The following is a 114,710-nucleotide window of genomic DNA, read 5'->3' as shown; positions in this document are numbered from 1 at the left end:
TGCTGTCATCAAACGGGCTCAATCGAAAACTCATTGACGGCAAGTTTTGAATGTAGCTGCCAATGGTTGTAACGAATAAGTCCATAATAAAGTTGGTTGGACCTGCAAATAACAAGAACAACATTAGCAGAATAGCTAAAACAATATTAATGTTACTCAAATACTTAATACCTTTGTTCAGCCCCGTCTGTGCTGACAGCATGAACAAGAACGTCACGATAATAATAACAATTAATTGAGTCGTGAAATTATTATCAATACTTGGCGACAAGTAAGAGGCTCCACCGGTAATTTGAATAGCACCCAGTCCTAGAGATGTTGCTACCCCAAAAACAGTTGCAAATACGGCGATGACGTTTATGATCGTTCCAAGAGGTCCATCAACACGTTTGCCTAATAGTGGACGTAAAATATTACTGATGATGAACGGGTAACCTTTTCTAAATTGAAAATATGCAAGGGCCAGTGCAAGAACGGAATAAATAGCCCAAGGATGTAAGCCCCAGTGGAAAAACGAATAACGTAGAGCAGCGCGAGCTGATTCTGCTGTACCGCCTTCACCAGAAGGTGGAGTATGAAAATGATTGATTGGTTCTGAAACACCCCAGAATACAAGTCCAATCCCCATACCAGCACTAAATAACATGGCAAACCACGAGATATAACCATACTGAGGTTTTTCGTCAGGTTTACCTAGTTTAATATTTCCGTACTTTGAAAAAATTAAGTACAGCGTAAAAACTAAGAATAATGTAGCTGCTAATAAGTAGTACCAGCCAAATTTCTCGATGATAAAACTATGTATTGCCGATGTGACAGGTGTAAGCGCTGCGCTTCCTAGCACAGATTCTGGAATAACACCCCATACGATAAATACTGCAGCAATAATAACCGAAATGATAAAAACAGGAGTCAGTTTTTTCATCGATTATCGCTCCTTTCCTATTCAATTTTACATAACATAGTTTCTCATATAACCTTTTTAGGTATACATGAAACCATATGGTTATACATTCTAGTAAAGTTTGCATGAAATGTCTACCCTATTAGTAAGAAAAAACGGCAAGAGCTCCAATTCTTATTTTTCGTAATTATTTTAAAGTGCGGAAATAGATGTGAAAGTAGACATTGTTTTTTCATATAAATAGAGATGATGCTAAGCATTCAGATTTTTGAAAACAAATATAACATTTATGAGAAAAATATTTTTAATGTGACATACTAATTAGTTGTTGACATATTTAATGTGACATAATAATATAATATCAAGAGTTGTAAAACGCTTACAAAAAAAGACGGTTAAAGGGGAGTTTACAAAATGGGAACAATCGTATGTCAAACATGTAACTGCACAATTGATCATTTCGAAGATGAGAAAGTGACGCGATTATACTCAACATGTAAAAGCGGAGAATGTCAAAAAGCAGATGAAGATTTAGATTAATTCAATAAAAAAAAGGTGCGGAACTTCGCACCTTTTTTTTATTGAATTGCTTTATGCTCTTTAATGACACGAAATGTTTTTAATTCAAAGTCTTCCGGACCCTGCACGGGTAAACCTGCCTCTAAGTTCGTTTCAATGTAGGTTAAATTTTCCTCAGTGATGATTTCCCCAGGAATAAAAATAGGAATACCAGGAGGGTAGACCATCACAAATTCTGCAATAATACGGCCTGCCGATTCATGAAAAGGTACCACTTCGGTTTCAGCGTAAAAAGCATCGCGAGGTGTTAAAGCCAATACAGGAATATCAGGCAATAAAATAGCGGGTTTTGCCGTTGTCTCAGAAAGATTATGGAATTTTGCAGATAACTCACGCAGAGCTGTGACCAGACGTGAAAGGTCTTCTTCAGTATCTCCAGGCGTGATAATACATAAGATATTATAAAGGTCAGACATTTCAACTTCGATATTATGAGCTTCACGCATCCATTTTTCTACGTCATAGCCCGTAATTCCTAAATCTGAAACAGAAATAATTAATTTAGTAGGGTCTAAATCATACGTAGCTTTTGTCCCTAAAATTTCTCTGCCTATACATCGGATATGCTCAATTGTATTAATTTCTTTTCGTGCTTTTTCAGCAAGAGAAATTGCACGTTCAGCCAGCTCTTTCCCTTCTGTAGCTAAACGTTTTCGTGCAACATCTAAAGAAGCCAGCAGCAGATAAGATGTTGATGTTGTTGTCAGCATGCTTAAAATAGACTGTACACGTTTTGGAGAAATTAAGCCTTCGCGTATGTTTAGAATTGAACTTTGCGTCATAGAGCCACCTAATTTATGCACGCTTGTTGCGGCCATATCTGCACCGGCCTGCATAGCAGACAGAGGCAAATCATCATGGAAGTGAATATGAACGCCGTGAGCTTCATCAACAAGTACAGGTACTTGATACGAGTGGGCAATTTCTACGATTTTACGAAGGTCTCCCGAAATTCCAAAGTAAGTTGGATTGATAACAAGCACTGCTTTTGCTTCAGGGTGCTGCTTCAAGGCTTTTTCTACAGAGTCCGATGTGATACCGTGAGAAATACCAAGCTTTTCGTCAATTTCAGGATGAATAAAAATAGGCGTAGCTCCTGAAAAAACAATCGCACTCATAACAGATTTATGCACGTTTCTAGGAACGATAATTTTATCTCCAGGCCCACATGTCGCCATAACCATTGCCATAATTGCTCCGCTCGTTCCTTGAACAGAGAAAAAAGTATGGTCAGCACCAAATGCTTCTGCAGCTAAATCCTGCGCTTGTTTGATAATGCCTTTTGGCTGGTGAAGGTCATCAAGAGGACCGATATTAATTAAATCAATGGATAAAGCATCATCGCCAATAAATGAGCGGAATTCAGGATCCATTCCATTTCCTTTTTTATGTCCAGGGATATGGAATTGTGTTGGATTTTTCTTAGCGTGATTAACCAATCCAGTAAATAATGGAGTTGAAAATTGAGAAGACAACTTTGCTATACACCTCTTTTATCATAAATTGTCAGTCCCTCTAAGCAAAGCTTAGAGGGACTTTGATTGTTTTTTTATCAAATTACAGCATTCAATTTTATATACCCAAAACTAGTGGCTGTTGAATTCTACATATTAAAATATCGGATCTTTTTTCTATAAAAGAAATTCAACAGAAATTCTACTCGGCAGTTTTCTTGATTTTAACCATTATATAAATGAATGAAACGTGTATGTTTACTACTGTTTGATAATATAAATACAATTTTTAGTTAAAAAAATACAAGTAATTGTAAACTGCTTATTACTCATTATTTTATAGTTCTTTATGTTTTGAAAATCCCCATAAAACAAAAGAATTATAGCACTTATTAATCCATTTGCAAAGATATTTTAAAGAGAAAATAAAAAGAAAAAAAAGGAGAAATTCTTTTGTGTGAAAAGAGAATAAATTTTGTGTACATTATAGATTGTGATAGAGTTAAGAATATAGATATACATAGATTGAAGAAATAAATGGAGTGATGAGAAGTGGAATATCAATACCCTATCTCCCTTGATTGGAGTACAGAAGAAATTATTGATGTAGTGAAGTTTTTTGAAAGCATTGAACGCGCTTATGAAAAAGGTATTGAGCGTGATCATCTAATGGCAGTCTATCGCCGATTTAAAGAAATTGTGCCAAGTAAAGCAGAAGAAAAAACAATCTGTAACGATTTTGAAGACCAAAGCAAATACTCTTCTTATCGAACGATTCAAAAAGCAAAGGCTGCTTCTTCTGGAGACATCATAAAAATGTAAAAAATGGAGCCAAGCTTGGCTCCATTTTTTTTATATCAATTCGTTAAAATTATGCATATGCTTTTTTAGTTAGTTCATATAATGGAGTTACCGTATGAAATGTTTGTTCAATACGAGCTATCCATTCTTCGCCGTTCATTGCAATCGCTTCTTCTTTTGGAATCGTAATGCCGCATAGGATCTCAGCTTTTTTAACCGTCTCTAGACGTTCAAACAAACTCTCTAAGTCTTCAGAAGATAAGTCGCCCATTTTTTCACTATCAGGTTTTGTATGATCTTTCGACCAAACAAACGAGGCTGGGATGTGTTGACGAATCTCCTCAATGTTTTGTTTTAGCAGCTTTCCAAATTGTTCTTTAATAGGTGATTCGTAAATGACGGCGAACCACACAAAGACGTGTGTTTCCCAAAGGCCAACTTGAAAATGAGGGAGCTTTTTATACCCGCGTTTACTATTAGCAAAGGCTACCCACGTATCTGCTGGCGGGTTAACTGTTCTTCGTGCATGTTTGGCAATGTGTATGAACATTTCATCTCCACAAAGTGAAGAAAGAGTAGGAGCAAAATGATTGCTCAATTGTTCGAATTTTGGGCGTATCGTTGTCTTGATGGCTTCCATACGTGCATCAAGTCCCTCGATACGGAATACGTTAAAGTCATCTTGTGAAAATCCTGAGAATGCCATGTGAAACCTCCGTTTTTTAGTGAATATGTATAGCTGCTGTGCATCTATGCAAGTAAGTATGATTTACGCGAAGATTCTACCACATGAAAAGCATAAACACCAATTAATTCGCATATGCTTGTCAAAACGTGTCTATCATTTTTTTATAGGTAATCACACAATTTAGTTACATGAGATTAGGTTTCGACATAGACTATATCAATCAAAATATCTGAAAATTTAGTTTTCTATAAGCGGGTTCAATAATTTGAGAGGGGTGTTTGAAGAATGAAACAAGTGGTGAATATGTATAAGAAGAATGATGGACAAAAAAGATTAGGTGTAATTCGTTTGGAGTTAGATTACGAGTTAGCGACATTATATGAAGCCATGATGGAGAATAATGAGGAACAAAAACAAAAATGTAAGCGAAAGCTCGAGAAACTTCGTGAAGAAATGATATCTCTTCAGTAGCAGATACGGGAATAAAATAGAACAAATAAGGGTAAACTGTAAAAAAGGATTAAACTGAATGAGCAGATTCATAAGTGGTAACAGAGCACGTGGGAGAAGAAGCGGCAGTTCTTCTCCCACGTGCTCTGTTAATTGACATCTTGCAGAGGTTTTTTTAAGCTTAAATAAGAGACGTATTTTTGAGGGGGAATTGAGATGACGCAACGCTGGAAAGAAATCGATACATACGTTAAAGAGTGGCTAAAAGAAGCTGGACAAAAAATTCAACAGTCGTTTAGTAAAGAACTTCTCATTCAAACGAAATCGAATCCAAATGATTTAGTAACAAATATGGATAAAGAAATTGAACAGTTTTTTATCTCAAAAATCAATGAAACCTTTCCGGAACATCATATTCTCGGAGAAGAAGGATATGGAGAAGAGCTTGAATCAGAAGAAGGAACGATTTGGATTATCGATCCAATCGACGGTACGATGAACTTTGTTCATCAGCAGCGAAATTTTGCTATTTCCATCGGTATATTTGAAAATGGTGTAGGACAAGCAGGTTATATTTATGATGTTATTCATAATGAGTTGTATCATGCTTTAAAAGGACAGGGCGCGTTTATGAATGATATCCAATTGCCGAAACTTGAACCTGTACCAGTTGAACAAGCTATTATTAGCCTAAATGCAACATGGGTGACGGAGAACCGCCGTATTGATCCTTCCGTATTAAGTCCGCTTGTGCGTAAAGTAAGAGGGACCCGTTCATATGGATCCGCAGCTATTGAGCTTGCTTACGTAGCGGCTGGACGCTTGGATGGATACATTACTTTACGTTTGGCTCCATGGGACTTTGCTGCCGGTAAAGTATTGATTGAAGAAGTTGGAGGAGTTATGACGGATTTAGAAGGAAAGCCGTTAGAGATTCTTGAAAAAAGCAGTGTGTTTGTAAGCAAACCAACATTACATGACGAAATCTTTCGTACGTACCTTGAAGGAAAGTGGAATAAATAAAATAGAAGTGAAGACTTACGTGTAGTCAAAGAATTTTGTGATGAAAAAACGTCATGAACCATTTTGATGTTGCAAATGGCCATGACGCTTTCAATCATCGCAAAAAAATTACAGCTGCCCTTTTTCTCGCATTTTTTTCTTAGTCGTAAAGCCAAGGCCCATTACAACAATTAAAGCTGCGATAGCTAAAATGACCCCGAGAGCGCTTCCTTCTCCGATAAATATGCCGATTGACATAATTGCCGCAGTTGCGATAAATGCATATAAAACAAATACCCACTTAATGTTTCTCATGTTGATTCCTCCCATTTATAACGGATATTTATAGTGTACAACAAAATCATTCTGCAATTCTAGAGTTAGTGTGATATAATAGCTTAGTTATTACAAGCATAGGAGTGAAATGCGTGAACATTCGTAAAGATTTACGTAATATTGCCATTATTGCCCATGTAGACCATGGGAAAACAACGTTAGTAGATAAATTATTACATCAGTCCGGAACATTCCGTACTAATGAGCATGTTGAAGAACGTGCGATGGATTCAAATGACCTTGAGCGTGAGCGTGGAATTACAATTTTAGCGAAAAACACAGCTATTAATTATAAAGATACGCGTATCAACATTATGGATACGCCGGGACATGCTGACTTCGGTGGAGAAGTTGAGCGTATTATGAAAATGGTAGACGGTGTTCTACTTGTAGTAGATGCATACGAAGGATGTATGCCTCAAACTCGCTTTGTATTGAAAAAAGCATTAGAGCAAAACTTAACGCCGATTGTTGTTGTTAACAAAATTGACCGTGACTTTGCTCGTCCAACTGAAGTAGTTGATGAAGTAATTGACTTATTTATTGAACTAGGTGCAAGCGAGGAACAAATTGAGTTCCCTGTTGTTTATGCTTCAGCAATCAACGGAACAGCTAGCACGAATCCTGAAAAGCAAGATGAGAACATGTCATCTCTATTTGACTCAATCATCGAGCACATTCCAGCACCAGTAGACAACAGCGATGAACCACTTCAATTCCAAGTGGCAATGCTTGACTACAATGACTATCTTGGTCGTATCGGTGTAGGCCGCGTATTCCGCGGAACAATGAAAGTAGGCCAGCAAGTTGCATTAATGAAGCTTGACGGTACGGTAAAACAATTCCGTGTAACAAAATTATTCGGTTTCCTAGGCTTAAAGCGTGTTGAAATCGAAGAAGCAAAAGCAGGAGACCTGATCGCTGTATCAGGAATGGAAGACATCAACGTAGGTGAAACAGTATGTCCGTTTGACCACCAAGATGCACTGCCAATTTTACGTATTGATGAACCTACTTTACAAATGACGTTCTTAGTAAACAATTCACCGTTTGCTGGTCGTGAAGGTAAATTTGTTACATCTCGTAAAATTGAAGAGCGCTTAATGTCTGAACTTGAGACGGATGTAAGTTTACGCGTGGAAAATACTGATTCACCGGATGTATGGGTTGTTTCAGGACGTGGAGAACTTCATTTATCTATTTTAATTGAAAACATGCGTCGTGAAGGATATGAGATTCAAGTATCAAAACCTGAAGTAATCGTTCGTGAAATTGATGGCGTTCGCTGTGAGCCAGTTGAACGTGTGCAAATCGACGTGCCTGAAGAACATACGGGTTCTATTATGGAATCAATGGGTGCTCGTAAAGGTGAAATGGTTGATATGATTAACAACGGCAGCGGTCAAGTTCGTCTGATCTTTATGGTTCCTGCACGTGGTTTAATCGGTTATACAACTGAGTTCTTATCGTTAACTCGTGGATTCGGTATCATTAACCATTCATTTGATAGCTACCAACCAATGCAGCAAGGTCAAGTTGGAGGTCGCCGTCAAGGTGTGCTTGTTTCTATGGAAAGCGGTAAATCATCTACTTATGGAATCCAAGGCGTAGAAGACCGCGGTACAATTTTCGTTGAGCCAGGTACAGAAGTATACGAAGGTATGATCGTAGGAGAACACACTCGTGAAAATGATATCGTTGTTAACATCTGTAAAATGAAGCAAATGACGAATATGCGTTCTGCTAATAAAGATCAAACAACAGGTATGAAAAAACCTCGTATTATGTCTTTAGAGCAATCACTTGAATATTTAAACGAAGATGAATATTGTGAAATCACACCAGAATCTATTCGTCTACGTAAAAAAGTTCTTGATAAAAATGAACGTGAAAAAGCAGCGAAAAAGAAAAAATACGCTGACACGAAATAATAAAAAAAGTAAGTCGTTAGCTCTATTTGCTAGCGGCTTGTTTTTTATCTATTATATCAGAATTTTCTATTTTTTGAAAGCGTTTTATAAAGAAGGAGTTTGGAAAGGAAAAAGGTGGCTTATATCGAATAATGTAAAGTAAGGAATAGGGGGAAGAAATATGGATGTAAAAGAACACCTTTCATTTTTTGCAGCTTTGTATCAAGTAGATGAACATGCAAAAATAGGAATGTGGCTGTTATACTTTACCATTTTAGGGCTATCTGTTCTCGTGTACAAACTCGGGTTTGCAAAGAAGCTGCCGCTTTTAAAATCTGTGGTTATTTATCTGTTTTTAGCTTTTGGATGTACGATCTTAACGTTTTTAGGCATTTTTTTACCTGTAGCTGAAGGGCTTGTGGTTGCAGCGCTTGTGTTGATTATTTATAAAATACGGCTGTATCAGGCTAAGAAGCAAAACTCCACGTTGGGTTCATAAAACTACATAAAAAGACGCTTGTAGCTACAAGCGTCTTTTTAGTATGATATAGCCGAAGACAAGAGCGGCTGCGAAAATTAAATGGCCAGCTGTCCAATAAAAAATCGCTACTGCATCATCCACCGCAGGCGTAGGCTTGAGCGCAAGCAGCGTCAACGGAAAATACAAAGGAATGGTTGGAAGTGTTAATAAAAAGGAACACAATACGATTTTTCGAATAGACATATTATTTAATTTACCTACTATGTAAACAAAAACGATCCCAATTGCAGCGGCAATGAGTAAATGAAAAACAAACTCTACCCATTCAGGCCATTGAATAGGGCCAATCATAGGAATAAAATCAACATTTAATAAAAGGGTATAAACTTGTTTGCCGGTTAGCCACTCTATCCATTTTAAACATAACCCAAGGATAATCCCGCTTAACATGCCAATACTTATTCCTAATCGGAGCACCTTACCAATCCTCCTCTGTCTTTTTCGACTCATATAGTTTAAAGTTACCAGTAGCTATGCGTTCTTTTGTTCGTTTTTCAATCCGTTCAGAACATTCATTGCACATATATGTATGGATAGGACGGTTGCGCAGTCGTTTTGCCACAAGCGTTTCATCCTCAATTGTTTCAATTTTATCGCACATGACACATTGTACTCTCATTTCTATCACCTCAACTTCTCTATACATCATTCTAGCCGAAAATTCTTGTTTTATAAAGTTTTTTTGCGGTGCTGTCTTTCAGTAGAAAAGAAACGATAGGAAAACATTCCTAAAGAAGCAGGTAATTTTGCTTGTTAGCTCGAAGATAGTAACTAGTAAGTACATAAACAGTAGGAGGGATGAAAATGGCCAACGAAGTCGAGACTCAACTAGTAGATGCATTATACGATGAGCTACAGACAGAGAGATTTGCAACCATTTCAACTATTGATTTTGAAACAAACGGTCCAAATGTTAGTGCCATTTCGTGGTTAGTAGCTCCGACTAAACAAAAAGTTCGATTTGCCGTAGATGTCAAATCGAGGATTGTAGAAAACATTAAACATACGAATAAAGCAGTGGTAAATATTCTTGCTAATGAATCATGCTACTCAATCAGCGGAATAGCTGAGGTAGTGCAAGAAAAGTTAGAAGGAGTAGCTTTAAAGCTGACGCTAATTGAACTAGATATTAATGAAGTAAGAGACGTTATGTTCTATGGTTCTAAGATTTCAGTAAACCCTTCATATGAAAAGACCTATGATCCAGTAGCAGCTGCTAAACTCGATAGGCAAGTAATTGAAGCGATAAAAAAAGCTTAGCAGCAGCCTGCCGCTAAGCGACTTTCTTATTCGTTTTTTTGAAGATGATTATTAGATTGTTTTTCCTGCTCATTCTTTAAATTTTGCTCTTGTTTATTATTTAATTTTTGATTATTTGTATCTGTTGAGCTAGGATTTCGGCGGATTTCTTCTGCAAATTCAGGCATCACTCGGTTTACAATGGCTGCTAATTCATCTAAAAACCCTGTAACCGGACGACCTTTGCGAATTTCATTTCCAATTTGTTTTAGCCGAGCGACCGTATCAGGATCTGCAATAACAACAGAATTAGCGCCGTACGGATCAGCTTTCAGACCTTCGGCAACTGTATATTTGATGGAACTTACTTCTGAACGATCAATATCTTTGCCGACGTCAATGCCTACGATTGCATACTTACCGAGCACAATGGCAGTAGCATCATTTACATTCGGAACGCTTGAAGCCAGTTCAACTAAATGAGCTGATATTTCATTAGCAGTACGCTTGTGAGAGCGTTCAGGAGATGAATTTTTAACCTGTACAATTCGATCTGTTTTTTGCCCTTCTTCAACGTCTGCTTGGTTATTGTTGCAGCCGGTTAGTGTAATAAAACATAAGCTAATGGATAGAAAAAATTTGTTCATGTGGGAGACTCCTCCTTATGAATGACTCATTTTTTGTAGTAATTTGTATTTAGTTTCTAATAGTTCTTCTATCTTTATACACGTGTTCATATATTTAAAGAAAATGGTCCGTCCATTTAAGGTCACTTCACACATGTGCGTTACATAGTATATAAATGGATGGGTGCCTTGTTTCACTCCTTACAGGAAAAACAATCGGAGTAGGAGGCTGAATTATTGGGAAAAATTTATGTATTAGATACGAATGTTTTATTACAAGATCCGCATTCAATTTTTTCATTTGATGATAACGAAGTAGTGATTCCGGCCGTTGTGCTAGAAGAAGTTGATTCGAAAAAAAGAAATATGGATGAAGTCGGACGAAATGCAAGGCAGGTATCCAAACTCATTGATAACTTGAGACAACATGGAAAGTTATATGAGAAAATCCCTTTAGAAAATGGGGGCCATTTGCGAATTGAACTCAATCATCGCTCTTTTCAACAGCTTCAAGAAATCTTTGTGGAAAAAACAAATGATAATCGAATTTTAGCTGTTGCTAAAAATCTATCTCTTGAAGAGGAAACAAAAGAAGATGGACGTGAAGTGATACTAGTGAGTAAAGATGTGTTGGTACGTGTGAAGGCTGACGCAATCGGCTTAAGAGCAGAAGATTTTTTAAGTGATCGAGTAGTGGAGTTCAATAGTATTTATACAGGCTTTTCGGAAGTCTATATTGCAAAAGAACTGCTGAGTCAATTTTACGAAAAAGGAGAACTGCTAACGTCTCAAATTGCGAACCACTCCTTTTTTGCAAATCAATTCTTAGTGATGAAAGATGCATTTGGGGGATCCGGATCAGCAATCGGCATTGTCGATCAAACAACAACAAAAGTAAAAAAGCTTTTATTTGAATATGATCATATCTGGGGAATCAAACCTCGAAATGTTCAGCAAATTATGGCTTTAGAACTTCTTCTTAGAGACGACGTTCAACTGGTCACGTTAATTGGAAAGGCAGGTACGGGTAAAACGCTGCTTGCTTTAGCTTCAGGACTTATGCAGACGGAAGATCTAGGATGTTTTAAAAAGCTACTTGTAGCTCGTCCAATTGTTCCTTTAGGGAAAGATATTGGATTCTTGCCAGGAGAAAAGCAGGAGAAGCTTCGTCCATGGATGCAGCCAATTTATGATAACCTAGAGTACTTATTCAACACTAAAAAGCCTGGAGAACTGGATGCGATTCTAGCGGGGCTCAGTTCAATAGAAGTGGAAGCCTTGACGTATATAAGAGGCCGAAGCATTCCGGAACAGTTCATTATTATTGATGAAGCGCAAAATTTAACAAAGCATGAAATTAAAACAATTTTAACAAGGGTAGGGGAAAAGAGTAAAATTGTCCTTATGGGAGATCCGGCTCAAATTGATCATCCTTATTTAGATGAGTATAACAACGGATTAACGTACGTAGTCGAAAAGTTTAAAGAGCAAAAAGTATCGGGCCACGTTCGGTTAATCAAAGGAGAGCGCTCAGGACTGGCACAATTAGCAGCTGATATTCTTTAAAAGAAGCGGGGTTCCTTTTGGAACCCCCCTTCTTTTATTATGTAACGATGATTTCTTCCACATATTTAATAGGGTTATTTCGGTTAGATCCGTCAGGCAAATAGACATAGATAGGCCCATCTTCTCTAAGAGGCTTTCCATCTTGGCTGAAACCAAAGATTAGTTTTTGCGCTTCTTCTAATGAAAAAGAAATCAGCGCGTCTTTTGTTTTAAATGAAACGTTGGTAGCTTCTTCAGTAGGTGAAGCGTTAGCTAGAAAAGGTGCAAATAAAATGCCGAATGTCCCATTTACTAGCTCCTGTTTTTTGAATTTCTTTTCAGTTTTTAACGTAGGAGGAAAGACGGCTCCCTCTTGAATTTCACGGTCCCAATGCTTGGAAACAGCCTTTGTGTACGCTTCTGTCTCGTCTTTTTGCTCCGGTGGATGTTCAAAGAAAATGTCCATATCGAGCTTGCGGTCATCGAAAATCCACACGCTTGGGTCGAGTGTCAGCGTATATTTTACTTTTCCTTTTAACATAATAATTGAATTCATTATAAATGCCCCCTTGCTAAAAGTATAAGCGCTTTCTACTTATTTGTCACTTTGATGAAAAAATTTAGTTGAGAGTGATTCTCGTATGATATAATGTAAGGGTCAACGAAAGTGCGAAATTTCCTACATCTATGGTAACGGTTTTGAGAAAGTAACAGTATAAAAAAGACGGCCAGCCTCACGGACATGTTTATCCTTGCTTTTTTGGAGCATAGCCTTTAAAATTGAGAGATAGATTAGGTAATCGCTCGCGAACGGAGGGATTGAGTTTGACGCCTGAGACAATGATAGATCATCGTGAAAAAGCGTATGCGTTGTTAAAAGCTGATGCAGATAAGATTTTGCAATTAATTCAAGTTCAAATGGATAACTTAACAATGCCACAATGTCCTCTTTATGAAGAGGTTTTAGATACACAAATGTTTGGTTTATCAAGAGAAATTGATTTTGCAGTTCGTCTTGGTTTAATTGATGAACGTGTTGGAAAAACATTGCTAGACCGCCTCGAGCGTGAACTTTCTGCACTGCATGAAGCGTTTACAAAAAAATAAAAATCACGCGATCGAAACTCAAACTATATATAAACGTAGTTTGAGTTTTTTATTACAGGTGGTTGAAATTTCCTAATTTACTCAAATTTGTACATAAAAGATGAAACGAAACAGAAACACGTCATTTTTAAAGGAAGAGGGTTATGGTAAAAAAAATATTTAGGCATTTTGACTATTCAATTGTAATTCCAGTGCTGCTTCTTTGTGCGGTTGGACTAGTTATGGTTTACAGTTCAAGTATGATTGTAAGTATTACAAGATATCATACGTCAAGCGATTTCTTTTACAACAGACAAAAAATGTGGCTTGCTTTTACGCTTGTATTGTTCATTTTAACAATGCTAACACCTTACAAGCTGTATCCTAAAATACTGCCTTATGCGATTCTGGGCATTTTTGTACTGCTTTTGCTTGTGTTTGTAATGGGGCATACGAGTAACAATGCCCAAAGTTGGCTGCAGCTTGGCGGCGCAAACATGCAGCCGGCTGAGTATGCCAAGCTTGTTGTCATTTTATACTTATCGTATGTTTTGTCTAAAAGGCAAGAGTATATTGACAACATCAAAAAAGCTTTTTTTGGACCTATGGGTCTTGTATTTCTAATATTAGGCTTTGTAGCTATTCAGCCTGACCTTGGAACGGGATCAATTATTTTTGCTATTGCCGTTACCATTATGCTGTGTTCGGGAATCTCTAAAAAAACCTTTTTCCGCATGCTAGCACTAGGTCTCATTTTGCTTACGGTAATTATTACAATTGGGTTTTTTACAGGTCAGTTTACTGCCAATCGAATTGGCCGTTTTACCGGTGCATCAGATCCATTTGCCAATGCTCAAGGAACTGGTTATCAGCTGGTTAATTCATATTTAGCAATAGGTACAGGAGGCTTAAAAGGCCTTGGTTTAGGAGAAAGTGTACAAAAGTATGGTTACCTTCCGGAGCCCCATACCGATTTCATTATGGCTATTATTGCAGAAGAATTAGGGTTCTTTGGAGTTATGCTCGTGCTGGGTCTTTTAGGCTTCTTAATTTTCAGGATTTTAATGCTGGCTAAAAAATCTCAGGATCCGTTTGCTAGCATGATTTGTATTGGAGTAGCCAGTATGATAGGTATTCAAACAGGCATTAACCTTGGAGGGCTTACGGGACTCATTCCGATTACCGGCGTCACGCTTCCGTTTATCAGTTACGGAGGGTCTTCGCTGCTAACGCTGATGGTATCTATGGGAATTATTGTAAATATTTCGTTTTTCGTAAATTATCAAAATAAAAAACAGAAAAATACGGAAAATATTGTGCTACATCCGAACAATACATCAACAACAAGCGATTGATTTTCGTGAAAAAATTGTGTAAAAAAAGCAAAAATTTATTGGAATTTTATCATTTTCCATTGATTTTTGCTTTTCTTTTATCTAATTTTGCTATATATTGAAGTTTATACGAAATTGAGAGGAGATTAGCAACATGAGTTTTGTAACTAAAAAAATCAAAAAAGTATTAGTAGCAAACCGAGGAGAAATTGCGATTCGTGTATTTCGAGCATGTACTGAACTGAATATTCGGACTGTTGCGATTTATTCTAAGGAAGACGCAGGTTCTTATCACCGTTACAAAGCGGATGAAGCCTATTTAGTAGGAGCGGAGAAAAAACCGATTGATGCTTATTTGGATATAGAAGGCATCATCGACATTGCTAAGTCTCATGATGTAGATGCTATTCACCCTGGCTATGGTTTTTTGTCAGAAAATATCCAATTTGCGAAACGTTGCGAAGAAGAAGGCATTATTTTTATTGGTCCAAAATCCAAGCATCTTGATATGTTTGGAGATAAAGTAAAAGCACGTCACCAGGCTATTCAAGCAGATATTCCCGTTATTCCTGGTACGGATGGTCCTATTGATTCAATTGACGAAGCAAAAGAATTTGCTAATCAGCATGGATATCCTCTAATGATCAAAGCTGCTTTGGGCGGAGGCGGTCGAGGCATGCGTATCGTTCGCGATGCAGACAGCCTAAGTGAATCTTATGACCGTGCCAAATCAGAAGCAAAAGCGGCTTTTGGTAATGATGAAGTGTATGTCGAGAAACTAGTTGAAAATCCAAAACATATTGAAGTGCAAATTTTAGGTGATGAACAAGGAAATGTTGTGCATCTTTATGAACGTGACTGTTCTGTGCAGCGTCGTCACCAAAAAGTAGTAGAAGTAGCACCAAGTGTTTCTATAGATGAAGACTTACGTCTCCACATTTGTGAAGCAGCTGTGCAGCTGATGGAAAAAGTGCAGTACATAAATGCTGGTACAGTAGAATTTTTAGTATCAGGAAACGATTTTTATTTTATTGAAGTAAATCCACGTGTTCAAGTAGAGCACACAATTACTGAAATGATTACAGGTATCGATATCGTTCAATCGCAAATTTTAATTGCAGACGGCTACGCGCTTCACAGCAAGGAAGTATCCATTCCTGCACAAGATCAAATTCACGTACATGGATATGCGATTCAATCTCGTGTAACGACAGAAGATCCGTTAAACAATTTTATGCCGGATACGGGTAAGATTATGGCTTATCGTTCTGGTGGCGGTTTTGGCGTACGCTTAGATACGGGAAACAGCTTCCAAGGTGCTGTAATTACGCCTTATTATGATTCACTGTTAGTAAAAGTAACAACATGGGCATTAACATTCGATCAAGCCGCATCAAAAATGGTACGGAATTTAAAAGAATTTCGTATTCGTGGAATTAAAACAAATATTCCGTTTCTTGAAAATGTAGTGAAGCATGATAAGTTCTTAACAGGTGCTTATGATACATCATTTATTGACACAACGCCTGAACTTTTTGTTTTTCCGAAGCGAAAAGACCGCGGAACTAAAATGCTTACATACATTGGGAATGTTACGGTAAACGGATTCCCAGGTGTATCGGAAAAGAAAAAGCCGATCTTTACGAAACCGCGCGTTCCTAGTGTGGATATAAGCAAACCAATTCAAAACGGAACAAAGCAGATTTTAGATGAAAAAGGCGCTGAAGGGCTAGTAAATTGGGTGAAAGAACGCAAGGAAGTACTATTAACGGATACAACCTTCCGTGATGGCCATCAGTCTCTTTTAGCAACGCGTATTCGTACAAACGACTTAAGACAAGTAGCTAACCCAACTGCACGCTTGCTTCCAGATTTATTTTCTATGGAAATGTGGGGGGGAGCAACGTTTGATGTTGCTTATCGATTCTTAAAAGAAGATCCGTGGGATCGCTTGCTTACTTTACGTCAACAAGCGCCAAACGTTCTTTTCCAAATGCTTCTTCGCGCGTCCAATGCGGTTGGATATAAAAACTATCCTGATAATGTAATTAAGGAATTTGTTGAAAAATCAGCTTATGCAGGTATTGATGTTTTCCGTATCTTTGACAGCTTAAACTGGGTGCAAGGAATGACTCTTGCAATTGACTCTGTCCGTCAAACAGGAAAGATTGCAGAAGCAGCGATGTGTTATACAGGTGATATTTTAGATCCGACGCGCCGTAAGTATGATTTGGATTACTACAAGAACTTAGCAAAAGAGCTTGAGCAGTCTGGAGCACATATTCTGGGTATTAAAGATATGGCGGGTCTTTTAAAACCGCAGGCAGCTTATGATTTAGTATCGGCTCTAAAAGAAACGGTTGATATTCCAATCCACCTTCATACGCATGATACAAGCGGAAACGGTGTATACACGTATGCAAAAGCAATTGAAGCAGGCGTAGACATTGTAGACGTAGCCGTAAGCTCAATGGCAGGCTTAACGTCTCAGCCAAGTGCTAACTCTCTTTATTACGCATTAGAAGGTGCGGACCGCAGACCAAATCTGGATATTAAAAATCTAGAACAGCTTTCGTACTATTGGGAAGACGTGCGAAAATATTACCAAGACTTCGAAAGCGGCATGAACGCTCCTCATACGGAAGTGTACGAGCATGAAATGCCAGGCGGTCAATATAGCAACTTACAGCAACAAGCAAAAGCAGTTGGTTTAGGAAACCGCTGGGATGAAGTAAAAGATATGTATTCACGCGTGAATTTGTTATTTGGTGATATTGTAAAAGTTACGCCATCATCAAAAGTAGTTGGAGATATGGCATTGTTTATGGTCCAAAACAACTTGACAGAAGAAACGCTGTTTGAGCGCGGTGAAACGCTTGACTTCCCGGATTCAGTTATTGAATTGTTTGAAGGGTATTTAGGACAGCCTCACGGGGGATTCCCTAAAGAGCTTCAGCGCATCATTCTAAAAGGCAGAAAACCTATTACAGTTCGTCCTGGAGAACTGTTAGAAGATGTGGACTTCGATGCAGTGAAAGAAAAGCTGTTTAAAGACTTAAATCGTCAAGTAACGAGTTTTGATGCCATTGCTTATGCGCTGTATCCAAAAGTATTTATGGATTATCACAAAGCAGTCGAACAATACGGGGACATTTCTGTTCTTGATACCCCGACTTTCCTATACGGCATGCGTTTAGGAGAAGAGGTTGAAATTGAGATTGAAAAAGGAAAAACCTTAATTGTCCGCCTTGTATCCATTGGAGAACCGCAGGCAGACGGTACGCGAGCGGTATACTTTGAATTGAACGGTCAGCCTCGTGAAGTCGTGATTAAAGACGAAAGTGTCAAAACAACCGTTACGGCAAAACAAAAAGCCGACCAAGCAAATCCGGCCCACATCGGCGCTTCAATGCCTGGAACCGTTATTCGAGTAGTAGTAGAAAAAGGCGATAAAGTCTCAAAAGGTGATCACTTAATGATCACAGAAGCAATGAAAATGGAAACAACCGTGCAAGCACCATTTGACGGCGTGATTAAACAAGTACATGTGTCGAATGGAGATGGCATCCAGCCGGGGGATTTATTAATTGAATTAGAAAGCTAATCAAAAAAGGTACGAGCTCTGAGCTCGTACCTTTTTTGATTAACTATGTGTATGACGCGTTGCAAGTAAGGTTAAGTAGCTTAATATACCGAATAGGAAAGAGATAATTAAAGAATGAGCAAGCGCGAGCTCTAGCTGCAGACGTGTGACAACAACAAGCATACCGGAAACCGCCTGAAAAATAACTAGAACGAGAGCGGCTAACCATCCGTAAAAAATATTTTTTTGATGGCGATAATATTTAACTGCATGGATAAAGGCAGCTAATATCCATACAAACGTTAAAACAGCAACGAATCGATGTCCCATTTGAATCCACTGATTCAAATCAACAGGTAGCCAACCGTTTCCGTTTGAACAAAATGGAACGTCTGGACAAGCCAAGCTAGCTTCTTTATGGCGAACAAGCGCGCCCGTGTACACAACGGCATACGTGTATAAGATAACCCCGTAGATGTGTTTTTTCATTTTAGAGCCTAGCTGTATATTAGTTGAGTCGAGCTTTTGATCCACTTCAAAGATAATAAGTGTTAACAGCAGCACAGAAGCAAACGAAATAAGGGAAATACCAAAATGAAGAGCAAGCACTGCGTCTGATTGCCCCCACATAACAGCGGCAGCTCCAATTAATGCTTGCAGTACTAGGAAGAAAAAAGAGATAAACGCTAAAGGTCTAACTTCTTTTATATGTCCTAGTGAAATCCATGCCCATACGCATAAAGCGAGCACAAGAAAGCCCGACACGCCAGAAACTAAGCGGTGGCTTAGTTCAACAACGGTTTCGAATGTTAAAGGGTCGGGAATGAGCTGTCCATTACACAGAGGCCAAGAATCTCCGCACCCGTCTGCTGAACCAGTTTTCGTGACAAGGGCACCGCCAAGCAGAATAAGTAACATGGCCATGCTCGTCACAACGGATAAAAATTTTAATCCAAGTCGCACAATAATCACCATCCTAAAAGCAAAGTAAGTAATATAACGAGCTAAACAATTTATCCTAATCTTTTTGTATATTAAACATAAATTTCATTTATTCTCCATAAACTTGATTGAATTTGTTATAATGGTAGAAAGTGTAAGGTTTGTTCATGAGTTTGACTCTACAGATATGTAAAAGGTACCGTACAGAAAACTATTTTACTTGCACAAATATCTTTTAACAAGTGACAGGGACATGCATTTAGCTCATGACAAAAAAAATCCATATTTTTTTCATGAATTCTTCACAAAGTAACGGCAAAATATGGTTTAATAAACATGAGAAATAGATATTTCTCTACTATTTTATCGTTTACATGTGAAGCTTTTAAGTAGCTTTGGTGAGAGGAATATGACTTCTTTGTGAACAAAGAGGAGATTTTTGTAAAATTATGTTGAAAACGCCTTCATTGATAGACTCTTTATTTACTAGATAAAAGTCTGTGGATGAGTAAAGGAGGAAGCGCCATGGAAGATTCAAAAATGGTGGAAGATTCAACGCTTTCTGCATCGCCTAACACAGCTCATGTAAGCGAAAATAGTTCCGTTTGGTCAGATTTTTTAGCTACGATTAAAATTGGAATAGTCAACTCAAATTTCATCACCACCTTTACTGGTTTTTGGCTAGCTCTTTTCTTCAACGAACAACACTTCTTAGAAAACCTGGATAAAGCATTTTTTACTTTAATAGGTTCTTCACTTATCATCGCCGGTTCATGCAGTTTGAACAATTACATAGATCGTGACATTGACCCTCTAATGGAACGAACAAAGGGACGACCTACAGTGACAGGGAGTTTTGCACCTTTGACGGTCCTTGGGATTGGAATCGGTTTTACGTTAACCGGCTTGCTTATGCTACTAGTTGTTTCTTCCGTAGCCGCTCTCATCGGATTAGCAGGAATACTTACATATGTAGTTCTTTACACCATGTGGTCCAAAAGACTATACACAATTAATACAGTAATCGGAAGTATATCAGGCGCTGTTCCGCCTTTAATTGGATGGGCCGCTATCGATCCCAATTTACATGTAGTAGCTTGGGTATTATTTCTAATCATGTTTATTTGGCAGCCGCCTCATTTTCTAGCTCTTGCTATGCGAAGATGTGAAGAATACCGGGCAGCGGGAATCCCTATGTTGCCTGTTGTACACGGATTTGAGCTGACAAAACGACAGATTCTCATTTGGATTGCTTGTTTGTTGCCATTACCTCTTTATTTATACGAATTAGGCACTCCATTTCTAATTTTGGCCACTGTTTTAAACATAGGATGGCTATTTTTAGGATTTGCTCAATACAATAAACAAGAAGACACAAAGTGGGCTAGCATGATGTTTGTCTACTCACTAAACTATTTAACTATTTTATTTGTCTCAATGATTGTCGCAACGCTTTTTGCCTAGATAAAATCTTTCACTGAATGCGACACTGCACAAGGGGGATTTCTTCTACATGTAGAATTCATTATAGAAGGAATAAGTTTTATGCTCAAGAGGGCATAGATGAAATCACGTCAATGAAAGAGAGGTTGGGGAATGGTATGAAAAAATGGCGATTGAACTTTCGTGTTTTGTCGTTATTTACGCTGCTTGCATTCGTGTTATCGGCCTGTGGAAAACCGTTTTTGTCAACACTTAAGCCTGCAGGTGAGGTAGCTGAAGAACAATATTCGCTTATGCTTCTTAGTACAGCCATCATGGTTTTAGTTATTATTGTGGTCACCATTATCTTTATATTTGTTATTCTGCGCTTTCGTCGTCGTAAAGGCGAAGAAAACGTGATTCCAAAGCAAGTGGAAGGAAGCAGAAAGTTAGAAATTATATGGACAGTGATTCCTATCTTGCTGCTCATTATTTTGACTGTTCCAACGGTCATCTCAACATTTAAGCTAGCGGACGTAAAAGGAATGAAGGACAAAGATGCTGTCGTAGTAAATGTGCGTGCTAACTTGTACTGGTGGGAATTTGAGTATCCTAATCAAAAAATTATTACATCCCAAGATCTAGTTGTTCCAACGGATAAAAAAGTCTACTTTAATATTAAAGCTTCTGACGTCAAGCACTCATTCTGGATTCCTTCAGTTGGAGGAAAGCTCGATGCTAACACAGAAAATGATAATAAATTCTGGCTAGTGTTTGATTCTGAAAAATCGAAGGAAGCTAACGGGGTTTTCTACGGAAAATGTGCTGAGCTTTGCGGTCCATCTCATTCTCTTATGGACTTTAAAGTACGGGCTGTATCAAGCGGTGAATTTGATACGTGGGCAAAAGATTTGAAAAAAGCAAAGCCTGATGTAGAAACAGCATCCGCAAAAGCTGGTCAAGAGGTCTTTAATGAAAGCTGTATCGGATGTCATGCTGTTGACGTTAAAGATAATCGTCCAGAGCAAGCCCGTCAAGCACCAAACTTAGCCGGTTTTTCTGAACGTGAGCGTGTAGCTGGAGTGCTTCCTCACAACAAGGAAAATATCAAAAAATGGTTAAAAGACCCTGAAAAAGTTAAGCCGGGTAATAAGATGAGTGGTACATATCCTGACTTAACAGATGAACAAGTGAATGAGCTAGCAGACTATTTAATGAGTTTAAAAGAAAAATAAACGTCCAGTCGTTTTTAAAAGGGGAGGTTTAGCGATGAGTACACTCAGTCAAAAGAAGGGTGTAGGTGGAACAATTTGGGACTTTATGACAACCGTTGACCATAAGAAAATCGCCATTCTTTATTTAATTGCCGGCGGTATCTTTTTTCTAGTCGGAGGAGTGGAAGCGCTATTTATACGTATTCAGCTGGCTATACCAAGCAATGACTTTGTCAGTGCAGGAACGTATAACGAAATTTTAACAATGCATGGAACAACAATGATTTTCTTAGCCGCAATGCCGCTTCTTTTTGCCATGATGAATGCAGTTGTTCCACTGCAAATTGGAGCTCGAGATGTAGCATTTCCATTTTTAAATTTGTTAGGTTTTTGGTTGTTTGCCTTTGGGGGACTCTTTTTAAATCTAAGCTGGTTTTTAGGAGGAGCACCTGATGCAGGTTGGACATCATATGCTTCGCTGTCTATTGCATCACCTGGTCACGGAATTGATTTTTATGCGATAGGTTTGCAGATTTCCGGAGCCGGGACATTGATTTCAGGTATCAACTTTCTCGTGACCATCATTAACATGAGGGCGCCAGGTATGACTTATATGCGTATGCCGCTGTTTACGTGGACGACGTTTGTTGCATCAGCTCTTATTTTGTTTGCGTTTCCAGCACTAACGGTTGGATTGTTTTTAATGATTTTTGACCGCTTATTCGGGGGAAACTTTTTTGACGCCACAATGGGTGGGAACACCATTATCTGGGAACATCTTTTCTGGATATTCGGTCATCCGGAAGTATATATTTTAATTCTTCCAGCGTTTGGTGTTTTCTCTGAAATTTTACCTACTTTTTCAAGAAAGAGATTATTCGGGTACTCGTCGATGGTTTTTGCCACCGTATTAATCGGATTTTTAGGGTTCATGGTGTGGGCTCACCACATGTTCACAACCGGACTTGGTCCAATTGCAAATGCCATTTTTGCTGTCGCTACGATGGCTATAGCCGTTCCAACTGGAATTAAAATTTTCAACTGGCTGTTTACGCTTTGGGGAGGAAGTATTGAGTTTACTTCTCCAATGCTGTATGCTGTCGCCTTTATTCCATCATTTGTTATCGGGGGAGTAACAGGAGTTATGGCAGCTGTAGCACCTGCAGATTATCAATTTCAAGATTCTTATTTTATCGTTGCTCACTTCCATTACGTTATCGTAGGCGGTGTCGTATACGCTATATTAGCAGGTGTCACATACTGGTGGCCAAAAATGTTTGGGAAGATGTTAGATGAAAAGTTAAGCAAAGCAACGTTTTGGCTCTTTTTGATTGGTTTCCATTTAACGTTCTTTATTCAGCATTTCTTAGGCCTAATGGGGATGCCTCGCCGCGTATGGACGTTCTTGCCTAATCAAGGTCTCGACCTTGGGAATGCAATCAGTTCATCAGGAGCTGCTTTCATGGCGGTTGCTACGCTCATTTTACTGGTTAATATTATAAAAACAACTGCCAAAGGACAAAAGGTAGGAGGAGACCCTTGGGGAGACGGACGTACATTAGAATGGGCTATTTCATCTCCGCCTCCAGAGTATAACTTTAAACAAACACCGCTTGTACGCGGGTTAGATGCATATTGGATTGAAAAAATGGCAGGAAATAAAGAAATGACGCCAGCCGAACCTCTTGGTGATATTCATATGCCAAACTCGTCGTTTATTCCATTTATGATATCGCTTGGAATGTTTATTGCAGGGATTGGCTTTTTGTATCGAAATGATCATGCGTGGGGAGATATTGTAGGGATTATCGGAATGATCGTCATGTTTTTATCGATGTTCTTCCGTTCATGGATTGATGATCACGGCTTTCATATTCACAAAGAAGACTTAGTTGATGATGACAAGGAGGCGAAGATGTAATGGAGACTGAACAAAAGCTAACTGCTGAAACTTTCCCTGCTTCGCCTGAAAAAGCAACGCTTGAAGGGAAAAATAAATTTACTGGCTTTTGGCTCTTTTTAGGCGGAGAGACGGTTTTGTTTGCTTCACTTTTTGCTACTTATTTAGCTTTACGTAATTCAACGATGTCAGGACCTAAGCCAGAAGAATTGTTTGATATTAAGCTTGTTTTTGCAGCCACCATGATTTTATTAACAAGTTCACTAACAAGCGTATATGCTATGTATCATATGAAAAATTTTGAATTTAAAAAGATGCAGCTATGGTTAGGCGTTACGTGGCTTTTAGGTTTAGCGTTTTTAGGGCTAGAAATTTATGAGTTCAGGCATTATGTTCATGAAGGCCATACGTTTACAAGCAGCGCATTCGGTTCTTCTTTCTACGCGCTGGTTGGGACACACGGAGCTCACGTAACGTTCGGATTGCTTTGGATTGGTTCTTTGATGATTCGAAATGCGAAGCGGGGGTTAAACTTATATAACGCTCCTAAATATTATGTCGCAAGTTTATACTGGCACTTTATCGATGTTGTGTGGGTCTTTATTTTCACGGTTGTATATTTAATGGGAATGGTGGGATAAGCTGATGACGACAAATCAATCAAACTCAGATAACCCAAGGCTCAATTTAGATTATCGTAAAAAAAGAAACGCAGAAGATATGAAGATGCAAGTTATTTCTTTTGCGATGATGTTATTTCTAACGCTAATTGCTTTTTTTGCGGTTTATCAAGAGTTTAGCGGATGGTACATTATGCCGGTGATTGTGCTCTTGGCCGTTGTTCAAGTCATCTTTCAACTTTATTATTTCATGCATATGAACCACAAAGGACATACCATACCAGCATTTTTCTTGTATTCAGGCGTATTGGTAGCTCTTTTAACCATTTTAGCTTTTGTAACCATTATTTGGTGGTAAAGAAAAGGGCTGGCATGCGCCAGTCCTTTTCATCATCTGTAGAAGGAGGAATAGACGTTGATTAACAATTTGCAGATGTTTGGTTTTGAAGCACTTTGGAGTCCTTATTATTTTTTAACCATTTGTCTGGTGACTGTATTGTATTTTTTCATCGTTGGGAGATGGAGAGAGAATTTTATAGGAGCGGTGGCCGTAAACAGAAAAACAAAAGCGTATTTTGTTATTAGCGTGATTCTTTTATATATATGTAAAGGAGGACCTGTAGATTTACTGGGGCACTTTATGTTTAGTGCTCATATGACGCAAATGGCAATCGTTTACTTGGTGATTCCTCCGCTTTTTATTTTAGGAATTCCGCCGTGGTTAGCTCGTTCTGTTATTTATGTAAGAGGGGTTAAACCTATTTTTAAATTCTTTACAAAGCCCTTAATTGCGCTACTGTTATTCAATGGGTTATTTTCTTTGTATCATATTCCGCTGCTTTTTGATTTTATTAAAACGGATATGATGCTCCACGGAATTGTGAGTGTTGTATTATTTATCGCTGCATTTTGCATGTGGTGGCCACTCGTTAATCAGCTAGAAGAAGAACAAACGCTAAGTTCTTTAAAAAAGCTTGGCTATATTTTTGCAGATGGCGTACTCCTTACTCCAGCGTGCGCGTTAATTATTTTTGCAAATCATTCTTTATATGCAACGTATACAGACTCAAGCGCTTGGGTACAAGCTCTTTCCCTTTGTGTACCGCCTTCTATGATTGCAAGTTTAGGACAGCTTGCTCCCGAGATGTTTAATACGCTGCCGCCCGTGGAAGATCAGCAGCTAGGCGGCGTTATTATGAAGATCATTCAAGAAATTGTGTATGGAACGGTTTTAGGCTTTATTTTTTTTCAGTGGGCTCGAAAAGAGCGAGAGAAAGATACGTACATGCCTGATTTTAGTGAACGTCAAGATATAAAAGCAAAGGAGATTCCATCTACTCCTCCTTTGAATTAAAAAAAGCGCAGTGTAATTACTGCGCTTTTTCTAATTCTATAGCTGAACGGTTTCAAGCTGTGATTTGATTTGTGTTAATATCTTTTCACACTGTTCTACAAGGGATGGCGGAAAATATTCGCCGTCTCCATATTCTACACCGTGAGGATAATAATGTTTGCCTAGTAGAGGTGTCATAAGATGAATAACAGCATGCCTGCCCCCTACGTCGCCTGAAATAGCATGTCCTTGGACTCGCAAATAGAAGGTATCTCGCTGAAACTCGAATTTTCGATCGTACGTGACGCGTTCATAATCCCATTGTCCGGCGCGGACCAGACCAAATTGATGCATAATCTCATCTAATAAATCTAAATCAACCTTTAATGAATCAAATTTTGCATATTCAAATTTCATATGAACTCCCTCCCAAAACAGATATACCCCAATTAAATCATAAGCCGAATGGATAAAACTTGCAATATCTAATAAAGAAAAATGTAAACGTTATCTATTTTTATTTAAACGTTTTAAATACGAAAGTTTACTAAAAAGTTGGTCACACTATAAAACGAGCACACGATGTAAAGGAGGATAAAACAATGAAAACTGTACAAGAGGTAATGACAGCTGATACGGAAACATGCACCACGCTTGATAACGTATATGAAGTAGCAGTGAAAATGAAGGAATGGAATGTAGGAGCAATTCCAATTGTCGATAGAGATCAGCTAGTAGGAATGATTACAGATCGAGACTTAGTTATAAAAGGCATTGCAGAAAAGAAGCCGAATTCAAGTAAAGTAACGGATGTTATGAGTGAAGAGCTTATAACTATTACAGCGGAAGCCTCTGTAGAAGAAGCTTCTAAGCTTATGGCTCAACATCAAATCCGTCGTCTTCCCGTTGTGGAAAATCAAAAGCTAGTAGGGATTGTATCGCTAGGTGATTTATCAACGTTTCGCTATGCAAATGAACGTGCAGGAGAAGCGCTCTCAGACATTTCACAACAAACGCATTAAAAAGCGAAAGTCAACTGTTTGCAGTATACTCGTAAATAGTTGGCTTTTTCTTTTGTTTCCTTCATACCGATAGCTATTTTTTTTTGAATGCATGTATAATAGAGATAAAAATAAGTTAAACAGGTAAAGAAAACAGGTGTAAGGAGAGGAAGAAAAGCTGAAAAAAGTTATTTTTATTCTCGTATTAATAGTGGCATTTGTATACGCGGAGGATTATTTACCTCAGCTAGAAAAATATCTAACGGGTCAAAATATTGAGCAAAACCAAACGGATTCCAAAAGTCAGCCCACACAAGAAGTGGCTTCTTATGAAAAACAAAGTGAAAATATGATGAGACTCATTGGAGATCATTCAGAACAGTTAATTGGAATGCTTGGAGAGCCGGATCGTATTGATTCTTCTGCATATGGCTATGACTGGTGGATTTACAAAAAGAATCGTCAAACGTATGCGCAGGTAGGAGTAGAAAATAATCAAGTCGTATCTGTATACGTCATTGGCTCAAAAACAAATACAGATCCTTTTGAGATTGGTGAGAAGCGAGAGGAAGTAGAAAAAAGAGTTTCACTTTCATCCGAACTCACGCTTCAAAAAGACGGAAATGAATACCGATTTCGTCTGAGTGAAGAGGATATGAAAATGCGTCCCATTATTAAATATGGAGATGTATACGTCCAACTATATTTTGATCAGTTCCTTAATACAATCTCAAGTATTCGAATTATGGACATGGACACGCTATTAAAACAGCGTCCATACGAAATTGTTTATCGCGGCGAGCTTCCCACAGCTCCGTCATTGACATCGGAGGAGTGGAAAAGTGTCCAAGAAGGAGAAGAGCAGCAAATTATCGATATTACAAATGTAATTCGAGACCGGTTTCAGCTGTCACCTTTAGCTTGGGACGAAGCCACTGCCGGAGTAGCTTATTTACACAGCAAAGAAATGAGCGACTTAAACTATTTCTCTCACGTTTCACCAGCACAAGGTGATTTAGGCAACCGTCTGCAAAAAGGTGATGTAGTATACCGTATCGCGGGCGAAAATATTGCCTCGAATTATCAGGATGGAATCGCTGCTGTTGAAGGGTGGCTTAATAGTGAGGGACATCGTAAGGCTTTACTCAATAAAGAGTTTACGCGTCTTGGTGTAGGTGTATATGAGAAATATTATACGCAAAACTTTATCACTCCCATGAATGAATAGTAAGTTTAAAACTTCCTTTTGAAAATAGGTCTACTCTTGTCCTCTTTCTCATAAGTTTTAGTAGAGGTTAGAGGAGGGACGAGAATGAAAGGAAGAATAGTAGGAATATTGCTCGTACTTTTCTTTGCATATACGACTACTGTACATGCAGCTGAAGGGCAGTGGGAAAAGCTTGATAACTTATCTGATCAAACGCTATCGCTTGTAGAGCAAAAGGAGTATAAAGCAGCCCAACATTTGTTCAGAAACTTTTCGAATGAATTTACCAGTCTCAATACAGCTTCTTTGGGCGTATCGGCCGAAGATATACGTATTTTAACTCTTTGTTATGAACAGGTAGAAAGGTCTCTTTTATCTTCTGATTCCAGTGATGAAGAACGTCTTCAAAAAGCTACTCAATTTCGATTATTAGTCGATGCGCTGCACAGCAAGCATCAGCCTATGTGGACTGAGCTTGAAGGCAGTATGCTAGCAACATTTAAAGAGATGCGAAATGAAGCGGTAAAAGGAGAACAAGCGGCTTATGAAGCGCAGCTTAAGCAATTTTTGAAGGAATATGATATGATCTTACCGAGCGCGCAGGTAGACGTGTCGTCTCCCTACGTACAGCGTGTGAGCGCGGACGTTCACTTTTTACAAACTGAAGGAACGCTAAGTGAGATTAACGATGAGCAGTTTAACCAAATGGAACAAAACTTGAAAGATTTTTTTGAACAAGTAAAAGTAAATCGTACAGACCCGTCTTTTATTTGGGTTACAATTACCACCGGAAGTATTATTATTGCTACACTTTTTTATGTAGGAGCGCGAAAATATTTCGCTGATCAGAAAAGAAAGTCAGCTAGAGGGCGTAATGATTGACGTAAAAGCGCAGAATTGTCTAAAATAAAAGAGTAGTCAAACACATAATGAAAGGTGTGGGTAAATGAGCTTTTTGATTTATTTTCTCATTATTATCCTTGTGCCAATTTGGGCACAGTTTAAGGTGAGAAGTGCTTACAAAAAATATTCACAAGTAAGCAACTCATCAGGAATGACAGGCGCAGAAGTAGCAAGAAAAATTTTGGATGAAAACGGGTTGTACAACGTTCACGTAGAGCCTGTAGGCGGATTTTTATCAGATCACTATGATCCTCGTTCAAAAGTCATTCGTTTGTCAGAAGACAACTATTACGGAACGTCTGTCGCAGGCGCTGCCGTTGCGGCTCACGAAGTGGGACACGCGATTCAAGACAAAGAAAACTATTCGTTTTTACGTCTTCGCCACTCGCTTGTGCCGGTGGCAAGCCTTGGATCAAACGCTTCTTGGATTTTAATTATGATTGGAATTATCGCGTCGATTAAGCCGTTGCTATTGTTAGGTATTATATTCATGGCAGCAGCGGTCGTATTCCAAGTTGTAACACTGCCTGTTGAATTTAACGCTTCAAGCCGAGCGATGACGCAAATCGTCTCAGTCGGAGCGATTCGAAATGACGAAGAGCGCGAGACGCGCAAAGTGCTTAACGCAGCGGCTTTAACATACGTAGCAGCTGCAGCAGTAGCAGTTCTTGAGTTGGTTCGTTTAATCATGATTTATACAGGAATGAATAACGACGACTAATAAAAAAATACCGCATTAGCGGTATTTTTTTATCTTTCAAGCGGTTTTTTATTTTCATCAAGGGTAAAGCCTTCGCCTAAGACATCATGAACATCCGTAACTGCAACGAATGCGTGTGGATCTACAGAAGTAATAACTTGCTTTAAACGGAAAATTTCATTTTTACTAACCACGCAGTATAGCACGTTAGTATCTTGCTTAGAAAAAGAACCTTGGCCTTTTAAAATCGTCACGCCTCGATCCATTTCTTTCATAATTTTATCCGATATGGCTTCGTTATGATTTGAAATGATCGTTGCTCCTTTAGCGGCATACGCGCCGTCTTGCATAAAGTCAATAACCCGTGCAGCGACAAAGACTGCAACAAGTGTGTACATAGCTTCTCGGTAGGATAAATAAATGAGAGATGCACTAATCACAATAAAGTCAAAAAGAAACATCGTTTTCCCCATATTCCACCCGATATATTTTTGAACAACACGTGCGATGATATCGACTCCTCCAGTTGTCCCTCCAAACCTGAAAATAATGCCAAGGCCCACTCCAATAAAAACACCGGCAAAAAGAGCTGCTAGAGTCATATCATGACGCAGGGGCATATTCACCGGGAAGCGCTGGAATATCCATAAAAATAGCGATAAGCTGACGACTCCGAGCATGGTATAAATAAATGCTGTTCTCCCTAATAGTTTCCACCCTACAAAAAACAAAGGAATATTTAACACTAAGTTAGAATAAGAGGGATCAATGTTAAATAAGAAAAATAAAAGCAGGGTAATGCCTGTGAATCCACCTTCAGCTAAATTGTTTTGCATGTTAAAATTAACAAGTCCAAACGCAAATATGGCAGCACCAAGCAGTATAAAAATAATATTTTTAAATCTGAGACCTTTCATACTTACAAACCTCCTATGACCGTTTTTGCACTACCTTATCATAAAGGAATATATTTCATTTCGTAAATAACTATCGAAAAGATTTTTGAAAATAGTAAAAAGTGATGATGTTTCTTCTAGTGCTATGTATTAGTAGTATCCTCAATTCGTAAAATATAGACAGATTTTTGAGAATTAAGGGAAACGTGAGGAATATTGTGAAAGAGCATCTGATAAAGGCTTGGTAAGAAGAAGTAATTACACTAAATAATTTGAAGTAAAGATGTTATAATAGTAAGCTGAGTGTACTTCTAAAAGAGGTGAAATAAAAAGATGTCAAAAAAAACGATGGAGCAAATGCAGCAAGAAGTTGATGCATATATTAGCCAATTTAAAGAAGGATATTTTAGTCCTCTTGCTATGCTTGCGCGAATGTCGGAAGAAGTAGGCGAATTATCGCGCGAAATTAACCACTATTATGGTGAAAAGCCGAAGAAAACGACTGAAGCAGAACGTACGGTCGAAGAAGAAATGGGCGACATTTTATTTGTATTAATTTGCTTTGCAAATTCATTAAATATTGATTTACAAGAAGCGCATGATCGCGTTATGAATAAATTTAATACGCGTGACAAAGATCGCTGGACGAAAAAAGAAGACTAAGGAGAGAAAAACAATGGACAAAATTCGAATTGTACTTGCAGGACCAAGAGGTCGTATGGGAAAAGAAGCTGTATTATTAATAGAAGAAACAGAGCATTTTGAATTAGTAGCAGCGGTAGATCGTATCAATGAAGGAAAATACATAAGTGATATTGAAGGAATGCCAAATGTACAAGCGCCAATCTACACGGATATTGAAAAATGTTTTCAAGACGTTAAGGCAGATGTTTTAGTTGATTTGACAACACCTGAAATTGGGCGCGTTCATACTAAAACAGCCCTAACATATGGAGTAAGACCTGTTGTAGGAACAACTGGCTTTTCAGAAGAAGATTTAAAAGAATTAAAGCAGCTTGCTGAAGAGAAGGAACTTGGCTGTATCATTGCACCTAATTTTGCGATTGGCGCGATTTTAATGATGAAGTTTTCACAAATGGCAGCTAAATACTTTGATGATGTTGAGATTATTGAAATGCATCACGATCAAAAGTTAGATGCACCATCAGGAACAGGCTTAAAAACAGCGGAGCTTATCAGTGAAGTTCGTGAAGCAAAAAAACAAGGTCATCCTGATGAAAAAGAATTACTAGAAGGGGCGCGCGGTGCAGATTATGAAGGAATCCGTCTACATAGCGTACGCCTGCCAGGGCTGATTGCTCACCAAGAAGTGATGTTCGGAGGATTTGGACAAACATTAAAAATCCGTCATGATTCATACAACCGTGCTTCTTTTATGTCAGGTGTGAAGCTAGCTGTTGACACAGTTATGAACGTAGACACACTTGTATATGGGTTAGAAAATATTATTGACTAAGGAGCGAGAAAAATGAAAATCGCCTTAATTGCACATGATAAAAAGAAAAATGATATGGTACAATTCACAACAGCCTATCAAGCGATTTTACAGGAACATTCGCTGTTCGCAACAGGAACAACAGGAACGCGTATTTCAGAAGCAACAGGTTTGAAGGTTCACCGCTTTCAATCAGGACCCCTTGGAGGAGATCAGGAGATAGGAGCTTTAATTGCTCAAAATGAAATGGATATGGTTATTTTTTTCCGCGATCCATTAACAGCTCAGCCTCATGAACCTGATATTTCAGCTCTGATGCGTCTCTGTGACGTCTATGCGGTTCCTCTTGCAACGAATATGGGAACAGCAGAGATTTTAATTCATGGACTTGAACGAGGCGATTTGCATTGGCGTTCAATTATAAAAAAATAGGGTGAAGATAATGAAAGAAACAATAGATATCCTTGCCTTTGGTGCTCATGCCGATGATGTAGAAATCGGCATGGGTGGAACCATTGCAAGAATGAGTGAACAAGGTTTGAAGGTAGTTATTTGCGATTTGACGCAAGCTGAACTTTCTTCAAATGGAACGGTTGAAATTCGAAAACAAGAAGCGTCCAAAGCTGCTGATGTCTTAGGTGTTCATGAGCGAATTCATCTGCATTTGCCAGACAGAGGTTTGGTTTTAAAGGCAGAGTATATAGCTGAAATTGCATCAGTTATTCGCACGTATCAACCAAGGATTATATTTGCTCCTTACTTTGAAGATCGTCATCCTGATCATGGAAATTGTGCAAAGCTTGTAGAAGAGGCCATGTTTTCCGCTGGCGTTAAAAATTATATCGATTATAAAAAGCAAAAAGCTCATCGTGCTGAGTCTCTTTATTTCTATATGATAAATGGATTTCATAAGCCAGATTTTATTGTAGATGTATCAAGCACGTTTCAAAAGAAAGTAGCTAGTCTAGAGGCTTATGAAAGTCAATTTATAAAAACAGCAGATACGTTTGATACGCCGCTGGTAAACGGATATATTGAAACGGTAGAGAGCAGAGAGCGATTATTTGGCAAAGAAGTCGGGGTAGCATACGGTGAAGGTTTTTTATCTAAAAAACCGATTTTGATGTACGACGATTTAGTAGGTGGAAAATAAATGAAGTTAAAAATTGGTATTACATGTTATGCTTCCGTTGGAGGTTCAGGAGTGGTAGCAACGGAGCTAGGGAAGCTGCTGGCTGAAAAGGGGCACGAAATTCATTTTATTTCCTCTAGCATGCCTTTTAGATTGACGAAAGTATATCCAAATATTTATTTTCACGAAGTAGATGTAAATCAGTACTCCGTCTTTAAATACCCTCCGTATGATCTTGCTTTATCCAGTAAAATGGCTGAAGTGGCTAAAAGAGAAAAGCTTGACATTATTCATACGCACTATGCAATCCCCCACGCCGTTTGCGGGATTTTAGCTAAACAAATGGTGGAGCACGAAGTGAAAATTGTGACGACTCTTCATGGGACAGATATTACGGTTCTAGGAGAGGATCCATCGTTAAAAGATTTAATTAAATTTGGAATTGAGAAATCAGATGCAGTGACGGCTGTATCTCAGTCACTTGTTGATCAAACTCACCATTTAATTAGTCCAGATAAAGAAATTGAAACGATGTATAATTTTATTGATGAACGAGTTTATCATAAAAAAGAAGTTCAGTATTTAAAAGCGGAGTATGGCATATTAGAAAATGAAAAAGTCGTTATTCATATTTCAAACTTTCGTCAAGTCAAACGAGTTACAGATATAGTCAAAACATTTGCTATTATTAATAAAAAGCTTCAGTCTAAGCTGCTGCTTGTAGGAGACGGCCCTGAAATGACGGTTGTGTCTCAATTAGTAAGAGAGCTAAATCTTCAAGATTCTGTGTTATTTCTTGGGAAACAAGAAAATGTAGCAGAATTATATTCGATTAGCGATTTAAAATTGTTATTATCTGAAAAAGAAAGCTTTGGGCTTGTACTTTTAGAAGCTATGGCTTGCGGTGTTCCATGCATCGGAACAAATACAGGCGGAATTCCTGAAGTAATTGAACACGAAAAAACAGGATATATTTGCGAAGTGGGAGACGTCGAAGAGGCAGCGAGCAAAGCAATTCAGCTACTTGAAAATGAACAGCTGCATCACCAAATGAGGGAAGCGTCTCTAAGCGCAGTTAATCATAAATTTCATTCAACAGAGATTGTGAGTCAATATGAAAAACTTTATTATAAATTGGTACAGGGTTGAAGAATGGAGGACGTTATGAAAGAACCGTTCATTCATCCGCTTTATATTATTGAAAAACTGGAGACAGCCGGTTACGAAGCGTATTTTGTTGGAGGAGCGGTCCGGGATCTCATTTTAAATCGGACGATTGGAGATATTGATATCGCTACGTCAGCTAGGCCTGAACAAGTGATGGAACTCTTTCCTAAGACGATTCATGTAGGAATCGAGCATGGTACGGTTGTCGTTGTCCATGAGAACGAGACCTATGAGGTAACCACTTTTCGCTCTGAGGGAGAATATGATGATTTTCGTCGTCCCTCGTCCGTTACGTTTATTTCGTCTCTTATAGAAGATTTGCAGCGTCGCGATTTTACAATCAATGCAATGGCTATGAATGCAAAAGGGGAAATTATTGATCCATTTAATGGAAGAGAAGATTTACGAAACCAGTTAATTCGTACTGTCGGAAATGCTAAAGAACGCTTTCATGAAGATGCTCTTCGTATGATGAGAGCCGTTCGCTTTGTCAGTCAGCTGGCTTTTTCGCTGTCTGATCAAACTAAAAGAGCCATTCAGCAATACGGTGAACTGCTGAGGCATGTTTCTATTGAACGTATTACAGTTGAATTCGAAAAAATGCTGAGCGGAAAGCGTCCGTCTTTAGCATTAGCACTTGTAGCAGATACGGAGCTATATCGCTACTTGCCCCAATTGAATGTAGATCCGCAAAAATTCCGATCTGTTTGTGCACACGATTGGATGATGCTTCAGCGAGTATCGGAGTCATGGACACTTCTGGTACATCTACTCGACATTCAAGACAAGCAGGCATTTTTTAAAAGCTGGAAATTATCTAATAAGCAAATTAAAGATATTCAGCTTCAGTCTATTGGTCTTCGAGACGTTTTGGAAAATGGATGGTCAAAACGCATCATGTATACAATTGGAGAGCAGGCCAGCGTAAGCGTGAATCGTATTTTACAACTTCTTCGAAGCAATGAGCATATGAATGAACATGAGCTTCTTTACATCTATAGCGAGCTGCCTATTCATTCTTTAAAAGATTTAGATATAAATGGTCAAGATCTTTTAGTGTGGACAGGTAAAAAGGGTGGTCCATGGGTGTCTCAACTGTTAAAAGAAATTGAGGAGAAAGTTCTATACAATGAGTTAATGAACACGAAATCTTCAATAAGAAAGTGGGTGCAGTCTTGCAGTCAGATATAAGAAGAACGCTGCTTGAAATGTTTACGAACGCAGATGGGGACTATGTCTCCGGCCAAAAGATCAGCGATTTATTAGGCTGTTCAAGAACAGCTGTATGGAAGCATATCGAAGAGCTGCGAAAAGACGGCTATGAACTTGAAGCTGTTCGTAAAAAAGGCTATCGCATTGTAGGGAAGCCGAACAAAGTAAGCAGCAACGAGCTTTTATTAGGGCTCCAAACAACAAAAATCGGTCAGTATATTCATTATGAGGAAAGTGTACATTCTACTCAAAAAATTGCTCATCGAATTGCTCAAGAAGGAGCAAAAGAAGGAACGGTTGTAGTTGCTGAAGAGCAAACGGCAGGGAGAGGAAGACTTGATAGAGCGTGGTATTCCCCAAAATATACTGGTGCCTGGATGAGTATTATACTGCGTCCTTCTATCCCTCCGCAGCAGGCTCCTCAGCTGACTCTACTATCGGCAGTGGCTGTTGTACAGGCCATTCAAGAAGTGACGAACCTTTCTCCAGACATTAAATGGCCTAATGATGTTTTATTAAATGGGAAGAAGCTAGTTGGGATTTTAACAGAAATGCAGGCTGATTTTGACCGGATTCATTCGGTCATCATTGGAATCGGCATCAATGTGAATCAGCAGGAAACGGATTTTAATGAACAAATCAAACACATTGCCACATCTTTACGTATTGAAAAAGGTGAAGAAATTAATCGTGCAGCTTTGATGCAAGCGTTTTTCTTAAAGTTAGAAACCCTTTACGAAGAATACTTAAAAAATGGCTTTGGTTTAATTAAAGTTCTTTGGGAAACATATGCGATCAGTATTGGCAAGCGAATTATAGCACGCACGATGACAGCCAACATTGAAGGCTTTGCAAAAGGTATAACAGATGAAGGTGTTTTATTGATTGAAGATGATAAAGGAGTTATACACCGAATTCATTCTGCAGATATTGAGCTCTCTGCTAAAAAATAGTAGAAAAATAAAGAAATTTTTATTATAATACGAGTATCAAGGTAGTATCGCAAGAACTTCACTTGATACTCGTTTTTTTATTTTAAATACGACAATAAATCTGCCTTGATCCATTAAGGACTAGGACAGAGGGATGACGCGTAGGTAAGCATATTAGGTAAAGTGTGCTTTTTATAGATGAAGTCTGTCAAAGTCCTTCTTCCTTTTATAGGTAGAAGGACTTTTTGTGTGCAGACGTGCGCTCATCTCCTCTGAGAAGGAGGAGAAAGTTAGTGAAAACAAAATTAGATTTTTTACGTATGAAACAGAACAATGAACCAATTGTGATGCTGACTGCGTACGATTATCCGTCAGCTAAGTACGCTGAGGAAGCAGGCGTAGACATGATTTTAGTAGGCGATTCTCTCGGAATGGTCGTTTTAGGATATGACTCTACGATTCCTGTAACGGTAGATGATATGATTCATCATACAAAAGCAGTTAAAAGAGGAGCTGCTGATACATTTATCGTCACCGACATGCCATTTATGTCCTATCACGTGTCGAAAGAAGACACGATGAAAAATGCTGCTCGCATTATGCAGGAAAGCGGAGCTCATGCTTTAAAAGTAGAAGGTGCAAAGGATGTTCTTTATACAATTTCAGAATTGACGCAAGCTGGTATTCCGGTTGTTGCACATCTCGGGTTAACACCTCAGTCTGTCGGTGTCCTGGGCGGTTATAAAGTGCAGGGAAAAGAAGCAAAAGAAGCCAAACAGCTAATCCAAGACGCGATCAAGTGTGAGCAAGCGGGAGCTATTGCTGTTGTATTAGAATGTGTTCCTAAACAAGTAGCAAAACAAGTAGCTGAACGCTTGAGCATTCCAACAATCGGAATTGGAGCAGGAGCTGATACGGATGGTCAAGTACTTGTATACCACGATGTATTAACGTACGGAGTAGAGCGTGTGCCAAAATTCGTTCATTCATTTGCGAAAATAAATGAGCCTATTTTACAAGGGCTTTCTCAGTATGTAAGTGAAGTGAAAAAAAGAGAGTTTCCGAAAGAAGCACATACTTTTTCAATGAAAGAAGAGCAGTTAACGGCACTGTACGGAGGAAAATAAGATGAAAGTCATTACAACAATTAAAGACATGCAGCAGGAGATGAAAAAAGAAAAGCAGCTTGGACGTTCAATTGGATTTGTCCCGACGATGGGCTATTTGCATGAAGGCCACGCTACTTTGCTTGGAGCGGCCCGCACAGAAAATAAAGTAGTGGTGCTAAGTATTTTTGTGAACCCGACTCAATTTGGACCAAATGAAGATTTTGATACGTATCCAAGAGATTTTGAACGCGATGAGCGCGTGGCAAAAGAAGCTAACGTCGACTATTTATTTTATCCTTCAGTAGAGGAAATGTATAAGTCAAGCCGTTCAGTTGCTATAACCGTGACCGATCGTGTAGACGTATTGTGTGGACAGAAGCGCCCCGGACATTTTGACGGAGTAGCCACGGTACTAACAAAGCTTTTTCACATTGTAACACCGGATCGTGCATACTTTGGTAAAAAAGATGCACAGCAAGTTGCTGTGGTAGATGGCTTAATTGAAGACTTTAATTTTCCTGTGGAGCTTAGAGCAGTAGATACGGTGAGAGAAGCAGATGGATTAGCTAAAAGTTCTCGTAACGTATATTTAACAGATAAAGAAAGAGAAGAGGCACCTGTTTTATTTAAGAGTTTACAAAGCGCTCTGCAGCTTCTTGAAAGCGGAGAGAAGCAAGTAGAAATTCTTAAAGAGACCATTCGAAAAGAAATTGAGCAATATACGAGCGGTAAAGTGGATTATATCGAGGTTTATACGTATCCAGAGCTAAAAACGATTAAGCAAACCGCTGGAAAAATCATTATTGCTTTAGCTGTTCAATTCTCTAAAGCCCGTTTAATTGATAATGTAATTGTAGACGTACAGGGGGATAACTAAATGTTTCGCACGATGATGAATGCTAAAATACACAGAGCTCATGTAACTGAAGCCAACTTAAATTATGTTGGCAGTATCACCATTGATGAAGATATCATCGACGCAGTAGGAATCGCAGCAAACGAAAAAGTCCAAATTGTAAACAATAATAACGGAGCGCGCTTGGAAACGTACGTGATTCCCGGCGAACGCGGGAGCGGGGTAGTTTGTTTAAATGGAGCTGCTGCAAGACTCGTGCAGCCTGGAGATATCGTCATCATTATCTCTTATGCGCTCGTAGCAAATGAAGAAGTAGCTCACCATCATCCAACCGTAGCGATTATGAATGAGCAGAATAAAATCCAACAATTGCTTAAACAAGAACCAGCTGGTACAATTCTATAAGAACAGTCCCCCTTTATGAGGGGGATTTTTATTTGAATACATACGCTAGTAAGTGAACGGTATAAACCTCTATACACACTAAAGTAAAACTTCTATGTATGAAAGCCTCTCTGTTTTTCACGAGAAGGAGTTGCGCTTTTAAAGCATATAGAGCAGGCTTTCACTTTATACTATAAAAAGACAGACTTGCGAGGTGTTGACCGTGAATAAACGCTTTATTGTGGTAGATCTTGAAACGACGGGACATTCTCCAAAACAAGGAGATAAAATGATTCAATTTGCTGCTGTCATAGTAGAAGACGGCAAAATTGTTGAACGTTTTTCTAGTTTTTTAAATCCTGGTATGGATATTCCGCCTTTTATTACACAACTAACTAACATTCAAAATGATATGGTGAAAGATGCGCCTTTATTTGAAGAAATTTCACCTAAAATTATAGAATTGCTAGATGATGCTTATTTTGTTGCACATAATGTGGCATTTGATTTAACTTTTTTACAAGAAGAACTCTATCAGTGCGGAGAGGAGACGCTTTATAATTCAACCGTAGACACCGTCGAACTGGCTCGGATTCTGCTGCCTACAGTTGATGGGTACAAACTTAGCCAATTAGCTGAGTATTTACATATTGAACATGAAAACCCTCATCAAGCAGATAGTGATGCAGAAGTAACAGCACGTATTTTACTGTTACTAATTGAAAAATTGAAGAAGCTACCTCTAACAACCTTAAAGCAGCTGTATGCGCTAAGCTTGCACTTTAAAAGTGAAATTGGAGAACTGATTCAACAAGTTATAGATGATAAAAGCTATGCTGAGGATGATTCTTATGAATTTATACATGGGATTGCGCTAAACAAATATCAGCCGCATTCAGCTAATGAAAAGCAGAACTCTCATACTTACGAAATATTTGAAACTGAAAAGCAAAAGCTGTTCCATCAGGCTCTGCCATTGTTTGAAGAACGAAAAGGGCAGTGGGAGATGATGAACTTTGTACAAGAGTGCTTTGCAGGTAATGAGCATGCTTTAATTGAAGCCGGGACCGGTATTGGTAAAACCTACGCTTATTTAGTTCCTGCCGTGTTTTATGCTTCTGTTCATCATCACCCAGTCATTATCTCAACTAACACGGTAACGCTTCAGCAGCAAATCATCGAAAAAGATGTGCCTATTCTAGAAAAGATTGTTCCGTTTCCTGTTACAGCAGCTGTTTTAAAAGGAAGAGAACACTACATTAGTATAAGAAAATTTATTCAGCTCTTAAAAGAGCGCAATAATAATTACGATGCGATCCTAACAAAAGCGAAGCTGCTTATCTGGCTGACGGAAACGGAAACGGGCGACAGCGATGAAATAAACCTGCCTTCTGGCGGCAAACTTTTTTGGGAACAGCTAAATGAAAGCAATCCGTCTCCAAGTGACTTTAAGCATCCTTGGAAACTTTATTCTTTTTATGAACGAGCGCAGAACAGAGCGCAAAATGCCCATATAGTAGTGACAAATCATCGCTTGCTGTTGATGGATGTGATGAGTAATCATGAGCTGCTGCCTGAGTATGAACAGATTATTATTGACGAGGCTCATCACTTAGAAGACATTGCCGGAGAAGAGCTGGGGGAGCGCTTAGATTATTTTGCGGTTCATGCGCTATTAAACCGAATCGGAACTATTCAAGACAAAGGGCTGTTAAAAAAAGTTCATCATACCTTTGTAAAATATAGCATCGAGCTTAACACTGAACTGCTTCAAAACCTGTTTGTGCAGCTTCATTCTGAGTGCGATGACTTATTTCGTTTGATTCATTCTTTTGTCCAAAAAAGAATCGGCAATCAGCAGGGCGAGATTGGAAGAAGCAGCTATCGATATAAAGTGGAAAAAGAGCATGGGCATTACTGGACGGCTATTCAAGAAGCAGCGTCGCGCATTCGTTTTTTAATTCACGATCTTTTTACATGGAATGATGGGGCAAGACATTCCTTTGACGAACTATATGACAAAGTCACAAAAAATGAACAGTCGTCTCTTCATGAATTTCAAACGGCTGTTAAAGGATTTGCACACATATCTCAGCAAATAGAAAAGCTTCTGTTCAAACAGCAGAGTCATCACGTAACGTGGTTTGAGATTGAACCAAAAGGAGCAGCGAATGCTACGTATATCTATAGTCAGCCTACTTCCATTGCCGATACGCTGGCTGATGAATTTTTCGCTAAGAAACAAAGCGTTATTTTAACATCGGCTACATTGACGGTGAATGGAACATTTGATTATTTAATTCAAGAGCTAGGGTTATATGACTTTCAGCCTGCTCAACTCATTCTACCTTCCGAGTTTGATTATGAGAAGCAAGCTAGAGTCTATATTCCTCAAGATATGCCTGCTGTTAACGAAGTATCATTATATGAGTATAGCGCTATGATGGCAGAAAGTATTCTTGACGTAGCTAAAGTAACAAATGGTCGTATGCTGGTGCTTTTTACTTCATATGACATGTTGAAAGCTACGTATGGTTATTTAAAAGAGTTAAACGATCTTGAAGAGTTTGTACTGCTCGGTCAAGGAGTCACAACTAGAAATCGTAATAGACTGCTAAAGGACTTCAGCCAGTTTGAGCATTCCATTCTATTAGGTACAAATAGCCTGTGGGAAGGAATTGATCTGCCAGGAGATTTATTATCATGTCTCGTAATTGTCAGACTTCCTTTTTCATCGCCTAATCAACCTCTGCTGACAGCTAAATTTGAGCAGATGAAAAAAGAAGGAAAAAGTCCTTTTATGAATTATTCACTTCCTCAGGCCGTTATCCGTTTTAAACAAGGATTTGGACGGTTAATTCGTTCCAAAAGTGACCGAGGAGCTATATTTATTTTTGATAATCGCATTACGCGAACAGCATATGGATACCATTTTCTTCATTCACTTCCAAAAGTCCAGGTTGTTCAAAAAACGTTTTCGAATATCTTACTGGACTACAAAGAATGGTGGAATGAAAAGACTTGAGCATACGCTTAAGTCTTTTTTTATGCATACTGTTTCTTCACTTGAGAGACGATAGTAATATACTATGATAAGCAAATGAGGGCAGTGTATGATTAAAATATTGCTAAGTGCTGTACTGTTTTTTAGTTTTATGAACTGTTCGGCTTCAGCAGCCGTCATTAAAAACGTAGATTTTGGTTTGCAAGCTGATGAAGTAGTGATTACCTTTCTACCTCTTTCAGCTGGAGAAGCGAGTCTGATTCAAGACGGAAGCGGTGAGACTATTTTGATAAATACCGGTAATGCATCTTCCTATCTCGAGCTAAAGAAGTGGTTGAAGCGATATAAAGTAAAAAAAATCAACCAATTAGTGATTACAAAACAGCAAAAATACTATGATTCAAATGTTCAGCGTGCTGTGAATGATTATCATACAAAGCGCATTATTGTCCCGGCTCAGTACCAGGCGGAATTTCAAACAGAGAAGTGGAAAGAAAATGATTTATTTCAGTTAACAGATAATATACACGTTGATGTCTTGCATGTATCGAAACAAAAAACAGCGGCTATGGATCTATTATTTACGATTGGAGAACATCGAATTCTATATGCAATGAGCAGCTCAGATGAAGTAGAAGAAAAGTTTTTACGCATTCCTCTTACCCATGTAGATGTATTAAAAATTCCTAATTTTGGAGAGGGAACGTTTTTTTCGAATACATTTTTGAAGCAATTAGATACACAGCTTGCCGTTATGTTTACGAAACCAGGCCGTTCCTATTCCCCTCGACTGCTTTCAAATTTAACAGCTGAATGGATTGAATTATATGACGTAAGAGAAGGGAGCGCTTACTCTATTAAAATGTCGCTAAAATCCTATGATGTGATGAAATTTTCTGCAAAATAAACAAATTTCCTTTTGCAAAAAGAGGTAAATTCCTTATAATATTATATATGTTTACTTATTTATTCGGTTTTTACGCAAAACGTACAGATGGGATTGATGAGTGAAAAAGATGACGATGGTTTTTGATACCTGTTATAATACGGATATCGTCATTTTTGCGTCGTGATAGACGAGCTAGGAGGTTTACAATGGAAAGTAGGATTGAAGTATTATCAACTGTCCGCGTGGAAAATTCCTCGGATTTATATAAAATTGTTGATAGTTTGAATCGCACGTTGAAAAAGCAAGATTTGATGTTCGGATTAGCGTTAGATGAAGAAGATCAAAGCAAAGCTGTATTTACAATTTATCGTACATAAGTAGGGATTTTATGAAAAAGTTAATTATTGTAGCGGTGGCTGCTGTGCTTTTAATTATCGGGGGCATTTCTTTTAGCATTTATCACTCGTCCGTGAAGGATGTGCAGTCTGCTGAGGAAAAAGCAGCATCTCAAGCAAAAAAAGAATTTAATTTGAAATCTGTCACAAGCACCCAGCCATATTTCGGCAATCATGCATTTTATGTAGTAGAAGGTACAAACCGAAGCAATCAAAAGGTAATTGCTTGGATGCCTAAAAGCAAAAAACAAACAGCAGTTTTAAAGAAAGCAAGCAGCGGGATCACAAAAGAAAAAGCCATTTCCATTGTGAAAAATGATAAAAACCCGCAGGAAATTAAGTCGGTGCGCCTAGGCATTGAAAAGAAAAAGCCGCTGTGGGAAGTAACATATGTGGATAAAGATAAGAAACATTTAACATACTATTATCTTGATTTCTCTAGCGGTGAATTTATAAAACGATACAGCTTATCTCAATCATAAATCGTTTATACCATATGAAATGCCATATGTGTCATAATATAAGATTTCAGCGCTTTATGAAAATGAAGCCAATTTTTTATCTATAATCAGCCCGCGGGCTGATTATAGCTTTAGTTCATAGGGGGAGATTTTAGTGAAGTTAGCAAAACGTGTATCAGCATTAACGCCATCATCAACATTAGCGATTACAGCAAAAGCGAAAGAATTGAAAGCGGCTGGTCATGATGTGATTGGACTTGGAGCAGGGGAACCTGATTTTAATACGCCGCAGCACATTTTAGAAGCGGCTGTCACAGCAATGAATGATGGTCAGACAAAATATACGCCAGCAGGCGGCCTTGCACCATTAAAAGAAGCGGTAATTGAAAAATTCAAACGCGACCAAGGCCTGACGTATTCACCTTCTGAAATTATTGTTTGTACAGGTGCTAAGCACGCACTGTATACGTTATTTCAAGTTCTGTTAGACGAAGGTGACGAAGTGATTATCCCAACTCCTTACTGGGTAAGTTATCCTGAGCAAGTAAAGTTAGCAGAAGGTACACCAGTATTCGTTGAAGGTTCTGAAAATAACGAATTTAAAATCACACCTGAACAATTAGAAGCGGCTATTACTGCTAAAACCAAAGCTGTTATTATCAATTCACCAAGCAACCCAACAGGTATGATTTACACAAGAGAAGAGCTTCAAGCTTTAGGGGAAGTTTGCTTGAAGCACGATATTTTTATCGTATCAGATGAAATTTATGAAAAGCTTGTATACGGTCAAAATGAACATGTATCGATTGCACAGCTTTCACCAGCGTTAAAAGAAAAAACAATTATCATTAACGGTGTTTCTAAGTCACATTCCATGACGGGCTGGCGCATTGGATATGCAGCTGGTGATGCTACAGTTATTAAAGCGATGACAAACCTAGCGAGTCACAGCACGTCAAATCCAACATCTATTGCTCAATATGCAACAATTGCTGCGTATAACGGCACTCAAGAACCGGTGGAAATGATGCGACAAGCTTTTGAAGAGCGTCTAAACGTGATTCATGAAAAGTTGATTAACATTCCAGGGTTCTCATGCTTAAAGCCACAGGGTGCTTTCTACTTATTCCCTAACGCAATTGAAGCTGCAAAGTTAACTGGCTTTGATACAGTTGATGCTTGGGTAGAAGCTATTTTAGAAGAAGAGAAGGTAGCCCTAGTTCCTGGATCAGGATTCGGTTCACCTGAAAACGTACGTCTTTCTTATGCTACATCACTAGATCTGCTAGAAAAGGCATTAGAACGAATTCAATCATTCATGACTCGTCACATGAAATAAAAAAGTAACAATAGGTAGAAACAAAAGAGCTTTTTAGCACAAATCACACGTGTTAGAAGGCTCTTTTTGTTTGTTACTTGTTATTATGTTTGTCGAAATGTATAATAGGATGGCATACATAATTACGAAATGTAAGTTTTTTGGAGGGATATTAATCGTGAAAATTACGATTTCAGAAGCAAGCAAGCATGTAGGAAAAGAAGTAACAATTGGTGCTTGGTTAGCGAATAAACGTTCAAGTGGTAAAATTGCCTTTTTACAGCTGCGCGATGGATCAGGATTCATGCAAGGGGTAGTTGTAAAAGCTGAAGTAGAAGAAGAAACTTTTAAATTAGCTAAATCTATGACGCAAGAATCATCACTATATGTAACAGGTGTAGTACGTGAAGATGAGCGCTCACCGTTTGGCTATGAGTTAACAGTTACAAGCCTTGAAGTTATTCATGAAGCTGTTGATTATCCAATTACGCCAAAAGAACATGGAACAGAGTTCTTAATGGATAACCGTCATTTATGGCTGCGTTCTAAACGTCAACATGCTGTTATGAAGGTTCGTAACGAAATTATTCGTGCAACGTATGAATTCTTTAACGAAAACGGGTTTACAAAAGTAGATCCGCCAATCCTAACAGGAAGTGCTCCTGAAGGAACAACAGAATTATTCCACACGAAATATTTTGATGAAGATGCATATCTTTCTCAAAGTGGACAGCTTTATATGGAAGCAGCGGCAATGGCGCTTGGAAAAGTATTTTCATTCGGTCCAACGTTCCGTGCTGAAAAATCTAAAACACGCCGTCATTTAATTGAGTTTTGGATGATTGAACCAGAGATGGCTTTCTACCAATTCGAAGATAACTTGAAAGTACAGGAAGAGTATGTGTCTCATGTTGTACAGTCTGTTTTAACAAACTGTAAGTTAGAGTTAAACGTACTAGGCCGTGATACATCTAAGTTAGAACAAATTAAAGCACCATTCCCTCGTATTTCGTACGATGACGCTCTTAAATTCTTACATGAAAAAGGATTTACAGACATTCAGTGGGGAGATGACTTTGGAGCACCGCATGAAACGGCTATCGCAGAAAGCTATGACAAGCCGGTATTCATTACACACTATCCAACGTCATTAAAACCATTTTATATGCAGCCAGATCCAACAAATGAAGACGTAGTATTATGTGCAGACTTAATCGCACCAGAAGGCTACGGAGAAATCATTGGAGGCTCTGAACGTATTCATGATCAAGAGCTTTTAGCTCAGCGTGTAGAAGAGCATAAATTAGATACTGAAACGTATAAGTGGTATTTAGAGCTTCGTAAGTATGGCTCAGTTCCACATTCAGGATTTGGTTTAGGCCTTGAGCGTACGGTAGCATGGATTAGCGGCGTAGAACACGTTCGTGAAACGATTCCATTCCCACGCTTATTAAACCGTTTATACCCGTAAGGAAGTGAAAAAAGTATTCTGACTCTTGTAGTCAGGATACTTTTTTAGCTTTTTTTATGAATCATAAAAAGAAAAGATAAACGAGGCTTTTACTTATATCATAAGGAAACAAAGGCAAACATAGAAAAGAGTCTAACTTAAAAGGGAGTTGCAATTCTCGAAAAAATAAGTTAGTGTAATATTCTTGGAAGGAAGTCATCGTTCGTATATATTTTATATGTGCAGAGCAATGGTACGGTTTCAGCGGAAAGTTTTACATAGAAGCTTTTTTAGCTTCGAATAATTATTACTTTGACTATAAACTTCATGATATACTAACTACTGAGGTGTTCGGATATGAAAAAAGAAACGTTAATTGAATGGTTTGAACAAGGCACAGTTTCAATTCCGAAGCTGCTGTTTAATCACTATAGCGATTTGGGAATGAACGAAACGGAATTCATGACGTTAATGCATATTTATGTTTCCATTGAAGGCGGTGAAGGTTTCCCGACACCTAACGAATTGGCGGCAAAAATGAGTATTTCAAGTGCTGTCTGCATGGATACGCTGCGAGCATTAATTCAGCGCGGCTTTTTATCTATTGAGCAAGATCAACAGCAAAACGCCCTTATTTGTGAACGTTATTCATTAAAACCGCTTTGGGAAAAGCTTATTCATCATATGATGCAAGAAACAAGAGAAGTAGAAAAAAACGAAGAAGAACAAGAAGAGCTTAATTTATATACAATGTTTGAAAAAGAGTTCGGCAGAGCATTGTCTCCGTTTGAATGCGAAACACTAGGGATGTGGATTGATCAAGATCATCATGATCCCATTATTATTAAAGCGGCACTAAGAGAGTCGGTGATGTCTGGAAAATTAAACTTCCGGTATATTGATCGTATTTTATTTGAATGGAAGAAAAATGGTATTCGGACCATTGATCAAGCCCGCAAGCATAGCCAAAAATTTCGTCAAAATCAACAACCCAAAAAACTATCTTCTGTTAACCCTTCTCAGTCTACATCAGCCATTCCTTTTTTTAATTGGCTAGAGCAATGACAGGATAAAAAGCTGCTTCAAGATCCAAGTAATTGAATCTTGAAGCAGCTTTTTTAAAAGAATACGGACAAGAGTAGCATTTGACAGGAACCCTATTGTAAAATAGGAGGGAACTACCTGTAAGAAGAAGGAGAACTAGTATGTTAACGTTAAAACAAATCAGACAGTGTCTAGATGCTATGGCGGAAATGTTTCCTGACGCTCACTGTGAGTTAAATCATCGGAATCCCTTTGATTTAGTCATTGCTGTAGCGCTATCTGCTCAGTGCACAGATGCTTTAGTCAACCGCGTAACAACAGATTTATTCAAGAAATATCAAACGCCTGAAGACTATTTAGCCGTTTCGTTAGAAGAGCTGCAGCAAGATATTAGATCAATCGGCTTATATAGAAATAAAGCTAAAAATATTCAAAAGCTCTGCCGTATGCTCATTGATGAATACGGAGGAGAAGTTCCAAGAGATCGTGATGAGCTGACTAATCTTCCAGGAGTAGGGCGTAAGACGGCTAATGTTGTTGTATCCGTAGCTTTTGGAGTACCGTCAATAGCAGTAGATACGCATGTAGAACGTGTAAGTAAACGCCTTGGGATTTGCAGGTGGAAAGATTCCGTTTTGGAAGTAGAAAAAACGCTGATGAGGAAAATTCCGAAAGATGAATGGTCCGTTACGCATCATCGACTTATCTTTTTTGGACGCTATCACTGTAAAGCACAGTCTCCTCAATGTCATGTCTGCCCGCTTCTTGATCTTTGCCGAGAAGGAAAGAAACGAATGAAAGGAAAAGAGAAGAAGACAGATGTTACCGATTGAAGTGCCGTCACATTTCCTATGCGAACCATTCTATTCAAAAGAAGATCGGGTTTTTGAAGTGGATGAAAAAAATGGAAGAAATTATTTTGTTTATGATATTTTATACGATGTACATAAAGAAACGAAAACACCTTGGAGGGATGTTCAAAATAATATACGGCCATTTTTTGAGAAGTGGGAAACTCAAAGGGAAGAACTGTATACGCTTTTTTCTCAGCGAAAAGCAAAAGAAGCAGCTCCTTGGATGAAACAAGCTGCTGCTATGTATATTAGTTTACTGTTTTGGATTAATGGACAGCCCGTTCGGCGTTTAAATCGGCTGCAAGAAGATATAGCAGACCTAACCTATAAGCCTATTAACTGTGCTGAGAGACTTATGTTTTTGCTGCAGCGAGTTTCTTCTTATCAAGCGTATATTCAGCTGACAGAATTATTTAATGAGCTGCGTAAGCAATATGCAAAAATGCTTATTCTTCACAAGCAATAAAGCCCCTACACGTGTAGGGGCTTTTTACTGCTACGTTAATTTTCAGTTGTTGGCTCTTGCTGCGGTGTAGCAGGTGTTGACGGCGTCGATGGTGTAGCAGGTGTTGTTGGTGGTGTTTGGCTTCCTGAGTCACTTCCACCGTTGTCTGCTGGAGGAGTTGTTGCGCCTCCGTTATTATTGTTGTTGCCGCTATTACCATCGTTACCATTGCCGCTATCATTATTGTTATTATCGGTGTTGCCGCTATTGCCGCTATTGCCGCTATTGCCGCTATTGTTACCGCCGCTATTGCTGCCATTATTGCTGTTTTGGTTATCATCCGGCTGAGTAGATGAATCGTCACCTTGATCAGAGCCGTTGTTTTGATCAGTGTTGCTATTGTCTTCATTTTGATTATCGTCCGTTGTTCCGTCATCTTCAGGCTTAGTAGAATCATCTTCGGTAGCTTGATCTGATGAACCAGGGACTTTTACAGAAGAACTAGCGCTTTCGCCCGTATTTGTTGTTACGGTGAAACTATACGTTGCGCCTGGTGCTGGGTTGGAAATTGTTTTTCCACCGGCTCCTGCGCCAGATGCGAGTTGTTCAGAACCGTTAGGAGATGACATTGTGACTGTAAAGGTCGTATCGCTGGCTGCGTTTGACGCTGACCAGTTAACTGAAATTGCTCCTCCGCTATACGAAGCAGTAATTTTTGGCTTCACATCTTTATTGTCTTTTTTCTCTTTTTTGTCCTCTTTTTTATCTTCTTTCTTTTCTTCTTTTTCTTTCTTCACAAACGTTTGAGATACTTTTGTCGGTGCAGTACCGCGCACAAAGTATTCTTTAGTAATTAAGCTCGAAGGAGTAGAGCCGCTTGGACGTTTTAAGTCTTTGCCCGTTGGTTTTTCTACGGAACGTTCAACTACGCTGTCCGGCTGTTTGAAACTTCCTTTAGGTTTGCCTTCAGAAATATGAGTAATAACATGCTTAAAGATATTTTTTGCCATGCCTGTTTCATTAGCACTTAAAATATAGCCGTCTTTAGCAGTTTCATAGCCTGTCCATACGGAAATCGTATAGTTTGGCGTAAACCCATTAAACCAAACGTCTTTTTCACCAGCGTCTGGAATATTATATCGTTGCTTTTCTGCAGCACTAAAGTTCGAAGTTCCTGTTTTACCCGCAATTTCTAATCCTGGTGTACGAACAGCACGAGCTGTACCATATGATTCGTTTATAACAGATTTCATCATGTCCGTCATCATAAATGCCGTGTAATCTTGCATTGCGCGTTTTGGTTTTGGAGTTAAATCAATTTCTGTTCCATCAGGGAATTTTACCTTTGTCACTGTATGCGGTGCATTGTACATACCTTCATTTGCAAAAGCACTATAGGCTCCAGCCATTTGTAGAGGTGTAACACCTGTACGGAAGCCTCCGATAGAATAAGATTCAGAATAAGCTTCGCCATCTTCTTCATCTAATTTTAGCCCAAGGCCTGTAGCGAACTCTTTTGCTTTGTCCGCACCTGTTGCTTGAAATGCTTTTAAAGCAGGGATGTTCAGTGAACGTCCTAAAGCTTCACGCGCTGAAACCCAGCCTTTATAGTTACGTCCAAAATTTCGGATTGGCGTGCCGTTTGAATAATGATATTCTTCATCTTTTAACGGTTGTCCAGTAGACCACTTTAAGTTCTCAATCGCTGGACCGTAATCTAAGATCGGCTTAATTGTTGAGCCGGGCTGACGTCTCATATTTGTTGCAAAGTTTAAGCCGCCTGATACACGATTACGTCCGCCTCCAATTGCTTGAATACCGCCTGTTTCATTATCTACAACGACAAGACCTGCTTGGAATTTATCGTTCGGGAAGTTGACTACTTTGTTGTTCATCACATCATCCACATAGTCCTGAGCATTAGTGTCAAGCGTTGTATAAATTTCTAAGCCCGCAGAAAATGGATCCGCGTCTGTTTTCTTTTTTACTTCCTCGATTACTTGATCAATAAATACATCGTACTTAGATGTTGATTCAGTTTGTTTAGCTAAATGAGCCTGTACATCTACTTGTTTTGCTTTGTCGGCCTCGGCTTGTGTAATGAAGCCGTTTTTAGCCATTAAGTTTAATACTGTGTTACGGCGTTTAGTAGCATTCTCTGGGTTTGTAACTGGGTTATAAGTAGTTGGCGCTTTTGGTAAGCCTGCCAACATAGCAGCTTCATCAAGAGTTAAATCTTTTACGCTTTTAACTCCGTAAAATTTCTCAGCTGCTCGTTCAATACCGTATACTTCACCTGATGCGAAATATATTTTGTTTAAATACATTTCAAGAATTTGTTGCTTCGAATATTTACGCTCAAGCTGGTAAGCTAACCACATTTCTTGTACTTTACGTTTAACCGTCTTCTTTGGTGATAAGAACGAATTCTTTACCACTTGCTGAGTAATCGTACTACCGCCCTCAGCACCGAAACCGTTTTTAAAGTTCGCCATTAATGCTCCGCCAATTCGGTAAAAGTCGACGCCGTGATGTTTATAAAAACGAACGTCTTCCGTAGCGATAAATGCGTTTTTGACGACTTGAGGGATTTCATCGTATTGCACATATGTACGTTTTTGAGCTCCAATTTCTTTTACAACTGTCTTTCCATCGTTTGCATATACTTTAGATGAAAAAGAGTTTTTTAATACCGAGTCATCAACTTTTGGAGCATCGCTTATCATAGCAAAAAAAGTTCCCACTCCGGCAATGAGCCCGATGATTCCTATCAGTAAAACTGCGGCAACAATTTTACGAAATAGGCCTCCTTTTTTCTTCTTTTTCGGTTTTCCTTGAGATTTACCTTCTGGTTTGTTGTCATTCATAGCTCTTCGTCGTTCTTCACGAGAGCGATAATTATCTGACATAAAAACTCCTACCTTTCAACGCATTGTAAGAGAATGATTTCCGTAAACATATATATCATACTCTTAAAAGTATAATTTATCTATAGTTTTTATGTAATCGATTCTCGGATGGTAACCAAGTTCGATGAAATGTCCTTTTTTTTCAATATCTGCCTTAGGGATTGATTTTCGTCCATCTTTTTTCATGGCATCCCAATAAGGAAAAAGGAACTGTGCTTCGAACAAGTATATTTCTTGTAAAGTAGAGAACATTAATATAACGAAACAAATCCCGTTTTGTTTCACAATTTGCTTCATATGTTCAATTTGATGTTCATGAAAATTACGCAGCGGAAATGAGGTTTTATTTCTCGTTTCTTTTGCTTCAAAGTCAAGGTGTTTTCCTTTATAGACTCCATTATAGTCTGTAGTAGAAGCCTGTTTAAAATAAGCTTCTTTGATAACAGCGGCACTTCTCTTCGGATAGTCTACTTTTACAATTTGAACAGGGGTTGGTTTTTTGTGAACAATGGCTATTCCTTTTGAAACATAGTATTCGTTTGTTTCGTTTAAATCGTCCTCCAGCGTCATACCACGATTGCTATAGCTAGCTTCTAGCTTTTTAGGGGAAGGACTGCTGGTATTCAATGGCTTATAGGCCTTTCCGTTAGGATAGCGAATCATAACCATCACTCCTTTAGTGTAAATCTATTAAACAAACAAATTCTATTATACCAAATCCTACAAATAAAAATAGATGAAAGAAGATGAAGAGATGTCACTCAATAGTTCGGAACAAGCGCTGTTGACGGCGATTAAAAAAACCACAGACAAGCTGAATATTGATAATATATCAAGAACCCAGGCTTATGCAACTTTTTATCATAGATATCCTGAAGTAAAGTGGGCATTTCTCGCAAGTATGGTATCACGAAATGCAGGATGGAATATGTGTGATTTGCAAGGGAAAAACATGAAAAAAGCGTTATCAAAGCAAACGCGCGATTTATTATTTTTGACGTATGAAAGAGCAAATTGGCTTATTTTTAAAGATGCCTTCCCACAATTACTATTGTATGCTGTTTCGCGTAAAAAACATGTCTCTTACGCTCATTTACTTCCCTATTTAAATGTTTCATCTTTTATCGAAGAGAAGTGGAGACAATTTATGCAGAGACCTTGTGAACTGCAGCTTATTCATGCGTTAATTGTGAATGAGCAGCATGTTATTCAACAGCCCGTTATTGAACAGCCTTTTTATCAAGATAGAGTATTTAAAAGTGCGCTGTTTTTTTTTCAAGATATATTCCACTTTAGTTCCGTCCTTTTTCCTACTACAAAAGGGGAATTATACGGTTGTTCTGTTCATGATTTTACAAAAGTAAATAATCGGATTGATTTGGGCAAGGAATTAGCGGCTTTATTATTTCATGAAAAGTATTATCCCTTGTTTTATGAATTTTCTTTGAAAACAAAGCATACGGGTTCAAGATACGACTATGAACAGTATTTTGTGAATGAAACTAGTTGCCGTACACCTGCTCTTCGAAAGGTGTATCCGGCTATTAGACATCATGAAAAGAAGAGAGAAGAGTGGTTTTTAACGAAAAAAGAGGAGCAAAAGCTCATGAAAAAGCCGTCTTTTCCAAAGAAAGTTCATTTTACAAAGTGGTATCTTCAAAAGCAAAAGCAGCTGTATATATTAATGAAAGTAGCGCAAGTATTTAATATAAATAAAAACGGTCACTTGTGACCGTTTTGTTCTTAAGTAGAAGGCTGGTTAGGACCGTTTAACTTTTTAGGATCACCGTAGGTTTTTGTTTCAGGCTTATTTTTAGGCTGTGATTTTTGCTGTTTGTTGGCCATATCTAGGCACCTCCTATCATGTCGTAATAAACGTTCAGCAGCGGAATGTATCTGCTTAGCTGAAATGTCTATACTAGTGTTTTCAATATGTTCACTTTCGATTCATCATAAATGAAAATGTCGAAAACATCTTTCTTTGACGAATAGAAACTAGTTTTGTCATGTGTGAAGGGACAATGAAGAAAAGAGAGAATACGTTATGCAAAGGAAAATTTGGAGGGATGGCGATGAAACAAAGTATGGTTAAAACAAGCGAAATGATGACTTTATTAGATAGCTTACTAGAGCAAGTAGATTTAGTGGATAAAACGATGTCTACATCTATAAATGAAGCATTTACACATTGTGAAGAAACATATATGGAACAAGTTCATCGCATTGACCAATCACTGCAAGAAATTGAAGTAGCTGTGTACGAAAGCATGCCTTCCGAAACAGAATGGAATAGAAGCCGAAGAGAAATGGTTCTTCATACAGTATAAAGACTGTTTATGTTACAATAGTCATCGTAGAGGTGACGAATAACGATGAATGAAGATGTGAAAAAAAGTACGGAGATCATGTTTCAATATAATGAAGTAGCTGTAGAACGATTAGCGTCTATTCAACAGGAAGAAAATTATGAAGTGAAATTTTTTGAAGAAGTAAAGCCTTATGGAGATATTTTCTTCAAAGAACTTGATGAATGGGCTAGTCTCGTAACGGAATGGCTGAAGAAAGAGCGACCAAAATATATTCATGTTAATCAAGTAGAGACGTTAAAAGAAAATTTACAAAACGTTGTACTACAGTCATTTTATCCCGAGACGCGAGAAAAGCGATTTAAAAAGATGTATCACTCAAATAAGTATGTGCTCGAGTCGATATTGAATAATTAATCCCGGCCTTCCGTTGAGACTTATAAGGTGGGGATTTTCTATGCATGAGATTGTGACAAGCGTATTTTACACGAAGTGAAAAACGAACTATCGATCAAAATTTTTGATTCTTAGTTCGTTTTTTTGATGAGAAGCATAGGTTTCATTTGCTTTGTTCCTTCTAGCAGTTGATTGGAGATCAACTGCGGTGTCATAAGCAGTTCAGCTCATGTATCCCATTTGTTCCTCTCTAGATTGGAATCATTTTGTTATGTCCCAGCCTCTTTTTATCATATCAATTAAAAAGTTAATCAAAATCTTTTTGAGATTGGATAGAAACAGCTGGGTGATCTTGGGAAGCGACTGTATCGATATGATAATCAACTTTTTCAGTATGTTTAGAAGCAACAGCGTTATTTGTTTTAGTTACTGCACTTTGGCCTTGCTTTTTATGATCAAAATGTTTTCCACGACTCATGAGATAGACCTCCTTTATTGAATACTGCGTTAAAGCTTTTATAGTATAAACAAGTCAAAAAAGAAGTATGTGTCCACTTTATAAGAAACAAAGAAACCACCGATTTCTCGGTGGTAGTAAAAAAATTAATCATCTTGTGCACTAAAATCGGGCTTAGTAGCTCCAATTTGTTCGAGTTCACGTACAGCGGCTTTGTAATTCATAGGAGTTAAAAAACCTTTTAAATACTGCTGCTGAGCAAAATCGAGTAATTCATTACTTGACTGCGGCTCATATTGTTTCACCGCAATAAAAGCTTCTTGAAGTTCGTTCACATACATGTAAATTCCCTCCTAATCCCCATTTGTGCCACTACGTATAGGTAGTATCACTTGTTCTTATCGTACCATATATTTAAATAATCTCGTTTTTTTGAAAAATTTAAACTTTCGACAGAAACCTACATATTTTTGAATGCGTTCTCCAAAAGTACAAGTAGACGAACGTCACCTCTTATTTCTGCATACATACTATATATTATGTAATATTAAAAAGGAGGTATTGATTTTGCATGTATACAAGTAAGCACTATCCGTATTATGAGCAACATCAACCAGAACGTTTTGATTTAAGTCAGGTACATCCATTTCCACAGTATCACCAGCAGCCATGGACGGAAGCTTATATGCCGCAACATCCGTACGCTCAGCAACAAATGCCTTTTGGTCCTCAGCAAATTCCCTATATGAACGGAATGTACCAGCAGCCCATGTACAATAATGCAGGTGCGCCTTTTAATCCATACCCTAAAGCTCAGCAACAAAAGCCTCAGCCTTCTCAATTTCAGTCATTAATGTCTCAGTTTAAATCGAGTGATGGCAATTACGATATGAACAAGATGATGAATACTGCGGGGCAGATGATGGGAGCCATGAACCAATTAACATCCCTAGTAAAAGGGTTTTCCGGGATTTTCAAAGTATAAGGACTAGAAGGTGTTTTCTAGTCCCTGCTTATTATTTTTTCTTTTGATTTTTCAAATAGCTTTCTCCAAGAAGTGTAAATACTTCATTGTAAGTTAATCCGGACTGAGCATTTAAACGTTTGACTTCTTCGACATCTGTTGTTGATGAAGTTGAAATTTGATGCTTGCTTTTTTTCATAAAACCTCTCCTTCTCTATGTAAAATGAATAACATCCCATCTTAGTATATTTCCAAATGTGCCCTACTATAAGTGGAAAAAAACGCCGAAGACACTCATGGTTCTTCGGCTTTTTTTTGCAATAAAGATGAGTGTTTAGAAAAATTAAGAGCGGCGTGAACGGCGAGCACGACGTGAACGACGAGTAGAACGACGTGAACGACGAGTAGAACGACGAGAGCGGCGAGTAGAACGGCGTGAACGACGGGTAGAACGACGAGAGCGGCGAGTAGAACGACGAGAGCGGCGAGTAGAACGACGAGAGCGGCGAGTAGAACGGCGTGAACGACGAGTAGAACGGCGTGAACGGCGAGTAGAACGGCGAGTAGAACGACGAGTAGAACGGCGAGTAGAACGGCGAGTAGAACGGCGAGTAGAACGACGAGTAGAACGACGAGTAGAACGACGAGAACGGCCAGTGCTACGAGAAGAGCGACCCGGCTTTGTTAGTGGACCGGCAGTTGGCTCTTGAAACATAAAAGATTTCAGTTCTGTACATTCCAGGGCTTCAGCAGCCTCTTTAATTTTTTCAGGTGTAATATGCAATACAAAAACCTCCTTGTCAATTGGACTAGGTCTTGCATTAATAGAATACGCACTGATGCTTGTCCTTGATATGAGTCAAAAGTGGAGTTTGCGCAAATAGTTGATGAGGTGGGGTATCATGGAGAATTTACCCTTCATATACTTTAATAATTGAAGAAAGGTGGTCGAATAATGAAGCAAAAAGAAATCCCTCAATACGCTCTGTTTGTGAATGTAAAAGATTTAAAGGAAATACAAAGAGATATTTGGTCAGAAGAAGCGGTTCAGGCAACGATGAAGTTTAACAAAAAACGCTACGATATTGATTTGCTGCTAAGAGGCTCCCACATTCGGAAGATGAAAAAAAAGTCATATTATATTGAATTTTATTCTCCAAAAATATTTCAGCGTGCCAAAGAAATACACCTAAACGCTGAATACAAAGATCCATCGCTTATGCGCAACAAATTGTCCCTCGATTTTTTCTCCTCTTTAGACGTTTTATCTCCTCATTCTCAGTTTGTCACTCTTAAGATTAATGGGAAAAATGAAGGAATATATCTTCAGCTTGAATCGGTAGATGAACTATTTTTGAAAAAAAGAAATTTAGCGGATGGATCCATATTTTATGCAGTGGACGGAGATGCTAATTTTTCTTTGATGAGCGATTTGGATAAAAGGCCGAAAACAACTTTGTTATCTGGATATGAAGATAAAGCAGTGAGAGAAGGGGATGAGGAAAAATTAGAAAATTTTATATTTAATCTTAATACGTGGACAAATACGGAATTCGAACAGAATATTGAGAAGTATCTGAACGTCGACCGCTACTTATCTTGGTTAGTCGGTATTATTTGTATGCAGAATTACGACGGTTTTGTCCATAACTATGCCCTCTATCTAAATCATGAAAGCGGTCGCTTTGAACTGATTCCATGGGATTATGATGCAACTTGGGGAAGAGATGTAAATGGGAAAGTAATGGAAGGAGACTATGTCCGCGCACAAGGATTTAATACGCTTACAGCTCGCTTACTGGCGGTAAATAGCATTAAAAAGCGATATATTCAAAAAATGAACAATGTTCTAAATAATCAATTTACAATAGAATGCATGAAACCAATCATTTATCAACTGCATGAGTATATTGCTCCTTATGTATTAAAAGATCCTTACGTAAAAGATAACTTGGAGCAATTTTATAAAGAACCCGAATTTATGCTGTCTTTTATAAAAGAACGAACAGCGTATATTGAAAATAACCTTTTGACTCTTTAAAAAGAGATAGATTTATAGGCACTTTATAGGCAACAGTGGATTTTGCTAATAATAGGCAAATGCAGGAAATCAATAGCTGTACATGATACGTATATATACAGTATGAATGACCAATAAGGATAACTAATAAGGAGGAAAAACAATGAGTAACTATTACTATGGCCAAGAACAAGGGCAAAATCAAAACCCGCGCCAAAAATCAAGCCAAAAACGCAGCCGAAATATACAAATGCCTGATAAAGGCTATTCTTCTCACTTCAAACCCCTAAAAGGAAGAGTGGTGACCGTTTATCGTGGAGGACCTGAATCTAAAACAGGTTATTTGGTTGACGTGCAATCAGATTATTTAATCTTAGCAGTGGAAAGCAACAATAACAATAATAACAATGATGGTGAAAATAACAACCAAAACAATCAAAACAACCAAAATAATAATCAACAAGAATATACACTTGTATATTATCACTTAGCGCATGTAAAAAGTATAACTGAAGATACTATGTCAAATTCGGCACAAACGTTTACTGGAATTAGCGCAGAATTAGAATTATATCGAGGAAAAACTTTTGCTACAACTTTATCATTAATGAAAACTAAATATGTGCAGGTTAACCAAGGTGGACCTGAGAAAAAAGCAGGTCAGCTTCTTGATGTCTTAGGTTCATTTGAATCTGCTTATATAGTATTACTCACAGAGGACGACGGTGTCATCTATATTAATACTGAACACGTTAAGAGTGTGAGTGAATATCAAAACAACAATGGAGATCAAGCTAGTCAATCTGCAAATGAACTCGTAGTGAGCCAAGAACCAGAATATATGAAATCCAAAAGCTTTAACGATCTTTTTGCCCACCTTTCTCATAAATGGGTATCAATCAATAATGGAGGACCTGAAGCTGTAGAGGGCGTGTTAGTACAAAGCCGAAATGGTACATTTACACTTGTGCAGAATAATCAAGTATTACGCTTACAGCCAAGACACGTTAAAACCATTTGTGTAGGAGCAAAAGGGGCTTTTAAGCAAAACGATAACAATCAAAATAATGAAGAAACAGAAGAAAATGGAGAGACTGAAGCTGCAAAGTCTACAGAAGAGCGTACAGGAAGCCGTACGGGAGAACGTACAGGACGCCGCACGGGTGGACGCACAGACGATCGTTCTCGAGGACGCCGCTCGGGAGGACGCACAGGTGATCGCTCCGGAAGACGCCGTACGGGTTCACGCTCTTCAACACCGGCTGAGAAAGTTATTAAAACGAAAAATTATCGTTGGAAAGCATGATGAAATGGAACATAAAAGGTGCTTATAAAGCACCTTTTCTATCATATGGGAAAAAGGAGGAGAATGAGTATGAGTATGAATCATTATATCAATAAAATTGTGGAGTTAGATATTTCAGGTAAAACGACATTTGTTGGCAGACTTATTGATCTTGGATTAGATATTATGGTTTTGTATAATGGACATGATTATTTGTATATTCCTCTTTTACACATGCATGGTTTGCGGGAAGTATCTGAAGAAGACTATACGGTTTTACGTGAAATAGAAGAGAATTTAATAGAAGAAAGTCAGCGGATTTCTTATCGTAATATTTTACAGCAGGCAAAAGGGAAATTTATTGAAATTTATGTAACAGGAGGGAAATCATTGCATGGCTATATCACAAGCGTGCTGAATGATTATCTTGTGTTTTATTCTCCAGTGTATAAAAATGTCTTTGTTTCTCTGCATCATTTGAAATGGCTCACTCCTTACAGCAATGAGTTAACCCCTTATTCTTTAAGTGACAAAGAGCTCCCAGTAAGGCCCGCCTCTGCACCTTTTGTCAGAAACTTTGAAGAGCAGCTTAAAAAATATGAAAATCAACTGGTCGTATTAGATTTAGGGGATCAATCAGAAAAAATTGGCGTACTTAAAGAAGTTTCTAATAATATTGTTGAACTAATTACGGCAAATGGAGAAAGTATGTATTGGAAGTTAGCTCACGTAAAATCTGTACATTTGCCTTAGAAAAAGAGACCTCGCTTTCGTCTCTTTTTTTTTATGTGCTTATCAGGACAGGTATATTGAATAAACAAATGAGATGATTTAAATTTTTTAGAAAATTATGTTGACAATAAAGAAAATCTTTATTAAAGTTATTAACAACAAACGTTAACCACCAACAATTATATAGAACTCTTATCAAGAGTGGCGGAGGGACTGGCCCTGCGATGCCCGGCAACCATCAAATGAAACATTCATTTGAACGGTGCTAATTCCTGTGGAACATCAGTATTGTTCTAACAGATGAGAGAAATCGTGTATAAACGAACACTCTTCCATCTGTGAAGAGTGTTTTTTATTTTGAGTTAAGGAGAGAAATAGATGAAAATTGAAACTTTATTAGTTCGTTCAGGAGTAGGTCGTGATCCTTCAACAGGTTCTATTACAACACCCATTTACCAAGCATCAACATTTGCTCATCCTGCTTTAGGGCAAAGTACAGGATTTGACTATGCACGTACGGCAAACCCTACTCGTACAGCATTGGAAGAAGCAATTGCTGCTTTGGAAAAAGGAGAAGTAGGAGTAGCATTCGCTTCAGGAATGGCAGGTGTAATGGCAGTTTTAGCACTATTTAAAAACGGAGATCATTTAATTGTATCAGAGGATTTATACGGAGGAACGTACCGAGTACTAAATGAAATTTTTTCAGAGCAAGGAATTACTGTTTCGTACGTCAACACAGCCCATCTCGAGCAAGTAAAAGATGCGCTTCGTCCCAACACAAAAGCTTTATTTATTGAAACACCTACGAATCCAATGATGCACGTGACTGATTTGCCAGAAGCAATTTCGTTAGCTAAACAGCATGATTTGCTTACTATCGTTGACAATACCTTCATGTCCCCTTATTATCAGCGTCCTTTAGAGCTTGGAGCAGATATTGTGATACATAGTGCAAGCAAATACATTGGGGGTCATAATGATGTAGTTGCTGGTCTTGTAGTGGCTCGATGTAGAAGCTTAGGAGAGAAAATTCGTTTTTATCAAAATGCAGCTGGGGCAATCTTAGGTCCACAGGATAGCTGGCTGTTATTACGCGGTGTTAAAACGCTAGCGCTTCGTATGGAAAAGCATAATGAAAACGCACTGAAAATTGCAAATTGGCTTACTGCTCATGATCTCGTGGAAAAAGTGTATTACCCTGGTCTTGAAACACATCCAGGCTATGAAATCATGAAGAAACAAGCAACTGGATTTGGAGGCATGATTTCTTTTGCTGTCTCACACCCTGACATCGTGTCAGTACTTTTAGAAAATGTCAAAGTTATTACATTTGCAGAAAGCTTAGGAGGCGTGGAAAGTTTAATGACATTCCCAGCTCGTCAAACACATGCTGATATTCCGGAAGAAATTCGAAATCGTGTCGGAGTAACAAACTGTTTACTGCGATTATCAGTTGGAATTGAGCACGCAGATGATTTAATTAAAGATTTGAAGGAGGCATTTGATGCATACCAACAATAATAAACATAGATTTGGTACGAACTTAATTCATGCAAATACAGGAATTGACGGTCATTTTGGAGCGGTTAACGTACCTATTTATCAGGTATCTACATTTAACCAAGAAGATGAGACGAACAACGGCCGCTATGACTATTCTCGTTCAGGAAATCCAACTCGTGAGGCTTTAGAAAACACCATTGCTCAGCTAGAAAATGGATACGCTGGTTTTGCTTTTTCATCAGGTATGGCTGCTATCTCATCGGTGTTATCTATTTTTGAATCGGGGGATGAAATTTTAGTTTCACATGATACGTACGGCGGGACATATCGTGTATTAACACGATTATTTTCAAAGTTTGGTATCAAAACAACTTTTGTTGATACAACGAAGGTTGAGAAAGTTGAAGAAGCTATCACAAAGGATACGAAGGCTATTTATATCGAAAGCCCTTCAAATCCATTTTTACAGGTAACGGATATTAAAGCAGTAGCAAGTTTGGCGAAGGAGCGCAATCTCCTTACAATTGTGGATAACACGTTTTTAACACCTTATCTACAGCAGCCGATTGACCTTGGTGTAAACATTGTGATTCATAGTGCTACAAAATATATCAGCGGTCACAGTGACGTCATTGGCGGTTTAGTTGTAGTAAGCGATGAAAAGCTAGCAGAAGAAGTAAAGTTTGTACAAAATGCTTTTGGTGCTATCTTGGGACCGCAGGATTGTTTTTTACTGCTTCGAGGAATTAAGACATTAAAAGTTCGTTTAGATCAGCAGTTAAAAACAGCGCTGCAGTTTGCAAAGTGGCTTGAAGAACAATCTCTAGTAAGCCATGTATATTATCCAGGCTTAAAAAGTCATCCAGACCACAAACTGATTTCAGAACAAGCAAATGGATACGGAGCTATGATTTCTTTCCAAGTACAGGATGAAAAGGTAGCACGACATATTTTACAAGGAGTAAAATTGGCTTCAATTGGCGTTAGTCTAGGTGCAGTTGAATCCATTTTAACGCATCCTGCAACAATGTCTCATGCAAGTATCCCAAAAGAAGTGCGTGAAGAAAAAGGAATTACTGATTCACTTCTTCGTCTTTCAGTAGGGTTAGAGGAATTCGAAGATTTAAAGCAAGACTTTAAGGCGGTTTTTCAAAGCTTAGAAGAAAAAGCGTTAATTAAATAAAGAAAAGGACTTCCATCAAGGAAGTCCTTTTTTATCGTTATATACAGCTATCTAAAAGGTTTGTGTATAGGGACGCAAGCGCAACTTTTTCATCAGAGGAAAGACTGCTGTTTAGAATTCTTTTTATGCCAAGGTGATATTTTACATACGGTGTTTGCCGGACGCGTGGATGAGTCATTTCATCTTTTAAATCTTTCATAATGGTTTCGTGAAGCTGATCTTCACTTGTCATGGCTTGTTTAGAAGCGAACGAACGGTTCAACCATAGGGTTTGATAAGCTGCTAGTAAATGTTCAGAAGTCATTGTGCAAAGAGCTCCTTTAGATTAGTTTCTTCATTATAATAATCTATAGTTTACCACAAGTATTAATACGTGTACGTAACTTTTACAGAAGCAGATACAATCAAGGACTGAGCTTGAATAGGGGGAGAGGCTGCTAATAACTTAGGCGAGGAGCCAGATGACTGATAGACAGGTCCTTCTTCGATTAAAATAGGAATTTGGTTAATAGGGAGCTGCAGCGTGTTGGCAATGGTAAAGGCCTTTTCTTTAGCGTTAAGCAAAGCTTTGCTTATCGCTTCTTGTTCATATTTATCATCATTTGTAACGTGGAATTGAAGATCTTGCGCTACGTTGGCTCCGCTTGAAAAAGTAGCGTTATAGACATCGCCAGCTTGTTTTACATCTTGTACTCTTACTCTAAATAAGTGCTGTACTTCGTATCCTGTAAGAGTCGATTTTCCATCGCTGTAATCATATTTAGGATTTATGGTGAACGAAGCTGTTTCAATTTGCTGGTCATTGATTCCAAGTTTTTTTATTTCTTGCAGCAAAGTATTTGAAACAGCTGAATTTTCTTTTAAGGCTTCTTGAACGTCTCGGTTTTCCGTGCGGGTTCCAATCGTCATGGAAATTTCATTTGGAACTGCTGAAACACTTCCTTCACCAATTACTTTAATTTCTCTATTTTGTGTATCTACGCGCAGTTGCTGTGTAGGTTCATAAGGGAAATAAGAATGTTGCATACCAAAAACCTCCTTTATCGATCTTTAGTATATATATGATAAGAAAAGGAGATTAAAAACAAAAAGAGATTGAGACATAACTAAATCAACCGCTAGAAGCACCTACATACATGAAATCTACATTCACCATACCAATAAAAAAATCCGAACGAATTTGATTCTTCATCAAGAATCAAATTCGTTCGGATCTTCCTTCAACTAACATACTTTTCTTCAGCTTCTTTTTGTTTATTTCGATTCTTTAATTAAGATTTCTTTCATTTCAATGAATTGATTTTGAACATCGTTTGACGGTTTCTTTGTTAGTAAACTTACAATAATAACAGCTAATAAGCTTAAAAAGAACCCAGGAATCATTTCGTAAAGGGCATCCTTCAATGGAGTATTTACCCAAATTAATACTGTAGCAGCACCTACAATCATCCCTGCAAGGGCTCCCCATCGAGTCATACGCTTCCAGTAAAGACTTAGTAAAATAGCAGGACCAAAAGCTGAACCAAATCCAGCCCAAGCGTATCCAACCAGCCCTAAAATCGTGTCACTAGGTTTTAAAGAAAGCAAAATGCCAATAATTGCAACACCTAAAACCGCAGCTCTTCCAACCGTCACAAGCTCTTTGTCAGAGGCCTTGCGTCGGAAAAATGTTTTATAAAAGTCTTCTGTAACAGAGCTTGCCGTTACAAGCAGCTGAGAAGAAATGGTACTCATAATTGCCGCTAGTAAAGCTGCATATAAGAATCCAGTAATTAACGGATTGAAGAGTATATCCGCAAATTTAATAAAAATAGTTTCAGGATCTGCTAGTTTCATACCTGTTTTTTCTACATATGCAATCCCAACAAGTCCTGTCAGCATAGCACCAATAATAGAAATAATCATCCAGCTCATTCCAATACGACGTGCGGGTTTTAACTCCTTAACAGAAGAGATAGCCATAAAGCGAACGATAATATGAGGCTGTCCGAAATAGCCAAGTCCCCAGGCTAAGAAAGATATAATACCTAAAACGGTCGTACCTTTAAAAATGTCAAGATATGCTGGATTAATGTCCTGCACAATATCTATTGTTGTGTTAACGCCTCCAACATTGGTGAAAGCTACAATAGGTACTAAAACTAAGGCAAGAAACATAATAACACCTTGAACAAAATCTGTTAAACTAACGGCTAAAAATCCACCGAAAAGGGTGTAGGCAATAACAACAGATGCTGTTACAAATAAGCCAATTTGATAATTCACACCAAACGCCGATTCGAACAATCTTCCGCCTGATACCATACCAGCTGAAGTATAAAGAGTGAAGAAAATAAAGATAACAATCGCTGATACTGTTCGAAGAACCTTGGCATGGTCCCCAAAGCGATTTTCAAAAAAGTCCGGAATTGTAATTGAGTCATTCGCTACTTCCGTATAAGTGCGAAGACGCGGAGCGAGGATTAAATAATTTAAATACGCACCAATAGATAAACCTACTGCAAGCCATAAACTTGAAAGACCTGTCACATACATGGATCCTGGAAGACCCATTAACATCCATCCACTCATATCTGAAGCACCTGCTGAAAGCGCAGTAACAGCCGGACCTAGTCCGCGTCCGCCTAGCATGTAACCCGATACGTCTTGAGTTGTTTTTGTGTAGGCATACCATCCTATTCCAAGCATTCCTACAAAATAAATGCCCAGTGAAATATAAACACCAATATCCACGAAATCTCCCCTTTATGCATTTTTTATGCATGAAACGAGCACTACTCGCCATGCAAACATCTTATGGTTTCTAAAACTAACAAACTTTTCCCTTACTATCAACCCACAAAACCGTAAAATACATGAGGCGAAAATCCCCTATCCCTCTATAATAAAGAAATGAAAGCGATTTCAAAATAAAATAAAATAAAAATATTCAGAAACTTATAAGTATATTTTTTATGCAATATTTTATGCAATAGGTAAAATAAAAAGAGCATTTTATAAAATGCTCTTTTGACATTCATGTATATTAGCGTGAATTCGGGAACACGCGTCGAACAACTTCTGAAAACTCGTCAAACAGTCCAGAAACTGGTTTACCTGTTTGAAGCTTGTCCACATATCCGTTCATACGGTTTACAAAGTCAGGGTTTGTTGAAACAAATACTCGATGAACACTACCGTCTGCTTTTCTTACTTCGTGTGCGATTTTATGCTCCATATCTTTTGTAAGATTACCTTCTTTGTTGTCGTCTAATACAGCGGCCACATAAGCTGTATGATCGGTTACGATGACATTAGCATCTTTTACGTTTTTTAACGCTACGATACGATCAGCCGCGACATCGGCTACTCTCATTCCGCCGGACTGATTATACTGTTCTTTTTCGTTACGCTGTACGTCTTGCGTATCGTTTACGTCATTCATTTTCGTTTTATTGTTCCCATTTTCATATGTGACGTTGCGGACTGTATCATCATCAATGACGCCATCTTTACCTTGATCTGCTGTGCTGCAGCCGAATAAAGAAAGGGTCGTCATGCAGCCTACAACAAACAAAAACGATTTCTTCATGATAGTATCACTCCTTATAAGTTTTAACCTTTCTTATAATTTGTTAAAAACGTGTGAAGCATACATGAAAAATATAAAAAAGCCTATACTATCGAAAAAGGAGGAATATGTATGAGTGAAATCCGACAAAGCATATTTGTGCTTCATACAAAAGAAGAAAACCATGAAGAAACAACAACGTTTGCGTTAACTTCAGAAGAAGCTAAGCTATTATTTGAGACCCTGCAAAATAAACGAAAAGAAATTATCAACGCCCATATTGATAACATGTTGACGTAAGGAAGATAAATATTTTGCAAAACGGATGAGCCATATGTTAAGAATGGCCCAATATTTGCATTCTACATATAGGTATAGTATAATGTAAACGCAACCAAATTTAATAAATGTGATGAATACTACATTTGACCATACACTCGAATTAGATTTAGTGAAAATTCACTTGTTATAAAGGAGATCTACTTCGCGTAGGTCTCTTTTATAATATGTGAATTTTTTATTTACGGTATAAATGTAAATATAGAGTAACATATTAAAATTTTTACATTTTTTGGAGGTTTTTTTACATGGCTACTACAGGTACAGTAAAATGGTTTAACAGTGAAAAAGGCTTCGGTTTTATCGAAGTACCAGGCGAAAATGACGTATTTGTTCATTTTTCAGCTATCCAATCTGAAGGCTTCAAAACATTAGAAGAAGGTCAAAAAGTTGAATTTGAAATCGTTGAAGGCCAACGTGGACCACAAGCGGAGAATGTTGTAAAATTATAATTCAACGCTACATATGAAAGCTGCCGATAGGCAGCTTTTTTTGTACAAATTTGTTTTATTTGTATGATTAAGAAAATAGATTAAAGTAGGGGAGAAGGGAAGGCATGAGTTCATTTCATTGCTGTGCCACATGTGAACATTTTCAAAGCATTAAATTGGATAAGGGAATGAAGTATCGATGCAAAAGACTAGGCTATGAAACCCGTCCTTCATATCAGTTTACATGCTGGGAGCCAAAAGAAGTAGTTAAAAAGTTAATGGAAAAACGAAATCAAAAATGAGGCTGGGACATAACGAAGTCAATTCAATCTACAGACGAACAAATGAGCTGGTAGGGCTCGTTTGTTACACAACAGCTAGAAGCAGTTACATACATAAAACCTACGTTCACTCTCCCAATGAAAAAATCCGAACGAGTTTGATTCTCCACCAAGAACCTCGATTCATCGTTCGGATTTTCCTTAAACTAAAATACGTGTGTTCCAGTCTCTTTTAATTATTCCTCGTTATTTGTACCTTCCTCTGAAGGTACATGCTTCCCGCAAAATTCTTTTACAGCTTCTTCTTCCTCTTCTTCAAGGTCGAAGTCTAATACTTTATTTGTTGAAACTTCGTAGAAATGAGTTTGGGCAATAGAAGTGTTATCTTCGCTTTTAATATATACTACGCGTAGTGCTAGGTCGTTGCCCGTATATAATTCATCATCTTCTTCTACCTCAATGTATAAATGAAATTCATAGCGTTCACCTAGAAGGAGACCAAATGGATCCTGCAATTGTTCAGCTGTATATTCTTTAATTGTAAACATATGTACGTCCTTTCCATATATCAGTAAAATACTTGCATCATCTATTATAGTTTTTCTTTGCAAAGAAAGAAAGTGCATGCGTAATTCATGCACGGATTTATTCCTTGATCGTTCTATTTAGCGAACCTACCCGATGCGATGGCGCAAGAACTTCGATGATTTACTTAAATGTGGAAGAAACGCGCGTATGTTTCTGCTTATACATGGCAGCATCTGCTTTTTGAATTAATGTATCTAGGTTGGTGTCGTCTGAAGGCGCACATATAATAAATCCGTAACTCGCAGACAGTGCATACGGCTTATTAAATTCTTTCTTTTTATCTTCTAGCTGTTCATTAATATTTTGCCACAGCTCTTGTACGTATTCTTCCGTTTGTTCAGGAGCAATTAATAAAAACTCATCTCCTCCGTAGCGAAAGAGCGTATCATCGTTGCCAACATAACCACTAATTGATTCTGCTATTGTTTTAATAAGCCAGTCGCCTTCTCTATGACCATATTGATCATTTACTAGTTTTAAAGAATTAATATCGATAAAACATAATAGGAAAGATGTATGATTGGTTTTAGCTCTCAGCAGTTCCAGCTGCAGTTTTTCCATTCCGCTTCTTCGATTTAAAATTCCGGTTAGCATATCAGTTGAAGCGTGCAAGCTCAATTCATGCTCAACCGCTTTTAAATCGGTTATATCGGTAATACCTGCGAGTATACAGCTTTCGCTTTGATACTCTAGTAATTCATAATTGATCATAACCCACTTTGAATCTCCATGTTCACGTGCTTCTAGGATGTAGTTTTTTACATATTTCTCTTGTTGAAGACGTTTTAAAATCTTCTCTCGATCTTCATCAGTAGGATAGATTATAAATCCGTCTATTTGATCAAGATCTTGAGAAACAAGATTGTAAAAGTGAATAGCTTTATTGTTAATGAGCAGCACTTTGTGGTCGGATAATCTCGTTAATAGCAAAGGATAGGGATTAATTTTGAACAGCGTAAAAAAATTACGTTCGCTTTCTTTTAGCTGTAAATGATTCATATATTCTTTGTGACGGTATGTATAAAGAATGTATGAAATAAGCAAAGCGATAGCAACTGCTGCAGTTGTATTGATCTGCTTTGAAATAAGGGAAAAAGAATCCGGTACATATCGTGATAAGCCGTATAGTAAAAAAAGATGGTTAGGAATAAAAATGATGCACAGATGTTTTAATTTCATAGGACATAAAACAGCTGTGGAAATCAAAAGCATCATATACACGTCTACGCGACCTGTGAAAAGCTGACTGTTAATAGTAGAAAGTGCTGCAGCAAATACGTAATAAAATATATAGCCATATACAATGGTGCTTAAGTAGTTAGCAAACCGTTCTTTTCTCTTACTAACATAATAGAAAAATAAATAAAGAGAGGAGAGAGCAAAACTAGTGAAATGAATACCAATTAGTGTATGTCTAAACTGAGATGTCCCCGCATGTTGAAGTAAAGAAAACCCTATATAAATATAAATAGGATAGGAAACTACAAGAGCAAGTGAAACTAGCTTGACTCTCTGTTGAAGCATCTCTACATTCGTTTTATCGAACATTTTATCTTCATTAACTTCTCTTCCAGAAGGAAAACGAAATTTCTTCAAAAAGGAGAAAGGTAAAAGCGAAAGAAGAAATGACATGACCATCATCTCCATATCTTTTTTAGGTATTTTAGCATGTTTCTATAAGAAAAGACATGAATTTTTCAGATGAAAATGTCTGCTTTTTGATTAAGAAAAAGCATAAAGATTTATATGATTAAAGGTGAGGACAAAGAGCCTCACCTTTTTTATTGAAGTTTATTGGATTCAGCATGCCGTACAAACATGGTTTCATCTTCTACTAATCCGCAAGCTCCGCACTGAATGCGTTTTTGCGGTCCGTTATAAGCAGCGTGAAAGGCATCGAGCGTATCGTTTGTGTATTCTTCTACAACGTCTCCGCTTCTTGGATCCATTTTTACAGGTTTTGCATTTTGTTCAATGATATTAAAACGCGTTCGATTTGTTTTGCAGCTAGGGCAAAGATAAGGGCTTCCCATTTTTAACATCTCCTTGAAAAATTTACTGTATTAATACCATGTCCGAATCCACCAAAAACATACAAAAACTTATGGTTTTCTATCGAACGTTCATTCGTTAAAATAGAAGCAGGTGATGAAAATGAGAATACGAAAAAACTTACAAGAAGTAATGGATGTCTTGCAAACGAATCCATCGTATCAGAAAAATATTGTTCATTGGCATACAATCGAAGAGAAAGAAGCTAAAACTTCGCCATTTCCGGCTTCTTTGCATACGAAACTGCGGCAAGCACTTGAGAACCGAGGAATTGGTTCGCTTTATACGCATCAAAAAACAGCGTTTGATTTGGCGACAGCTAAGAAGAATGTTGTGGCTGTGACGCCTACAGCATCGGGGAAAACATTGTGTTACAACTTGCCGGTACTTCAGAGTATCATGGAGAATGATCAAGCTAGAGCTCTTTATTTGTTTCCAACAAAAGCGCTTGCCCAAGATCAAAAAAGTGAATTAAATGAAATCATTGAAGAAATGGAAGTACCAATCAATAGCTACACGTATGATGGAGATACTCCGGCAAATATCCGTCAAAAGGTAAGAAAAGCAGGTCATATTGTTATTACGAATCCAGATATGCTTCATTCAGCTATTTTACCTCATCATACTAAATGGGTATCACTGTTTGAAAACCTGAAGTACATTGTGATCGATGAACTTCATACGTACCGCGGTGTTTTTGGAAGCCACGTAGCTAACGTTATACGCCGGTTAAAGCGAATTTGCCGCTACTATGGAAGCAATCCTATCTTTATTTGTACATCAGCGACCATCGCTAACCCAAAAGAACTTGCTGAGCATTTAACGGGAGCTCATGTTATGTTAGTAGATAACAACGGAGCGCCTAGCGGCCGCAAGCATTTTATTTTTTATAACCCGCCTATTGTTAATAAACCTTTAAACATTAGAAGAAGTGCTACCCTTGAAGTGCGAAATATTGCAGGAGAGTTTTTGAAAAATAAAATTCAAACGATTGTATTTGCACGAAGTCGAGTACGAGTGGAAATTATTTTAACGTATCTGCAGGAGCTCGTAAAAAACCAGCTTCAAAATAAGTCTATTCAAGGGTACCGCGGAGGATATTTGCCGAAGCAGCGACGCGAAATAGAAAGAGGACTTCGAGAGGGAAGTATTTACGGGGTAGTCAGTACGAATGCTTTAGAGCTAGGAGTGGATATCGGGCAGCTGCAGGTGTGTGTGATGACAGGTTATCCAGGCACGGTTGCAAGCGCTTGGCAGCAAGCAGGACGAGCAGGGAGACGTCACGGAGAAGCCGTCATTGTGATGGTCGCAAGTTCAAGTCCGCTTGATCAGTATATGATTCAGCATCCCGATTACTTTTTTAGCAGAAATCCAGAAACAGCTCGAATTAATCCTGATAATCTTGTTATTTTAGTCGATCATTTAAAATGCGCGTCCTATGAGCTGCCGTTTAAGCAGGGAGAAACATTTGATGGGGTAGAAATTGAAGACGTGCTGGAGTTTTTGCAAGAAGAGCGAGTGATTCATTTTAGCGGAGACAAATGGTACTGGATGAATGATTCGTTTCCAGCTCATAATATCAGTCTGCGCTCTGCATCCCAAGAAAATGTTGTCATCATTGATCAATCGGACGTTGCAAATGTGAAAGTAATTGGAGAAATGGATCGCTTTAGTGCCATGACGCTTCTTCATGATGAGGCGATTTACTTGCATCAAGGCATTCAGTATCAAGTAGAATACTTGGACTGGGATGAGAAAAAAGCGTATGTTCGTGAAGTCGATGTAGACTATTTCACCGATGCAAACTTAGCGGTTAACTTAAAGGTTCTAGAAGCTGATAAAGAACGAGTGGAAAGGACATATTCAATCGGTTACGGTGATGTAATGGTCAGCGCTATGGCTACGATATTTAAAAAAATAAAGTTTGAGACGCATGAAAACATAGGGTCAGGTCCCATTTCACTTCCGGAAGAAGAGCTTCATACAAATGCCGTGTGGCTAAGCTTTGAAAAAGAACAGTTTTACGAATCTGAAGAACGATTGGAACAAGCACTCATTTCCGTGGCAAATGCCATTCAGTCAATTGCACCGCTTATGGTGATGTGCGATCCGGCTGATTTACATGTAGTGCCTCAGATAAAAGCGGTGCACAACGAACAGCCGACTATCTTCTTATATGATCGATACCCGGGAGGCATTGGACTAAGTGATAAAGTATACGAACAAATGAATGATGTGCTAAATCAAACCAATCAATTAATTGTAAATTGTTCTTGCGAAAGCGGCTGTCCGTCTTGTATCGGTATGGAAGCACAGGGAGAACACGCAAAAAGCGATGCGCTCGTGCTGCTACAACAACTGCAAAGTAGGTGAACTCTTGTCTTTTAAAAATAAATTAAACCGTATGAAAAAGCATCTTCACGTTACAGAAGCAAAGCCGCCGGTTGAAAGTAACCCGCAGCGGCCTAAGAGCGCATCTATTCCCTATGAGCAGGAATGGAAGGGAAATCATGCTGTGCCTTACTTTGCGGAAGACAGCTACTGTATGATCAGAGAAGTGGTGTACCCGCTCGACTACAAACATGGACATTATGAATTTAATGAGCTAAAAAAAGTAGTGCAAGTATGGAATCGGTCTACAGTTGCCCATCCGCTTTCATCAAAAGGCCACACATATTCAGATTTATTTTTCTTTGATACGGAAACGACGGGGCTTAGTACAGGTACGGGAACGACTATCTTTTTGCTAGGATATGCAAGGGTGCTAAAAGATTCCGTCGTTTTTCGTCAGCATATATTAACGGAGCCAAGTGGAGAAGTAGCATTTTACGAAAGTTTTTTAAAAGAAGTAGACTATACGACGCTTGTGACTTATAATGGGAAATCTTTCGATTGGCCTCACGTGAAGACTCGCCATACGCTATTGAGAGATCATTTGCCCAAGCTGCCTAAGTTCGGTCACTTTGATTTGCTGCATGCGTCAAGAAGGCTGTGGAAACACAAAATGAGTTCGGTGAAGCTTGCGAATGTCGAAAAAGAAATACTTGGAATTGAACGAGTTGATGATATTCCAGGTTTTTTAGCTCCCATGATCTATTTTGATTTTATTGAAACGAAAAATCCAAGAGGCTTATTCGATATTATGAAACATAATGAACATGATATTTTATCGCTTATTACCTTATACATTCATTTATCAAAGCATCTCCTTACTAGTGAGGAGTTTACAGAGAAAGAAACATACGAAGTAGCAAGGTGGTATGAGCAGTTAGGGGAGAACAAGCACGCCTTCTCTCTTTATCAGGGCGTAGCAGAAAAAGAAAAAGAAGAGCATGAAAAAGCTCAGCTAGCGATGGCTTATCATTATAAAAAAGAGAAGAGTTGGAAAGAGGCAGTGGACATGTTTGAACCCTTGGTTCAAACATGTGAAGGTGACGTCGCTATAGAAGCATTGGTTGAGCTAGCTAAAATTTATGAGCATCGTCTCAAAGATGTTCATCAAGCACTTCTATATACTGAGCTAGCCTCGGAGAAGTGGAATCAACTCAGAGGAATGAATAAAAAAACGTCGAAGGAAGCACTTGAAAAAAGACTTCTTAGACTAAAAAATAAATCAGCTAAAGCATAGACTTCAGCTGATTTATTTTAAAAAATTCAGAATTATTATTCTTTTGTTTTTGTGGATGTTTTATATTGTTCTATTTTTCAGTCATTGATAAAATTAGTCAATGTAAGACTTATTCTTACAGCTTAAAAACAGAACTTTGGTGAGATGGAGAGAGGCCCCATGAAAAATGTGATTTTAGTATCATTTTTCGCATTAATTTGTTTAACAGTAATTGTCTTAAGCAGTTTGAAAAATTCGTATAACTCCTTTATGTAGGTCAAAAATAGGTGTTTGTCTTAGTACATGTACATTGCCCTTCACATATTGTAATAGTGTAATAACTAAACAGTGAAAGGGGAAAAAAGATATGTATCCAAGACCAACAAAATGTATGCCACCAATTGTGCATCCAACAAAATGCTGCACGCAGTTTACTTCTCAGGAGGTAGTAGTACCTCACATTCATCCAAGTCATAATACATTGGTGAATCATACAAATGTGAAGCACGTACATTACTTCCCGCAAACGCAATCTGTTGTAAATGAAACTTCAAATCAACAGTTTTTTGGCGGCGCGCAGCAATATCCAACTCAAGTAGGAGGAGCAGGCTATCCAGGTCAAGTGGCAGGAGCAGGCTACCCAGGTCAAGTAGCAGGTGCTGGTTATCCAGGTCAAATGGGAGGCTATCCAGGTCAAGTAGCAGGTGCTGGTTATCCAGGTCAAATGGGAGGCTATCCAGGTCAAGTGGCAGGAGCAGGCTACCCAGGTCAAGTAGCAGGTGCTAGTTATCCGGGACACAAAGGTTGCGGCCAAGGAAGCTGTCATACAAAAGGCGCGCATCAAGGACCAAATTCAGGGTATTTTAGATAATGTACGCTAATAGGAGCTGATTTCATCAGTTCCTATTCTATTTTGTTATAAAGGAGTTATATAATGAAGGTGCTAACAGTTACCGGTTATAAGCCATTCGAACTTGGCATTTTTAATGAAAAACATCAAGGTATTACATATATAAAAAAAGCACTCTATAAAAAATTACAGGAATTAGCAGAAGATGGATTAGAATGGGTATTGATTAGTGGCCAGCTAGGAGTAGAAATTTGGGCAGCAGAAGTGGTATTTGATCTTCAGCTCGATTATCCCGAGCTTCAGTTAGCTGTTTTAACACCGTTTTTGGAGCAAGAAGAAAAATGGAATGACGTGAATAAAGAATTGTATGAATTCGTCTTAAGTCAAGCAGATTATGTAGATAGCATTACAAAAAAGAAATATGAAAGTCCAGCACAGTTTCGGTTGAAAAATCAATTTTTAGTAGAAAAAAGTGAAGGTATTTGTTTAGTTTACGATGAAGAGCACGAAGGAAGTCCCAAATATATGTTAGAAACGGCTAAAAAACGTGCTGAACGAGAAGAATACCCTATTATAATGGTGACGTCTCATGACTTACAGGATATCGTGGATGAAGAAAAATTTTCGTCTTTTTAACGCCACTTGGCGAAACATTTTAAAAGATAAATTGACATTTGAAGCTATTTTTGAAAAAATGAATTATAATAAAGATAAGGTTTATCGTATTCGAGGTGATAGAGATGTTAGCTGATAAAATCCGTTTAACGGCCAAAGAAATTTTAGAAAAAGAATTTAAAACAGGCATGAGAGGCTATAATCAAGAAGAAGTAGATAAGTATCTAGATTCTGTTATTAAAGATTATGAAGCATTTCATGAAGAAATTGAAGCATTACAAACTGAAAATTTACGCTTAAAAAAGCAAGTAGAAGAATTATCTAAAAAGCCGCAACAACCTTCGTTTACCCCGCCGCCGGCTCAACAGCAGCAGCAAGCGGGTACGACAAACTTTGATATTTTAAAACGTTTGTCGAACTTAGAAAAACATGTGTTTGGAAGTAAATTATACGAATAACCTAAAAATAGGAGTTGCATTCAACTCCTATTTTTATTATACTAAGGAAAGTCGTTATCAATAACGTTCGGGTAATTGCTGCATCACATATGAGGATGTAGAGGAAAGTCCATGCTCGCACAGACTGCGATGTCTGTAGTGTTCGTGCCTAGCGAAGTCATAAGCTAGGGTAGCTGTTAAAAGCTAACGGCGGGGAAAAAGCCTAAGTCTTTTTAAGATATGGCTTGACTACTCTGAAAGTGCCACAGTGACGAAGTCTTATCAGAAATGATAAGAGTGGAACGAGGTAAACCCCTCGAGCGAGAAACCCAAATAATGGTAGGGGAACTTTCTGGAAGGAACTGAACGGAAGGAAGGACAAAATGGTTACATTTTGTAGATAGATAATTGCCACCGGAGTACGAGGTAGCTAGCCGCTTGCAGTACAATGGTACAAAACATGGCTTACAGAACGTTATTGAAAAGCAATCGACACTTGTTGTTACACACTATATTTTAATCCAACCCAGCTCTTCGTATAACGGAAGAGCTTTTTTTATGTCAAAATGACAGCTTATCATAAGCTGTCATTTTTTTGTACAACCAGACTGAGCTTGTTGTCAGCCTCAGGTCTTAGGAGAAAATAAAGCTTTAGCTCGTTTTGAAAAAACGTCATAATCCTTAAACTAAGTATATAGATAAGCGAAAGGAGGAGACAAAATGAAAAAAGTTGGTTTGTTTTTGATTGGAGCGGTAGCTGCTATCGTTCTTCTTGCAAATGCCGGTCCGATGGTAGGACTTGCACTTGGCTTAGTTATTTTGTACGTAGCATTTAAAGGGTTTGTTAAAGCAGAGACCCCCTTTAAAAAATGGCTCTGGGGGTTTATAGGTGTTGTCGTACTCTTAACAACTGTTTCAAATCTCCCGGCCCTTGCTGGTATCATCGCAGCAGTCGTACTTTACATTGTATATAAAAAATGGAACAGCAGCAGCCCTATAAAAACGGAAAAAGAAGATCCGTTTAAGCATTTTGAACGTCAGTGGGCTGATTTAAATCAAAAATAATGAAAGTTTACTTTATTATCTAAGGAGATGAACAAAATGAGAAACTTATTTACTCGAATGAAAGAAACGATTTCTGCAGACCTTCATCAATTACTTGATCACAAAGAACAAAAAAATCCAATTGCTGCACTAAACCACTATTTGCGTCAATGCGAGCAGGAGACCGAAAAGGTAAGGCAGCTTGTTGAGCGACAGCACACGTTAAAAGAACAGTTTAATCGCGAATACCATCTGGCCCTTGACATGATGAAAAAACGTCATGAGCAAGCACAAGTAGCACAAGCAGCTGAAGAAACGGAATTACATGAATTTATTTTAAAAGAACATGCTCACTACGAAGAGAGAGCAAAGCGTGTAAAAGAATCTTATGAAGATACATCCAAGCAGTTAGAAGAGCTTGAACAAAAGTATGAAGAAATGAAGCATAAGGTAAAAGATATGCATATTCGCCGCATGGAACTAATGGGACGCGAAAATATTGCTCGTGCGCATCATCGTATGAATTCAGTAATGAAAACAGAAGCATCTTATACGTCCTACAGCCAGTTTGACGAAATGGAAACCTATATTGACCAGCTTGAAAATCAAATTAATACAAATTACTATAGACAAACGGTAGACAGCAAGATTGCTGAATTAGAAAAAAGAGTAAAATCATCGTAAAAAATCAGTGTTTCTGCATAAAACATGGTATTCTAAAAAAGGCGTAGGTTTCTGCGTCTTTTTAAGGTGAGAGAATAGATACCTGCAGCATCCAAAGAACGCTATGTCATCTACGAGGAGAAGGGAGAGAGAGCTGTGCAAAGCGTAAACAAAACAGAATCTCTTATGTTCATTTTTATTTGCAGTTTATTTGTCCTGTTTATTGAAATTATGTTTTTTCACAGCGGCTTGATCTTTTCTGTATTAATTGCCGGTGCGTTCATGTATATTGGGCGAAAAAAAATGAGAAGAAAACTAGGGCGCATTTTATTTTGGATTGGCGTTATTGGACTTGTGTTGAATATATTTAATACGGTTGCCTTTAAGTTTTTAGTTATTGCTCTTTTTCTGTATTTTTTACTTAGATTTATTCAATCAAGAAAGCATCCGGTTGAATTCAGACCAACTGACCAATTTACCCAGCAGCCAAACCAAAGTTTGGTGCAGGTCCGCCCGGTTTTGACGAATAAACTTCTTGGTAGTCAAAGAACTGAAGACTCCGTATACGAATGGGATGATATTAATATTCAAAGCGTATGGGGAGACATTGTGGTTGATTTAAGCAATACCGTTCTGCCAAAAGGCGATGCGGTTATTTTTATTCGTCAGGTGTTTGGAAATATTAAAGTGCTCATTCCTTACGAAACGGAAGTATCTGTGAATCATTCTAAACTAGCAGGAAACGTAACGGTTTTTGGACATCAGCGCGGCTTTTCGTTCAATGAAAATTTGTCTATCAAAACAGAGGAATTTGATCAATCTGCTCATAGGGTGAAGATTGTTACAACTGTTGTGATTGGAGATTTAGAGGTGCAAAGGATATGAGTATTCTTCAACGGCAGTTATTATGGGGGATTTTCTTAAGTTTTTTTGTATTTGTATCCGTGCTCCTTACCGTGTTTTTTGCATATCCTGTTTTTCAACTTAGCGACTTATGGAAAACAAGCGTATTTGGCATGCCTTTTGTGCTGTTTTCCTTCAGTTTAAGCCTGACGATTGGAAGCGTGATTGGAGGAATCATGGGGTTTATGTGGAGACAGCAGTGGACATATGTTGAAAACCGATTATATGAAATAGAAAATGGCCATCGGCATATGTCGGCAAATGAACCGTTTATTCAAGAAACGTCTCGAATTATAAGCCGTTTAAATAAAGTAGATCATAAAATGATTCTTCAAGCACAGCAATCTCAAAAGATGGCAACGGAAAAAGTGGAAAATCAGCAAAAGCAAGTGCAAGAAATTGTTTCTCAGGAACGAAATCGGCTTGGTAGAGAATTGCATGACTCCGTTAGTCAGCAGCTATTTGCCGCTTCGATGCTTATGTCTGCTATTACGGAATCCAATCTTACGCTGCAAGATTCTGAAGCTAAGCAATTAAAGATGGTTGAAAAAATGATTAATCAATCACAGCTTGAAATGAGGGCTTTGCTTCTTCATCTTCGTCCTGCAGCATTAAAAGGAAAATCGCTACAGGCCGGAATGAAAGAACTGATGAATGAGCTTGCTCAAAAAGTACCGCTTGAATTAAATTGGAAAATAGAAGGTTTTGAACTTGATAAAGGCATTGAAGACCACTTGTTTAGGATTTTGCAAGAATCCGTATCAAATACGCTGCGTCATGCCAATGCAACAGCTTTAGATGTGCTGCTGATTAAACGTGACTTTTCCATTATTTTACGTATCGTTGATAACGGAGTTGGTTTTGATGTAGAAAAGGAAAAAGTCGGATCGTACGGCCTGCAAAATATGTACGAACGCGCAGTTGAAATTGGAGGCCTATTAAAAATTATTAGTTTGCCCGACAAAGGAACAAAGCTAGAAGTGAAAGTACCGTTAGTAGAAAGAGAGGAGAAGCAAAATGATTAATGTACTGTTAGTAGATGATCATGAAATGGTTCGTATTGGCGTAGGAGCGTATTTGTCGGCTCAAGCAGACATTCATGTGATAGCTGAAGCAGCAAATGGCCAACAGGCCGTTGAATTAGGGCTTCAGCTGCGCCCGGATATTATTTTAATGGATTTAGTCATGGAAGAAATGGACGGGATTGAAGCAACAAAACAACTGATTAAGCAGTGGCCAGAAGCGAAAGTGATCATTGTCACTAGCTTTCTAGATGACGAAAAAGTATATCCCGCTCTAGAGGCAGGGGCAACAAGCTACTTATTAAAAACGTCTAAAGCAGGAGAAATTGCAGCTGCTATTCGCCGTACATATGAGGGGCAATCTGTATTAGAGCCCGAAGTAACCGGTAAAATGATGTCTAAAATGAGAAAACCGTCGTTACCTCATGAAGAACTGACAGCTCGTGAAATGGAAATTTTACTGCTAATGACACAAGGCAAAACAAATCAAGAAATTGCAGACGAATTATTTATTGCGCTAAAGACGGTAAAAACACATGTGAGCAATTTATTAAGTAAGCTGGATGTACAGGACCGGACTCAAGCCGTCATCTATGCCTTTAAACACAAATTAGCGCAGTGAGAATCGTTATTCAAAAGAGAATAACGATTTTTTTTGTGAAAAACCTATTTTTTTGCATGTATTCATTATAAAATAGCGATATGCGTAAAGGCGAACGCTTACGTAAAAGCACTATTTTGAGGGGTTGAGCACATGGAAAAGAAATGGTGGAAAGAAGCTGTTGCGTATCAAATCTATCCGCGAAGCTTCATGGATTCAAACGGCGATGGAATTGGTGACATTCAAGGGGTTATTTCAAAATTAGACTATTTATCTGATCTTGGAATTGATGTCATTTGGATTTGCCCGATTTATCAGTCTCCTAACGACGATAATGGCTACGATATCAGTGATTATAAAGATATTATGAAAGATTTCGGAACAATGGAAGACTTTGATGAGCTGCTAGATGAAGTTCACCATCGCGGAATGAAGCTGATTATGGATTTAGTTATTAATCATACTTCAGATGAACACCCTTGGTTTTTAGAATCCAGGTCTTCTAAAGAGAATCCATATCGTGATTATTATATTTGGCACGAAGGTAAAGATGGCAAAGAGCCAAACAACTGGGAATCTATTTTTAGCGGATCAGCTTGGGAGTTCGACGAAAAGACAAAAGAATATTACATGCACGTATTTTCTAAAAAACAGCCCGATTTAAACTGGGAAAACGAAAAAGTACGTCATGAGCTTTATGAAATGGTTAACTGGTGGTTAGATAAAGGAATTGACGGCTTTCGTGTAGATGCTATTTCGCATATTAAGAAAGTGGCCGGCTTCCCAGATCTACCGAACCCTGAAAAGCTAGATTATGTGCCATCGTTTGAAGGACATATGAATCGACCGGGAATTCAAGAACATTTAAAAGAGCTAAAAGAAAATACGTTTGCCAAATACGATATTATGACGGTTGGAGAGGCAAATGGTGTAACATCGAACAGCGCGGATGAGTGGGTAGCTGAAGATGGCGGAAACTTCAATATGATTTTTCAGTTCGAGCATATGGGACTGTGGGATAAAGGAGAAGAAAAACCGCTTGATTTAATCGAGTTAAAAACGATTTTAACTAATTGGCAAAATGGTTTAGAAAAAATCAACGGCTGGAACGCTTTATATTTAGAAAATCATGACCAAATTCGTTCTGTAAATAAATTCGGCAGCGTAGCTTACCGAGTGGAAAGTGCAAAGTGCTTAGCTGCACTATACTTTTTAATGAAAGGAACACCGTTTATTTATCAAGGACAAGAACTTGGAATGACCAATGTTAAGTTCGATTCTATTGACGATTATGATGATGTTGGTATGATTAACTACTACCGTATTCAGCGTGAAAAAGGCGATTCACATGACGAAATTATGAAAGTGATTTGGGAAACAGGCCGCGATAATTCAAGAACGCCAATGCAGTGGAATACAGAAAGAAATGCAGGATTTTCTACTGGTACACCTTGGATGAAGGTGAATCCAAATTACGTAGATATTAACGTAGAAGAGCAGAAAAGTGATAAGAATTCGGTACTGAATTTTTACAAACAGCTCATTAAAATTAGAAAACAGCATGATGTGCTGGTGTATGGAACTTATAAGCTGTTGGCAGAAGAAGATACCGCTATTTACGCGTATACGCGAACATTAGAAGGTAAAACTGCTGTTGTTATTTGTAATATGTCACCGAAAAATCAAACGTTCGAGTTTCCTTCAGAGAGCGCATTTACAAACAGAGAAGTGCTGATTCATAATTATCCGTTGGATATAAACGAAACGCTTGAAAAATGTACGCTGCACCCATATGAAACACGTGTATACTTACTTTCATAAACAAGTTGAGCAACCGATTGCGCAACTTTAAAGTGAAAAGCTTTTAAAAACGCATTTATCTGCGACATAGGTGAAGAAACTGCTGGCTCTGTCAAGAGCCAGCAGTTTTTGTATTTTAATAAAAAGACGGAGAAAGCTTTGACTACGGCGCATGTATATGGTACTTTTACACTTAGTGTAGATAATTAGAAACAAAATGAGGTTGAAAAATGGCGAAATATAAAATTATTGCAACAGCAGCAATGGGAATTGAAGCACTGGTCGCTAAAGAAGTGCGTGCTTTAGGATATGAATGTGAAGTAGATAATGGCAAGGTTATCTTTGAAGGAGACGAGCTCGCAATTGCTCGCTGCAATTTATGGCTTCGTACAGCAGATCGAATTAAAGTGCAGGTTGGACAGTTCAAAGCTCGTACGTTTGATGAGCTTTTTGAACAAACAAAAGCATTAAATTGGGGAGATTACTTGCCCGTAGATGCACAGTTTCCTGTATCGGGAAAATCAGTTAAATCTAAATTGTTCAGCGTATCAGATTGTCAAAGCATTGTGAAAAAAGCAATTGTTGACAGCATGAAAAAACATTATAACAAAACAACAGGCTGGCTCGAAGAAACAGGGTCAACGTTTAAAATTGAAGTAGCGCTATTAAAAGATGTTGCTACATTAACAATTGACGCAAGCGGTGCAGGACTTCATAAGCGCGGTTACCGCGTAGGACAAGGGGAAGCTCCTTTAAAAGAAACGCTGGCAGCGGCTTTGATTATGCTAACACCGTGGAATGCGGATCGCCCGTTTGTCGATGTTTTTTGCGGTTCTGGTACAATTGCTATCGAAGCAGCGCTTATCGGTCAAAATATCGCACCAGGGTTTAACCGTGACTTTTTATCAGAAGAGTGGCCGTGGATGTCAGCAAGTATTTGGGACAAAGCGCGCGAAGAAGCAGAAGACTTAGCGAACTACGACCAAGTGCTAGATATTGCTGGTCATGATATTGACCATCGTATGGTAAAAGTAGCGGAGCAAAATGCATTTGAAGCTGGACTTGGAGATTTAATTCAATTTAAACAAATGCAAGTGCGCGATTTTACGACGCCGAAAGAATATGGAATCATTATTGGTAACCCTCCGTACGGCGAACGTTTAAGCGATCGTCCTTCTGTTGAAAAAATGTACGCTGAAATGGGCGAAGCATTTTCTAAGCTTGATACGTGGTCGATTTATATGCTGACATCTCATGAACAATTTGAACAATACTACGGTAAAAAAGCAACGAAAAAACGCAAATTGTTTAACGGGTTTATTAAAACAGACTACTATCAATACTGGGGACCTCGTCCTCCACGCAACGATCAATAAATACAAAAGCCAAGCGGTGTAAAAACCAGCTTGGCTTTTTTACGTTATTTCTTTTTTAAACCCCGATAAGCTAGCATTCCAAACATGCCTATACCGAGCACGATAATTAATAAAATAAACCAAAACGTGGCATTAAGCAGGTATTTATATAGTCCGTCATAATAATCATGCATGTACTCACCCCATTGTGTTTTTTTATAGTATGGGCGAGTAGCGGGGCAATATATGTATTCATTTCTTTTTACTAGCAGGCTTAAAACGAGAAATGATCAGCTTATTTCTAACATATTTACGAAAGGGAAATCTCATACTAAAACCTAAGAGGTGATAAAATGAGAAAAAATCGATCAGCACGGATTTTTGGCGGGATGATGCTTCTTTCATGGTTAACCATCCCTTTTATAGGACGACAGCATATTAAGCGTTATTTATCATCTACTATGTTTATTTCCTTTTTGATTATGGTTGAAAGCTATATTGCTGAAAAAAAGAAGTGGTGGATATTCCCTCATCCTCCTCATCCATATCTAACAGGTGAAGCTGCTTTACTTTTAGGTCCATTTTTAGCAGGTTCTTTATGGATTAAAAAGTTCACATATGGCCATTTTGGAAGGTATATGTTATTAAATGCAATCGTAGATACATTTTTTGTTTATCCTTTTCAACGAGCTATGAGCCGTGCAAAGCTTTTTAGGGTAGGCACATTTAAAGAGTACCATTTGCTAGGTATCTTTCTGTTGAAAGCTGCTTTAATGTACGTTTACCAACATCTAGTAGTAGAGAAACCAAAACCTCAGCGTGCTTTAAAAAATAATCCTATAGAATAAAGGAGCAGGCAGGGAAGCGTGATTTTCTTGCCCGCTATTTTAATGCTCCAGATGTCATTCCTGAAATGAAATGCTTTTGCAAAAACACGTACGCAATCAATAATGGAATAGAAGAAAGAACGACTGCTGAAAACAGCATAGGGTAATTAGTCAGAAATTCCCCTTGAAAGTCCAATAGTGCAATAGGCAGCGTTTTTACTTCTTTAGATTTTAACAAGAGCAAAGGGAATAACAGATCATTCCACACAATCACAAACGAAAAAATTCCTACTGTAGCCATTGATGGTATTGAGAGTCGAAGAGCGATTTTTGAATATATTTTCCACTCTGACGCTCCGTCCATGCGAGCAGCTTCAAATAGTTCCTTTGGCAAAGTTTTCATAAACCCCGTGATAATAAACACACCGATGGGAAGCAAAAAACTTATGGAGACGATAATGACGCCTGTTAGCGTATTGACGAGCCCAAGCTTATTCATCAGCAAAAAGACAGGAATCATATTGACTTGGGTAGGGACAATCATTCCGCAAACAAAAAAGCCGTATACAATCCATCCAAGCTTTTGAGGTAGCTGAATAATAGCGTAAGCAATCATGCTTGAAAACCATAGAATAAAAAACGTGCTAAAGACGGTAACAATCACGCTGTTTTTAATATAGCCAAAGATAGGTTCATTGACGAGCAGCTGTTTATAATTTTCAATATTCCAGCCTGCTGGTAATCCGATTGGGTTGCTGTAAAGCTCGGGCGTTGTTTTAAAGGTTGTTAATAAAACCAAGCTTAAGGGCAACAGAATGATTAAACCGTATATTCCTAAAATCAGTTGTCTGAATGGGTTTTGTTTCATAAAAGAATCTCCTTTTACATTTTGGTCAAGCGAAGTACGCGAAATTGAAGAAACGTTAAAAGAGCAATTACAATCATAAATACAACTGAAATGGCAGAGGCATAGCCGAAACGAAAATTAATAAAAGCTTCGTGATAAAGAAGTGTCGAAAGAATTTCAGTTGAGTTGGAGGGACCTCCATTTGTCATTGCAATGATTAAATCAAATGCTTTAAAACTTTGTATGGTCGTATAAGCCACAACCATTGTCGTAGCTGGAGCTAAAAGAGGCCACGTAATGCGCTTGAATTTTTGCCATCGTGTTGCTCCATCAATACTAGCAGCTTCATATAACTCACTGGGAATAGCTTGAATTCCAGCTACAAAAATAATAAGCATTTGACCAGTATGTGCCCAAAATTGTACAAAAGCCAAGCTGTAAATTGCGATATGTCCATTTCCAATCCAAGACTGGGTCCAATGCTCAAGGCCTACTTTACTTAAAAATAGGTTCACTCCTCCAATGTTGGGGTCATACATAAAGTTCCACGTGAAGGCAATCGACACGGACGAAATAATCGTCGGTACAAAAAAGAGTGAGCGATAAAATGTATTCCATGCAGAATTTTTATAAAGTAATAGTGCAAAGCCCAAGCTCAATAACGTTTGAAAGATCAGCACGCCAATTGTGAACTTTAAGTTGTTTGTAAGAGACTGTGTAAAAATAGCATCGTTTGTTAAAATTTCTTTGAAGTTTTGAAACCCTACAAATGAGAACTGAGAAGACAATCCATTCCAATCAGTTGTGCTTAAAAATAAAGCAGAAAGCGTTGGCAATGCAAAGAAAACAGTATATATGATAAAACCGGGAAGTAAAAACAACCATAGATGTCTGCTTTTAGAGATACTTTTAAATGAAAAGAGAGGAAAAGAGAACGAAGGGGTTCTCTTTTCTTCTTCTTGAATAGACGTATTAGTTTTTAGCGACACGTTCTACCTCTCCTTGTGCTTTTTCAGCAGCTTTTTTCGCTGACATACCGGATAGTACGTCCTGTACAGATGTTTCAACAGCTTTTGATACGCGCTCATTTAAAATTGTAAATCGAGGTTGGAAGACCGTTTTTTTGTCTTTCCATTTTGCGCTTTCTTTGAGTTCAGGTGAATCATATTTCACGTCTTTGACCGTTAATAACTGGCCAGTAGCATTCGCATACTCAGAAGAAATCTTTGGATCTGCAAGGAAAGTTAAAAATTTCTTAGCAGCTTCTTTGTGTTTTGATTTTTCAGCAACACCTAATAAGAATGTCGTGGTATGAACACCTTCGTATTTTGCTTTATCTTGATCCACTGTAATCGGGGCAAGCAAACCTTGATCAATCTTCGGATTTTGCTGTTTGACTGTAGCCATCATATAAGAACCTTGAGCAAGCATTGCGCCTTTTTCCTGAGCAAAAAGTGCTGCAGCACTTTCTTTTTTCGTACCAAGAGCATCTTTTTGGAAGTAACCTTTGTCATTTAATTCTTTAATTTGAGATAGGGTTTTGATAAACCATTCATCAGTTAGCTTGCGCTTGCCCGTTTCTACTTCGTGAAGGGCGTTGTTTGTAGGTTCGTTATTCATAATCATTGGATTAATAAATTGAGAAGGACTTACGTCTCCTGAAAATAAAATCGGAGTATATCCATTTTTCTTTAATGTTTCAGATGTTTTTAAAAAGCTATTCCAATCTTTAGGAACATCTAAATTTAGTTTTTCAAAAATGCCTTTGTTATAGACAGGGATGTTATAGACTAGCTGATAAGGAAGAGCATATTGCGTATTATCCGCTTTGCCCGCTTGGATTAGCTTTTCGTCAAATTTGCTGAGTAAGTTTTGGTCGTCCAGCTTGGCAAAACCGTTTGCTTTGCGAATCGTTTCAAATTGACTTCCTGGAAAACTAGCAAATACATCGATACCTTCTCCAGATAATAGAGATCCTTGAATTTGTGATTGATAGGAATCAGAAGGAAAGACGGTCATTTCTACATGAATATTTGGATTTTTCTTTTCAAATTGCTCAATGATAGAATCAAAAGCTTTCGAATCTTCTCCTCGCCAATGCGTAAAGTTAATGGTTACTTTTTTAGAAGAGTCACTGCTGTCGCCGCTTGTTGAACTGTTTTTGCCGCAGCCCGCGATGATCATGGTGAGCATTGCTAACAGAATTAATAATTTTTTCATTTTAGTTCCCCCACTTATAGAATTCTTTTTAGATAGTTATTGGTCAATTTTGATACGGTTGGTAGATGCTTGGTCAAAGAAATGAGCATGATTCATTTGAAAATGAAATGGAAAGTGCTGATGAACTTGAATATGTTCATCCCCAGGGATTTTAGCTACAAAGAGCTGGTCTCCTAAACTACTGTATAGTATGTACTCTGCTCCTAATAACTCAGACACCTCTACCGGTAATGAAATATGAGAAGCATCAGAAGAGGGGCGCGTAATATGCTCTGGTCGAATTCCTACAGTAATGAACTGATTGTTGTAGCCTTTTTCATGTAACGAATGCATTTGATTTTCTGTCAGCTGAAACTCATGTTCACTGATGTACAGTTTGTTGTTCACTACTTTTCCTGTGAAAAAGTTCATTCCCGGCGATCCTATAAAACTGGCTACAAACGTATTCTCTGGAGCATTATACACTTGCATAGGTGAACCTATTTGCTGAATTTTTCCGTCTTTCATAACTACAATTCTGCTTGCCATCGTCATCGCTTCTGTTTGATCGTGGGTTACATAAATAATGGTCGTCTGCAGCCTCTGATGAAGCTTACTGATTTCAGCACGCATTTGTACGCGAAGCTTCGCATCAAGATTAGATAAAGGTTCATCCATTAAAAAAATTTGGGCATTCCGTACAATGGCTCTTCCTAAAGCCACTCGCTGACGCTGCCCTCCTGATAACGCTTTTGGCTTGCGTTTTAAATAGGGTTTTAAGTCCAAAATACGAGCCGCTTCACGAACGCGATCATCAATTTCTTGTTTTGGGACTTTGCGGAGCTGCAAGCCAAATGCCATGTTGTCGTAAACTGTTAAATGAGGGTAAAGCGCGTAGTTTTGAAACACCATTGCAATGTCCCGGTCCTTAGAAGGTAAATCGTTTGCACGATCTCCATTAATAAGCAATTCTCCTTCTGTTATCGATTCAAGGCCGGCGATCATTCGAAGGGTAGTGGATTTGCCGCACCCTGAAGGTCCTACAAACACAATAAATTCTTTGTCTTGAATATGAAGATTGAAATTATCAACTGCAAGACTATCTTTTCCGTATTTTTTATACACATGCTGTAACTGCAGTTCTGCCATTTTTTCTCCTTTCAGCAGGCTTTTAAAAAAATAAAAGCCTCTAATTGCACAGACGGATTGTACGTGTATCTGGCAATTAGAGGCTATCGGTTGACCGGCAAGCCTGTATTATGTAGTTTTGAGTGATTGAATCTGTAAGTAATTTTAAAATATATTATTCCTATATGTCAAGTGAGAATTAAAATATTTTAATAAGTTCGATTATTTTCTTAAATGAAAGAAGCCATTTATTAAGCCAGAGATGCTGGTTTTGGGAATAAAATAAACAGCTGGTGTATAGAATGATAGTATTCACTTTTATAGTAAGCACTACAGAGAGAGGATGTTTATAAATGGATAGAAACACGCAGTTCACTATGATTCGTCAAGCGTTGGAAAACAGCTATCATTTAATGCAGCAGGGAATAGAAGTGAGCGGAGAGACGCTTACTCAGCTGGAACAAGCAAAAGCCGAGTATGAAGCGGCCTTTTTATTGTCTCATTCCACGGACTCAAAATTCCGCTGTAATTAATTTTTTAATAGCACTTATTCCGTTTGCGTTCTATACACTCAGCTTTTATACAAAAAGGTTCTGTCCTTACAGGCAGAACTTTTTTATGTTCAGCTCTTTTTATTGACATTTTAGATAAAGTAGTCAATAATTAAGTTTTGCTTACATGAGAAATTTACTAGATAAAAAGAAGTGAAGCTAATTTTTATTGATAGATATTTACATAAATAAAGGAGTCAGTATCGATGATGAGAGAGCGGTTGCCTTTTACAATTGAGCGGGATGAAAACTTTTTTGACAAATTAAATGAATGGATAGGTGATGTTTTTTATGATCATCTTCCAGACGCAGGGTTAGAACTTCGAGACGAACAAATTTTTATGGCTTTTCAAATCGAACGAGCTTTTAAAGAAAAAAATGTAATCTTTGCAGAAGCAGGTGTAGGAACAGGAAAAACTATTGTGTATTTACTGTATGCTATTTGTTATGCCAGGTATATTGGCAAGCCAGCTATTATTGCCTGTGCGGATGAAACATTAATTGAACAGTTAGTAAAAGCCGAAGGAGACATTGCCAAGCTCTCTGGTATTTTAGATATTAACATGGATGTTCGCCTAGCAAAATCTCAAGATCAGTATCTGTGTTTAAAGAAATTAGATGCTGTGACAGCACGAACAGATAATGAAAACATTGAAGAAATTTACGATACGCTTCCTGATTTTGTTCATGATCATAGCGGTATGCAGTCGTTCTATCACTACGGAGACCGTAAAGAATATCCTCATTTAACGGATGAGGAATGGAATCAAATTAACTGGGATACGTTTCAAGACTGCTCTTCCTGTGAGCAGCGTCATAGATGCGGCTTAACGCTTTCACGTGAGCACTATAGAAAAGCACATGACTTAATTATTTGCTCTCACGATTTTTACATGGAGCACATTTGGACATATGAAGCCCGCAAGCGTGAAGGACAGCTTCCCCTTCTTCCTGAAAGCAGCTGTGTTGTATTTGATGAAGGTCACCTGCTGGAATTTGCTGCACAAAAGGCTTTAACATATCGAATTCAAGAAGATACGTTAGAAAACTTGTTAACGCGTCTATTAGAAAATGACGTGCGAGAAGGATTTGCTGTGAAGATCGAGCACGCTATCGATGTGTACGCAATGTTCTTTGACCGTTTAAGTGAAGCAAGCACAGAAATCGTTGGTTCTAGCCGTAAAGAAGTAGCCCGTACAAACGGATTACAAAGTGTAGGAAAAGAACTTTTATCGCTGCTTGAGCATATCGGAAACGAGCTTGTGTTTGAGAGTGAGACCTATACAGTAGACGAATATACGCTGCGAATTGTAGATGAGTACCTAGATCAAATTGATTATTCGCTGCGCTTATTTATGGACAACGAAAATGCCATCTACTGGGTGGAAGAAAACAACTGGCAGCTGACGTTGGTTATTATGCCGCAAGCAGTAAAAGACGTCTTAAAAGAACGAGTATTTGCAAAGAAAATACCATACATTTTCACGTCTGCCACTCTGTCAGATAACCAATCGTTCGATTATTTAGCATATAGCTTAGGAATTGCAAAGCCGCTTTCTTTTTCCGTTGAATCGCCATTTGATTATGATGAGCAAATGAAAATTGCGGTAAAAAATGTTTCAGATGATCAAGAAGAAGCGTTTGCTGAAAAATTCGCCTTTGCTGTTGCGCAGCTCGAAAAAACGAACGGACGAGCACTTTTACTGTTTAACAGCAAAGAAGAACTAGAGATGTTCAAAGAAGTTTCCAAAGAGTTAAATCAGTACACATTCTTATTTGAAGGCGATCAAGAAATCAGTAAATTAGTATCTCAGTTCCAAAGGGAAGAAAAAACGATTTTATGCGCTGTTCATTTGTGGGAAGGATTGGATATTCCTGGACCTTCGCTATCTAATGTAATTATTTGGTCTCTGCCGTATCCACCAAATGATCCGGTCTTTGAAGCAAAGCGCAATCAAGTAGTCGATCCATTTTGGGATGCAGATATGCCGTATATGCTTCTTCGCTTAAAGCAAGGAGTTGGAAGGCTGATTCGCTCTCATAACGATAAGGGTCTAATCACGATCTTTATGCCAAAAAGCACAGATTCAAAAGTGCGTTCAATCATTGAACAAAATGTCCCAACAAAAATAGAAAACGTATAAAAAAGCGCGGTTGTAGCCGCGTTTTTTTATACGTATAATAGATTGAATATTCAGTTATATACACGCCGTTACTATTATGATAAAATAATTTATGGTGAAATAAGGAAAGTAAGGAGGAAAAACAATGAGAGAAGACATACAGAAAATTGAGAAACAGTTTTATGAATACATGAATAAAATCAAAAGTTATCACGAGGCAATCGGAGTGATGTACTGGGATTTGAGGACGGGTGCTCCAAAAAAAGGGGCGGATCAGCGTTCTGAAGTTATTGGCATGATGTCATCAGAAGCGTTCAATCTTTCGGTTTCTGATGACATGGCAGGTTTTATTGAGAAATTAACGAACCCTGAGTCACAGCCTTACATAAACGATATTACGAAAAAAGCAGTGGAAGAATGTAAAAAAGAATATGACTTAAATAAAAAGATTCCTCCGCATGAATATAAAGAATACGTTACATTAACTTCAAAAGCTGAGTCGGTTTGGGAAGACGCAAAAGAAAAAGCAGATTTTGCTTTATTTCAACCGTATCTCGAAAAAATTGTAGCGTTCAATCAGAAGTTTGTGGAGTATTGGGGGTATGAAGGAAACAAATATAATCGTTTATTAGACCTTTTTGAACCGGGGATGACGGTTGAAATCTTAGACGAGGTATTTGGAAAGCTACGGAAGCATATTGTGCCTCTTGTTCAGCGAATCGCCGGGTCGAATACAAAGCCAAATACGGAATTTTTATTCCGTACTTTCCCAAAAGAAGCGCAAAAGCAATTTAGTCTAGACGTGTTAAAAACGCTTGGCTATGATTTTGAAGCGGGGCGACTTGATGAAACAGTCCATCCTTTTGCTACTGGTTTAAACCCGGGAGATGTGCGCATCACGACTAAATATGCCGAAAACGATTTTCGAACGGCTATTTTTGGAACAATTCACGAATGCGGCCATGCTTTATATGAGCAGAATATTTCAAAGGATCTTGTCGGTACAGTTCTATGTGAAGGTACTTCAATGGGAATTCATGAATCACAGTCACTGTTTTTTGAGCAGTTTGTCGGTAAAAATAAGGCATTCTGGCAGCATCATTACGACGTACTAAAAAAGCATGCGCCGGGACAATTTGACGATGTAGATTTAGAAGATTTTTACCGAGGAGTAAATGAGGCGAAACCGTCTCTTATTCGTATTGAAGCAGATGAGTTAACGTATCCTCTTCATATTATGATTCGCTATGAGATTGAAAAAGGATTAATAAACGGAGAATATAAAGTTGCAGATTTACCGGAAATTTGGAATGAGAAATACGAAGAATATTTAGGAGTTCGTCCAAGTCACGATGGAGAAGGCGTGCTTCAGGATGTACACTGGGCCGGAGGAAGCTTTGGGTACTTCCCTTCCTATGCTCTTGGCTATATGTACGCAGCGCAGTTTAAGCATACCATGTTAAAAGACTTGCCTAATTATGATGAACTTCTTGAAAAAGGAGAAATTTCGCCGATTACAAATTGGCTAACAGAACATATTCATCAGTACGGAAAAATGAAAAAGCCTCTTGAAATTTTAAACGGTGTAACGGGAGAAGGCTTAAATGTAGATTATTTAATTCAATATCTAGAAAAGAAATATGGAGAAATTTATCACGTATAAAAAGCGCTATAACCGAATATTATGTTTTGTATCGCAAGTAAATGTTCGAAAATATCGCTTTTAGATATTTTCAAATAAAAGATTTGCTGATATAATACAATTAACTCAATAACGCACTCATATAATGACGAGAATAAGGCTCGTAAGTATCTACCAAACTACCGTAAATAGTTTGACTATGGGTGAGCGATGAAGTTTGTTTTTCACTTTTGTGCGTAACAGCTCAAGGACATTGCTCTACTCATATACGAGTGCAGCTATGTTTTTGAGCTTTTTTAATACAAACGTTGGAGGAACGAACTATGAAAGCTTTGCAAAACAAAATTTTAACAGATGGTATCGTATTATCGGACACGGTTTTAAAAGTAGACACATTTTTAAACCACCAAATGGATCCTGTATTAATGAAAGAAATTGGAGAAGAATTCGCTTCACGTTTTGAAGATGCAGGAATTACGAAGATTTTAACGATTGAATCATCAGGAATTGCTCCAGCGATTATGACCGCATTGAAGCTAAACGTTGAGATGGTGTTTGCCAGAAAAAGAAAATCTTTAACACTTCAAGACGGACTCATTACATCAAAAGTATATTCATTTACAAAAAAAGAAGAAAATGAAATTTCAGTTGCTGATAAATTTATTCGAGAAGATGACGTGATTTTAATTATTGATGACTTTTTAGCAAACGGCCAAGCTGCATTCGGCTTGATGGATATCGTACAAAAAGCAGGTGCTAAAGTAGGCGGCATTGGGATTGTTATTGAAAAAGCGTTCCAAGATGGAGGAAAACAAATTCGTAAATCAGGCGTTAAAGTAGAATCATTAGCACGCATTCAGTCTTTATCAAATGGTAAAGTTACATTTGCTGAAGATAAACCAACAGTGGAGGTTTAATATGAATAAAGGAAAAGTCTTTTCACTTGGTTTACAGCATGTTTTAGCTATGTACGGAGGTGCGATTGTTGTTCCGCTTATTGTTGGAGGAGCCATTGGCTTGACTCAGCAGCAGCTTACGTATTTAGTGGCGATTGACTTATTTATGTGTGGTGTGGCAACTCTGCTGCAAGTATGGAAAAATCGTTTTTTTGGAATTGGTCTTCCAGTTGTATTAGGGTGTACGTTTACTGCAGTAGGACCTATGATTTCAATTGGAGGTTCTTACGGCGTTTCTTCCATATATGGTTCTATTATCGTCGCTGGTTTACTCATTGTCCTTCTTTCTGCTTTTTTAGGTAAATTGGTTAAGTTTTTCCCTCCTTTAGTTACGGGCTCGGTTGTAACGATTATTGGAATTACGTTAATTCCTGTAGCGATTAAAGATTTAGCCGGAGGAGAAGGAAGTAAAGATTTTGGCAGCTTGAGCAATTTAGGTTTAGGTTTTGGCGTTTTGCTATTAATTATTGTTCTGTATCGATTTACAAAAGGATTTATGCGCTCCGTCTCTGTGTTATTAGGATTAGTTGTTGGAACAATCGCAGCTTCTTTTATGGAAAAAGTAGATTTTTCCGGCGTAAAAGAAGAAGCGTGGGTTCATATGCCACATGTTTTGTACTTTGGGATGCCAACTTTTAATATTATGGCCATTCTGACAATGTTCCTTGTTTTACTTGTTGGTATTGTCGAGTCAACAGGCGTTTATTTTGCTGTTAGTGATATTTGTAAAAAAGAAGTGGATGAAAAAGATTTATCTAAAGGCTATCGTGCAGAAGGACTGGCGATTTTATTAGGCGGATTTTTTAACGCATTTCCTTATACAGCGTATTCTCAAAATGTAGGACTTTTACAATTGTCAGGTGTTCGCACAAGAAATGTTATATTTGCAGCGAGTGGAATTTTAATCGTTTTGGGTTTTCTACCTAAAATCGCAGCCGTGACGACGGTTATCCCGAGCTCTGTCCTTGGTGGAGCAATGGTAGCTATGTTTGGAATGGTAATCTCTTCAGGTATTAAAATCCTTAGTCAAGTTGATTTAGCAAAACAAGAAAACCTTCTTGTGATTGCATGTTCGGTTGGCATGGGTCTAGGGGTGACGGTTGTACCTGAACTCTTCAAAAACTTACCAGATAGTCTTCAAGTTCTTACTGGAAGCGGTATTGTAATGGGGAGTTTTACAGCAATCTTTTTAAATATTGTCTTTAATATGATGAAATCACCACGTACGCAAGTTGCAGAAACAAAGTTAACAAATGAAGTAGTATCGAAATAAAAAGAGGCTAGGACAAAAATATTTTAGTTGAGAAGATCCGAACGATTAATCGTTCGGATCTTTTCATTGTTATGGGGAACATAGGCCTAATTTGTTCGTTTTTCCTATTAAGACCGTGTTTTGAAAAACAGTGTATAAAGCATTTTTCCCACATCAGGGTTTTTTGCCACTAATGAAATTTCTCTTTTGAATTTGAAGTCTGTAATGGGTAACGCTTTAATGGTTGAGCTTTGTAAATGGCGCATAAAAATTTCAGGCAGAATTGAAATACCTAAATTAGCTGAAATAAATCCCATAATACTTTGCGCAAATTCAATTTCATTGGCAATGGAAATTTTTAAGTTATGACGATTGTACGCTTTTTCTACTAGTGTCCGAACATCGCACCCTGGCGGGAGAACTACAATGGGTTCTTCTTTAAAATCTTTAAATGATACGCTTTCTTTTTCGGCTAACGGGTGCTGATCATTCACAAATAAATAAAAATCTTCTTTGAATAATAGTTTTGACCAGTAAGTATGTTGAACCTCTCGATCATCAAATAAAGCCCCATCAATTTGATTGCTTTCTAACTGCTCTAACAAATCATAATAGTGATGCGAGGTTTTTATATCAATATGGCGATTTTGATCTTTAGCAGAAGCCAGTTGATAAGGTAAGTAAAAAGCAGCCATACTCTGCCACGTTCCGATAGTTAAATCACAAGCTTCTTGCGTAGACACTAATTTTTTTTGAAGAGCATGAACGCTTGATAATATGGATTCACCTTCTTGTAAAAGAATTTCACCTGCTGAGGTTAATTCTACTCCTGTAGCGGAGCGAATAAATAATGTTACCCCTAAATCTTCTTCTAGTTTTCTCATTTGCTTACTGAGCGCGGGCTGCGTCATATGCAGCTGTTCGCTTGCTTTACTTAAGCTTTTTGTTTTGGCTGTTTCAATAAAAGACTCAAGCCATTCTGTTTTCATATTTATCACCTATAACCTTTTGTTATACCCATAGTATAGAAGGGAAGTTCTCATAAATCAATGAAGATGCTAGTGTATATAGTGTAGTTAACACAGCACAAAGAAATTCACACAACTAGGAGGATGAATGATGTATCCAAACAAACTATATATTAACGGTGAATGGACAACAACAGAAGAGAAAATTGATGTAGTCAATCCAGCAACAAAAGAAGTAATAGGACAAATTCCAAAGGCAGGCGCAAAGGAAGCAGCACTTGCCGCTGATGCAGCGGCTGCAGCTTTTAAAACATGGTCGAAAAGAACCGCTCAAGAGCGCAGTGCTATTTTAATGAGATGGCATCAACTAATTGAAAATCATAAAGATGAACTAGCAGAAATTATGACAACGGAACAAGGCAAACCATTTGCAGAAGCAAAAGGTGAAGTGCAGTATGGCAATGATTATATTGCTTGGTTTGCTGAAGAAGGAAAGCGTGTATACGGTGAAACGATTCCAGCTCATCATACGCATAAACGTATTACGGTTAAAAAACAGCCTGTCGGCGTTGTAGCAGCTATTACACCATGGAACTTCCCTGCAGCAATGATTACGCGTAAAGTGGCCCCAGCTCTTGCAGCAGGATGTACAATTGTTCTAAAACCATCTGAAGAAACACCATTTACAGCATATCGTTTAGTAGAGCTCGCAGAAGAAGCTGGAGTTCCAAAAGGTGTGATCAATGTTGTTACTGGAGATGCAGCAGCTATTGGTGACACATGGCAAAAAGACGGACGTATCCGAAAATTAACATTTACTGGTTCAACAGCGGTTGGCAAACATTTAATGCGCGGTGCTGCTGATACTGTGAAAAAATTATCGCTGGAATTAGGCGGTCACGCACCGTTTATCGTAACAGAAAATGCAGATTTAGACGCTGCTGTAAACGGCGTAATTGCTTCTAAGTTCGTAAACGCAGGTCAAACGTGCATCTGCACAAACCGCGTATATGTACAAGAATCCATTGCAGATGCTTTTGTTGAAAAATTTGCAGCAAAAGCGGCGGAATTAACAGTAGGAAATGGATTAGAAGAAGGTACACAAGTTGGACCGTTAATTAACGATAAAGCGGTTGAGAAAGTAAAAGCACAAATTGCGGATGCAAAAAGTAAAGGAGCTAAAGTTGTGGTTGGCGGACAAGCTATAACAACTAAAAACGGTTTCTTTATGGAGCCGACAATTATTACAAATGTAACTGATGACATGAATTGCATGTTTGAAGAAACGTTTGGACCATTGGCACCTGTAGCAACATTCAAAACAGTAGAAGAAGCCGTAGAACGAGCAAACAATAGCCCTTATGGTTTAGCCGCTTACGTATTTACAGAAAACATTAAAGAAGCAACGTTTGTATCTGAAGAGTTAGAATACGGCATTGTAGGAGTAAATGATGGCTCTCCATCTGCAGCTCAAGCTCCATTCGGCGGCTTTAAAGAAAGTGGTCTTGGACGCGAAGGAAGTCATTACGGCATTGAAGATTATTTAGAAGTAAAATATATCTCAATGGGACTTTAATCAAAAGCAGAGGGACAAAAATATTTTAGTCGAAGTGAAATACGAACTAGCAACTAATAATCAAAATGATTGGTTGTTAGTTCGTATTTTTTTGTTGTTAAGGTGGACGTAACTTTCAGGTGTTTCGTTGTGTCCTAGCTTTTTTTATGCACTTTTGTAAAGAAAATTTGGAATAATAGTTCTTTAGCGCAATTAATTGCATTTCTAGGGTGTCTGTGCAAGAATAAATATTTCAAAAATGGTTTAGCTTTGTTTAAAGCGTGGGTAATACAACAAATGCACATGATTGCTTGTTAGATGAAATGAAAAGCAGAACTTTACCACTGATAAATTACGCAAGCTAGAACCAAAATAGTAGTACTGAATGGTGAAAAATATAGGAGTTGATATAGATGATTACAGCAGAGAAAAACATAGTGAAATTTAAAGCAAAAGACGGACGTGAAGTCACTATTCGCCCTGCGCAGGCAAGCGATGCAGAGCATATTACAACAGCGGTAAGAGAAATTATTGAAGCCGGTGAATTTATTCAAAAAGATGAGCCGCGCACAGTCCAAGAAGAGCAAGATTTTATTGCATCAGTAGAAAAGAACAATCACATGTACGTTGTAGCTGAAGTCGAAGGTGAAGTTCTTGGAATTGCACGTGTTCTTAGAGGCGAAATTAAAATGAAGCGCCACACGGGGCTCTTCCGTACATGGCTTATTTCAAAAGCACAGGGAATGGGAATAGGAAAACAATTTATGAATTATACGCTAAACTGGTGCAAAGAAAATAATCTTCATAAACTTTCTTTAACTGTGTTTGCTTCGAATAAAGTGGCATACGAATTGTATAAAAAGGTAGGATTTGAACAAGAAGGCGTTATGAAAGAACAAGCTTATTTCAACAATGAATATGTAGATGAAATCTATATGTCCATTTTCTTTTCATAAAAAATAAGCACTTATTTTCGTCAATCCATAAATTGTATCTGTACATTCAGATTATTTGCGCTATAATAAAAGTGCACAACAAACATACACTTCTTCAAAACGTAGACTTTCCTGAGTTACAGGAAAGTTTTTTTATGTTTCGCCTCCATTCCACTAAAAAAGAATTGAATAAATCCCCAGCTATTACAAATGTTAAATGTAACGCAATCAAAGAGGTGAAGTGTATGCCAAAGATTATCTCAGTTGGATTTGGAGTTCCCCCCTATGAATTAACTCAGCAAGACACGCTGCTATTTGCAAAAGAACTTTTTTCCGAATCGTTTAAAGATATTAATCGTCTGCTAACCGTTTTTCAAAATGGTCAAATTGAGAAACGTAATTTTGCCAAAGACTTATCTTGGTTTCAAGAAGACCATACATTTGAAGAAAAAAATGATGCTTTTATAGAATCTGCTGTTGAATTAGGTACAAAAGCAATTGAAGACTGCTTAACAAATAAGAACTATGTAAGTACCCCTTTGCCATGTGGAGAAATTGAGGCTATTTTTTATGTTTCAACAAGCGGTTTAGCTACGCCTAGCATTGAAGCACGAATTATGAATAAGCTTGCGTTCTCAGACCACACAAAACGAATTCCTATTTGGGGATTAGGGTGTGCTGGAGGAGCGTCTGGGCTTTCAAGAGCTTATGAGTATTGCAAAGCCTTTCCGCGTGCTAAAGTCCTTGTTTTATCCATTGAGCTTTGCAGTTTAACTTTTCAGCGAAATGATCGTTCAAAAAGCAACTTAATCGGTACGTCTTTATTTGCAGATGGAGTAGCGGCTGCTTTAGTCGCAGGTGACGAAGCTGATACCACTTTTGCCCTTGCAAAAAGCTATCCTTACATTTTACATACACAATCGACACTCATGCCCAATTCAGAAGATGTAATGGGGTGGGAGATCAAAAATGATGGACTATTTGTTGTCTTTTCAAAAGATATTCCCACGATTATCGATTCGTGGTTAGGCGGAGAAGTTGAGTCATTTTTACAAACACAGCATTTGACCAGTCGGGATTTAAAGCATTTTGTTGCTCATCCTGGAGGGAAAAAAGTGCTTGAAGCATATGTATCAACGCTGTCGCTAAACGAAAATATGATTGCTGATTCCCTAGATGTACTTAAAAACCATGGAAACATGTCTTCCGCAACCGTTCTGTATGTATTAGACCGCTTTATGAAGAAAGAAATTTCGAGTGAAGAATACGGTTTATTAACAGCTCTTGGCCCTGGATTTAGTTCTGAAATGCTTCTATTAGAGTGGAGGTAAAGCGATTGTTTTTTTATAGCTTTTTTGTATTTATTATCTTACAGCGTCTATGTGAATTGGTTATTGCCAAAAGAAATGAAGCTTGGATGAAGAAGCAGGGAGCATACGAAGCTGGTCAAAGTCACTACAAATGGATGGTAAGCATGCATGCCGCTTTTTTTGCTGCTCTTTTTACGGAAGTGTATGTATTAAACGATGGAATGTATCACTTTTCTTTTTTGTTGTTTAGCTTTTTTGTGCTTGTGCAACTTGCAAGAATATGGGCTATTTCTTCGTTAGGAAAGTATTGGAATACAAAAATTATCGTTTTGCCTAATGCGAAGGTTGTGCTAAGAGGTCCTTATCGTTTTATGAAGCACCCTAACTATATGGTAGTAGCGGCAGAATTGGTGTTAGTTCCGCTTATGTTTCAGGCATACTGGACGTTAGCTATTTTTTCTGTTTTCAATTTGTGTATATTAGCTGTTAGAATTCCCTTGGAAGAGCAAGCGTTAACGAATGAAACAAATTACGGCGAAGTGATGCAAAACAGGGGACGTTTCTTTCCTGTAAAAAAATCTTAAAACTAATTGAAAATGATTATCTTTCATGATAAGATGAAACAAATGATAAAGATTATCAATTTCATCAAGTAGAAACGGTGGTGGACGTAATGGTTAGTCTTTTTGTGATCGGAGCTCTTGCTACATATGTTGGCGTCACAACGTATGTAATGAAAAATATTGAAAAAGCCCAAAAGGCGTAACATACATGCGATGAATAAAAAATACGATACAAAGCTGTCAAATTATTGACAGCTTTTTTTATTGTTTTTGTAACTAAAAATTCAGTTTTTTATGGGAAAACGCATGCGAATCAAGTAAAATAGAGAAAGAATAAGCAGAAATGAAGCTGGATAGAAAACATTTAAATACAGTCTTGAATGAGGCAAAAGGGGTAGAGTAATAATGGGTAAAGTGAGTGTGAAACATCAAGAAAATCTCCGATTGGAAGCATCTCTTTTTCATTTACATAAGCAATTTCAAGCAGCTGGAGATGAACAGCAGGCAGCAAAAGCAATACAGCTGTTAAAAAAGTGGGTGAACGGTGAATTTGTTGTAGCATTTTGCGGACATTTTTCGGCTGGAAAATCGAGCATGATTAACGAATTAATGGGGCAAGCAATTTTGCCTGCAAGTCCTATTCCAACAAGCGCAAACTTAGTATCAGTAAAAGCTGGGGATGAGCATGCAACCGTTTATTACCGCAAACAGCCGCCGGTGCGTTATGAAGCGCCTTATGAGTATGAGCAAATTAAGCAGTTTGCTGTCGATGGAGATGAAGTAGAGTCCATTCATTTATCGATAGATACAGATGCTATTCCTAAAAATGTTGTGGTGATGGACACACCGGGAATTGATTCAACAGATGATGCGCATCGTGTATCGACCGAGTCAGCTCTTCACTTAGCGGACGTTATTTTCTACGTGATGGATTATAATCATGTGCAGGCAGAATTAAATCTTCAATTTGCAAAACAGCTGCAAGAAGCTAATAAAACGCTTTATTTAATTGTAAATCAAATCGATAAACACCAAGAAGATCAGCTAACATTTCAAGCATTTAAAGAATCTGTAGAAACGTCATTTTTAAAGTGGAATGTGAGACCAGAAGGAATCTTCTATACGTCGTTAAAAGAGCCAACCAACCGTCATAACGACCTTTCGTACGTAAAATCTCTATTACTTGCTATGATGACGGAAAAAGAAAACCGACATCAGCATATTCAACATGCGATGCAAATGGTAATTGACGATCACCTTGCCTTTATTGAAGACCAAGAAGAAGAAAAGTTAACGATTCATGACGATCTGCGCCATAAGCTGACGCTTGAGAACCATGAAATCAATAAGCAGCAAAAAGAGCAGCTTCTCGAAAAAGAAGCGGAAATGAGGTGGGCTGAAAAGCAGCTAGCAGAAACGTACCAACAAGAAACAGGTAAGATACTAAGCAACGCCAATTTAACACCATATGAAATGAGAGAAAAAGCTAGGCTGTTTTTAGAAACGACAAAGCCTGATTTTAAAGTGGGTCTTTTATTTGCTAAGAAAAAGACCGAGGAAGTAAAAAAAGAGCGGCTGACGTTATTTTTTGATGATATGAAAGAACGTGCAGCTTCTCAGCTGCAGTGGCACTTGCAGCAATATGTGCAAGAGCTGGTGAAAAATCAAAATCTTACCGACCCGGATCTTATACGCCAGGTTCAGCAGTTTGAAATTCCGTTAGAGCCGCATGATTTAATTGAAACGGTAAAGGCAGGAGCTACAATTAATGGTGATTATGTTTTAACGTACGCAAAAGATGTAGCCGATCATATTAAGAAAAAAGCGACGCGATTATTATATGAGCTTTATGCGCAAATTGAACAAAGCAAAATCGAGCAAGATGAAGTAAAGCGTGAAAAAATTTATCAGCACTTGCAGGAATGTGAAGCATTTGAAGAAGCGTATACATCTCTTCAGGAAATGAAAGCAAAATTGGCACGTACAAAAGCTTTGCTTCAATCTTTACAGCAAACTGATGACGACCTAACGGCAGAAGATGCGAACGAGTTGTCATATATGTTACAAGAAGAATATGAAACGGGCATCATGAAAGCTGAAGAAAAGCATGAAGCCGTGAGTGAGCAGCAGTTAGTTTCAGAGCCTGAGGAAGCTGCGCATGAAACAGGAACAGAAAAGGTTCTTCAAGATGTATCAGCTGTTCTCGAACAGCTCCGTTCATTTGGAAAGTTAGACCGCTTTATTAACAGGCTTCAAGAAAAGCGTAAAAAGCTATCAAATCAAACGTTTACCGTAGCTTTATTCGGGGCGTTCAGTGCCGGTAAGTCATCTTTTGCTAATGCGTTGATTGGAGAAAGATTACTTCCTGTATCTCCGAACCCAACAACAGCAACCATCAATAAAATTATGCCTCCAACAGAAAAACGGCCGCATAAAACAGCTGTTGTGCAAATGAAAACAAACGAGCAGATGATCCAAGATTTAAATGGTGCACTTAAGCTGTTTCATCATGAAGTAGAATCAATTGACGAAGCGCTAACAATTATTCCAACCCTGCAGGCAACAGAAGAGCTGCAGCTGCATTTGTCGTTTTTACAGGCAGTAGAAAAAGGCTACGGCGAAGTCAAGCAGCATATCGGTTCAGAAGTAGTAGTGGATACGGAAGGATTTCATGATTATGTAGCCAAAGAAGAAAAAGCGTGCTTTGTTCAATTTATTAACCTGTATTATGACTGTGAATTTACTCGCTTAGGCATTACGCTCGTTGATACACCCGGAGCGGATTCAATCAATGCGAGGCACACGGGAGTAGCGTTTGAGTATATCAAAAATGCAGATGCCATTTTATTTGTAACGTATTATAATCATGCGTTTTCAAAAGCTGACCGCGAATTTCTTATTCAGCTTGGCCGTGTAAAAGATGTATTTGCGCTTGATAAAATGTTTTTCTTAGTAAATGCAGCGGACCTAGCCAGCTCGGATACAGAGCTGCAGTTAGTTCAGACGTACGTAAAAGAGCAGCTTGAACAGTATGGTATACGCTTTCCGCGCTTATACCCGGTATCAAGCTTACAGGCTTTGCAAAACCACGAGGATAAAATGTTTCTGCCATTCAAAAATGCGTTTTACCGCTTCATAAATTATGAATTACCAGAGCTTGCTATCCAAAGTGTTTATGCAGATTTCGAACAAATTTTAGCAGTTGCCAATGAAATGAAACAGGTGCAAACAAAATCAGAAGTGGATAAAAAGCGATACATTCAATCTCTTCACATAAAGAATGAGCAGGTAGCAGCAAAACTGCATGAAATTCATTTTGAATATGAACAACAGCAGTTTGACCGAGAATTAGAAGAGCTTTTATTTTATGTGAAAAAACGTCTGTTTGTGAGGTACGATGACTTCTTTAAAGAAGCCTTCAGTCCGGCAAACTTAAGGGATGATCGAGGTGAAAAGCAAAAGCAGCTGCGCCTGTGTTTGCAGGAGTTGTTAACGTCTATTTCCTTTGACGCAACGCAAGAAGTGCGTGCAACCACTTTGCGAATCGAAAAATACATCGTAAAATTAATCGAAGACTGGCATCGAATGATCATTACAAAGCTCCAGCGCTATGAACCGACGTTTACTCCAACCTTGAACTCGTTAGAGCCTCCAAATGGCAGTGAAGTTGTGACAAGTCATCAATTTGATGAGAATGAATCGTATCAAAAAGAGCTTTCACTGTATAAAAACAATAAAAGCTTTTTTGAAAAAAATGAGAAAGCAAAGCTTCACGCTGCTTTACTAGAACGTATTAAGCCAGAGGTTAATCACTACATTGCGAAAGAAGAAGCCGCTCTTCATTCACACTATACCCATTTAGTGAATCAGTACGTTTTAGCGCATAAACAGTCTGTGTCTGAAGAATGGTATGATTATTACAAACAGCTGCAAGCAGCCGTGTCTGAAGAATTTCCAATTCAAGAATTGGTAAGTACAATGACGGTGTTAGAACATGTATTGGAGGAAAGAAAGGGTCATTAATTTTTATGTCTACACACATAAATCAACGTTTACAGGAAATTGAAAAAGAATATAATGTGGAAATTTTGTTTGCATGTGAATCAGGCAGCCGTGCTTACGGACTCGACACGTCAACGAGTGATTTTGACGTTCGCTTTATATACAAATATAAAGCGTCACGCTATCTTCATCTCAATAGACCTCAGGAGGTCATTAATGTAGCAGAAGGCAATTATGATATGCAAGGGTGGGATTTGTACAAAACCATTTATTTGTTTGCAAAATCAAACCCTTCGCTTTATGAGTGGCTATGGTCGCCTCTTGTTTATTATCAGAAGCCATCGTTTGCTGAGCCACTGCGGCAAATGATGGCTCAATCATATTCCTTAAAAGCATTGGGATATCATTATTTTAAAATTTTAACGATAAATAGTAAAAGAAATCTGACATCTTCTGTTACAATAGAGGATATAAAAGTGATGCTTCAACTGATTCGTGCATTTTTATCACTGAAAGTAGTAGTAAAGCAGCGCAGTTTCCCTGTTATTTTATTTGCCGATTTATGTAAGCAGGCAAATCTCGACGATAGGCAGCAATCCATCATTGAGCAATTTGTACAGTGCAAGATAAGCCGGAAAGTTGCTTTTAATGAAAAGATGAAAAACTTTTTAGACAGCATTAAGAAAGAAGCTGCAGCGATAGAAAAAAGCTTAAAAGAATTACCGGAAAAGCAAATCAGTTATGAGGACATTAACTTATTTTTACTAACTCAGCATAATATAATGGAGGAACGAACATGAGTGTACATAAAGAAATTTCAGCCCATTCTAAAAAACAACACGAATTAGTACGTGCTTTTGCCAGCTTAGAAGCTCGACGCGAGCAAGCTATTGAAGCAGCTGTGCTTTTGTGTAAAGAAGGGAAACCCTTTTCTGTAGATGGTATTAATGCTGTAACAGCAGAAATTAATGAACTGTCTCAAAAATATACCATCATTCCAGGCCGTAAAGTAGTGACAGAAGAAATGGTTAAAGAGTACGTAGCAAGAATATAAACGTGCTAAGCTCTGGTGTTTTTACCTTAATTTGAACAGGATATGACGTACCGCTTGATCCATACTAATAGTGTACCAACGAGGTACAAATAGGAGGAGATAGCGATGGGTCGTCAAAAATTAGGTAATAAAAATGCGCAAGCGAATAACAATGCAAAGCATAATTATAACCAAGAGTTCTCTTCTGAGTTTAAAGCAAATCAGGCTCAAAAAGCAAAGCGTGCAAAAAGTGCAAATGACACTTATGCTGGGGAGTTTGCTTCTGAGTTCAACGTGCAACAAAACCAAAACAATTCTGTTAACAAGAAGTTAGAAGCTAATAAAAGTGCAAATAATCAATATGGCCAAGAATTCGGCTCTTATGCTGAAGTTGAATCTGCCAAAATGAATAATGCTGCACAAAAAAAGCGTAAAAAATAACAGAACTGTTTCCAAAAGCGCCGGGATTAGTCTGCTCTGTCAGCAGATTAGCCCGGCGTTTTTTGTTGGGCAATATTTGCTTGGGTACGAGATGTCAATCCATCGCAAACTATAGATGAGGTGAAGCAATATGAATAAAGGAATTGTCATTGCTCTTTCATCAATCGGTTTAGCCCAAGCCTTAAAAATCCCCATTAAAAAGTATCAAACAGGAAAATGGGATATGCGGATGATTGCTGCGTCGGGTGGAATGCCAAGCTCTCATTCAGCCGGCGTATCTTCTTTAGCGACCTATGTAGCGTTAAAAAGAGGTGTTTCTACGATTGATTTTGCGTTAGCATCTGTTTTTGGAATTATTGTGATGTACGATGCACAAGGAATTCGAAGGCAGACTGGCGAAATTACTATTAAAGTGAATACGTTAGATGAAGAAATTGAAAAGCTTGCGGGTCTTCCAGACGGAGGCTTTCACGATTTGACGGAACAGCGCTTGAAAGAAATGCTTGGGCATCAGCCCGAAGAAGTGATTGGCGGAGCCATTTTAGGAGTAGCACTTGGAGCGATTGGCTATTTTTTAGAAGGGAAATCATAGTCAAACAGCCAAAAGTAAGCTAAGATAAAGAAGAACCTTTGCAAAAGGATGGGACGAAAAAGTGACAAAAACAGCTCAAACCGTTGAAGAGTATCTTCTTTATCTTGAAGAAAAAGGCTTTCATTTAGCAGAAGATGCACGTGGATTTATTTCATTTGGTCAGCAGTATACGCGTGCAGCTGACGAGATGGTCATATTTACAATTGAATGGACACTAAAAGTACAAAAAGAATTTGACGGCAGTTTTTTTGTATCGCTCCTCGAGAATTTGACATCACATCGTATTAGCAATCAAAAACAAGCCATTCAATATTTAAAGTCATCAGGTATGATTTAAGCAGGATTACATTCCTGCTTCTTTTTGATTAATGGCTTGTCTTGCCAGCTGATCAGCACCTGCGTTTTGAGAGCTAGGGATCCACTTTATAAAAAATAACTCAAATTGACTGGACAATTTGAGGGCTTCTTCCAGTAAAGGAGCAAACGCTTTATTTTTAACGTATTCTTGGTTCATTGCGCGGTCTACTAGCTGAGAGTCCGTTCGAAAAGATACGTTCGTATACTTTTTTTCTAAACAAATTTTTAATGCATGAAGAAGTGCATGGTACTCTGCTTCATGATTCGTCATTGTCCCAAGAGCAATAGCGTAACGATGATGTTCACCATTTCCTTTAATTAAAATACCAGCTCCAGAAGGACCAGGGTTACCAGCAGTGGCTCCGTCTATATAAACTTCAATCATCATACAGCCTCCTTGTTAAAACAATATAAGCTTAAACCATGTTTTTTCATCAATAGTATTGTATCATAAGTACTTCAGCTATTTTATATTAGCACGTATAAACGCTAAAATCCGCTTATTAGGTAAGAAAACTGTCATGAAAAGACATAATAGAAGATAAAATACAAAAAAGCAGAAAAAGTGTTGAATTCAAAATTGCTGATGAAAGGAATGCTCGTTATGAATTTCCAAATTGAATGGCATTATAAATCCTCGAAACATAAACAGTTAATTTTCACATCCGATTTCACAGATGCGAATGAGGCGCTAATGATTGTGGGTGATTTAGAAAAAACAGGTCGAACGAAGGAAATTTTCCTACTTGATGAGCAACAGCAAAAATGGACTGTAAAAGAAGCGAAAAAGCTCTTACAGGAAGTACAGACAGAGCCTCACGATATTGTGGCATATTTTGACGGAGGCTATGAGCATGATACGCTCTTAGCGGGGCTTGGGGTTGTGATTTATTTTAAACAGAACAACAGCTCTTACCGAATACGACGCAACTCAAGGTTGCAAGAGATTGAATCAAATAATGAGGCAGAGTATGCTGCTTTTTATTATTTGATACAAGAGCTTGAGGAACTTGGTGTTCATCATATACCGGTAACGTTTAGAGGTGACTCTCAGGTTGTATTAAATCAGCTGGCTGGGGAGTGGCCCTGTTTCGAAGAAGAGTTTAATCGGTACTTAGATCGAATAGAAGATAAAATGCAGGAACTTGGTATCCGACCCGTATATGAGCCTATTTCAAGGAAAGAAAATGAAGAGGCCGACCAGCTTGCTACTCAAGCTCTTCAAGGGATACCAATTGCTAGCAGGAAGCAAGTGTAACACACAGAACGAAATGGAGATGAACGAGAGTGGAACGTAAACAATTATTAGAAGAAGTAACGGAGTTATTGGATTACTACTGTAGTGATTGTTTTGTAAAAAAAACGTTTAATAAAGAAAAGGGCAAAACATACGCTCAGACGTTTTGTATTAAAGAGTGTACCGTAGGAGAAAAAATTAAGCAGTATGGAGATTTGCTGACTAAAAAGTAAGCGTGTATAATTTGCCGGCAGCAGCTTCATTCTATCCATATGGAGGTGTTCTTTCAATGGATAAGTTTTCAAATGAAGAAGTAACAACGGGATATAATGATTTAAAGCAAGTAGAAGTCTCTATTCAATCTGCTCAAAAGATGATTGGGACAGCTACGATGAGTATGAGTCCTCAGCAGCTTGAAGAGGCAACGAATGCGCTTAATGATGCAAAAGCACAGCTTCAATCTGCCAAAGCTCATGGCACAGGAGTAGACGAGCAATTTCTTCAGCAGTGCATGCAGTCTATTCAAACATGTGAACAGCAGCTTACTGAGGCCAAACGCTAGGTATAACAAAAAAGAGACTCGGAAAAGAGTCTCTTTTACTATAAAATAAAAAGATCTATTTATGATAGCTTAGTGACATTAGCGGCTTGCGGGCCTCTATTGCCTTCTACAATTTCAAAAGATACCTCTTGTCCTTCTTCCAAGGATTTATAACCTTCGCTTTGGATGGCAGAAAAATGTACAAATACGTCGCTGCCGCCTTCAACTTCAATAAAGCCATAGCCTTTTTCATTGTTGAACCATTTTACTTTACCATTTTGCATAACTTGAATCCCCCTAGTACTGTGCAGCCTCATGCTGCTGAAACTCGAATTATCATTTCCAATAGAGGTAAATGATTGTTTATATTATATAATAAGAAGAAATAAAATTTCAATATTAAAATTTAACTTTTCTGAAAATTAAATTTTTATGTAACCTGGACGTAGTACAATTATAACTAAAAAAATTTCTTATGAGATGAAAAATAACTGAAAATTTAGTTTATAATAAAAGTATAGTCAGCATAATTTTAACGCGGTGATAAGGAGTGGGTCGTGTATGTATCGTACACAAGTAAATGGAAAAGAAATCATTTTGTTATTTTCAACGCTCGAAGCAGCAAAGAGCCGCAGCAACCTAGAGAAAGAGCAAATTTATAAGCGCGTATTGCATTTAAATGAGCAGCTGCTAATGTTTCAAAATGGAACAAGCTTCACCATTGGCGATCCGTTAGGATTAATTGTAGCTCAAGTGAAAAAAAGTGATTTGACAACCATATATATCGAACATATCATTGATAAACAGTTTATGTATGATGGAGATGGTCATCGAGGTGAAGTAGTGTAACAAGATGACACCTATATATGAAGAAGCGTACGGAGATACTCGTACGCTTCTTCATATATAGGATTAAAAATATGTGATTTTACAAGTATTAACAGGGATAAATAACAAAGTTCAATAAATTGAAGAAGAACAGTGAAACCATGAATAGCAATCACCTTTTTAGCTAAAAAATATAGATATACATCATCTTATGTAATGAGATAGTTAAGCTTTAAAATCAATGAACACGAGAGGTTTTATAAAGCTTAAATTGAAAAACGTGTGATTGTGACGTTAATTAGAAGTAAGGTTTGGAGGACGCTATGGAAAGTAGAAAAAAATTGGATTTACTTGCTCTTGCTTCTGTGCCACTTATCATGACCCTCGGAAATTCAATGTTAATTCCGGTGTTGCCGGTGATTGAAAAACGTCTACAGATAAGCTCGCTGCAGGTATCCATGATTATCACGGTCTACTCAATTTTCGCTATTTTTTTAATCCCGATTGCTGGTTATTTATCAGATCGATTTGGCCGCAAGAAAATTATTATTCCTAGTTTGCTGCTTGCTGCAGTAGGAGGGGCTTTAACAGGCTGGGCTTCATGGCAAATGGCCAATCCATTCTGGGTTATTTTAATTGGCCGCGCGATTCAAGGAATAGGTTCAGCAGGAGCTATGCCTGTTGTGATGCCTTGTGTAGGAGATATGTTCAAAGACGAGCAAGAAATTACAAAAGGACTAGGTTTAATTGAAACAGCTAATACGTTTGGGAAAGTACTAAGCCCAATACTGGGAGCTTTTTTAGCGGCTATGATTTGGTTTCTTCCTTTTTGGTTCATTCCTATTCTTTGCCTTATTTCGATTCTTTTAGTTATCTTTTTAGTAAAAGTTCCGAAAAATGACAGTTCTTCTGAATCTGAACAAAAAAAGAAAAGTATTACGCAGTTTTTAAAGGATTTGAAGAAGACGCTCAAAGAAAATATGGGATGGCTTATGGCTATTTTTATTTTAGGCGCCATTATTATGCTTGTATTATTCGGGGTTTTATTTTACCTATCGACCATACTAGAGGAGCGTTATCATATTGTGAATACGAAAAAAGGTTTAGTAATGGCTATTCCCCTGCTCGCTTTATCTATTTCTTCTTTTGTGGCGGGGAAAAAAGTTGGCAACAATAAAATCGTTATGAAGTGGTCTGCTTTTTTTGGCTTTTTATTGTTAACATGTTCTTTCATCATTTTATTTTTTAATACGTCTCTTTTTAGTATTTTACTCACTTTAGTGCTTGGTGGAATTGGAATTGGAGCAGCTCTTCCCAGTCTTGATGCGCTTATTACAGAAGGAATTGAAAAGGAAGAGAGAGGGACCATTACGTCTCTTTACAGTTCGATGCGCTTTGTCGGAGTAGCAGCTGGACCTCCTCTTTATACATTGCTTATGAAGTGGTCGGACATGGCTGTGTTCCAAACGTCTCTAGGGGTTAGTGCAGTAGGTGCCATTTTAGTTTTAAAAGCGATCAAACCAAAACCTGAAGGCGGCGTAAAACTGAAGAAAGCTGAAGTGTGATTTTATAGAGCTGTCTTATGATAAAAGACAGCTCTTTGCTATTTAAAGACCCGTCAATATGCTTAAATTTATATTGTGTCTAGAAAAAATCCTTGAAATTTCTTATACTTCAATTTATAGACAGCAGATGCAATAGTTCTTATTTTATTGAATAAGGTGGTTTTGAATTGAGTATAAATTATCAGAAATTAAAAAGCATGGTGGATCATTATCAAATATTTGATCTTGTAGCGTATATAACAGAAGAAGTACAAAGCCTTCAACCAAAGAGCCTTACGGGTATTGTGAAAGAATGGTTAGCAAACTTACAAACGGAAGAAGAGCTGTACGAGCTTATCCGCTTTTGTGATGAAGCTTTATTAAATCGTTTAAGTCGAATGTTAACGACATATGGATATCGTCGATTTAGCTCGATTCGAATGGTAACTCTTTATTGTGATGATCTCCTGCGAGAAGGCAAGATACTCGACGCTGATGATAGACTTTCTTTATTAATTTCTCAGCTGGATACGGAATCAGTTAAAGAGGAACAGCTTGAGAAAATCTATTTTTTAAAGGTAAGAATTCTTTTAGAAATGAAACAAGTGGATGAAGCTTCTGAGTGGATGAAACAAGTAACGTCCCATAATCAAAAGGGTATGGCTGACAGATGGGGCTATTTTTATTTGCAGCTCAACGACAGAATGAAAGCTGAAGCCTGCTTAAAAGAAGGAACGACATATAAGGAGAATGGAGATTTTTGCTATGCAATGCTCGCAGATCTATATGCCTATGAAGGGAAGCATAAACAATCGCTTGAAAAAATTAACGAGGCTATTGTCCGCTACCCACAGCTTCCGTCTTTATATATGGATAAAGTGATGCGATTAAAAGATTTAAAAGAGTATTCTCTTTTGCTTGAAACGATTGAATTTATCGATTCAAAGTTACCCTATCACGATTATCAAGATTTTTTTACGCTGCTGCGCGCCGACATTTATTTTGAACAGAAGCAGCAATCTCAGCTTACGCATCTGCTGTCGACTAAGCGATGTTTAAAAGATTCACCTTATCAAAAATTAATTGGAAAGAATACAGACGAAAAATGCAGTACAATCAAGCTTCCTATTGTACCGATTGTTCAAAAAGATAATTATTGCGTGCCAGCTAGTATGAGTATGATGTTAAGGCTTTTACATACCGAAAAAACACAGGATGAGATTGGGACGCGTATTTACGGAGGGTTAGGCTCCAAATTATCAACTGCGGTGAGCTACTTTGAATCTCTTGGCTTTGCAGCGATGTTTTTTACAGGCACAGTTGAACAGTTTAAAGAACTATTAGACAAAGGGCTGCCTATTTTGGTCAGTCTGGAATTTGAACAAGCTTCCCATGTTCAAGTTGTATTTGGCTATGATGATGAACTTGAACTTTTTCATGTACAAGATGCTAATTTTCTAAGTCCAACGTATGTAGAATATAAAAATTTTGATCAGCATTACGCTAATTCGGGTTTTTTATCAATTGTTGCTTCTAAAGCGGCAGCGGATCTCGCTTCACTTTCTAAAGAGCAAGATGTGTTTATTCGTCAGCTGTATGACTTAATCGAACTAGTTGAAGCGGATGAAGAGGCACACATTAATGATCTCGTTTCTTTACTAAAAGCAAATGAGCATGTTCCATTTGCCGCTATTTACAGTATGAAGCATTTGTACAGAAAAGAGCATGAAGCTTATATTCGTACGTGTATTAACCATGTGTTAGAGAAGTATAGCAATCATGATTATCTTAAGCTTCACGCTGCATATGCCTTTTTTAAACTTGACGACAGTAAGGGAGCATCTTCCTTGTTACACCACATAGATAACAAAAAGCATAGCTCTTTTTATCACTATCTTAAAGGAAGAATTGCGCTCGATGAAGAGAGATATGATGAGGCTGTTGAAGCACTGCGGAGCTCCCTGCAATTAGACGTAGAGCAGCATTTGAACTGGAGCTATTTAGCACTTGCATATATGTACAAAGGAAACCTCGAAAAAGCTTTTGAATGCTCGACCATTTCCTTAAATATGTATGGCGATGAATCTTATACACAAATCAATCACGGACTTATTTTAATGGAGAAAGAAAGATATGCAGAAGCCAGAAATCTTTTCGACGCGTTATTAAAAGAAAACCCAAAAGATGCGCACAGCTGGTTTGAAAGAGCCCGTTGTGATGAACATTTAAAAAAGTTTCGTAAAGCTTACCGGGGATTTCAAGTAGCTAAAAAGCTTTTGCCGACTGTTCCTTATCCATATCTTTCGATAGCTGATTTGCTACAATATCAACTAGAAAAAACAGACGAAGCTGAAAGCTATCTCAAAGAAGGCATGAAGCATCTCCCAAGCGACATGACAATTCGAGGAAGACTAGGCGATTTATACGTCGCGAATCAAAGGTACGAAGAAGCTATTGCTCTGTATAAAGAAGGCTTAAAAATAGAAGAAGATGCCCTTATGTATTTGGGCTTATCTTATGCGTATCTAGAAACAGGTGAACATTTAACGGCCGTTGATACGCTCACGCTTATTGCGCAGAAGTTTTCATCGAACAGCGACGTCCTGTTGGATGCAGGCAGCATGCTTTTGGATGCAGCAAAAGAGAAGAATCTAGACGACCAAACGATAGAGTTTGGATTTGCTCTTTATGAAGAAGGAATTCATTTTGCTCAAACAGCGCTAGCTGAAGTGTTAGAAGCATATACGAGTTATTTAGAAGACACGGCTTTACTGACTCGTGGAATTAAGTTTTTAACTGCAGAACATCAAGAGCACCCTGATGAGATTTTGTACATGTGCTACTTAGGCATATTATACGAACAAGCCAAGCAGCTAACAAAAAGTGAGAAACTTTATCAACAAGCGCTTCGTATCAAGCAAGATGCTTTGCCATATTATCGGTTAGGTGAAATATATCAATCAATGAATCGCATCACTGAAGCAAAAGAGGCCTTCCAAAAATGCTTAACTCTTGATAAAACATTTGAAGCCGCTTGTATGAAGCTTGCCGAAATAGCTTGTGAAGAACAAAATCGAACGGCTGAAAGGAATTGGCTGCTTCAATGGATACAGCTGAATCCTATGGAAGTAAACGTTGAGCACGCAGCTTCACTTTGTGAAACAGAGAAAGAGTATGAAGAGCTGTTAGAGGTATTAAAAAGCGTAGAGGAAATTGTACTTCCCCAATGGCTCGCTGACAGCCAGGCTCATGTGTATCGCCTAAAAGGAGACATTTCACAGGCTGAAACGTATTTAGAGAAGGCGCTTGAACTAGATCCACAGAATCCTGCTATTCGCCATCATCAGGCAAAATGGCTCATCATGGAGCAGAGATATGAAGAAGCTAGAAAAATTCTTACAGAGTTACTAAGTGAGGATCCGGAAGATTACGCTCTATTTCAAACGTTCATGTCTAGCTTTCCAAATGGAAAAAAACTGTCCGGGCTTACGGCAGATTTAAAAAAGATAAAAATGGAAAAACAAAGCAAAAGCTTGTTATTTAAAAACGCAGCCGAGGCTTTAAATGAGTATGCCGATTCGATCGTAGAAGAGCAGAAAGGATCTATTTTCAAACGAAGCTTAGCAAAGTTCAAAGCAAAAGCAAAAACGGTTACGCTGCTTGGCTTAACGATTGAACTGTATGAACTTGCTATAAAAACGGATCGAAATAATAAAGAGGCTGTGCATGCATTTGCGGCTTTTTACGAAGAGAAAGGATTAATTGAAGATAGCATCACCGTGCTGAAAAAATCGCTGCATCAAAGCTGGGATTTTGATGTTGCCTATCATTTAGCCAATATACTCGTTAACATCCATGAAAATGAACAGGCTGCACATGAAGCGCTAAACTTAGTTCAAAAACTTCTTGAACAGCAGCCATATCATATAGATTTGCAGATATACCGAGCATTTATTTTGAGTAGCCTTGAAGAGGTAGAAAAATCGGAGGCAGCTTTTCAAGAATTACTTCAGCAGGAGATTTATCAGCCTGACATATATGCAGGACTAGCAAAACTGTATAATAAAACGGAACGTTATCATGAAACTGTTCAGCTTCTTCAAAAAGCAATTGAACAGCGTCAAGAGTATGAAGGGATGTATACCGATTTAGGTATCGCATATCATTTAGAAGGTGAAACGGAAGCAGCAGCTTCGCTTATGATAACCAGAGTAGAAAGTGGAGACGAAGATCTTTTTATTCGCTATAACTTGGCATGCTATCTAGCTGTTCTTGGAAAAACTGCTTCTGCTCAGGAAGAGTTGGATTATGTTTTAGCGCACGATGAAACGGGAGAATTTTATGAAATGGCTATGGAAGACGATGAACTAAAAGGATTAACGGTAAGAAGGTAAAAAAAGAAGCTGGGTTTCAGCTTCTTTTTTTATCCCTCTTTTGCACCTTGTCTGTTCAAAGAAATGGATTCGGAAATTTCCAGTGCAAGAATGATAATGGTACCAAGAACTAATCCGTTGCTTAAAAACGTAGTAACTAAAGGAGGCAGTGTTGAAAAAGCTTGAGAAGGCAAAAACATAACCCCTATCCCCGACAGCAACGCAATACCAGCTTTTTTCATTGCTTTTTCGGGCTGTTTGGCATGCTTGAATTCTCCAATTCCAAGAGCCATCATACCTGTAAAAACAGGAAAAATTGCCGCGTATCCGACGGCAGGAGGAAGAGCGGACATAATGGACGTTAAAGGAGTAAAGATACTCAGAAAAAGCAAAAGACACGATGCTACAATGAAAGGAACTCGGCTATAAAGATTTGTAGCTGAAATAAATCCACCGGAACCTGAAATAGGAACGGCACCGACACCTGAAAACAATCCTCCAAGCAGCTGACTTATACCCGAAACCATCCCGGAACGCTTAATATTGTCTTTTTCAATTTTTTCTCCTTTTTGTTTATAAACAGACTCAACAACACGAATAGAAGCGAGCATGTTTGTAATTAAAATGAGCGTCACAAAAAAAGCAGTAACAACCATATTCCATTCAACGCGAGGAGCTCCAAATAC

120 protein-coding genes, 1 other RNA gene and 2 riboswitches (2 of these 123 cut by a window edge) are annotated in these 114,710 nt (G+C 38.1%); of the genes, 87 read left to right on the top strand and 34 right to left on the bottom strand.

All coding sequences use genetic code 11. The features are described from left to right. Positions 1–925: the 5' portion of a glycine betaine uptake BCCT transporter gene (locus tag ACFX4E_RS07075; RefSeq protein ID WP_028407944.1), read on the bottom strand. The gene continues 596 nt to the left of window position 1, outside the view; only the first 925 of its 1,521 coding nucleotides appear in the window; the start codon lies at positions 923–925; the stop codon falls past the left edge of the window. A gap of 393 nt (positions 926–1,318) precedes the next feature. Here ACFX4E_RS07075 and ACFX4E_RS07070 point away from each other — a divergent pair, with 393 nt between their 5' ends. Then, positions 1,319–1,444, top strand: a complete 126-nt coding sequence (locus ACFX4E_RS07070) for a GapA-binding peptide SR1P (protein ID WP_013056059.1) — start codon at positions 1,319–1,321, stop codon at positions 1,442–1,444. 38 nt (positions 1,445–1,482) lie between these two features. On the opposite strand, the gene ACFX4E_RS07065 is transcribed toward ACFX4E_RS07070, so the two are convergent. Further along, positions 1,483–2,958 (bottom strand): aminotransferase class I/II-fold pyridoxal phosphate-dependent enzyme, encoded by a 1,476-nt coding sequence (locus tag ACFX4E_RS07065; protein ID WP_028407945.1) that lies wholly within the window; start codon positions 2,956–2,958, stop codon positions 1,483–1,485. 531 nt (positions 2,959–3,489) lie between these two features. On the opposite strand from ACFX4E_RS07065, the gene ACFX4E_RS07060 reads away from it, so the two are divergent. Continuing rightward, positions 3,490–3,759, top strand: coding sequence for a UPF0223 family protein (locus ACFX4E_RS07060; RefSeq protein ID WP_013056061.1), 270 nt, complete (start codon positions 3,490–3,492; stop codon positions 3,757–3,759). Between the two features lie 49 nt (positions 3,760–3,808). Here ACFX4E_RS07060 and ACFX4E_RS07055 read toward each other — a convergent pair whose 3' ends face one another. Continuing rightward, the gene (locus ACFX4E_RS07055) at positions 3,809–4,444 is read right to left on the bottom strand and encodes a YktB family protein (RefSeq protein WP_050689384.1); all 636 of its coding nucleotides are present in this window, start codon (positions 4,442–4,444) and stop codon (positions 3,809–3,811) included. Between the two features lie 267 nt (positions 4,445–4,711). Between ACFX4E_RS07055 and ACFX4E_RS07050 the strand changes: the two genes are divergently transcribed. Next, positions 4,712–4,897 (top strand): hypothetical protein, encoded by a 186-nt coding sequence (locus tag ACFX4E_RS07050; protein WP_013056063.1) that lies wholly within the window; start codon positions 4,712–4,714, stop codon positions 4,895–4,897. A gap of 195 nt (positions 4,898–5,092) precedes the next feature. Further along, a complete protein-coding gene (locus tag ACFX4E_RS07045) occupies positions 5,093–5,899 on the top strand; it encodes an inositol monophosphatase family protein (protein ID WP_016763440.1) in 807 nt (268 codons plus the stop codon). Between the two features lie 108 nt (positions 5,900–6,007). On the opposite strand, the gene ACFX4E_RS07040 is transcribed toward ACFX4E_RS07045, so the two are convergent. After that, on the bottom strand, positions 6,008–6,193 hold the full coding sequence (locus ACFX4E_RS07040) for a YlaF family protein (RefSeq protein ID WP_016763441.1): 186 nt from the start codon (positions 6,191–6,193) through the stop codon (positions 6,008–6,010). Between the two features lie 113 nt (positions 6,194–6,306). Between ACFX4E_RS07040 and typA the strand changes: the two genes are divergently transcribed. Further along, a complete protein-coding gene (gene typA, locus ACFX4E_RS07035) occupies positions 6,307–8,145 on the top strand; it encodes a translational GTPase TypA (protein WP_028407947.1) in 1,839 nt (612 codons plus the stop codon). Positions 8,146–8,305: 160 nt separating this feature from the next. Beyond that, positions 8,306–8,623 carry a YlaH-like family protein gene (locus tag ACFX4E_RS07030; protein WP_013056067.1) on the top strand — a complete coding sequence of 106 codons (318 nt, stop codon included), beginning with the start codon at positions 8,306–8,308 and terminating at the stop codon, positions 8,621–8,623. Between the two features lie 24 nt (positions 8,624–8,647). Here ACFX4E_RS07030 and ACFX4E_RS07025 read toward each other — a convergent pair whose 3' ends face one another. After that, the gene (locus ACFX4E_RS07025; protein ID WP_028407948.1) at positions 8,648–9,082 is read right to left on the bottom strand and encodes a hypothetical protein; all 435 of its coding nucleotides are present in this window, start codon (positions 9,080–9,082) and stop codon (positions 8,648–8,650) included. A 1-nt stretch (position 9,083) separates the two neighbouring features. After that, positions 9,084–9,284 (bottom strand): YlaI family protein, encoded by a 201-nt coding sequence (locus ACFX4E_RS07020; protein WP_013056069.1) that lies wholly within the window; start codon positions 9,282–9,284, stop codon positions 9,084–9,086. A 185-nt stretch (positions 9,285–9,469) separates the two neighbouring features. On the opposite strand from ACFX4E_RS07020, the gene ACFX4E_RS07015 reads away from it, so the two are divergent. Further along, positions 9,470–9,925, top strand: a complete 456-nt coding sequence (locus ACFX4E_RS07015; protein WP_377237685.1) for a pyridoxamine 5'-phosphate oxidase family protein — start codon at positions 9,470–9,472, stop codon at positions 9,923–9,925. Positions 9,926–9,951: 26 nt separating this feature from the next. Here ACFX4E_RS07015 and ACFX4E_RS07010 read toward each other — a convergent pair whose 3' ends face one another. After that, entirely contained in the window at positions 9,952–10,551 is a 600-nt protein-coding gene (locus ACFX4E_RS07010; protein ID WP_013056071.1) for a YhcN/YlaJ family sporulation lipoprotein, read from the bottom strand. A gap of 216 nt (positions 10,552–10,767) precedes the next feature. Between ACFX4E_RS07010 and ACFX4E_RS07005 the strand changes: the two genes are divergently transcribed. Beyond that, a complete protein-coding gene (locus ACFX4E_RS07005; RefSeq protein ID WP_013056072.1) occupies positions 10,768–12,096 on the top strand; it encodes a PhoH family protein in 1,329 nt (442 codons plus the stop codon). Between the two features lie 37 nt (positions 12,097–12,133). Here the strand turns inward: ACFX4E_RS07005 and ACFX4E_RS07000 are convergent, their stop codons facing one another. Next, positions 12,134–12,631, bottom strand: a complete 498-nt coding sequence (locus tag ACFX4E_RS07000; protein WP_377237688.1) for a peptidyl-prolyl cis-trans isomerase — start codon at positions 12,629–12,631, stop codon at positions 12,134–12,136. 284 nt (positions 12,632–12,915) lie between these two features. Here ACFX4E_RS07000 and ACFX4E_RS06995 point away from each other — a divergent pair, with 284 nt between their 5' ends. From ACFX4E_RS06995 to pyc, 3 genes are all read left to right on the top strand, one after another. Further along, positions 12,916–13,182, top strand: coding sequence for an Fpa/YlaN family protein (locus ACFX4E_RS06995; protein WP_370506486.1), 267 nt, complete (start codon positions 12,916–12,918; stop codon positions 13,180–13,182). Positions 13,183–13,325: 143 nt separating this feature from the next. Then, on the top strand, positions 13,326–14,516 hold the full coding sequence (locus ACFX4E_RS06990; RefSeq protein WP_028407951.1) for an FtsW/RodA/SpoVE family cell cycle protein: 1,191 nt from the start codon (positions 13,326–13,328) through the stop codon (positions 14,514–14,516). A gap of 133 nt (positions 14,517–14,649) precedes the next feature. Continuing rightward, on the top strand, positions 14,650–18,099 hold the full coding sequence (gene pyc, locus ACFX4E_RS06985; protein ID WP_377237690.1) for a pyruvate carboxylase: 3,450 nt from the start codon (positions 14,650–14,652) through the stop codon (positions 18,097–18,099). A 39-nt stretch (positions 18,100–18,138) separates the two neighbouring features. Here the strand turns inward: pyc and ACFX4E_RS06980 are convergent, their stop codons facing one another. Continuing rightward, a complete protein-coding gene (locus ACFX4E_RS06980; RefSeq protein ID WP_098578921.1) occupies positions 18,139–19,041 on the bottom strand; it encodes a COX15/CtaA family protein in 903 nt (300 codons plus the stop codon). A 504-nt stretch (positions 19,042–19,545) separates the two neighbouring features. Here ACFX4E_RS06980 and cyoE point away from each other — a divergent pair. The 6 genes from cyoE (at position 19,546) to ctaG (ending at position 25,530) form a co-directional block, all read left to right on the top strand. Next, positions 19,546–20,484, top strand: a complete 939-nt coding sequence (gene cyoE / locus ACFX4E_RS06975; protein ID WP_060745783.1) for a heme o synthase — start codon at positions 19,546–19,548, stop codon at positions 20,482–20,484. 137 nt (positions 20,485–20,621) lie between these two features. Beyond that, on the top strand, positions 20,622–21,677 hold the full coding sequence (gene coxB, locus ACFX4E_RS06970) for a cytochrome c oxidase subunit II (RefSeq protein WP_028407955.1): 1,056 nt from the start codon (positions 20,622–20,624) through the stop codon (positions 21,675–21,677). 34 nt (positions 21,678–21,711) lie between these two features. Further along, the gene (gene ctaD / locus ACFX4E_RS06965) at positions 21,712–23,577 is read left to right on the top strand and encodes a cytochrome c oxidase subunit I (RefSeq protein ID WP_013082312.1); all 1,866 of its coding nucleotides are present in this window, start codon (positions 21,712–21,714) and stop codon (positions 23,575–23,577) included. Beyond that, positions 23,577–24,197: a cytochrome c oxidase subunit III gene (gene ctaE, locus ACFX4E_RS06960; protein WP_013056081.1), complete on the top strand. Its 621-nt coding sequence runs from the start codon at positions 23,577–23,579 to the stop codon at positions 24,195–24,197. Before ctaD ends, ctaE begins: the two co-directional genes overlap by 1 nt. Positions 24,198–24,201: 4 nt before the next feature. Next, complete coding sequence (gene ctaF / locus ACFX4E_RS06955) at positions 24,202–24,534, top strand: cytochrome c oxidase subunit IVB (RefSeq protein ID WP_028407956.1); 333 nt, start codon at positions 24,202–24,204, stop codon at positions 24,532–24,534. A gap of 57 nt (positions 24,535–24,591) precedes the next feature. Continuing rightward, complete coding sequence (gene ctaG / locus ACFX4E_RS06950; RefSeq protein WP_377237694.1) at positions 24,592–25,530, top strand: cytochrome c oxidase assembly factor CtaG; 939 nt, start codon at positions 24,592–24,594, stop codon at positions 25,528–25,530. 36 nt (positions 25,531–25,566) lie between these two features. Here the strand turns inward: ctaG and ACFX4E_RS06945 are convergent, their stop codons facing one another. Next, positions 25,567–25,926 carry a YugN family protein gene (locus ACFX4E_RS06945; protein WP_013056084.1) on the bottom strand — a complete coding sequence of 120 codons (360 nt, stop codon included), beginning with the start codon at positions 25,924–25,926 and terminating at the stop codon, positions 25,567–25,569. Between the two features lie 185 nt (positions 25,927–26,111). Between ACFX4E_RS06945 and ACFX4E_RS06940 the strand changes: the two genes are divergently transcribed. The 4 genes from ACFX4E_RS06940 (at position 26,112) to ACFX4E_RS06925 (ending at position 29,341) form a co-directional block, all read left to right on the top strand. Beyond that, positions 26,112–26,531: a CBS domain-containing protein gene (locus ACFX4E_RS06940; protein ID WP_013056085.1), complete on the top strand. Its 420-nt coding sequence runs from the start codon at positions 26,112–26,114 to the stop codon at positions 26,529–26,531. A gap of 190 nt (positions 26,532–26,721) precedes the next feature. Continuing rightward, on the top strand, positions 26,722–27,738 hold the full coding sequence (locus tag ACFX4E_RS06935; RefSeq protein ID WP_029325123.1) for a CAP domain-containing protein: 1,017 nt from the start codon (positions 26,722–26,724) through the stop codon (positions 27,736–27,738). 84 nt (positions 27,739–27,822) lie between these two features. Further along, complete coding sequence (locus tag ACFX4E_RS06930) at positions 27,823–28,599, top strand: sporulation protein YpjB (RefSeq protein ID WP_098791211.1); 777 nt, start codon at positions 27,823–27,825, stop codon at positions 28,597–28,599. Positions 28,600–28,663: 64 nt separating this feature from the next. Beyond that, positions 28,664–29,341, top strand: a complete 678-nt coding sequence (locus ACFX4E_RS06925; RefSeq protein ID WP_013056088.1) for a zinc metallopeptidase — start codon at positions 28,664–28,666, stop codon at positions 29,339–29,341. Between the two features lie 29 nt (positions 29,342–29,370). Here ACFX4E_RS06925 and ACFX4E_RS06920 read toward each other — a convergent pair whose 3' ends face one another. Continuing rightward, positions 29,371–30,237 carry a YitT family protein gene (locus ACFX4E_RS06920; protein WP_013056089.1) on the bottom strand — a complete coding sequence of 289 codons (867 nt, stop codon included), beginning with the start codon at positions 30,235–30,237 and terminating at the stop codon, positions 29,371–29,373. 312 nt (positions 30,238–30,549) lie between these two features. Here ACFX4E_RS06920 and ACFX4E_RS06915 point away from each other — a divergent pair, with 312 nt between their 5' ends. From ACFX4E_RS06915 to ACFX4E_RS06825, 19 genes are all read left to right on the top strand, one after another. Then, a complete protein-coding gene (locus ACFX4E_RS06915) occupies positions 30,550–30,879 on the top strand; it encodes a nucleotide pyrophosphohydrolase (protein WP_013056090.1) in 330 nt (109 codons plus the stop codon). Positions 30,880–30,892: 13 nt separating this feature from the next. Continuing rightward, positions 30,893–31,693, top strand: coding sequence for a 4-hydroxy-tetrahydrodipicolinate reductase (dapB, locus tag ACFX4E_RS06910; RefSeq protein ID WP_028414089.1), 801 nt, complete (start codon positions 30,893–30,895; stop codon positions 31,691–31,693). A 12-nt stretch (positions 31,694–31,705) separates the two neighbouring features. Further along, a complete protein-coding gene (mgsA, locus tag ACFX4E_RS06905) occupies positions 31,706–32,104 on the top strand; it encodes a methylglyoxal synthase (protein ID WP_013056092.1) in 399 nt (132 codons plus the stop codon). Between the two features lie 10 nt (positions 32,105–32,114). Then, the gene (gene bshB1 / locus ACFX4E_RS06900; protein WP_016763451.1) at positions 32,115–32,825 is read left to right on the top strand and encodes a bacillithiol biosynthesis deacetylase BshB1; all 711 of its coding nucleotides are present in this window, start codon (positions 32,115–32,117) and stop codon (positions 32,823–32,825) included. Next, the gene (bshA, locus tag ACFX4E_RS06895; RefSeq protein WP_028407960.1) at positions 32,826–33,953 is read left to right on the top strand and encodes an N-acetyl-alpha-D-glucosaminyl L-malate synthase BshA; all 1,128 of its coding nucleotides are present in this window, start codon (positions 32,826–32,828) and stop codon (positions 33,951–33,953) included. It abuts the gene before it with no gap. Between the two features lie 15 nt (positions 33,954–33,968). After that, positions 33,969–35,162 carry a CCA tRNA nucleotidyltransferase gene (locus tag ACFX4E_RS06890; protein WP_028407961.1) on the top strand — a complete coding sequence of 398 codons (1,194 nt, stop codon included), beginning with the start codon at positions 33,969–33,971 and terminating at the stop codon, positions 35,160–35,162. Next, entirely contained in the window at positions 35,147–36,136 is a 990-nt protein-coding gene (locus tag ACFX4E_RS06885) for a bifunctional biotin--[acetyl-CoA-carboxylase] synthetase/biotin operon repressor (protein WP_028407962.1), read from the top strand. Before ACFX4E_RS06890 ends, ACFX4E_RS06885 begins: the two co-directional genes overlap by 16 nt. A gap of 272 nt (positions 36,137–36,408) precedes the next feature. Further along, entirely contained in the window at positions 36,409–37,242 is an 834-nt protein-coding gene (gene panB / locus ACFX4E_RS06880; protein ID WP_377237700.1) for a 3-methyl-2-oxobutanoate hydroxymethyltransferase, read from the top strand. 1 nt (position 37,243) lies between these two features. After that, on the top strand, positions 37,244–38,101 hold the full coding sequence (panC, locus tag ACFX4E_RS06875) for a pantoate--beta-alanine ligase (protein WP_028407964.1): 858 nt from the start codon (positions 37,244–37,246) through the stop codon (positions 38,099–38,101). Then, the gene (gene panD / locus ACFX4E_RS06870; protein ID WP_028407965.1) at positions 38,102–38,485 is read left to right on the top strand and encodes an aspartate 1-decarboxylase; all 384 of its coding nucleotides are present in this window, start codon (positions 38,102–38,104) and stop codon (positions 38,483–38,485) included. A gap of 202 nt (positions 38,486–38,687) precedes the next feature. After that, complete coding sequence (dinG, locus tag ACFX4E_RS06865; RefSeq protein WP_377257866.1) at positions 38,688–41,489, top strand: ATP-dependent DNA helicase DinG; 2,802 nt, start codon at positions 38,688–38,690, stop codon at positions 41,487–41,489. 88 nt (positions 41,490–41,577) lie between these two features. After that, positions 41,578–42,375 carry a ComEC/Rec2 family competence protein gene (locus ACFX4E_RS06860; protein ID WP_377237704.1) on the top strand — a complete coding sequence of 266 codons (798 nt, stop codon included), beginning with the start codon at positions 41,578–41,580 and terminating at the stop codon, positions 42,373–42,375. Between the two features lie 188 nt (positions 42,376–42,563). Continuing rightward, complete coding sequence (locus ACFX4E_RS06855; RefSeq protein WP_013056102.1) at positions 42,564–42,734, top strand: YpmA family protein; 171 nt, start codon at positions 42,564–42,566, stop codon at positions 42,732–42,734. A gap of 11 nt (positions 42,735–42,745) precedes the next feature. Further along, positions 42,746–43,234 (top strand): cell wall elongation regulator TseB-like domain-containing protein, encoded by a 489-nt coding sequence (locus ACFX4E_RS06850; protein WP_025749368.1) that lies wholly within the window; start codon positions 42,746–42,748, stop codon positions 43,232–43,234. A 133-nt stretch (positions 43,235–43,367) separates the two neighbouring features. Then, positions 43,368–44,552 carry a pyridoxal phosphate-dependent aminotransferase gene (locus ACFX4E_RS06845; protein WP_013082327.1) on the top strand — a complete coding sequence of 395 codons (1,185 nt, stop codon included), beginning with the start codon at positions 43,368–43,370 and terminating at the stop codon, positions 44,550–44,552. Positions 44,553–44,709: 157 nt separating this feature from the next. After that, positions 44,710–46,002, top strand: coding sequence for an asparagine--tRNA ligase (gene asnS, locus ACFX4E_RS06840; protein ID WP_028407969.1), 1,293 nt, complete (start codon positions 44,710–44,712; stop codon positions 46,000–46,002). A 336-nt stretch (positions 46,003–46,338) separates the two neighbouring features. Continuing rightward, complete coding sequence (locus tag ACFX4E_RS06835) at positions 46,339–47,046, top strand: DnaD domain-containing protein (protein WP_377237707.1); 708 nt, start codon at positions 46,339–46,341, stop codon at positions 47,044–47,046. 140 nt (positions 47,047–47,186) lie between these two features. Beyond that, positions 47,187–47,858 (top strand): endonuclease III, encoded by a 672-nt coding sequence (nth, locus tag ACFX4E_RS06830; RefSeq protein WP_028407971.1) that lies wholly within the window; start codon positions 47,187–47,189, stop codon positions 47,856–47,858. Then, positions 47,845–48,345: a YpoC family protein gene (locus ACFX4E_RS06825; RefSeq protein ID WP_098333590.1), complete on the top strand. Its 501-nt coding sequence runs from the start codon at positions 47,845–47,847 to the stop codon at positions 48,343–48,345. The genes nth and ACFX4E_RS06825 overlap by 14 nt, the downstream gene beginning before the upstream one ends. Positions 48,346–48,380: 35 nt before the next feature. Here the strand turns inward: ACFX4E_RS06825 and ACFX4E_RS06820 are convergent, their stop codons facing one another. After that, the gene (locus ACFX4E_RS06820; protein ID WP_377257863.1) at positions 48,381–51,233 is read right to left on the bottom strand and encodes a transglycosylase domain-containing protein; all 2,853 of its coding nucleotides are present in this window, start codon (positions 51,231–51,233) and stop codon (positions 48,381–48,383) included. A 63-nt stretch (positions 51,234–51,296) separates the two neighbouring features. Next, positions 51,297–51,896, bottom strand: coding sequence for a Holliday junction resolvase RecU (gene recU, locus ACFX4E_RS06815; RefSeq protein ID WP_014460963.1), 600 nt, complete (start codon positions 51,894–51,896; stop codon positions 51,297–51,299). A gap of 73 nt (positions 51,897–51,969) precedes the next feature. Between recU and ACFX4E_RS06810 the strand changes: the two genes are divergently transcribed. After that, on the top strand, positions 51,970–52,965 hold the full coding sequence (locus tag ACFX4E_RS06810; RefSeq protein WP_098333588.1) for a DUF2515 family protein: 996 nt from the start codon (positions 51,970–51,972) through the stop codon (positions 52,963–52,965). An 11-nt stretch (positions 52,966–52,976) separates the two neighbouring features. Here the strand turns inward: ACFX4E_RS06810 and ACFX4E_RS06805 are convergent, their stop codons facing one another. Continuing rightward, the gene (locus tag ACFX4E_RS06805; RefSeq protein WP_016763465.1) at positions 52,977–53,078 is read right to left on the bottom strand and encodes a hypothetical protein; all 102 of its coding nucleotides are present in this window, start codon (positions 53,076–53,078) and stop codon (positions 52,977–52,979) included. A gap of 227 nt (positions 53,079–53,305) precedes the next feature. On the opposite strand from ACFX4E_RS06805, the gene ACFX4E_RS06800 reads away from it, so the two are divergent. Together ACFX4E_RS06800 and ACFX4E_RS06795 are read left to right on the top strand one after the other, a co-directional pair. Then, the gene (locus ACFX4E_RS06800) at positions 53,306–53,560 is read left to right on the top strand and encodes a hypothetical protein (RefSeq protein ID WP_013056112.1); all 255 of its coding nucleotides are present in this window, start codon (positions 53,306–53,308) and stop codon (positions 53,558–53,560) included. 45 nt (positions 53,561–53,605) lie between these two features. After that, complete coding sequence (locus tag ACFX4E_RS06795) at positions 53,606–53,956, top strand: YppE family protein (protein WP_013056113.1); 351 nt, start codon at positions 53,606–53,608, stop codon at positions 53,954–53,956. A 286-nt stretch (positions 53,957–54,242) separates the two neighbouring features. On the opposite strand, the gene ACFX4E_RS06790 is transcribed toward ACFX4E_RS06795, so the two are convergent. Beyond that, positions 54,243–54,413 carry a hypothetical protein gene (locus ACFX4E_RS06790; protein WP_013056114.1) on the bottom strand — a complete coding sequence of 57 codons (171 nt, stop codon included), beginning with the start codon at positions 54,411–54,413 and terminating at the stop codon, positions 54,243–54,245. A gap of 125 nt (positions 54,414–54,538) precedes the next feature. After that, positions 54,539–54,733 (bottom strand): YppF family protein, encoded by a 195-nt coding sequence (locus ACFX4E_RS06785; RefSeq protein WP_013056115.1) that lies wholly within the window; start codon positions 54,731–54,733, stop codon positions 54,539–54,541. Between the two features lie 230 nt (positions 54,734–54,963). Here ACFX4E_RS06785 and ACFX4E_RS06780 point away from each other — a divergent pair, with 230 nt between their 5' ends. Further along, the gene (locus tag ACFX4E_RS06780; RefSeq protein WP_013056116.1) at positions 54,964–55,377 is read left to right on the top strand and encodes a YppG family protein; all 414 of its coding nucleotides are present in this window, start codon (positions 54,964–54,966) and stop codon (positions 55,375–55,377) included. A 31-nt stretch (positions 55,378–55,408) separates the two neighbouring features. On the opposite strand, the gene ACFX4E_RS06775 is transcribed toward ACFX4E_RS06780, so the two are convergent. Both ACFX4E_RS06775 and ACFX4E_RS06770 read right to left on the bottom strand, forming a co-directional pair. Further along, positions 55,409–55,555: a hypothetical protein gene (locus tag ACFX4E_RS06775; RefSeq protein WP_165802490.1), complete on the bottom strand. Its 147-nt coding sequence runs from the start codon at positions 55,553–55,555 to the stop codon at positions 55,409–55,411. 144 nt (positions 55,556–55,699) lie between these two features. Further along, on the bottom strand, positions 55,700–56,140 hold the full coding sequence (locus tag ACFX4E_RS06770; protein WP_252124299.1) for a CotG/ExsB N-terminal domain-containing protein: 441 nt from the start codon (positions 56,138–56,140) through the stop codon (positions 55,700–55,702). Positions 56,141–56,311: 171 nt separating this feature from the next. Here ACFX4E_RS06770 and ACFX4E_RS06765 point away from each other — a divergent pair, with 171 nt between their 5' ends. The 5 genes from ACFX4E_RS06765 to ACFX4E_RS06745 all read left to right on the top strand — a co-directional run bounded on the left by ACFX4E_RS06765 (position 56,312) and on the right by ACFX4E_RS06745 (position 62,082). Beyond that, entirely contained in the window at positions 56,312–57,397 is a 1,086-nt protein-coding gene (locus tag ACFX4E_RS06765) for a CotH kinase family protein (RefSeq protein WP_377237712.1), read from the top strand. Between the two features lie 229 nt (positions 57,398–57,626). Then, complete coding sequence (locus ACFX4E_RS06760; protein WP_483879868.1) at positions 57,627–58,682, top strand: spore coat protein; 1,056 nt, start codon at positions 57,627–57,629, stop codon at positions 58,680–58,682. Positions 58,683–58,751: 69 nt separating this feature from the next. After that, positions 58,752–59,414, top strand: coding sequence for a hypothetical protein (locus ACFX4E_RS06755; protein ID WP_028407978.1), 663 nt, complete (start codon positions 58,752–58,754; stop codon positions 59,412–59,414). Positions 59,415–59,582: 168 nt separating this feature from the next. Next, positions 59,583–59,700: riboswitch (SAM riboswitch) on the top strand. A 71-nt stretch (positions 59,701–59,771) separates the two neighbouring features. Beyond that, complete coding sequence (locus tag ACFX4E_RS06750) at positions 59,772–60,917, top strand: trans-sulfuration enzyme family protein (protein WP_377237714.1); 1,146 nt, start codon at positions 59,772–59,774, stop codon at positions 60,915–60,917. Continuing rightward, positions 60,901–62,082 (top strand): trans-sulfuration enzyme family protein, encoded by a 1,182-nt coding sequence (locus ACFX4E_RS06745; RefSeq protein ID WP_028407980.1) that lies wholly within the window; start codon positions 60,901–60,903, stop codon positions 62,080–62,082. Before ACFX4E_RS06750 ends, ACFX4E_RS06745 begins: the two co-directional genes overlap by 17 nt. 37 nt (positions 62,083–62,119) lie before the next feature. Here ACFX4E_RS06745 and ACFX4E_RS06740 read toward each other — a convergent pair whose 3' ends face one another. From ACFX4E_RS06740 to ACFX4E_RS06725, 4 genes are all read right to left on the bottom strand, one after another. After that, positions 62,120–62,386 (bottom strand): hypothetical protein, encoded by a 267-nt coding sequence (locus tag ACFX4E_RS06740; protein ID WP_098433652.1) that lies wholly within the window; start codon positions 62,384–62,386, stop codon positions 62,120–62,122. Between the two features lie 62 nt (positions 62,387–62,448). Beyond that, a complete protein-coding gene (locus ACFX4E_RS06735; RefSeq protein ID WP_028407982.1) occupies positions 62,449–63,108 on the bottom strand; it encodes an SIMPL domain-containing protein in 660 nt (219 codons plus the stop codon). 228 nt (positions 63,109–63,336) lie between these two features. Then, positions 63,337–64,815 carry a sodium/proline symporter PutP gene (gene putP / locus ACFX4E_RS06730; protein WP_028407983.1) on the bottom strand — a complete coding sequence of 493 codons (1,479 nt, stop codon included), beginning with the start codon at positions 64,813–64,815 and terminating at the stop codon, positions 63,337–63,339. 292 nt (positions 64,816–65,107) lie between these two features. After that, positions 65,108–65,653 (bottom strand): YhcN/YlaJ family sporulation lipoprotein, encoded by a 546-nt coding sequence (locus tag ACFX4E_RS06725; protein ID WP_016763474.1) that lies wholly within the window; start codon positions 65,651–65,653, stop codon positions 65,108–65,110. Positions 65,654–65,764: 111 nt separating this feature from the next. On the opposite strand from ACFX4E_RS06725, the gene ACFX4E_RS06720 reads away from it, so the two are divergent. The 3 genes from ACFX4E_RS06720 to ACFX4E_RS06710 all read left to right on the top strand — a co-directional run bounded on the left by ACFX4E_RS06720 (position 65,765) and on the right by ACFX4E_RS06710 (position 66,704). Further along, positions 65,765–65,932, top strand: a complete 168-nt coding sequence (locus tag ACFX4E_RS06720) for a hypothetical protein (RefSeq protein WP_377257860.1) — start codon at positions 65,765–65,767, stop codon at positions 65,930–65,932. Positions 65,933–66,219: 287 nt separating this feature from the next. Beyond that, entirely contained in the window at positions 66,220–66,423 is a 204-nt protein-coding gene (locus ACFX4E_RS06715; protein ID WP_013056130.1) for a cold-shock protein, read from the top strand. Positions 66,424–66,527: 104 nt separating this feature from the next. Next, the gene (locus ACFX4E_RS06710) at positions 66,528–66,704 is read left to right on the top strand and encodes a hypothetical protein (protein WP_165918628.1); all 177 of its coding nucleotides are present in this window, start codon (positions 66,528–66,530) and stop codon (positions 66,702–66,704) included. Positions 66,705–66,919: 215 nt separating this feature from the next. On the opposite strand, the gene ACFX4E_RS06705 is transcribed toward ACFX4E_RS06710, so the two are convergent. The 3 genes from ACFX4E_RS06705 to ACFX4E_RS06695 all read right to left on the bottom strand — a co-directional run bounded on the left by ACFX4E_RS06705 (position 66,920) and on the right by ACFX4E_RS06695 (position 69,304). Continuing rightward, a complete protein-coding gene (locus ACFX4E_RS06705) occupies positions 66,920–67,231 on the bottom strand; it encodes a DUF6509 family protein (protein ID WP_028407984.1) in 312 nt (103 codons plus the stop codon). A gap of 160 nt (positions 67,232–67,391) precedes the next feature. Continuing rightward, positions 67,392–68,903: a sensor domain-containing diguanylate cyclase gene (locus tag ACFX4E_RS06700; protein ID WP_028407985.1), complete on the bottom strand. Its 1,512-nt coding sequence runs from the start codon at positions 68,901–68,903 to the stop codon at positions 67,392–67,394. Positions 68,904–69,052: 149 nt separating this feature from the next. Next, on the bottom strand, positions 69,053–69,304 hold the full coding sequence (locus tag ACFX4E_RS06695) for a hypothetical protein (protein WP_013056134.1): 252 nt from the start codon (positions 69,302–69,304) through the stop codon (positions 69,053–69,055). Positions 69,305–69,425: 121 nt separating this feature from the next. Between ACFX4E_RS06695 and ACFX4E_RS06690 the strand changes: the two genes are divergently transcribed. The 13 genes from ACFX4E_RS06690 (at position 69,426) to ACFX4E_RS06630 (ending at position 82,241) form a co-directional block, all read left to right on the top strand. Beyond that, positions 69,426–71,696, top strand: coding sequence for a DEAD/DEAH box helicase (locus ACFX4E_RS06690; protein WP_028407986.1), 2,271 nt, complete (start codon positions 69,426–69,428; stop codon positions 71,694–71,696). Positions 71,697–71,700: 4 nt separating this feature from the next. Beyond that, positions 71,701–72,951 carry a ribonuclease H-like domain-containing protein gene (locus ACFX4E_RS06685; protein WP_377237720.1) on the top strand — a complete coding sequence of 417 codons (1,251 nt, stop codon included), beginning with the start codon at positions 71,701–71,703 and terminating at the stop codon, positions 72,949–72,951. Positions 72,952–73,297: 346 nt separating this feature from the next. Next, positions 73,298–73,801, top strand: a complete 504-nt coding sequence (locus ACFX4E_RS06680; protein ID WP_098248337.1) for a spore coat protein — start codon at positions 73,298–73,300, stop codon at positions 73,799–73,801. A gap of 63 nt (positions 73,802–73,864) precedes the next feature. Further along, positions 73,865–74,416, top strand: a complete 552-nt coding sequence (locus ACFX4E_RS06675; protein WP_028407989.1) for an SLOG family protein — start codon at positions 73,865–73,867, stop codon at positions 74,414–74,416. A gap of 104 nt (positions 74,417–74,520) precedes the next feature. Continuing rightward, positions 74,521–74,853 (top strand): cell division regulator GpsB, encoded by a 333-nt coding sequence (gene gpsB / locus ACFX4E_RS06670; protein WP_013056140.1) that lies wholly within the window; start codon positions 74,521–74,523, stop codon positions 74,851–74,853. 63 nt (positions 74,854–74,916) lie between these two features. Continuing rightward, an RNA gene (gene rnpB, locus ACFX4E_RS06665) (RNase P RNA component class B) lies at positions 74,917–75,305 on the top strand. Positions 75,306–75,552: 247 nt separating this feature from the next. Beyond that, positions 75,553–75,897: a lmo0954 family membrane protein gene (locus ACFX4E_RS06660; RefSeq protein WP_014460940.1), complete on the top strand. Its 345-nt coding sequence runs from the start codon at positions 75,553–75,555 to the stop codon at positions 75,895–75,897. A gap of 36 nt (positions 75,898–75,933) precedes the next feature. Beyond that, complete coding sequence (locus tag ACFX4E_RS06655; protein WP_098248336.1) at positions 75,934–76,560, top strand: PspA/IM30 family protein; 627 nt, start codon at positions 75,934–75,936, stop codon at positions 76,558–76,560. A 135-nt stretch (positions 76,561–76,695) separates the two neighbouring features. After that, entirely contained in the window at positions 76,696–77,424 is a 729-nt protein-coding gene (gene liaF / locus ACFX4E_RS06650; RefSeq protein WP_028407991.1) for a cell wall-active antibiotics response protein LiaF, read from the top strand. Beyond that, complete coding sequence (locus ACFX4E_RS06645) at positions 77,421–78,467, top strand: sensor histidine kinase (RefSeq protein ID WP_377579623.1); 1,047 nt, start codon at positions 77,421–77,423, stop codon at positions 78,465–78,467. The genes liaF and ACFX4E_RS06645 overlap by 4 nt, the downstream gene beginning before the upstream one ends. Continuing rightward, positions 78,460–79,086, top strand: coding sequence for a response regulator (locus ACFX4E_RS06640; RefSeq protein ID WP_013082360.1), 627 nt, complete (start codon positions 78,460–78,462; stop codon positions 79,084–79,086). The genes ACFX4E_RS06645 and ACFX4E_RS06640 overlap by 8 nt, the downstream gene beginning before the upstream one ends. A gap of 132 nt (positions 79,087–79,218) precedes the next feature. After that, positions 79,219–80,886 (top strand): glycoside hydrolase family 13 protein, encoded by a 1,668-nt coding sequence (locus ACFX4E_RS06635; RefSeq protein ID WP_377237726.1) that lies wholly within the window; start codon positions 79,219–79,221, stop codon positions 80,884–80,886. Between the two features lie 209 nt (positions 80,887–81,095). Beyond that, positions 81,096–82,241, top strand: coding sequence for a THUMP domain-containing class I SAM-dependent RNA methyltransferase (locus ACFX4E_RS06630; RefSeq protein ID WP_013082362.1), 1,146 nt, complete (start codon positions 81,096–81,098; stop codon positions 82,239–82,241). Between the two features lie 44 nt (positions 82,242–82,285). Here ACFX4E_RS06630 and ACFX4E_RS06625 read toward each other — a convergent pair whose 3' ends face one another. Then, a complete protein-coding gene (locus tag ACFX4E_RS06625; protein ID WP_255257670.1) occupies positions 82,286–82,414 on the bottom strand; it encodes a hypothetical protein in 129 nt (42 codons plus the stop codon). A gap of 159 nt (positions 82,415–82,573) precedes the next feature. Here ACFX4E_RS06625 and ACFX4E_RS06620 point away from each other — a divergent pair, with 159 nt between their 5' ends. Continuing rightward, complete coding sequence (locus ACFX4E_RS06620; protein ID WP_377237728.1) at positions 82,574–83,068, top strand: hypothetical protein; 495 nt, start codon at positions 82,574–82,576, stop codon at positions 83,066–83,068. A gap of 34 nt (positions 83,069–83,102) precedes the next feature. Here ACFX4E_RS06620 and ACFX4E_RS06615 read toward each other — a convergent pair whose 3' ends face one another. The 4 genes from ACFX4E_RS06615 to ACFX4E_RS06600 are packed head-to-tail and all read right to left on the bottom strand — an operon-like array spanning position 83,103 to position 87,242. Next, on the bottom strand, positions 83,103–83,915 hold the full coding sequence (locus tag ACFX4E_RS06615; protein ID WP_028407995.1) for a carbohydrate ABC transporter permease: 813 nt from the start codon (positions 83,913–83,915) through the stop codon (positions 83,103–83,105). A gap of 14 nt (positions 83,916–83,929) precedes the next feature. Continuing rightward, a complete protein-coding gene (locus ACFX4E_RS06610) occupies positions 83,930–84,883 on the bottom strand; it encodes a carbohydrate ABC transporter permease (RefSeq protein ID WP_098333582.1) in 954 nt (317 codons plus the stop codon). After that, positions 84,867–86,114, bottom strand: coding sequence for an ABC transporter substrate-binding protein (locus ACFX4E_RS06605; RefSeq protein ID WP_377237730.1), 1,248 nt, complete (start codon positions 86,112–86,114; stop codon positions 84,867–84,869). Before ACFX4E_RS06605 ends, ACFX4E_RS06610 begins: the two co-directional genes overlap by 17 nt. Positions 86,115–86,150: 36 nt before the next feature. After that, a complete protein-coding gene (locus ACFX4E_RS06600; protein ID WP_377237732.1) occupies positions 86,151–87,242 on the bottom strand; it encodes an ABC transporter ATP-binding protein in 1,092 nt (363 codons plus the stop codon). A gap of 332 nt (positions 87,243–87,574) precedes the next feature. Here ACFX4E_RS06600 and ACFX4E_RS06595 point away from each other — a divergent pair, with 332 nt between their 5' ends. The 5 genes from ACFX4E_RS06595 (at position 87,575) to ACFX4E_RS06575 (ending at position 93,766) form a co-directional block, all read left to right on the top strand. Continuing rightward, complete coding sequence (locus ACFX4E_RS06595; protein ID WP_028407999.1) at positions 87,575–87,754, top strand: hypothetical protein; 180 nt, start codon at positions 87,575–87,577, stop codon at positions 87,752–87,754. 224 nt (positions 87,755–87,978) lie between these two features. Then, positions 87,979–89,916 carry an ATP-dependent DNA helicase gene (locus ACFX4E_RS06590; RefSeq protein WP_377237734.1) on the top strand — a complete coding sequence of 646 codons (1,938 nt, stop codon included), beginning with the start codon at positions 87,979–87,981 and terminating at the stop codon, positions 89,914–89,916. A gap of 124 nt (positions 89,917–90,040) precedes the next feature. Further along, a complete protein-coding gene (locus tag ACFX4E_RS06585; RefSeq protein WP_377237736.1) occupies positions 90,041–91,558 on the top strand; it encodes a carboxypeptidase M32 in 1,518 nt (505 codons plus the stop codon). Between the two features lie 97 nt (positions 91,559–91,655). After that, positions 91,656–91,757: riboswitch (purine riboswitch) on the top strand. Between the two features lie 103 nt (positions 91,758–91,860). Then, positions 91,861–92,454 (top strand): xanthine phosphoribosyltransferase, encoded by a 594-nt coding sequence (locus ACFX4E_RS06580; RefSeq protein WP_028408002.1) that lies wholly within the window; start codon positions 91,861–91,863, stop codon positions 92,452–92,454. Between the two features lies 1 nt (position 92,455). Next, positions 92,456–93,766 (top strand): nucleobase:cation symporter-2 family protein, encoded by a 1,311-nt coding sequence (locus ACFX4E_RS06575; RefSeq protein ID WP_377237738.1) that lies wholly within the window; start codon positions 92,456–92,458, stop codon positions 93,764–93,766. 107 nt (positions 93,767–93,873) lie between these two features. Here ACFX4E_RS06575 and ACFX4E_RS06570 read toward each other — a convergent pair whose 3' ends face one another. Beyond that, positions 93,874–94,734, bottom strand: a complete 861-nt coding sequence (locus tag ACFX4E_RS06570; RefSeq protein ID WP_377237740.1) for a LysR family transcriptional regulator — start codon at positions 94,732–94,734, stop codon at positions 93,874–93,876. A 130-nt stretch (positions 94,735–94,864) separates the two neighbouring features. Here ACFX4E_RS06570 and ACFX4E_RS06565 point away from each other — a divergent pair, with 130 nt between their 5' ends. The 10 genes from ACFX4E_RS06565 to ACFX4E_RS06520 all read left to right on the top strand — a co-directional run bounded on the left by ACFX4E_RS06565 (position 94,865) and on the right by ACFX4E_RS06520 (position 105,481). After that, entirely contained in the window at positions 94,865–96,289 is a 1,425-nt protein-coding gene (locus ACFX4E_RS06565; protein WP_028408005.1) for an NAD-dependent succinate-semialdehyde dehydrogenase, read from the top strand. Positions 96,290–96,681: 392 nt separating this feature from the next. Next, positions 96,682–97,224, top strand: a complete 543-nt coding sequence (locus tag ACFX4E_RS06560; RefSeq protein ID WP_013056162.1) for a GNAT family N-acetyltransferase — start codon at positions 96,682–96,684, stop codon at positions 97,222–97,224. Positions 97,225–97,448: 224 nt separating this feature from the next. Next, positions 97,449–98,534: a type III polyketide synthase gene (locus tag ACFX4E_RS06555; RefSeq protein WP_098248333.1), complete on the top strand. Its 1,086-nt coding sequence runs from the start codon at positions 97,449–97,451 to the stop codon at positions 98,532–98,534. A gap of 5 nt (positions 98,535–98,539) precedes the next feature. Beyond that, positions 98,540–99,097, top strand: coding sequence for an isoprenylcysteine carboxyl methyltransferase family protein (locus tag ACFX4E_RS06550; protein ID WP_098333575.1), 558 nt, complete (start codon positions 98,540–98,542; stop codon positions 99,095–99,097). Between the two features lie 384 nt (positions 99,098–99,481). Continuing rightward, the gene (locus ACFX4E_RS06545; protein WP_098526289.1) at positions 99,482–103,099 is read left to right on the top strand and encodes a dynamin family protein; all 3,618 of its coding nucleotides are present in this window, start codon (positions 99,482–99,484) and stop codon (positions 103,097–103,099) included. Positions 103,100–103,104: 5 nt separating this feature from the next. Next, on the top strand, positions 103,105–103,878 hold the full coding sequence (locus ACFX4E_RS06540; protein WP_028408008.1) for a nucleotidyltransferase domain-containing protein: 774 nt from the start codon (positions 103,105–103,107) through the stop codon (positions 103,876–103,878). Beyond that, positions 103,875–104,132, top strand: a complete 258-nt coding sequence (locus tag ACFX4E_RS06535) for a DUF2533 family protein (protein ID WP_013082381.1) — start codon at positions 103,875–103,877, stop codon at positions 104,130–104,132. Before ACFX4E_RS06540 ends, ACFX4E_RS06535 begins: the two co-directional genes overlap by 4 nt. Positions 104,133–104,237: 105 nt before the next feature. Further along, the gene (locus ACFX4E_RS06530) at positions 104,238–104,552 is read left to right on the top strand and encodes a hypothetical protein (protein ID WP_013056168.1); all 315 of its coding nucleotides are present in this window, start codon (positions 104,238–104,240) and stop codon (positions 104,550–104,552) included. Positions 104,553–104,682: 130 nt separating this feature from the next. Beyond that, a complete protein-coding gene (locus ACFX4E_RS06525; protein WP_013056169.1) occupies positions 104,683–105,144 on the top strand; it encodes a divergent PAP2 family protein in 462 nt (153 codons plus the stop codon). 61 nt (positions 105,145–105,205) lie between these two features. Beyond that, entirely contained in the window at positions 105,206–105,481 is a 276-nt protein-coding gene (locus ACFX4E_RS06520; protein ID WP_028408009.1) for a DUF6123 family protein, read from the top strand. A gap of 6 nt (positions 105,482–105,487) precedes the next feature. Here ACFX4E_RS06520 and ACFX4E_RS06515 read toward each other — a convergent pair whose 3' ends face one another. Beyond that, positions 105,488–105,886 (bottom strand): reverse transcriptase-like protein, encoded by a 399-nt coding sequence (locus ACFX4E_RS06515; protein WP_377237744.1) that lies wholly within the window; start codon positions 105,884–105,886, stop codon positions 105,488–105,490. 219 nt (positions 105,887–106,105) lie between these two features. On the opposite strand from ACFX4E_RS06515, the gene ACFX4E_RS06510 reads away from it, so the two are divergent. The 3 genes from ACFX4E_RS06510 to ACFX4E_RS06500 are packed head-to-tail and all read left to right on the top strand — an operon-like array spanning position 106,106 to position 107,300. Further along, entirely contained in the window at positions 106,106–106,759 is a 654-nt protein-coding gene (locus ACFX4E_RS06510; protein ID WP_060746039.1) for a ribonuclease H family protein, read from the top strand. A 29-nt stretch (positions 106,760–106,788) separates the two neighbouring features. Then, positions 106,789–106,971 (top strand): zinc-finger domain-containing protein, encoded by a 183-nt coding sequence (locus tag ACFX4E_RS06505; RefSeq protein ID WP_013056173.1) that lies wholly within the window; start codon positions 106,789–106,791, stop codon positions 106,969–106,971. A gap of 56 nt (positions 106,972–107,027) precedes the next feature. Beyond that, positions 107,028–107,300 (top strand): DUF2564 family protein, encoded by a 273-nt coding sequence (locus ACFX4E_RS06500; protein ID WP_013056174.1) that lies wholly within the window; start codon positions 107,028–107,030, stop codon positions 107,298–107,300. Between the two features lie 59 nt (positions 107,301–107,359). Here ACFX4E_RS06500 and cspD read toward each other — a convergent pair whose 3' ends face one another. Beyond that, positions 107,360–107,563 carry a cold-shock protein CspD gene (gene cspD / locus ACFX4E_RS06495; protein ID WP_013056175.1) on the bottom strand — a complete coding sequence of 68 codons (204 nt, stop codon included), beginning with the start codon at positions 107,561–107,563 and terminating at the stop codon, positions 107,360–107,362. A gap of 277 nt (positions 107,564–107,840) precedes the next feature. Here cspD and ACFX4E_RS06490 point away from each other — a divergent pair, with 277 nt between their 5' ends. From ACFX4E_RS06490 to ACFX4E_RS06480, 3 genes are all read left to right on the top strand, one after another. Continuing rightward, complete coding sequence (locus tag ACFX4E_RS06490; RefSeq protein ID WP_013056176.1) at positions 107,841–108,128, top strand: hypothetical protein; 288 nt, start codon at positions 107,841–107,843, stop codon at positions 108,126–108,128. 302 nt (positions 108,129–108,430) lie between these two features. Further along, positions 108,431–109,672 carry a bacillibactin exporter BcbE gene (bcbE, locus tag ACFX4E_RS06485; RefSeq protein WP_028408011.1) on the top strand — a complete coding sequence of 414 codons (1,242 nt, stop codon included), beginning with the start codon at positions 108,431–108,433 and terminating at the stop codon, positions 109,670–109,672. Positions 109,673–109,839: 167 nt separating this feature from the next. Further along, entirely contained in the window at positions 109,840–114,045 is a 4,206-nt protein-coding gene (locus ACFX4E_RS06480; protein ID WP_377237747.1) for a tetratricopeptide repeat protein, read from the top strand. A 29-nt stretch (positions 114,046–114,074) separates the two neighbouring features. On the opposite strand, the gene ACFX4E_RS06475 is transcribed toward ACFX4E_RS06480, so the two are convergent. Then, positions 114,075–114,710, bottom strand: partial view of a purine/pyrimidine permease gene (locus ACFX4E_RS06475; protein ID WP_034275595.1) — the 3' end only. It continues 660 nt past the right edge of the window; the window shows 636 of its 1,296 coding nt (coding positions 661–1,296); its start codon lies beyond the right edge, outside the window — the gene reads right to left on this strand; the stop codon is at positions 114,075–114,077.

It is taken from the genome of Priestia sp. YIM B13491 (assembly GCF_042787605.1).
Taxonomy (GTDB): domain Bacteria; phylum Bacillota; class Bacilli; order Bacillales; family Bacillaceae_H; genus Priestia; species Priestia megaterium_E.
This window is presented reverse-complemented; position numbering and strand designations above follow the sequence as displayed.

Excerpts from the sequence above, each read along its gene's own strand:
- ACFX4E_RS07070 (WP_013056059.1), top strand. The coding sequence starts at position 1,319 with ATGGGAACAATCGTATGTCAAACATGTAACTGCACAATTGATCATTTC.
- ACFX4E_RS07055 (WP_050689384.1), bottom strand. The coding sequence starts at position 4,444 with ATGGCATTCTCAGGATTTTCACAAGATGACTTTAACGTATTCCGTATC.
- ACFX4E_RS07050 (WP_013056063.1), top strand. The coding sequence starts at position 4,712 with ATGAAACAAGTGGTGAATATGTATAAGAAGAATGATGGACAAAAAAGA.
- ACFX4E_RS07045 (WP_016763440.1), top strand. The coding sequence starts at position 5,093 with ATGACGCAACGCTGGAAAGAAATCGATACATACGTTAAAGAGTGGCTA.
- ACFX4E_RS07040 (WP_016763441.1), bottom strand. The coding sequence starts at position 6,193 with ATGAGAAACATTAAGTGGGTATTTGTTTTATATGCATTTATCGCAACT.
- ACFX4E_RS07030 (WP_013056067.1), top strand. The coding sequence starts at position 8,306 with ATGGATGTAAAAGAACACCTTTCATTTTTTGCAGCTTTGTATCAAGTA.
- ACFX4E_RS07020 (WP_013056069.1), bottom strand. The coding sequence starts at position 9,284 with ATGAGAGTACAATGTGTCATGTGCGATAAAATTGAAACAATTGAGGAT.
- ACFX4E_RS07015 (WP_377237685.1), top strand. The coding sequence starts at position 9,470 with ATGGCCAACGAAGTCGAGACTCAACTAGTAGATGCATTATACGATGAG.
- ACFX4E_RS07010 (WP_013056071.1), bottom strand. The coding sequence starts at position 10,551 with ATGAACAAATTTTTTCTATCCATTAGCTTATGTTTTATTACACTAACC.
- ACFX4E_RS07000 (WP_377237688.1), bottom strand. The coding sequence starts at position 12,631 with ATGAATTCAATTATTATGTTAAAAGGAAAAGTAAAATATACGCTGACA.
- ACFX4E_RS06995 (WP_370506486.1), top strand. The coding sequence starts at position 12,916 with ATGATAGATCATCGTGAAAAAGCGTATGCGTTGTTAAAAGCTGATGCA.
- ACFX4E_RS06990 (WP_028407951.1), top strand. The coding sequence starts at position 13,326 with ATGGTAAAAAAAATATTTAGGCATTTTGACTATTCAATTGTAATTCCA.
- pyc (WP_377237690.1), top strand. The coding sequence starts at position 14,650 with ATGAGTTTTGTAACTAAAAAAATCAAAAAAGTATTAGTAGCAAACCGA.
- cyoE (WP_060745783.1), top strand. The coding sequence starts at position 19,546 with ATGGAAGATTCAAAAATGGTGGAAGATTCAACGCTTTCTGCATCGCCT.
- coxB (WP_028407955.1), top strand. The coding sequence starts at position 20,622 with ATGAAAAAATGGCGATTGAACTTTCGTGTTTTGTCGTTATTTACGCTG.
- ctaD (WP_013082312.1), top strand. The coding sequence starts at position 21,712 with ATGAGTACACTCAGTCAAAAGAAGGGTGTAGGTGGAACAATTTGGGAC.
- ctaE (WP_013056081.1), top strand. The coding sequence starts at position 23,577 with ATGGAGACTGAACAAAAGCTAACTGCTGAAACTTTCCCTGCTTCGCCT.
- ctaF (WP_028407956.1), top strand. The coding sequence starts at position 24,202 with ATGACGACAAATCAATCAAACTCAGATAACCCAAGGCTCAATTTAGAT.
- ACFX4E_RS06945 (WP_013056084.1), bottom strand. The coding sequence starts at position 25,926 with ATGAAATTTGAATATGCAAAATTTGATTCATTAAAGGTTGATTTAGAT.
- ACFX4E_RS06940 (WP_013056085.1), top strand. The coding sequence starts at position 26,112 with ATGAAAACTGTACAAGAGGTAATGACAGCTGATACGGAAACATGCACC.
- ACFX4E_RS06930 (WP_098791211.1), top strand. The coding sequence starts at position 27,823 with ATGAAAGGAAGAATAGTAGGAATATTGCTCGTACTTTTCTTTGCATAT.
- ACFX4E_RS06925 (WP_013056088.1), top strand. The coding sequence starts at position 28,664 with ATGAGCTTTTTGATTTATTTTCTCATTATTATCCTTGTGCCAATTTGG.
- ACFX4E_RS06920 (WP_013056089.1), bottom strand. The coding sequence starts at position 30,237 with ATGAAAGGTCTCAGATTTAAAAATATTATTTTTATACTGCTTGGTGCT.
- ACFX4E_RS06915 (WP_013056090.1), top strand. The coding sequence starts at position 30,550 with ATGTCAAAAAAAACGATGGAGCAAATGCAGCAAGAAGTTGATGCATAT.
- dapB (WP_028414089.1), top strand. The coding sequence starts at position 30,893 with ATGGACAAAATTCGAATTGTACTTGCAGGACCAAGAGGTCGTATGGGA.
- mgsA (WP_013056092.1), top strand. The coding sequence starts at position 31,706 with ATGAAAATCGCCTTAATTGCACATGATAAAAAGAAAAATGATATGGTA.
- bshB1 (WP_016763451.1), top strand. The coding sequence starts at position 32,115 with ATGAAAGAAACAATAGATATCCTTGCCTTTGGTGCTCATGCCGATGAT.
- bshA (WP_028407960.1), top strand. The coding sequence starts at position 32,826 with ATGAAGTTAAAAATTGGTATTACATGTTATGCTTCCGTTGGAGGTTCA.
- ACFX4E_RS06890 (WP_028407961.1), top strand. The coding sequence starts at position 33,969 with ATGAAAGAACCGTTCATTCATCCGCTTTATATTATTGAAAAACTGGAG.
- panC (WP_028407964.1), top strand. The coding sequence starts at position 37,244 with ATGAAAGTCATTACAACAATTAAAGACATGCAGCAGGAGATGAAAAAA.
- panD (WP_028407965.1), top strand. The coding sequence starts at position 38,102 with ATGTTTCGCACGATGATGAATGCTAAAATACACAGAGCTCATGTAACT.
- ACFX4E_RS06860 (WP_377237704.1), top strand. The coding sequence starts at position 41,578 with ATGATTAAAATATTGCTAAGTGCTGTACTGTTTTTTAGTTTTATGAAC.
- ACFX4E_RS06855 (WP_013056102.1), top strand. The coding sequence starts at position 42,564 with ATGGAAAGTAGGATTGAAGTATTATCAACTGTCCGCGTGGAAAATTCC.
- ACFX4E_RS06850 (WP_025749368.1), top strand. The coding sequence starts at position 42,746 with ATGAAAAAGTTAATTATTGTAGCGGTGGCTGCTGTGCTTTTAATTATC.
- ACFX4E_RS06835 (WP_377237707.1), top strand. The coding sequence starts at position 46,339 with ATGAAAAAAGAAACGTTAATTGAATGGTTTGAACAAGGCACAGTTTCA.
- nth (WP_028407971.1), top strand. The coding sequence starts at position 47,187 with ATGTTAACGTTAAAACAAATCAGACAGTGTCTAGATGCTATGGCGGAA.
- ACFX4E_RS06825 (WP_098333590.1), top strand. The coding sequence starts at position 47,845 with ATGTTACCGATTGAAGTGCCGTCACATTTCCTATGCGAACCATTCTAT.
- ACFX4E_RS06820 (WP_377257863.1), bottom strand. The coding sequence starts at position 51,233 with ATGTCAGATAATTATCGCTCTCGTGAAGAACGACGAAGAGCTATGAAT.
- recU (WP_014460963.1), bottom strand. The coding sequence starts at position 51,896 with ATGATTCGCTATCCTAACGGAAAGGCCTATAAGCCATTGAATACCAGC.
- ACFX4E_RS06810 (WP_098333588.1), top strand. The coding sequence starts at position 51,970 with ATGAAAGAAGATGAAGAGATGTCACTCAATAGTTCGGAACAAGCGCTG.
- ACFX4E_RS06805 (WP_016763465.1), bottom strand. The coding sequence starts at position 53,078 with ATGGCCAACAAACAGCAAAAATCACAGCCTAAAAATAAGCCTGAAACA.
- ACFX4E_RS06800 (WP_013056112.1), top strand. The coding sequence starts at position 53,306 with ATGAAACAAAGTATGGTTAAAACAAGCGAAATGATGACTTTATTAGAT.
- ACFX4E_RS06795 (WP_013056113.1), top strand. The coding sequence starts at position 53,606 with ATGAATGAAGATGTGAAAAAAAGTACGGAGATCATGTTTCAATATAAT.
- ACFX4E_RS06790 (WP_013056114.1), bottom strand. The coding sequence starts at position 54,413 with ATGAGTCGTGGAAAACATTTTGATCATAAAAAGCAAGGCCAAAGTGCA.
- ACFX4E_RS06785 (WP_013056115.1), bottom strand. The coding sequence starts at position 54,733 with ATGTATGTGAACGAACTTCAAGAAGCTTTTATTGCGGTGAAACAATAT.
- ACFX4E_RS06780 (WP_013056116.1), top strand. The coding sequence starts at position 54,964 with ATGTATACAAGTAAGCACTATCCGTATTATGAGCAACATCAACCAGAA.
- ACFX4E_RS06775 (WP_165802490.1), bottom strand. The coding sequence starts at position 55,555 with ATGAAAAAAAGCAAGCATCAAATTTCAACTTCATCAACAACAGATGTC.
- ACFX4E_RS06765 (WP_377237712.1), top strand. The coding sequence starts at position 56,312 with ATGAAGCAAAAAGAAATCCCTCAATACGCTCTGTTTGTGAATGTAAAA.
- ACFX4E_RS06760 (WP_483879868.1), top strand. The coding sequence starts at position 57,627 with ATGCCTGATAAAGGCTATTCTTCTCACTTCAAACCCCTAAAAGGAAGA.
- ACFX4E_RS06755 (WP_028407978.1), top strand. The coding sequence starts at position 58,752 with ATGAGTATGAATCATTATATCAATAAAATTGTGGAGTTAGATATTTCA.
- ACFX4E_RS06750 (WP_377237714.1), top strand. The coding sequence starts at position 59,772 with ATGAAAATTGAAACTTTATTAGTTCGTTCAGGAGTAGGTCGTGATCCT.
- ACFX4E_RS06745 (WP_028407980.1), top strand. The coding sequence starts at position 60,901 with ATGCATACCAACAATAATAAACATAGATTTGGTACGAACTTAATTCAT.
- ACFX4E_RS06740 (WP_098433652.1), bottom strand. The coding sequence starts at position 62,386 with ATGACTTCTGAACATTTACTAGCAGCTTATCAAACCCTATGGTTGAAC.
- ACFX4E_RS06735 (WP_028407982.1), bottom strand. The coding sequence starts at position 63,108 with ATGCAACATTCTTATTTCCCTTATGAACCTACACAGCAACTGCGCGTA.
- ACFX4E_RS06725 (WP_016763474.1), bottom strand. The coding sequence starts at position 65,653 with ATGAAGAAATCGTTTTTGTTTGTTGTAGGCTGCATGACGACCCTTTCT.
- ACFX4E_RS06720 (WP_377257860.1), top strand. The coding sequence starts at position 65,765 with ATGAGTGAAATCCGACAAAGCATATTTGTGCTTCATACAAAAGAAGAA.
- ACFX4E_RS06715 (WP_013056130.1), top strand. The coding sequence starts at position 66,220 with ATGGCTACTACAGGTACAGTAAAATGGTTTAACAGTGAAAAAGGCTTC.
- ACFX4E_RS06710 (WP_165918628.1), top strand. The coding sequence starts at position 66,528 with ATGAGTTCATTTCATTGCTGTGCCACATGTGAACATTTTCAAAGCATT.
- ACFX4E_RS06705 (WP_028407984.1), bottom strand. The coding sequence starts at position 67,231 with ATGTTTACAATTAAAGAATATACAGCTGAACAATTGCAGGATCCATTT.
- ACFX4E_RS06700 (WP_028407985.1), bottom strand. The coding sequence starts at position 68,903 with ATGTCATTTCTTCTTTCGCTTTTACCTTTCTCCTTTTTGAAGAAATTT.
- ACFX4E_RS06695 (WP_013056134.1), bottom strand. The coding sequence starts at position 69,304 with ATGGGAAGCCCTTATCTTTGCCCTAGCTGCAAAACAAATCGAACGCGT.
- ACFX4E_RS06690 (WP_028407986.1), top strand. The coding sequence starts at position 69,426 with ATGAGAATACGAAAAAACTTACAAGAAGTAATGGATGTCTTGCAAACG.
- ACFX4E_RS06680 (WP_098248337.1), top strand. The coding sequence starts at position 73,298 with ATGTATCCAAGACCAACAAAATGTATGCCACCAATTGTGCATCCAACA.
- ACFX4E_RS06675 (WP_028407989.1), top strand. The coding sequence starts at position 73,865 with ATGAAGGTGCTAACAGTTACCGGTTATAAGCCATTCGAACTTGGCATT.
- gpsB (WP_013056140.1), top strand. The coding sequence starts at position 74,521 with ATGTTAGCTGATAAAATCCGTTTAACGGCCAAAGAAATTTTAGAAAAA.
- ACFX4E_RS06660 (WP_014460940.1), top strand. The coding sequence starts at position 75,553 with ATGAAAAAAGTTGGTTTGTTTTTGATTGGAGCGGTAGCTGCTATCGTT.
- ACFX4E_RS06655 (WP_098248336.1), top strand. The coding sequence starts at position 75,934 with ATGAGAAACTTATTTACTCGAATGAAAGAAACGATTTCTGCAGACCTT.
- ACFX4E_RS06645 (WP_377579623.1), top strand. The coding sequence starts at position 77,421 with ATGAGTATTCTTCAACGGCAGTTATTATGGGGGATTTTCTTAAGTTTT.
- ACFX4E_RS06640 (WP_013082360.1), top strand. The coding sequence starts at position 78,460 with ATGATTAATGTACTGTTAGTAGATGATCATGAAATGGTTCGTATTGGC.
- ACFX4E_RS06635 (WP_377237726.1), top strand. The coding sequence starts at position 79,219 with ATGGAAAAGAAATGGTGGAAAGAAGCTGTTGCGTATCAAATCTATCCG.
- ACFX4E_RS06630 (WP_013082362.1), top strand. The coding sequence starts at position 81,096 with ATGGCGAAATATAAAATTATTGCAACAGCAGCAATGGGAATTGAAGCA.
- ACFX4E_RS06625 (WP_255257670.1), bottom strand. The coding sequence starts at position 82,414 with ATGCATGATTATTATGACGGACTATATAAATACCTGCTTAATGCCACG.
- ACFX4E_RS06620 (WP_377237728.1), top strand. The coding sequence starts at position 82,574 with ATGAGAAAAAATCGATCAGCACGGATTTTTGGCGGGATGATGCTTCTT.
- ACFX4E_RS06615 (WP_028407995.1), bottom strand. The coding sequence starts at position 83,915 with ATGAAACAAAACCCATTCAGACAACTGATTTTAGGAATATACGGTTTA.
- ACFX4E_RS06605 (WP_377237730.1), bottom strand. The coding sequence starts at position 86,114 with ATGAAAAAATTATTAATTCTGTTAGCAATGCTCACCATGATCATCGCG.
- ACFX4E_RS06600 (WP_377237732.1), bottom strand. The coding sequence starts at position 87,242 with ATGGCAGAACTGCAGTTACAGCATGTGTATAAAAAATACGGAAAAGAT.
- ACFX4E_RS06595 (WP_028407999.1), top strand. The coding sequence starts at position 87,575 with ATGGATAGAAACACGCAGTTCACTATGATTCGTCAAGCGTTGGAAAAC.
- ACFX4E_RS06590 (WP_377237734.1), top strand. The coding sequence starts at position 87,979 with ATGATGAGAGAGCGGTTGCCTTTTACAATTGAGCGGGATGAAAACTTT.
- ACFX4E_RS06585 (WP_377237736.1), top strand. The coding sequence starts at position 90,041 with ATGAGAGAAGACATACAGAAAATTGAGAAACAGTTTTATGAATACATG.
- ACFX4E_RS06580 (WP_028408002.1), top strand. The coding sequence starts at position 91,861 with ATGAAAGCTTTGCAAAACAAAATTTTAACAGATGGTATCGTATTATCG.
- ACFX4E_RS06575 (WP_377237738.1), top strand. The coding sequence starts at position 92,456 with ATGAATAAAGGAAAAGTCTTTTCACTTGGTTTACAGCATGTTTTAGCT.
- ACFX4E_RS06570 (WP_377237740.1), bottom strand. The coding sequence starts at position 94,734 with ATGAAAACAGAATGGCTTGAGTCTTTTATTGAAACAGCCAAAACAAAA.
- ACFX4E_RS06565 (WP_028408005.1), top strand. The coding sequence starts at position 94,865 with ATGTATCCAAACAAACTATATATTAACGGTGAATGGACAACAACAGAA.
- ACFX4E_RS06560 (WP_013056162.1), top strand. The coding sequence starts at position 96,682 with ATGATTACAGCAGAGAAAAACATAGTGAAATTTAAAGCAAAAGACGGA.
- ACFX4E_RS06555 (WP_098248333.1), top strand. The coding sequence starts at position 97,449 with ATGCCAAAGATTATCTCAGTTGGATTTGGAGTTCCCCCCTATGAATTA.
- ACFX4E_RS06545 (WP_098526289.1), top strand. The coding sequence starts at position 99,482 with ATGGGTAAAGTGAGTGTGAAACATCAAGAAAATCTCCGATTGGAAGCA.
- ACFX4E_RS06540 (WP_028408008.1), top strand. The coding sequence starts at position 103,105 with ATGTCTACACACATAAATCAACGTTTACAGGAAATTGAAAAAGAATAT.
- ACFX4E_RS06535 (WP_013082381.1), top strand. The coding sequence starts at position 103,875 with ATGAGTGTACATAAAGAAATTTCAGCCCATTCTAAAAAACAACACGAA.
- ACFX4E_RS06530 (WP_013056168.1), top strand. The coding sequence starts at position 104,238 with ATGGGTCGTCAAAAATTAGGTAATAAAAATGCGCAAGCGAATAACAAT.
- ACFX4E_RS06525 (WP_013056169.1), top strand. The coding sequence starts at position 104,683 with ATGAATAAAGGAATTGTCATTGCTCTTTCATCAATCGGTTTAGCCCAA.
- ACFX4E_RS06515 (WP_377237744.1), bottom strand. The coding sequence starts at position 105,886 with ATGATTGAAGTTTATATAGACGGAGCCACTGCTGGTAACCCTGGTCCT.
- ACFX4E_RS06510 (WP_060746039.1), top strand. The coding sequence starts at position 106,106 with ATGAATTTCCAAATTGAATGGCATTATAAATCCTCGAAACATAAACAG.
- ACFX4E_RS06500 (WP_013056174.1), top strand. The coding sequence starts at position 107,028 with ATGGATAAGTTTTCAAATGAAGAAGTAACAACGGGATATAATGATTTA.
- cspD (WP_013056175.1), bottom strand. The coding sequence starts at position 107,563 with ATGCAAAATGGTAAAGTAAAATGGTTCAACAATGAAAAAGGCTATGGC.
- ACFX4E_RS06490 (WP_013056176.1), top strand. The coding sequence starts at position 107,841 with ATGTATCGTACACAAGTAAATGGAAAAGAAATCATTTTGTTATTTTCA.
- bcbE (WP_028408011.1), top strand. The coding sequence starts at position 108,431 with ATGGAAAGTAGAAAAAAATTGGATTTACTTGCTCTTGCTTCTGTGCCA.